The 89,264-nt window shown below is 58.4% G+C and carries 72 protein-coding genes, 1 tRNA gene and 3 pseudogenes; 33 read left to right on the plus strand and 43 right to left on the minus strand.

Annotated features, from left to right (window positions below; translation table 11 throughout):
- Nucleotides 1–77, plus strand: a tRNA-Met gene (locus FJQ55_RS22385).
- Nucleotides 78–237: 160 nt separating this feature from the next.
- Nucleotides 238–609: a hypothetical protein gene (locus FJQ55_RS23775; protein ID WP_246085251.1), complete on the plus strand. Its 372-nt coding sequence runs from the start codon at nucleotides 238–240 to the stop codon at nucleotides 607–609.
- Nucleotides 610–834: 225 nt separating this feature from the next.
- Here FJQ55_RS23775 and FJQ55_RS23780 read toward each other — a convergent pair.
- The 9 genes and pseudogenes from FJQ55_RS23780 to FJQ55_RS22430 all read right to left on the minus strand — a co-directional run.
- A pseudogene (locus FJQ55_RS23780) lies at nucleotides 835–900 on the minus strand (hypothetical protein); the annotation flags it as partial.
- A 116-nt stretch (nucleotides 901–1,016) separates the two neighbouring features.
- Nucleotides 1,017–1,901: a recombinase family protein gene (locus FJQ55_RS23785; protein ID WP_140832248.1), complete on the minus strand. Its 885-nt coding sequence runs from the start codon at nucleotides 1,899–1,901 to the stop codon at nucleotides 1,017–1,019.
- Between the two features lie 185 nt (nucleotides 1,902–2,086).
- Nucleotides 2,087–2,425: a hypothetical protein gene (locus tag FJQ55_RS22400; protein ID WP_140832249.1), complete on the minus strand. Its 339-nt coding sequence runs from the start codon at nucleotides 2,423–2,425 to the stop codon at nucleotides 2,087–2,089.
- A 185-nt stretch (nucleotides 2,426–2,610) separates the two neighbouring features.
- Complete coding sequence (locus FJQ55_RS22405) at nucleotides 2,611–3,444, minus strand: hypothetical protein (RefSeq protein WP_140832251.1); 834 nt, start codon at nucleotides 3,442–3,444, stop codon at nucleotides 2,611–2,613.
- Between the two features lie 405 nt (nucleotides 3,445–3,849).
- The gene (locus FJQ55_RS22410) at nucleotides 3,850–4,617 is read right to left on the minus strand and encodes an FtsH/Yme1/Tma family ATP-dependent metallopeptidase (protein WP_161597026.1); all 768 of its coding nucleotides are present in this window, start codon (nucleotides 4,615–4,617) and stop codon (nucleotides 3,850–3,852) included.
- Nucleotides 4,607–6,514 carry an AAA family ATPase gene (locus FJQ55_RS22415; protein WP_140832255.1) on the minus strand — a complete coding sequence of 636 codons (1,908 nt, stop codon included), beginning with the start codon at nucleotides 6,512–6,514 and terminating at the stop codon, nucleotides 4,607–4,609. The genes FJQ55_RS22410 and FJQ55_RS22415 overlap by 11 nt, the downstream gene beginning before the upstream one ends.
- Nucleotides 6,504–7,004, minus strand: a complete 501-nt coding sequence (locus FJQ55_RS22420) for a hypothetical protein (protein WP_140832258.1) — start codon at nucleotides 7,002–7,004, stop codon at nucleotides 6,504–6,506. Before FJQ55_RS22420 ends, FJQ55_RS22415 begins: the two co-directional genes overlap by 11 nt.
- 68 nt (nucleotides 7,005–7,072) lie before the next feature.
- Nucleotides 7,073–7,966: a hypothetical protein gene (locus FJQ55_RS22425; RefSeq protein ID WP_140832261.1), complete on the minus strand. Its 894-nt coding sequence runs from the start codon at nucleotides 7,964–7,966 to the stop codon at nucleotides 7,073–7,075.
- A 424-nt stretch (nucleotides 7,967–8,390) separates the two neighbouring features.
- Nucleotides 8,391–8,984 carry a hypothetical protein gene (locus tag FJQ55_RS22430; RefSeq protein ID WP_140832263.1) on the minus strand — a complete coding sequence of 198 codons (594 nt, stop codon included), beginning with the start codon at nucleotides 8,982–8,984 and terminating at the stop codon, nucleotides 8,391–8,393.
- Between the two features lie 278 nt (nucleotides 8,985–9,262).
- On the opposite strand from FJQ55_RS22430, the gene FJQ55_RS22435 reads away from it, so the two are divergent.
- Nucleotides 9,263–9,499, plus strand: a complete 237-nt coding sequence (locus tag FJQ55_RS22435) for a hypothetical protein (protein ID WP_140832266.1) — start codon at nucleotides 9,263–9,265, stop codon at nucleotides 9,497–9,499.
- Between the two features lie 289 nt (nucleotides 9,500–9,788).
- Here the strand turns inward: FJQ55_RS22435 and FJQ55_RS22440 are convergent, their stop codons facing one another.
- On the minus strand, nucleotides 9,789–10,049 hold the full coding sequence (locus FJQ55_RS22440) for a hypothetical protein (protein ID WP_140832269.1): 261 nt from the start codon (nucleotides 10,047–10,049) through the stop codon (nucleotides 9,789–9,791).
- A gap of 203 nt (nucleotides 10,050–10,252) precedes the next feature.
- Between FJQ55_RS22440 and FJQ55_RS22445 the strand changes: the two genes are divergently transcribed.
- The 3 genes from FJQ55_RS22445 (at nucleotide 10,253) to FJQ55_RS22455 (ending at nucleotide 15,955) form a co-directional block, all read left to right on the plus strand.
- A complete protein-coding gene (locus FJQ55_RS22445) occupies nucleotides 10,253–11,386 on the plus strand; it encodes an RHE_PE00001 family protein (protein ID WP_140832271.1) in 1,134 nt (377 codons plus the stop codon).
- A 160-nt stretch (nucleotides 11,387–11,546) separates the two neighbouring features.
- A complete protein-coding gene (locus FJQ55_RS22450; protein ID WP_161597027.1) occupies nucleotides 11,547–12,932 on the plus strand; it encodes a protein kinase domain-containing protein in 1,386 nt (461 codons plus the stop codon).
- 107 nt (nucleotides 12,933–13,039) lie between these two features.
- Nucleotides 13,040–15,955, plus strand: coding sequence for a hypothetical protein (locus tag FJQ55_RS22455; RefSeq protein ID WP_140832276.1), 2,916 nt, complete (start codon nucleotides 13,040–13,042; stop codon nucleotides 15,953–15,955).
- Between the two features lie 209 nt (nucleotides 15,956–16,164).
- Here FJQ55_RS22455 and FJQ55_RS22460 read toward each other — a convergent pair whose 3' ends face one another.
- From FJQ55_RS22460 to FJQ55_RS22490, 7 genes are all read right to left on the minus strand, one after another.
- Nucleotides 16,165–18,645 carry a S8 family peptidase gene (locus tag FJQ55_RS22460; RefSeq protein ID WP_140832278.1) on the minus strand — a complete coding sequence of 827 codons (2,481 nt, stop codon included), beginning with the start codon at nucleotides 18,643–18,645 and terminating at the stop codon, nucleotides 16,165–16,167.
- A gap of 6 nt (nucleotides 18,646–18,651) precedes the next feature.
- Nucleotides 18,652–19,728 (minus strand): AAA family ATPase, encoded by a 1,077-nt coding sequence (locus tag FJQ55_RS22465; RefSeq protein WP_246085252.1) that lies wholly within the window; start codon nucleotides 19,726–19,728, stop codon nucleotides 18,652–18,654.
- A gap of 292 nt (nucleotides 19,729–20,020) precedes the next feature.
- Nucleotides 20,021–20,785 (minus strand): ABC transporter ATP-binding protein, encoded by a 765-nt coding sequence (locus tag FJQ55_RS22470; RefSeq protein ID WP_140832281.1) that lies wholly within the window; start codon nucleotides 20,783–20,785, stop codon nucleotides 20,021–20,023.
- On the minus strand, nucleotides 20,785–21,627 hold the full coding sequence (locus FJQ55_RS22475) for an ABC transporter ATP-binding protein (RefSeq protein WP_208758262.1): 843 nt from the start codon (nucleotides 21,625–21,627) through the stop codon (nucleotides 20,785–20,787). The genes FJQ55_RS22470 and FJQ55_RS22475 overlap by 1 nt, the downstream gene beginning before the upstream one ends.
- A gap of 1 nt (nucleotide 21,628) precedes the next feature.
- Nucleotides 21,629–22,543, minus strand: coding sequence for an ABC transporter permease (locus tag FJQ55_RS22480; RefSeq protein ID WP_140832286.1), 915 nt, complete (start codon nucleotides 22,541–22,543; stop codon nucleotides 21,629–21,631).
- A 5-nt stretch (nucleotides 22,544–22,548) separates the two neighbouring features.
- Nucleotides 22,549–23,610 carry an ABC transporter permease gene (locus tag FJQ55_RS22485; protein ID WP_167507785.1) on the minus strand — a complete coding sequence of 354 codons (1,062 nt, stop codon included), beginning with the start codon at nucleotides 23,608–23,610 and terminating at the stop codon, nucleotides 22,549–22,551.
- Nucleotides 23,611–23,634: 24 nt separating this feature from the next.
- Nucleotides 23,635–25,230 (minus strand): ABC transporter substrate-binding protein, encoded by a 1,596-nt coding sequence (locus tag FJQ55_RS22490; protein ID WP_140832288.1) that lies wholly within the window; start codon nucleotides 25,228–25,230, stop codon nucleotides 23,635–23,637.
- Nucleotides 25,231–25,356: 126 nt separating this feature from the next.
- Here FJQ55_RS22490 and FJQ55_RS22495 point away from each other — a divergent pair, with 126 nt between their 5' ends.
- From FJQ55_RS22495 to FJQ55_RS22505, 3 genes are read left to right on the plus strand one after another with little or no spacing between them, the layout of a single operon-like run.
- Nucleotides 25,357–26,067, plus strand: coding sequence for a GntR family transcriptional regulator (locus FJQ55_RS22495; protein WP_208758260.1), 711 nt, complete (start codon nucleotides 25,357–25,359; stop codon nucleotides 26,065–26,067).
- 1 nt (nucleotide 26,068) lies between these two features.
- Nucleotides 26,069–26,989, plus strand: coding sequence for a dihydrodipicolinate synthase family protein (locus FJQ55_RS22500; RefSeq protein WP_140832291.1), 921 nt, complete (start codon nucleotides 26,069–26,071; stop codon nucleotides 26,987–26,989).
- Between the two features lie 12 nt (nucleotides 26,990–27,001).
- Entirely contained in the window at nucleotides 27,002–28,141 is a 1,140-nt protein-coding gene (locus tag FJQ55_RS22505; RefSeq protein WP_140832293.1) for a mandelate racemase/muconate lactonizing enzyme family protein, read from the plus strand.
- Between the two features lie 569 nt (nucleotides 28,142–28,710).
- On the opposite strand, the gene FJQ55_RS22515 is transcribed toward FJQ55_RS22505, so the two are convergent.
- From FJQ55_RS22515 to FJQ55_RS22545, 7 genes are read right to left on the minus strand one after another with little or no spacing between them, the layout of a single operon-like run.
- The gene (locus tag FJQ55_RS22515) at nucleotides 28,711–29,298 is read right to left on the minus strand and encodes a hypothetical protein (protein WP_140832295.1); all 588 of its coding nucleotides are present in this window, start codon (nucleotides 29,296–29,298) and stop codon (nucleotides 28,711–28,713) included.
- Nucleotides 29,291–29,983: a hypothetical protein gene (locus tag FJQ55_RS22520; protein WP_140832298.1), complete on the minus strand. Its 693-nt coding sequence runs from the start codon at nucleotides 29,981–29,983 to the stop codon at nucleotides 29,291–29,293. Before FJQ55_RS22520 ends, FJQ55_RS22515 begins: the two co-directional genes overlap by 8 nt.
- A gap of 19 nt (nucleotides 29,984–30,002) precedes the next feature.
- Nucleotides 30,003–30,992 (minus strand): carbohydrate kinase family protein, encoded by a 990-nt coding sequence (locus FJQ55_RS22525; RefSeq protein ID WP_140832301.1) that lies wholly within the window; start codon nucleotides 30,990–30,992, stop codon nucleotides 30,003–30,005.
- Nucleotides 30,992–32,035: an ABC transporter ATP-binding protein gene (locus FJQ55_RS22530; protein WP_140832303.1), complete on the minus strand. Its 1,044-nt coding sequence runs from the start codon at nucleotides 32,033–32,035 to the stop codon at nucleotides 30,992–30,994. Before FJQ55_RS22530 ends, FJQ55_RS22525 begins: the two co-directional genes overlap by 1 nt.
- Nucleotides 32,036–32,039: 4 nt before the next feature.
- Nucleotides 32,040–32,882, minus strand: a complete 843-nt coding sequence (locus FJQ55_RS22535) for a carbohydrate ABC transporter permease (RefSeq protein WP_140832306.1) — start codon at nucleotides 32,880–32,882, stop codon at nucleotides 32,040–32,042.
- Nucleotide 32,883: 1 nt separating this feature from the next.
- Nucleotides 32,884–33,825, minus strand: a complete 942-nt coding sequence (locus tag FJQ55_RS22540; protein ID WP_140832308.1) for a carbohydrate ABC transporter permease — start codon at nucleotides 33,823–33,825, stop codon at nucleotides 32,884–32,886.
- A 2-nt stretch (nucleotides 33,826–33,827) separates the two neighbouring features.
- Nucleotides 33,828–35,384, minus strand: coding sequence for an ABC transporter substrate-binding protein (locus FJQ55_RS22545; RefSeq protein ID WP_140832310.1), 1,557 nt, complete (start codon nucleotides 35,382–35,384; stop codon nucleotides 33,828–33,830).
- Between the two features lie 391 nt (nucleotides 35,385–35,775).
- On the opposite strand from FJQ55_RS22545, the gene FJQ55_RS22550 reads away from it, so the two are divergent.
- From FJQ55_RS22550 to FJQ55_RS22595, 10 genes are all read left to right on the plus strand, one after another.
- A complete protein-coding gene (locus tag FJQ55_RS22550; RefSeq protein ID WP_140832312.1) occupies nucleotides 35,776–36,750 on the plus strand; it encodes a sugar-binding transcriptional regulator in 975 nt (324 codons plus the stop codon).
- A 448-nt stretch (nucleotides 36,751–37,198) separates the two neighbouring features.
- Nucleotides 37,199–38,524 (plus strand): NAD(P)H-dependent oxidoreductase, encoded by a 1,326-nt coding sequence (locus tag FJQ55_RS22555; protein ID WP_140832314.1) that lies wholly within the window; start codon nucleotides 37,199–37,201, stop codon nucleotides 38,522–38,524.
- Nucleotides 38,525–39,556 carry a thiamine pyrophosphate-dependent dehydrogenase E1 component subunit alpha gene (locus FJQ55_RS22560; protein WP_140832316.1) on the plus strand — a complete coding sequence of 344 codons (1,032 nt, stop codon included), beginning with the start codon at nucleotides 38,525–38,527 and terminating at the stop codon, nucleotides 39,554–39,556.
- Nucleotides 39,556–40,554 (plus strand): alpha-ketoacid dehydrogenase subunit beta, encoded by a 999-nt coding sequence (locus tag FJQ55_RS22565; RefSeq protein WP_140832409.1) that lies wholly within the window; start codon nucleotides 39,556–39,558, stop codon nucleotides 40,552–40,554. The genes FJQ55_RS22560 and FJQ55_RS22565 overlap by 1 nt, the downstream gene beginning before the upstream one ends.
- Before the next feature lies 1 nt (nucleotide 40,555).
- Entirely contained in the window at nucleotides 40,556–41,830 is a 1,275-nt protein-coding gene (locus FJQ55_RS22570) for a pyruvate dehydrogenase complex dihydrolipoamide acetyltransferase (protein ID WP_140832319.1), read from the plus strand.
- Between the two features lie 67 nt (nucleotides 41,831–41,897).
- Nucleotides 41,898–43,343, plus strand: coding sequence for a dihydrolipoyl dehydrogenase (gene lpdA, locus FJQ55_RS22575; protein WP_140832321.1), 1,446 nt, complete (start codon nucleotides 41,898–41,900; stop codon nucleotides 43,341–43,343).
- A gap of 51 nt (nucleotides 43,344–43,394) precedes the next feature.
- On the plus strand, nucleotides 43,395–44,459 hold the full coding sequence (gene fba, locus FJQ55_RS22580) for a class II fructose-bisphosphate aldolase (protein ID WP_140832323.1): 1,065 nt from the start codon (nucleotides 43,395–43,397) through the stop codon (nucleotides 44,457–44,459).
- A gap of 187 nt (nucleotides 44,460–44,646) precedes the next feature.
- On the plus strand, nucleotides 44,647–47,175 hold the full coding sequence (locus FJQ55_RS22585) for a methyl-accepting chemotaxis protein (RefSeq protein ID WP_140832326.1): 2,529 nt from the start codon (nucleotides 44,647–44,649) through the stop codon (nucleotides 47,173–47,175).
- A gap of 18 nt (nucleotides 47,176–47,193) precedes the next feature.
- Complete coding sequence (locus tag FJQ55_RS22590; protein WP_140832328.1) at nucleotides 47,194–47,862, plus strand: HAD-IA family hydrolase; 669 nt, start codon at nucleotides 47,194–47,196, stop codon at nucleotides 47,860–47,862.
- Nucleotides 47,863–48,156: 294 nt separating this feature from the next.
- The gene (locus FJQ55_RS22595) at nucleotides 48,157–48,513 is read left to right on the plus strand and encodes a hypothetical protein (RefSeq protein WP_140832331.1); all 357 of its coding nucleotides are present in this window, start codon (nucleotides 48,157–48,159) and stop codon (nucleotides 48,511–48,513) included.
- A gap of 341 nt (nucleotides 48,514–48,854) precedes the next feature.
- On the opposite strand, the gene FJQ55_RS22600 is transcribed toward FJQ55_RS22595, so the two are convergent.
- The 4 genes from FJQ55_RS22600 to FJQ55_RS22615 form a co-directional block, all read right to left on the minus strand.
- Nucleotides 48,855–49,490: a helix-turn-helix domain-containing protein gene (locus FJQ55_RS22600; RefSeq protein WP_140832333.1), complete on the minus strand. Its 636-nt coding sequence runs from the start codon at nucleotides 49,488–49,490 to the stop codon at nucleotides 48,855–48,857.
- A gap of 67 nt (nucleotides 49,491–49,557) precedes the next feature.
- A complete protein-coding gene (locus FJQ55_RS22605; RefSeq protein WP_140832335.1) occupies nucleotides 49,558–49,941 on the minus strand; it encodes a response regulator in 384 nt (127 codons plus the stop codon).
- A 75-nt stretch (nucleotides 49,942–50,016) separates the two neighbouring features.
- Complete coding sequence (fixJ, locus tag FJQ55_RS22610; RefSeq protein ID WP_140832338.1) at nucleotides 50,017–50,628, minus strand: response regulator FixJ; 612 nt, start codon at nucleotides 50,626–50,628, stop codon at nucleotides 50,017–50,019.
- Nucleotides 50,618–52,099 carry a PAS domain-containing sensor histidine kinase gene (locus tag FJQ55_RS22615; RefSeq protein ID WP_140832340.1) on the minus strand — a complete coding sequence of 494 codons (1,482 nt, stop codon included), beginning with the start codon at nucleotides 52,097–52,099 and terminating at the stop codon, nucleotides 50,618–50,620. The genes fixJ and FJQ55_RS22615 overlap by 11 nt, the downstream gene beginning before the upstream one ends.
- Before the next feature lie 372 nt (nucleotides 52,100–52,471).
- On the opposite strand from FJQ55_RS22615, the gene FJQ55_RS22620 reads away from it, so the two are divergent.
- From FJQ55_RS22620 to treZ, 3 genes are all read left to right on the plus strand, one after another.
- Nucleotides 52,472–52,852: a hypothetical protein gene (locus FJQ55_RS22620; RefSeq protein ID WP_140832342.1), complete on the plus strand. Its 381-nt coding sequence runs from the start codon at nucleotides 52,472–52,474 to the stop codon at nucleotides 52,850–52,852.
- Nucleotides 52,853–53,025: 173 nt separating this feature from the next.
- A complete protein-coding gene (locus tag FJQ55_RS23900) occupies nucleotides 53,026–53,154 on the plus strand; it encodes a hypothetical protein (protein ID WP_281285522.1) in 129 nt (42 codons plus the stop codon).
- Between the two features lie 918 nt (nucleotides 53,155–54,072).
- Nucleotides 54,073–55,848 (plus strand): malto-oligosyltrehalose trehalohydrolase, encoded by a 1,776-nt coding sequence (treZ, locus tag FJQ55_RS22625; protein ID WP_140832344.1) that lies wholly within the window; start codon nucleotides 54,073–54,075, stop codon nucleotides 55,846–55,848.
- A 105-nt stretch (nucleotides 55,849–55,953) separates the two neighbouring features.
- Here treZ and FJQ55_RS24045 read toward each other — a convergent pair whose 3' ends face one another.
- Nucleotides 55,954–56,163: a patatin-like phospholipase family protein gene (locus tag FJQ55_RS24045; RefSeq protein WP_140832347.1), complete on the minus strand. Its 210-nt coding sequence runs from the start codon at nucleotides 56,161–56,163 to the stop codon at nucleotides 55,954–55,956.
- Between the two features lie 676 nt (nucleotides 56,164–56,839).
- On the opposite strand from FJQ55_RS24045, the gene FJQ55_RS22635 reads away from it, so the two are divergent.
- The 8 genes and pseudogenes from FJQ55_RS22635 to FJQ55_RS23790 all read left to right on the plus strand — a co-directional run.
- Complete coding sequence (locus FJQ55_RS22635; RefSeq protein WP_140832349.1) at nucleotides 56,840–60,070, plus strand: maltotransferase domain-containing protein; 3,231 nt, start codon at nucleotides 56,840–56,842, stop codon at nucleotides 60,068–60,070.
- Between the two features lie 3 nt (nucleotides 60,071–60,073).
- The gene (gene treS / locus FJQ55_RS22640) at nucleotides 60,074–63,370 is read left to right on the plus strand and encodes a maltose alpha-D-glucosyltransferase (RefSeq protein WP_140832351.1); all 3,297 of its coding nucleotides are present in this window, start codon (nucleotides 60,074–60,076) and stop codon (nucleotides 63,368–63,370) included.
- A 2-nt stretch (nucleotides 63,371–63,372) separates the two neighbouring features.
- A complete protein-coding gene (gene glgB / locus FJQ55_RS22645; protein ID WP_140832353.1) occupies nucleotides 63,373–65,580 on the plus strand; it encodes a 1,4-alpha-glucan branching protein GlgB in 2,208 nt (735 codons plus the stop codon).
- Between the two features lie 145 nt (nucleotides 65,581–65,725).
- Nucleotides 65,726–67,609 (plus strand): 4-alpha-glucanotransferase, encoded by a 1,884-nt coding sequence (malQ, locus tag FJQ55_RS22650; protein WP_140832356.1) that lies wholly within the window; start codon nucleotides 65,726–65,728, stop codon nucleotides 67,607–67,609.
- Between the two features lie 132 nt (nucleotides 67,610–67,741).
- Nucleotides 67,742–68,233, plus strand: a complete 492-nt coding sequence (locus FJQ55_RS22655; protein WP_140832358.1) for a DUF4142 domain-containing protein — start codon at nucleotides 67,742–67,744, stop codon at nucleotides 68,231–68,233.
- Between the two features lie 214 nt (nucleotides 68,234–68,447).
- Nucleotides 68,448–69,269, plus strand: a complete 822-nt coding sequence (nadE, locus tag FJQ55_RS22660; protein WP_140832360.1) for an ammonia-dependent NAD(+) synthetase — start codon at nucleotides 68,448–68,450, stop codon at nucleotides 69,267–69,269.
- Between the two features lie 76 nt (nucleotides 69,270–69,345).
- Nucleotides 69,346–69,939, plus strand: coding sequence for a cysteine hydrolase family protein (locus FJQ55_RS22665; protein ID WP_140832362.1), 594 nt, complete (start codon nucleotides 69,346–69,348; stop codon nucleotides 69,937–69,939).
- An 88-nt stretch (nucleotides 69,940–70,027) separates the two neighbouring features.
- Nucleotides 70,028–70,240: pseudogene (locus FJQ55_RS23790) on the plus strand (DDE-type integrase/transposase/recombinase); the annotation flags it as partial.
- Nucleotides 70,241–70,420: 180 nt separating this feature from the next.
- Here the strand turns inward: FJQ55_RS23790 and FJQ55_RS22675 are convergent.
- The 7 genes from FJQ55_RS22675 to FJQ55_RS22705 are packed head-to-tail and all read right to left on the minus strand — an operon-like array spanning nucleotide 70,421 to nucleotide 78,228.
- A complete protein-coding gene (locus tag FJQ55_RS22675) occupies nucleotides 70,421–71,914 on the minus strand; it encodes a M81 family metallopeptidase (protein ID WP_140832364.1) in 1,494 nt (497 codons plus the stop codon).
- A 20-nt stretch (nucleotides 71,915–71,934) separates the two neighbouring features.
- Complete coding sequence (locus tag FJQ55_RS22680) at nucleotides 71,935–72,882, minus strand: ABC transporter ATP-binding protein (RefSeq protein WP_140832367.1); 948 nt, start codon at nucleotides 72,880–72,882, stop codon at nucleotides 71,935–71,937.
- Nucleotides 72,879–73,844 carry an ABC transporter ATP-binding protein gene (locus FJQ55_RS22685; protein WP_140832369.1) on the minus strand — a complete coding sequence of 322 codons (966 nt, stop codon included), beginning with the start codon at nucleotides 73,842–73,844 and terminating at the stop codon, nucleotides 72,879–72,881. The genes FJQ55_RS22680 and FJQ55_RS22685 overlap by 4 nt, the downstream gene beginning before the upstream one ends.
- Nucleotides 73,841–74,725, minus strand: coding sequence for an ABC transporter permease (locus FJQ55_RS22690; protein WP_140832372.1), 885 nt, complete (start codon nucleotides 74,723–74,725; stop codon nucleotides 73,841–73,843). Before FJQ55_RS22690 ends, FJQ55_RS22685 begins: the two co-directional genes overlap by 4 nt.
- On the minus strand, nucleotides 74,722–75,648 hold the full coding sequence (locus tag FJQ55_RS22695) for an ABC transporter permease (RefSeq protein ID WP_140832374.1): 927 nt from the start codon (nucleotides 75,646–75,648) through the stop codon (nucleotides 74,722–74,724). Before FJQ55_RS22695 ends, FJQ55_RS22690 begins: the two co-directional genes overlap by 4 nt.
- A gap of 28 nt (nucleotides 75,649–75,676) precedes the next feature.
- Nucleotides 75,677–77,260, minus strand: a complete 1,584-nt coding sequence (locus FJQ55_RS22700; protein ID WP_140832376.1) for an ABC transporter substrate-binding protein — start codon at nucleotides 77,258–77,260, stop codon at nucleotides 75,677–75,679.
- 35 nt (nucleotides 77,261–77,295) lie between these two features.
- Nucleotides 77,296–78,228: a MurR/RpiR family transcriptional regulator gene (locus FJQ55_RS22705; RefSeq protein ID WP_208758261.1), complete on the minus strand. Its 933-nt coding sequence runs from the start codon at nucleotides 78,226–78,228 to the stop codon at nucleotides 77,296–77,298.
- Nucleotides 78,229–78,343: 115 nt separating this feature from the next.
- On the opposite strand from FJQ55_RS22705, the gene menC reads away from it, so the two are divergent.
- Both menC and FJQ55_RS22715 read left to right on the plus strand, forming a co-directional pair.
- Nucleotides 78,344–79,486, plus strand: coding sequence for an o-succinylbenzoate synthase (menC, locus tag FJQ55_RS22710; RefSeq protein WP_140832378.1), 1,143 nt, complete (start codon nucleotides 78,344–78,346; stop codon nucleotides 79,484–79,486).
- On the plus strand, nucleotides 79,483–80,199 hold the full coding sequence (locus FJQ55_RS22715; RefSeq protein WP_140832380.1) for a GNAT family N-acetyltransferase: 717 nt from the start codon (nucleotides 79,483–79,485) through the stop codon (nucleotides 80,197–80,199). The genes menC and FJQ55_RS22715 overlap by 4 nt, the downstream gene beginning before the upstream one ends.
- Nucleotides 80,200–80,690: 491 nt before the next feature.
- On the opposite strand, the gene FJQ55_RS22720 is transcribed toward FJQ55_RS22715, so the two are convergent.
- Together FJQ55_RS22720 and FJQ55_RS22725 are read right to left on the minus strand one after the other, a co-directional pair.
- The gene (locus FJQ55_RS22720; RefSeq protein WP_140832382.1) at nucleotides 80,691–82,424 is read right to left on the minus strand and encodes an amidase; all 1,734 of its coding nucleotides are present in this window, start codon (nucleotides 82,422–82,424) and stop codon (nucleotides 80,691–80,693) included.
- 2 nt (nucleotides 82,425–82,426) lie between these two features.
- Entirely contained in the window at nucleotides 82,427–83,467 is a 1,041-nt protein-coding gene (locus tag FJQ55_RS22725) for an agmatine deiminase family protein (RefSeq protein WP_140832384.1), read from the minus strand.
- 308 nt (nucleotides 83,468–83,775) lie between these two features.
- Here FJQ55_RS22725 and FJQ55_RS22730 point away from each other — a divergent pair, with 308 nt between their 5' ends.
- The gene (locus FJQ55_RS22730) at nucleotides 83,776–84,501 is read left to right on the plus strand and encodes a ParA family protein (protein ID WP_140832386.1); all 726 of its coding nucleotides are present in this window, start codon (nucleotides 83,776–83,778) and stop codon (nucleotides 84,499–84,501) included.
- A 29-nt stretch (nucleotides 84,502–84,530) separates the two neighbouring features.
- On the opposite strand, the gene FJQ55_RS22735 is transcribed toward FJQ55_RS22730, so the two are convergent.
- From FJQ55_RS22735 to FJQ55_RS22755, 5 genes and pseudogenes are all read right to left on the minus strand, one after another.
- Entirely contained in the window at nucleotides 84,531–86,285 is a 1,755-nt protein-coding gene (locus FJQ55_RS22735) for a hypothetical protein (RefSeq protein ID WP_140832388.1), read from the minus strand.
- 62 nt (nucleotides 86,286–86,347) lie between these two features.
- Complete coding sequence (locus FJQ55_RS22740) at nucleotides 86,348–87,436, minus strand: protein-glutamate methylesterase/protein-glutamine glutaminase (protein WP_140832390.1); 1,089 nt, start codon at nucleotides 87,434–87,436, stop codon at nucleotides 86,348–86,350.
- Nucleotides 87,437–87,443: 7 nt separating this feature from the next.
- Entirely contained in the window at nucleotides 87,444–88,280 is an 837-nt protein-coding gene (locus tag FJQ55_RS22745) for a CheR family methyltransferase (protein WP_246085254.1), read from the minus strand.
- Nucleotides 88,281–88,330: 50 nt separating this feature from the next.
- Nucleotides 88,331–88,828, minus strand: coding sequence for a chemotaxis protein CheW (locus tag FJQ55_RS22750; protein WP_140832394.1), 498 nt, complete (start codon nucleotides 88,826–88,828; stop codon nucleotides 88,331–88,333).
- A 133-nt stretch (nucleotides 88,829–88,961) separates the two neighbouring features.
- Nucleotides 88,962–89,264, minus strand: a pseudogene (locus FJQ55_RS22755) (methyl-accepting chemotaxis protein); the annotation flags it as partial.

Genomic DNA, 89,264 nt, shown 5'->3' on the forward strand with positions numbered 1-89,264 from the left:
CGCGGGGTGGAGCAGCCCGGTAGCTCGTCAGGCTCATAACCTGAAGGCCGCAGGTTCAAATCCTGCCCCCGCAACCACTGAGACTTGAATCTGCTGCCACTCAAGTCGCTTCCTTGAAAGCTCCTCTGCGTAACCCGCGAGGAGCTTTTGTTTTTTGTCCTCCGTGTCGAGTTCACCGCACAGCTGACGCGCTAAAACATCCTGGTCCACCATTGCCTTGAACTTTGCTTCCATGATTTGCGCGATCTCCATGGCAGCGAGGATGGATGCAATGCGGCCATGCACTTCCAGTGCCGGCGGTTGACGGCCCGGGGTGCTGGCGACGACCACTTTCTGTATGAGTTGGCGGATGATGCCGATCAGCGGCTGCTTGGTCTGGGTATCAGCGTGATCTCGCATCATGTAAAGCATGGCGTGGATCACCGTGCGGACTGTGTCTTCGTTGATCTCGTCGCGCAGATCTGCGAGGCGTTCTGCATCGCTGATTGGCTTGTCCATCGACGGCGCGCTTGCCAGCTGCCGCTCCAGTTCTTCTCGTTCTTCATCGAGCCTGTCGAGCTGGTCGTCGAAGGCCGCGATAGGCCGTCGGCCTTCGGCGGCTCGTTGTGACATCTGGGCGATGATGCCTTCTTGTTCGCGCTTGTTGCGCTCCAGAGCGGCGGCGATGTCCTTGGTTTGATGGGCAGCAGTCTTCTGCTCCGCGAGTTCGCTTTGCAAAACTTTCTCCAAAGTCCGGCGGAAAACGTCCATGTGTACCAAAGCTGCAGGGATGGATGTCAGGATACGGTCCTCGAGTTCTCTGCGGAGGATCGTCTTGTGATTGCTGCAACAGGCTCCGCCAAGAACATCCAGGGGAAGCTTTTTGCGGTGGTTGGTGCAGCCGTACCGATCCTTGGCCATGATTGCATATGGTCCGCCGCACTCGGCACATTCGAGCAGTCCACTCAGGAGATAGCTCGGACGGTGAGTGCGGTTTAGGGGATTAGAGAGTGTCCGTTCGAACTCGCCCCGCACGCCTAACTGCCGCCGCTTGACGGCGGACCAAAGAACGTCGGGGATAATGCGCAGTTCCGGGCGTTCGTCGACGACCCAGTTGTCGCTATCATTATGGCGGGCGATTCTGCGTTCCGTGTCCGGATTTTGCGATACTCGCGGCGGTTCCAGATAGCCCTGCCGAGATAAAGCTCGTTGTTCAGGATGCCGGTCCCGCGGTCGACATGACCGCGGATCGCGGTGTCACGCCACGCAGCCGCGCGCGGGCCCGGAATGCCTCTACGGTTCAGTTCGACTGCGATCTGGCTCGGCGACATTCCGTCGGCATACGACCGGAAAATCTCCTGGACGATCTCGGCTTGTACCGGGTCGACCTCGCGCAGGCCCGGGATGCGCTCTCCATGCGCATCGTACGCGAGTTTGACCCGGTAGCCGTAGGCAAGGCATGTCGTGGCCTTGCCTCGGCGGACCGCGGTCTTCATGCCCTCACGTGTCCTATACCGAATTTGGGCGATGAGCTCTTGGCTGAGTGTCACGCGAAGGCTCATCTCGATATCCGTGACCGAAGAGCCGCCGTACACTGTCCATAGCTCGGTGTTGTGGTAGCGGAGGCGCTTCAAGAATCCATTGCCGTGCTCGGCGTCGCGTGAAATGCGGTCAACCGTCACGCACAGGACGAGGTCGACCTTGCCGCTCGTGATCCGTTCCAGAACGCGCTGGATGCCTGGGCGCGTCATGTAGTCGGAGCCGCTGACCGCTCTGTCGGAGTAGGTGTCGACCAGCTGCCAACCACGGTCCTCGATGAAGCTCTGACACAGTTCGACCTGGGTCTCGATGGACACATCTGTCTGTCGATCAGTGGAGTAGCGTGCGTATATAATGGCGGTTTTGGCGTTTTTTGCGGTCATGGCTTCCCCCGACGATCCTCGCCAGTTAGTGAATGGTACCTACTGCCACAAGGGGGCCGCTTCCCACGATTCTGGTGCAAACGGCGTTTTATGAAGTAATGGGGGGAGAGGGGACTTGGACTGCAGACGGCGTTTGCGATGCGCCAGCTGCCTGCCGCATCACCTGTGGTCACTGAAGGCACCGGTCATTCGTCCGGCTCGGGATTGATTCCAAGATGCACTTTGCGCCGGAAATCCCATTTGCCGTCGACGTATCTGTCGATGAGGTCGCCGAGTGCCTCGTCGGACTTATTCCGGTCGAAACCCTGCTCGACCAAGGCTTCCAAGATATCGGTCTCGACCTTGTTCATCCGCGCGGGATTGCCTTCCCGCTCGGCGAGTTTGGCTGTTCCGAGGATGAGCCATCGAAGCGCGACGCGGGCGATGTCGTCGCGGCCCGGTCGCCGGAGCCGTCGCTGCTCATCGCGGTAGGCCTGCTGGCGCTCTCGCTGGTCTCGCAGGCGCTGGGTGCGTGATCTCGCCATCTTAGCCTCCCCCCGCAAACGGCGTTCGTCCGAGAATCGAAGATATCGAATGTGGAATCGGAGACGGCGTTGGCAGTGAGTGTGATCGACAGACGGAGATCGCTTGTGAGCAGAAATCGCAGACCGGGCGATCCCACTCGGCAGCCCGACTGTCTGTGGGGGGTGTAAATAGTGCGTCGAGCATCTCAGTCACCTAGCCCTCGCATGTAGACGACATTGCCGACCTTGCCGCGAACCAGATCGCTGCTGAGCGTACAAGCCTCAAGTTCTGAGAAACGCGCCGGATCATACTCCTTGAAAACGGACGGCCGGTAACAGTCAGCCCGGAAGGGCAGCCATAAAAAACCTTGAATACGCACGGGTTCCGCGTCGTCGAGAATGTTCGCCCGGATCATCGCTGAGGTCCAATCCTGGGTCAGTCTGTCCGTCTCCTCGACAGAATTGATAGACGTGACCAAGCGCGGGACATGCCCGTAGTCCTCCTCGAAAATCTGCTCCTGATATGGCCGCTCGAAGAGGATCTGCCCCCGATCAAGGAGCAGGATGCGATGGATGTCGACGAAGCTCGGCAGCTCCGCATGCAGCTGCACCATTCGGCCGTCAAGCCTGACTTCATCGCCGCCGTATCGTGCCGTCAGTTTGATATAGGCGTGATGCAGTTCTAACGCGTGGATCTCGCAAATGCGCTCTAACCGCCTCTGATCGCCGGTGACGGAATCGATAGCGCCTCGGATCATTCCCTGACTTAGTTCAATCGCGATTGCTTTACCGTGAAAGACCGGCTGGCTGACGTAGAGGCTACCGAGTGCGAAAGATGGGTCGAGCTTGACAAAGGATGTGCAGAAAGCTGATGTGCGGGCCGCTGTTTGCCCAGCTTCGGTCGGTGACGAGGCCTCTGAGCCGTCATGAGGGATGTGGCAATTGGCGAGCAGGCGAGAGGGGGGCACATCCACCTTGGTATGTGTCGTTGTCGGATTATCTATAGTCATGGATTTTGGGTTACTTTGTTGCACCTGCATCTAGGCTCAGGCGGATTTTGGTCGGCGTCAATGACCGGACCGGCCTGATCGCGGCATCTCTCGCACGGCGTTTGCTACAAATGCCGAAACTTCGCGTCCAAGATCGACAGCCAAAGGAAGATGCGGTCCACGACAGCACAGGCGGCATGCAGTTCGACAATTGCGAAGACGGCTTTTGCTTCTGAATCGGCTGGGCTGCACTTTGAATCGATAGTGTCAAAATCGGAATCGGTAATGCGCAATGTATCTGAACGCAGTTTACCGGTCTCATGATCTTTCCTGCTGGTATACTGCTTTGCCAGCATACCAAGATGTACTGATCCGCGTCCCTCCTTATCTAAAACACCGCAAGACGAGGCCCGGACGAACTTAGACCATTCGCCTGGGGGAGGCCGCTAACGGCGTTCATACAGATCTGCCCTCATCGCGGCCGAGGATGTCCCTTACCGCCGCGCCGTCTAGATAGCGTCGGTTGTCCAGCTCCCGGGCCAGTCGGAGCAAGGCTTCTCGATGCTGGGTGACTATGGACATCGCCGCACCGAAAGCTTCTTCGAGGCGCTTATTGACCCGTACTGCCAGCGACCGATCGTAACGGAGGTCGTGGTGTGGACGTTCGCTCGGCATGTACAGCAGAGGCAAATCCCTCGCACATCCGAGCACTGTCTCGAGGCGCACGGCGTTTGTGGTTGCGATCTCTAAATCGCTACCTTCGCTGCCGCCGTGACCTATCAACGTCTCATCAAAAACGAGGCTCTCGGCCGCACGTCCTGCGAGATAGCAGGTGATAACCTGCATCACGCCGTTCTCGGTCTGGGGCATTACCTCAGGCCATCGAACCGATGTTGCACCCCCGTCACCGCGACCGGTGGTGACCGACTGGACCTCTGCGATGCCGAGGGTTGCGAACGCCACCGCATGGCCTGCCTCGTGAACTGAAATCCGCCAACGTACATCTGGAGGCACCGAGCCAATCTGTCGATCGAGCACCTCCAGGATATCACTGTAACGCAGTTTACGCTTGGCGCGACGCGCGATGCCGCGTGCGTCGCGGATCAGACGTGCGATATCAGCGCCAGTCATGCCTTGCGCTGCAAGAGCCAGATGGCGAAGGGCTGACGGCCGATCATTGCGCCGGGAGGAGCGCTTGTTGTTCGCTGTTCGATCAAATTGCATGGGCAGCTCCCTGAGACTGATTGCTGATCTTTGACCCAGTTTTGTGTGCACTCGCCAGTACCCCATTGAAATCTGGGCCCAGGTGATGGCGGATGATGCCCTGCAGTGCATCGATGTCGGGAGGCGGGATCTCGATGTGCCGCTCTAGGCGACCGGATCGGCGGATTGCCGGGTCAATCACCGATGGCCTGTTAGTTGCGCCGACGACGATGATCCCTTCTGACTTCGCTGTCCCGTCGAGAAGTTCGAGCAGCCGATTAACCACTGAGATCCAATAGTCGTCATATGTCCGTAATGCTGCGCCGTCGCGCCGACCAATACCATCGATCTCGTCGATGAGCAGAATTGCCGGTCCATGCTCTTTTGCAACGTCAAAGGCAGCTGTCATACGCTTAAGGACGTCACCCAAGTATCCAGGCTCTAGCCATTGGCCGACAGACGTCGCGATGAGCGGGATCTGAAAGGAGTTACATAGCGCGCGTGCATAAGTCGTTTTGCCGGTCCCAGGCGGGCCACTCAGCAGTAGCTTGGTGCTCATGTCTGCCCAGGAGAGCTTCTTGCTACGCCAGAGTACTAGATCCGTCTTGAGGTCGAGTGCCCACTGGCGTGCGTCGCCGTAGCCCGCCAAGTGCTCGACGCACGGATGCGGTGGGGCTCCTTTGCCGTTTACCTTTGCTGGCCGTTGTACTGGCTGGATTACATCTACCGAAAATGCCTTGTCGGCGCGGCGGCTACGATCGGAGCTGCTCAGGGTTCGAGTCCTGTTTTTGTCAGCATCCGCCTGCCTGGCGGATCCACCGCCTTCATCATCTCCCTCGACGGCCGGAGCCTCGCGCGAAAAGGCCTCAAGACGGCTCAACATGTTGCAGATCGATCGTCCTGGTTTAATGGCCAGTGCCAGATCGTCCAAACCGAGACGCCCCAGCGCGATCGTGTATTCCCGGGACGTCTCTTCCACCGCGACACGTGAGTGCACTGTCGTGATCTCGATTGCGCGGCTAAGGAGCCGCCAATCGATTTTTGGCGCATCAAGGATCAGGTCTGCGCTAGATGCCACACGATCAGGCCAGGGCTCTTCATCCTCAGCAACTACGAGGACTGGTCTCCCGGTTGAAAGTGCCTTTGAAAGCAGCTGACGCCGGTTCTCGGAGTTCTGATGTGTGAGATCACCATTCCGAAACGTTACAATGGTGCGCGAGTCGTATGGCTCCTGCCCCGAATACACACGCCTGCTCAGCGAGTATCCGCCTCCGCCGTCCCGCAGCCGCATGGCGGGCCCAATGACGCCATGCTCGATCATGAGCCCAAGCGCTTGTTCAAATCCGCGGGTAGGGACGCGCAGAAGCACGACCGCAGCCGGTCTGGACAGGATCTGAAGGACCTGGGCGGCTGTCAAATGTGATCGCCTCACGGCCTCAACAATGCTGAGGACAATGACCGTCTCTGTAATGGGCGGGAGATGGGCGACTGCTTGCAGGAGCCTGGCAAGCTTCACTAGGTATTGGCTATGATCTCCACTACCGTTGCGAAGGTGCGGCCGTTCCTCAACGTCTTCCGAGGTCACCTCGGTCTCAGCGCCGGTCACAGACGCGTCGATGTCACCGACGATATCCTCGATCACTAGGTCGATGTCATGTCTGCGGACTGTCACCGGTGGCAAGACAGGCAGCAATGCATCGCTTGATATAAGCCGCAGCAGAGTGCGTCGGTCTGCAGTGATAGCTCCGGTCAATGGCACAGCCCTTGCCCCAGGCGAATATATAGTAACCGTATGCATTCCGATGGTGCGCTGGTACGCGCGCAGGATATCGGCCGCGACTGCCGCCCGATATGCGATCCGCAGTGATCGGCGGCTAAGGCGGCCAAGCAAGTATCGCTCTAGACGATCAACGGTCATGGCGGATCTCCTCTTCCAGGAGCGACTTCAGCTGCGAGAGCCGACGACGGTCCAGTTCCGCAAGGTGCGGACTATCCGACTTCCAGAAACGGTGATGGCGGTAGACGCGCGCAGGTCTAATATCCATGTGCGATGAGCAGCGCCCTCTATCGGGTAGGCGCGCCGCTTCCATGATTGCCTCGTCGGTGTTCTGCTCGCGATCAAGCCACTGAAACAGCAAGCGTGCAGTCGGGTCGTTCTGCGCTACCAAGTCGCACAGGGCGTCACGGACTGTCCCCGGCAGCGCGTCGAGTGAGCGCCCGCGCCGTCTGGCGATGCTGAGCACGAGTGCCGTGACAAGCGCGGTGGTGTCGTTGGATAGTGCTCCGTTGCTGTCCTTAGCCGAGGGCGATTGGTGCAAGCTTGTGGGCGAGTTGGAGTAGCGAAGCCTCAGCGTGCCGTATTGGCGACGTAAGCGGTAAACCTGGAAATCAATGACAGGGTGAATCATAGCAAAAGCTCTTCCGTGGCCGGATCGCGTCCGGCAGATCTGATAGGATGGAAAGTGATGTGCGCCGCTTAGTGCGGTCGCAAACCGGGCCCAAGGACGCCGACCTGAATCGACGGCCGAGCTTTCGGGGGACGGCCACGTCGTCTTGCGGGCATCTCCGCGATGCGCTGCTGGGAGGGGTGTGCTTTAGTTGGTGCCACTGCACCCTCCGAAGGGCACGCTGACTTGGCTGTTGCCTCTGCGATTGCCGCTTGCCACTGCTTACGTAGACCGGCGCGGAAGGCGTTCATGCTTTCAATAGCCAGCCGCGACGCACCCTCTATCTGCAGCAGGTCATCGAGGCGAGACAGCGGCCAAACGCCATCTGATACATCCGTCGATGTCTTGGATCCGTCGATTATGGCTGTGCCGACGGTCTCGACAGCCAGCCGTTGATGGTCGCGCCACAGAAGGTCTGGCAACACAAGTCCAGATGCCGTCATCCTTTGTTGAAGCTCAAGGAGCTTGCTTCCGCCCAAGTACCCGGAAAGGCTTCGTTTTACATCTATGATAAGCGCGTAGCGACCGCCGGGGTCGGCGATGACGAGATCAGGATGATAAGTTGCTCCAGTCTGCAGAGGAGCCTCAAAGCTGATACCCTGATACAAAGTTTTGCGGTTGCGCTTGATGACCTCAATCGCGGCCGGGAGTACTGCGAGGCGAAGATCGGTCAGTGCCACCCTTGAGGGATGCGTCGAGGCAAGGGCGATGATGACAGCCTCCAAGAGATGTCCTTCCTGGACGGCGATCGCTCGCCCGAACGATGCCAAAGATTCAGCATCACCTTCGACCGCAGAACGCGCTATCTCGGGTGTAACAGTGGCACCAATGGCCTGCTCAACCAGCCTAGCAACAGCTGCGGACGCGGTCTTCAAGACATACGAAGGCGTGTCGGCGAATGAGCCGAAATGAATGTTTTGCATGGGGAATGTCCTGTCTGATCAACCGTGGATAGCGGCGGGCGTGCGGTCAACGGACGGTGATGCCGTGACGCCAGGTTCAGATCGAAGTTCAGGAGGTTCGATACGGGGCTTGCCCGTCAGCACAATTTGAATATTACACATGATAGCCCAAGCCTTCTCACTAAGGTTGCGGGTTAGGCTTCCACTTGGTGTTCCAGCACCGGTGGAAGCCGCCTTTCCGTGACGTTCGCTCGTCACACCGGGTACCTATAGATCAGGAGGAGTAACGATGGCAATCTCTGACCGATCGGCTTCTGAAAACATGGTTAACTGAAGATTCAGTTGCCTAGACTCATTTGGTTCAAGCATTTTTTCGAGGTGATCGACCCAAATGCAGGTCTGCTCTAGTCAATACTTGGTTGCTATTCTGTTGCGAGCAAGCCGGTCATAGCAGCGTGAGTTGTTGTTCCTCGGATGGAAACGCTCCGTGAGTTTTAAACGTGTTTATTGCCTCCAGCAGAAAACGCATGCACCGCTCGTCGGTAAGGCCATCCGCTGTCGTGCCCCCTGCGATCATTGGTGTCTCGGAGTAGACCCATGGCGGGCAGCCCTCGCTGGGGAGCAAGATGAGTGTCAGCAGCCCGCTGTTGTGCAGCAGGCTCCACTGCTGTCCTTTGAAGTGTTCTGATCCAAGATGGTGCTCAGCCCCTGCATCAAGATCGGCAATGTCGAAATCCTCGGTCTGCTCCAACAGTTCAAGGCACTCCAGGCTTAGGTCATAGTCGTCATAGGTGGCCAGCTTCGGCAGGCCGACTTGCTCGTTGTACACCCACAACCATGAGAGCACATAGGCACCGTTACGTGTTCGCTCTACGGGAGCATCTTGGTGCACATGTAGGTAGTCGCTCCTGCTGTCGGCGAATTCTCGGAACAGCGCAGCGTCCCGGTGCGCAGGAGCTTGAAGCTTCTTCAAAACCGAGGCCGGTACGGTGTCTTGTGATAAGAGAGCTATTTCCGTGTCGTCTAAATCAATCCACATCGTGGCAATCCGCGTTGATCCTGTACATAGGCTCACCGGGAAATTTGTCGGCCGCAATGCGGCCCGCGATCGCAACAACTAAAGACTTCGTCGACGCCTCTCCGCTGTAACTGTCCGGGCCAGGCCCTGCCCGTGCAAAATGATAGCAACCGGCTTTATCGATTTTTCCTAGCCATACTCTCGCTCGCTGTCGGCTATTGACGCCGATCAAAATCTCTAGGGACAATCGAGGGAAGGTCAATCAAACAGCGGCATCCCGCCGCGAAGGAATGAAAAGCATGCAAGAAACAGGTCCGAACTCGGGGCTAGCCTCAGATGCAATCAAATTCGTCTCGCAGATTGCAAATCTTTTGACGACAGAGGAGTACGCACAGGTGCTCATCGAAGAAGAAGAGGTAGATGAAATCGATGCCATCAATCTCGCTTATCGCGACTACGACGGGCGGGAGACGGTCGAAGCGCTGATCCGTGTCGCGCGGCATATTTGCGACAAGCATGATTCAACGAATTCCTGAAAGGCAGGACCCTGGATCGTTAATCTGACATCGTTGGCAAGTGAGCGACAGCGCTGACCATCAATGTAGCTGCGGGTGTAAGTGCCGAGCGGACGCTGTTTCCTCAGCTCGGTTGCCTGTTCCATTTCTGCCCCCCAATAGGTGCATCACCTATTGGGGGGCAGAAACATCTTGTATTCTGGGCTACGGATCCACAACGGATCGGAGACGCCTGCCGCGCACGGATTGGCTTGCAGTGGGTATGTGCTCGTTATCAAGACAACTGCGACGATTCACTCCCTTCTGGCGCTCAGACAGGCTTCAACTCATCGAACGTCCATTCCTTCCCTTCCGCGCAAACGTACAGCAATTTCCCGTCGCGCTGTGCGGTCTCTTGGCTGTTCCAATGGATATCAGTGCCACCCTCGTATTCTGGCTCGCCCGTATCCGGATCAATCCACGAGATCCGGGCAGTTGCGAGCAGGATCTCGGCGGTCCCTATGATTTGGCTACCATTCGGTGACACGAAAGGTACACTGTAATTATTGTTATCGTCATAGTATTCTGTCATATCTTTGGGCTATCCAAATATTAACTTTTGACACTGAAAACAGTGTATCGCATTATTTTTGTCGGCCAAAATAAAAAATGAATTATTAGTTTTGTTTCCGATAAGGGTTATTTATCGGCGGTGAGCCACCGCGGGCATTTTAATAGAAAGTACGGAACCGTAACTGGAATCTAGCTTTCGCTTAACGAATCATTTACCATTCAATGTCTTATGAACTCGCAAAATTGCCCATCCAGAGCCTGCTGCGACCGATCTCCGAGGCAGCGGTCTCTCTTGCCCGTCTCGACGAGCGCATTGCCCGCTCTCCCGTCGGCGAGGGCTTTCTCGAGCGCTCGCATTTCCTCGAGGCGCATGCCTCGCTCTGGGTCGATGGCGAACTCGTCCATCTCGAAGACCTCGTCCTGCATGACTCGCTCCGGGATATCCGCGCACCGACCCACGAACTCACCATCGCCCGCGACATCCTGAAAACCCGACGCCGCGTCGCCGCCCATCCGCCCGCCTGGGCGCTCTCGGCTCAAGGCCTCGCCTCCCTCCGCGGCCGGCCGTGGGCCGGAGCATCTTTGGGTGGAGACGGGGAGGGGGTGCCGGATGGCAATGTCCAGGTGGGCAGCATTGGGGCTGGGGTAGGGCAGGCCAAAGATCCTGACAATGATGGTCTGGGTGATGCGTTGGCCGCGATCGATGCTGTGCTCGCCCGCGCCGAGATCGCGATAGAAGAAGCCAAGAAGCCAGATCGTGTTAAGAATGCTCCGGACAAGGATCCGTTCGTTTACGATCTCGACTGGGATGAGGACGAGCGGCTGGCGGAGTGGCAGTCCGTGTTGACGCGCGCCCAGGATCTGCCGTGGGTTCTGCACGCTATCGTGGCGCTGGATGCCTGGAACGAGATCGCCGTGCTCCAGCACGCACCCTGGCTCGGCCGGCTTCTGGCCGCCTCGATCCTGCGCGAAGGAGGTGTGACCACCGGCTCCCATCTTGCGGCGATCAATCTTGGGCTCAAAGCGATCCCTGTCGATCGGCGCCGGCATCGTGATCGCGAGACGCGGTTGCTGGCGATATCAAGGGCGCTGACGGTTGCCGCAGAGACGGGGCTGAAGGAGCACGACCGGCTGGTGCTGGCGCGGCAGCTGATGATGCGTAAGCTGGAGGGGCGCCGGACGTCATCCAGGCTGCCAGAGCTCGTCGAACTCGTCATGGCGCGGCCGTTGATCTCGGCCGGCATGGTGGCAAAGACGCTGGAGGTTACGCCGCAAGGCGCGCGCCGTATTGTTCAGGAGCTTGGTCTTCGTGAGATGACAGGCAGGGGGAGGTTTCGGGCGTGGGGCGTGATATGAAACAGCGTGCCGAACTAAAACCCGGGAAGAATTGCAGTCCACATTGCGAATGACCAAGTGACCTCTGCTATGTCCAACCCTCTCAGGATCGTAAGAAGAAAAAATGAGTTTGAAGTCGGGGCAACCGCTACCGGGCGGTCAATACGGTAAGTGGAGATTGATGAAACGTATCGATGGCGGAGGGAACGCCGACGTGTGGATCGCTCGTGACCCTGAAAGTCGAGCCGTCGTGGCGATAAAGATACTCCATAATCTTGGGAAGGAGCCCCTTTCCAGATTCCGCAACGAGATCACGGCTCTGCAGGAACTTGGCAACTTGGAAGGGATCATCCCGATTTTGGATTCCGAATTTCCGGAAGGAAAAGGTTCTCGTCCCTGGTATGCCATGCCGGTGGCCGAAACCAGCGTGGCATTTTTCAGAAACGCCAATGCAAAGTCGATCGTCGCCGAATTTGTGCGTCTGGGTGAGACTCTTACGGTGCTTCACGCAAAGAAATATGCGCACCGAGATATAAAACCGCAGAACCTCCTGGCCTTGAACGGTCGGCTGTGTTTCTCGGATTTCGGTCTCGTCAAATATCCAGACTTGACTCCAATTACACCTGAACGGCGCGACGTCGGCGCCAAATTCACAATGGCGCCAGAAATGCGTAGAGAAGCAGGGGAAGCTGATGGGCTGCCTGCGGACGTTTTCTCCTTCGCCAAGACCCTTTGGATTTTTTTGACTGGCAAGGGTTTAGGCTTCGATGGTCCGTACGCTGCGGATTCGAGCGTGGGACTCCAAAATTATTTGCCTGGACAGTACACCACAACGTTGGATGTCCTACTCAGTGATTGCACCCAGCATGATCCTGTTGCTCGACCCGAAATGGGGGAGGTTGTTGACAGACTTCGGTATTGGCTGAGAGTGATCGATGACCGTGCGCTACAGAATGCGAACCAATGGGCGGAGTTTGCTCAAAAGTTCTTCCCTCGCCAAACGCCCGAAGAAGCAGTTTGGACGGACGTGGACGCAATCGTTGATATCCTCAACGAGATTGGTCGGGTCCCGGGCCTGAACCATATGTTTTTTCCAAGTGGAGGGGGCATGACGATCGAGGAGGTCCGACGTGCGCCTGAACTGGGTTTTATTGAGCTTCACACGGGATTCGTGACTTTGCTGAAGCCAGCGAAGCTCTCCTTCGTTTCTTTCAGACAAGATCCGAAGTGGGACTATCTCCGCCTCGAAGCGGCTCCTGTCGAACCAACCGGTTATTATCCTGTCGAGGCCGGCGACTACTACGAATATCTGTCAGAGCTGAACCCGGGCCAATACGCGCATCCTGACGTCGTGGACTACCGTGAAGACACCGAACGTGAATTGCCGGGGGGCTCAAGAAGTATCACGCGCTATCTCAGGGGAAGCTTCGTGTTTTTCAGCACGAGCTCCCCATACAATCAGGATAGCTCCACCTATGACGCCCGACACGAGCAGATGAGTGCGGACGAATTCAGGAAGTACATGAGGCGAAATGCCTACAGAGTACGCAGTATACTAGCGAACTGAGACCGGACGACAGCCTCGCCAGTTCTGTGATCTAGTTAACGAAATTGTTGGCTCATGGCGCCCATGGACAAGCTTTTCTTGGTCAAATTCCCTGATAAGTTGCCTGCATGACCAATCCCGCCAAACTTGCAGCAATGCTGCGCTTTCATCTCAGCGAATTGTCGCCTCAGAACGCCCACCACCAATTTGAGCATCTGGCCCGGCATGTCGCACGGGCTAGGCTCTACAGCAACATTCTTCCAGCGACTGGACCGGTGAGCGCCGGCGGTGATGGCGGAAAGGATTTCGAGACGTTTCGTACCTATCTTGCGGTCGGTCGGGATCCAGGCTCGGCATTCGCAAATCACACCTCGGGCGCGCGGGTTGTTGCGTTTGCCTGCACACTGGAAAAGAAAATCGAGCCTAAAATCAGAAAAGACATGGAGACCATCTCCGTGGGCGGCGGTATCGACGAATTGGTGGTGTTTTGCGAAGCAAATGTCCCTGTTGGCAAGCGACACAAGCTTATCGCCGAAGCAAAGGACAAGGGTTTTGATCTGCAGATATTTGATGGCAATACCCTCGCAGAATTGCTGACCGAGCCGGACCTTTTCTGGGTCGCGGAAGAATATCTTAAAGTTCCTGCTGAATTTTTCCCAGTCGTAAGTCGTGACGACGGTTATCTGCAACACAAGCGAGAGTGGGCGAACCGTAGCGTAATACCAATCAGCATGGCCGACTTCGTCGCGGTAAAGTCCGGCTTGCGCAAGGCAACCTTCGATCCAGACGCGCGTCCGGATCTAGGCTTCTGGCTCCGCCGGATGGAAAGTTTCCTTTGCAAAGAGGCGCCCCGCGGTTTGCTGCGGTCGGCCTTATACGAGATCGCGGTAGCTAGTCTACGCGGACGCAACGATCTGTCCGACCAAGCGGATCACTTGGCTGATTATTTCAGTGACCTCGACGAATTCCTCTCGATCGGAGATTTAACGGATGCAACTACCCTGTTGATCTATAGTTTTGGAGCTTTTTGGCTTGGGAACTATCGTGCGGATGACACCGATCTTTATCAGTGGCGGGCCAAGATCGAGCAAGCACTTGAGACCTGTTTCGCCGCTGCCAATGGACCGGGTCAGCGCGCCGGACTCCTCAATATTCTTGGGATGCTGGAGCTTACACCGAAGAAACCTGGCAGCACCCCCGAACTTTCTGATGCTTTGCAACGATGGCAGAGCATGCTCGATAACGTCGAGGAGGCGCCTCTCTTTCCGCTCGAGTCCTTTGCCGATTACATTATCAAAATCGTCGGAACTTACGGAAGCGACAAAGCTCTGGAGGATCTGGCAAACCGTGTCGAGGATATGTTCGCGTCACGCGCTGGAACTGCTGCAGCTGGAAAGAAAGCCGTCGACCGGGCCCTATCGCTCATTGAACGCGACGAGGCGACAGCGGCGATACGCGTTCTTCACGCTGCGAAGGCGAAATGGTTCTCGGGAGAGATGATGGGATCGGTAGTGCGCATCCTGCTCCTTCTGTCGGAGCAATATTGTCGTCTCGGTCTTGCCTATGCCGGGAAATATCATGCCATGGTCGGCGCATTTCTCGCTCGTTACGAGCCGCATGGCGAAATGCGTCAGCTGGAGCCAGAATGTTTGATGGCGCTCGTCAATGCAGAGGAGGCGGCTGGAAATTCCTTCGGATTTCTTCAGCTTCTGCCGCTCTATCTCGATAGCCACGTGCGCAACGATGACCGCCCGCTCGAAATGGAGCGCCATCCTGAGCTCTCGCAAAACCTCGGACAGCTGGCGGCTCTGCTCGGATTTCTAGGAAGAGGCAATCCCAGTGTCCGGATGGCACTCGATCCGACGATCGCAAACTGGCCTGAACCAATCAGAGGCCCAATTATCGAAGCGGCGGCTGCAAAAGATGGGTTCTGGCTGAATGGAACGTGGGACGAGGCCTGGGCCGAGCTGGAGGAGGCACTCCTTGACCGTCCCTTCGGGGACCTTGGACAAGAACGATGCGTCCGCTGGCAGGCTCTCGGCCTCGAATGGTCCTGTCACTTTGCCAACGACTATCGCACCACGCCGCATGCAGAGCAGCTGATCAGCGAACTGCAGCTGATCGCCTGCGCGATGGCGGATCGGGATCAAGGTCTCGTGCCATGCTCAATCGAACTCCATGTCTCGATCGGCGATAGTGCTATGCATGGAGTAAGGGTTACTGGGCCGACACCTGAGGACCGCTCATTGCGTATCTCCGTATCGGATGTTGATCGCGGTCCTGAACAGTCCATTGACGCCATGGTCGTCTTTGGCACGGCCATGCGTGCCTGCTCCGTGCTTGACGATGCGGCACTAATGGAGGCTTTCGACCGTGATCCATTTGATGCGTTGTTCGTAGGGCGACCCTATAGCGAACTCTATCGGGAGTTTATGCCGTCCGCGATCTTCGACGAAGCGACGCGGCTCGCGACATCGCCACTCGACCCGGATAGGTCGTTCAAGTGTCGAGCTGGGAGGAGGGTCGACTGGTTTGGCGGACCCAGCCCGAATTTCGATCAAGCGCGTGCGGAAGAAGATATTCGAAGACGATACGACTGGGCTCGGCGTGCGCTCAGATTCACGCTCGATAGAGCGATGGACGATCGGGAATTTTTGAGCCGTCTCCTGATCCTGCACCAAGAGGGCAGGACCGACTGGGAGATCCTCAGTGTGCTGAATAACATTGCTGTCGCGGCGAGGGGATTTTCGCCCGAGCGCATGACACCGGAAATCCGTGAACAGGCCCAGCGCGCGATGGAGTTCATCGAGCAGCCCAGTGATGCTTTGTCGGCAGAGACATTTTCTGCTTTCAACATCGAAAATTACTCAAAGGCCTTTGTTGGTGCCTTTGCGGGAAGTTGGGAGCTGCACTGGCCCGAATGTGCGACGTACGATGAAATGGAAGAATTTCTCGTAGCGCGTTACGGCCTCAGGAGCGTGGATCTCCCTGACGACATGAGATTAGATTGGGAAGCCATCGAACGAAAGCTGACGCAATTATAGCCGGACCAAAGCCTATCGTGTTGATTCTGGAGTATGGTTCCCCATGAGCTTGGGATGGTTCGGTATCGCCCGCAGATCAGTCAATCCAGCCGGACCAAATTCTTGGCTCGCCTACGAGTCTTGCGCGGAAGGAATTTAGTAATGAGCGGGCCGTCGGTTCCGGTCCTTCAAGAGCAAGCCATCTTTCGCTATCAGCCCCTGTCGCGAGACTAGACCAGGATATCTGTTTCTGCTGCGACCGTCGTCTCAATGCGAGCCTTCGCGGCGATCACGCCACTATAGAGATCAACCTCGATGCCTGGAGCCTTCAACGTCACGACCAACGAATAGCGCGTCTTGCGATTAACGATATCCTTGGCGGCTCGATTGCGCCACCAGCCTACAACCGGCTTGACGCACAACAGCTCACGGCTCAACAACTCGATGGCAGGCCCTGACCATACGTCGCAATGCAGGGAGCCTGCCGAAATGCTGCCCGGGCCAAACATCCATCGGGCATCGTCGGCATGATTTGGCGCCCGCGCACCATCTTCGCGCTCTGCGGCATTGACCCGCTGCTTGAAGCGTTCGGCAAGCTCGCCGCGGCGCTGTAGGTCGAAGCGCAGGCCGAAGGATTGGTAGCGCTGTGGATCGACATTGGCCGAGAACCCCGGATTGGGGTCCACGAAGTATGACAGCGTGACCTTCAGCTCGACCACGGTGTTTTGCAGATCCTCCAGGATCGCAGCCGGAAGCGGGAGCTGGTAATAATGGCACTCGTTGAATTCCCGCTGCCCCTTCAAACGGAACGGTTGGATAGCGGCCTGAGCGATCAGCGCCAGATGGTTCTGCGCCGAAGCCGACGCGCGGTCGAAATCAGGTACCCCATAGCCGAACCGCCTCATCAGGGGGTACCGGTCCTTCTTTCCCGCAGGACTGTTCAACTGCTCAAGCATTGGATCGGTCCATTCGGCGCTATGAATGACAAGCGCCCTGATGGTTTCCGGCCAATAGTTTGGGTACTCGGCCGTGAGCCTTGCGACCATGCGCGCGGCTTGTGCGGTCGCAGCGCTCGTCGCCTGAAACGCCGTGAGGGCGTTTGCCCCGGTTGTCGGCGATGTGGTTAGAAGTGACAGTGAATCTAGGCTGAGAACCTCTCGGCGGGCCGGGCTGAGTGCGCGATTGCCGGCCTCTAGGACCACTTCCGGCTTGATCGGCGCGCGGGCGTGAGCCCAATTGACGCTCGTGCGGCTGAAGGGGCTGAGTTCTCCGGGGCCGGCAAGGCACGACCAATCTTCGTAGCCCACGTCGGAGATCTGATTGAGGTCGGTGTATCCGCCGACGGTGATGGCGTTCCAAGCCTGACTCGGGTCTTCGGCGGGGTAATCGTCCTGCCGGGAAATCCGAGCGTATTCGATCTCGGCCGGGACGTTGCCGGCAGAAATGACGAATAACCGTTTCGGAGCGTCGTCGTCGTCGCCATTCATCGTGCCGGCCGCGGCTTGGTCGATCGCAGCGCTCCAGGTCGATGGCCGGGCACCGGAAACATTGTCGTTCGTCACCGCCATACAAAATACCCGGCTTCTCTCGGGTGCAGCGATTTCTGCCAGCGATACCGCGGTCTGGCTGATCACGCCGTAGGAGTGCGGATCGTTCGGGTCCATATCCTGCGGCGGCAGGAGCTTCACCGATTCCAGTCGATGGTTGAGCCGTCGCTCGGACCGATCGGATAGTGCGACCGTCAAATCCCCGTGCAGGGCCAGGCCTGCCATGGCCGTGCCATGGCTATGATGATCGTCGACGCCCCAGTCACGGTCGATTGCGTGTTGGTCGGCTGCAGCAAGTGCAGGCTCGATCAGCGAGTGGCCGCGATTGACTCCCGTGTCCATGACGCAGACGGCAGGAACCTCGTTTCCAGGCCAGACGATACGTCCAGCCAGATCGTCGACCCATTCGTTCTGGCTTTCCTGGGCGTCTTCAAGGAAGAACACCGGATTGTCGCTCGCGCGTCGAAGCTCGCTGACGACGCCGGTTGCGAAGGTCATCAACTCGATCGCGGCGCGGCGCGCGAGCACGGGGATGACGACCGCTTCCGGAAAATAAAGTCGGCGGTCGGCGGAGGCGGCACGCAGAGAGAGCCTGTGGCAGACGTCCTCGACGGCCACTTCATTATCGCGATGCGCCCAGATCGCCCACCACATCAGATGCTGAGGATTGTCGGGCAGGGCACTAGGGTCGTCGGTCCAGAAGACTTCGAGGCGTGCGCGCCTGATCTCCTCGATTTTCTCCACGCGGCTGGCGTTAGGCGGATTTCCCTTCGGGGAGAGGGGACCTGACAGATAGTCATCGAGGATCTGCTGGATGGCTTCTTGCGCATTGTCCGGAACGTAGAGCGCCACCGTGCGCACGTTATCAAGGTCCTTCGTCGCCCCCGGGCGTATGCCCTGCTTCTTCCATTCCAGGACGTCGGCACTGGTACCGGGTCGCAACTCAACTTCGATGTATCCGCCTGCGGCAGGTTCCAGTCTAGGATCTGCACCCCTGAGTTCGGTAATTGCGGCAAGCGCGACATCCAGTTCGTTGCGGAGTTTGCGCCCGTGCTCCGCACGGATGCGCGGCACGCTCGAACCACCGCTACCCGTGCCGGTATAGGGGCTTGCGGTATGGAGCGCCGAAACATCAATGTGCGGAAGCGTGAATCGGCCTGCCATCGGTCATTATACACGCTTTTCATCGAGGAAAGCGTCGCGCATCTCCCGACGCTGGTTAAGACGTTGCACGACGTCCTCGGTTGCAATCGTCTTGCGTTCATCGAGGATCGCGGTCTTGACTACATCATCGGCCGCGCGGACGATTTCGGATTGGCTGAGACCGTCGGCTGCCTTGACGATTTTTGTCCAGCCGAGCCTGGCTGATGACATCGGCTTGAGGTTGTTGACGATGATTTGCTTGATCTGGTCGGCCGTCGGCGCTTCAAACTCAAGGACCAGATCGTATCGACGCAACAGCGCTCGATCGAGAAGCGAGGGGTGATTGGTCGAACAAACAATGAGGCTGTCCGTCGAATTGCCCTCTTCCATGAATTGCAGGAATGAGTTGAGTACTCGGCGCATCTCGGCGACATCGTTCGTCGACGTTCGATGCGCACCAACCGCGTCGAATTCGTCAAAAAGGTAGACGCCTCGGCGCTTTGCGGTTTCGTCGAAAACTAGCCTGAGCTTTGCTGCGGTCTCACCCATATAGCGAGTGATGAGCCCTTCCAGCCGGATCACGTAATATGGCAGGTTGAGCTCGCCGGCCAGCGCTTCCGAGGACATCGTCTTGCCCGAACCAGGCGGCCCGACGAACAAAACCCGGCGATTAGGCGTGCGGCCATGTTCCCGCAGCCAGTCACGCTTCCTCTGCTGCCGGATCATATCTTCGAGATTGTCGAGCAATCCTGGCGCCAGAACCATGTCCTTCAGCTTGAAGCGTGGCTCGCGAAGCTCGAGAAGTCCTTCGAGGTCACCTCGAGGCGCCCCGAGAGGAATGGCAACACTTGCTCCTCGGGATTTGCGGGCCCGCGCCTTGTCAACCTCGGCTCGCATTTCATCAGCCGTGGTCTTGTGTCCCTGACGAGCCTCGGATGCGGCAATCTGGAGAGCAATCGAGAAAAACAGGTCGTCGTCGCCCTCAGCGCGACTTCGCAACATGGCAAGGATTTGCTTCGCGTTCGACACGGTCATTCTCTCTTCGTTGAACCAACTTAATACAAAACCGGGCGGCAATATAAGGCGGTGGCGGAGGTCATCCACACTGGGATCGTGCGATGAAAGCTACAATATTTCCTTACTCGGCACGGCGCGGGTTGGTGACGTAGCGCTGGTAGTCCTCCATCAAAATCGAACCGCCCAACAAAGTTCCCGACGACCAGACTCAGAACATATTAGGAACGTTGACCATGTTGCAAGCGAAGCTTTTTATCATTTGTAATCAAGGCCTTCATTAGGCCGATGTATGGGTCGAAGGTTCGAAACCCTTCAAGGCGACGCCAACTAGCCGCATTCGTCCACAACCCTTCGATGCCAACCACTTTGACGCGAGGAGCTAATCCTTTCGAGCGGCCATATATCCCCGGCTCCCGTCCCGAAGCATGCGCGTATAGGGATGCGCTATCCTGCCGTCGACAAGCTGCTGCTTGTCGGCAATTTCCACAAAGGTCCCGTGCTGCATGACGGCGACATGATCGCAAAGATGGGCGACTACCGCGAGGTCGTGGCTGACCAGGACATAAGTCAGTTTCTCTCGTTCGCGAAGATCCTTAAGCAGGTTCAGGATTTCGGCCTGGATGGAGACGTCGAGCGCGGAGGTCGGCTCGTCCAAAAGCAGAATGCGCGGCTTGAGGATCAGGGCCCGGGCAATGGCCACACGCTGGCGCTGCCCGCCGGACAGCTGGTGCGGGAAGCGATAGCGGAAGGCAACAGGCAGGCCGACATCGGTCAGGGCCTTCTCGATCCGCTCCTGCCTCTCGCCTATCCCGTGGATCTCCAAGGGCTCGAGCAATGTCCGGCCAATCGTGTGGCGCGGATGAATCGAGCCGAACGGGTCCTGGAAGACCATCTGCTGGCGGGCGAGCTGTGCCTTGCTGCGCTTGGCACCGATCGCTTCGCCTGAAATCCGCATGCTGCCGGTCCACTGCCTGTTGCGCCCGGCAAGCGCGCCCAGAATGGTCGACTTGCCGCAGCCGCTTTCGCCAACAAGGCCAAAGCTCTCGCCCTCGGCGACCTGAAAGGTCACGCCATTGACGATCTGCACGGCAGTCTCGCCTTTGCCGTAAGAGACGGTCAGGTTTTCGATATCGATCATGGCCATCAGTGTGCCTCCAGCCAGGCCGGGTCGCGGCTCAACACTTCCAGCCGGTCGCGGGGGCGATCAAGGCTTGGCAGCGCATTGAGCAGGCCCTGGGTATAGGGGTGCTTTGCATTGTTGAGATCGCGCGCCGCGATCGTTTCGACGATCCGCCCCGCATACATGATGATGACCCGGTCACAGAAACTGCTGACGAGGTTGAGGTCGTGCGAGATGAAGACCAGACCAATATTGCGCTCGACGACGAGGTCGTCGAGGATCGACAGCACTTCCTGGCGCACGGTCACGTCCAGCGCCGATGTCGGCTCGTCGGCAATGATCAGGGAGGGTGAGGCGATCAGCATCATCGAGATCATGATGCGTTGACCCATGCCGCCGGAGACTTCGTGCGGATAGAGGTCAAAGACGCGCTGCGGATCGCGGATCTTTACGCGTTCCAGCATGGCAAGCGTGCGCTCGCGGGCTGCGCGCTTTGAAACCTTCTCGTGCAGCAGCACGGTTTCGGCGATCTGCTCGCCAATGCTCATGACCGGATTGAGCGAGTATTTTGGGTCCTGCAGGATCATCGCCATGCGCCGTCCCCGCACGGCCAGCATGTCGTGCTCGCTGGCCTTCAGGAGATCGATGTCCTCGAACTGCATGCGGTCGGCCCGAACGATCGCCTTGGGTGGCTGCAACCCCATCAGGGCGCGTCCGGTCGTGCTCTTGCCCGAGCCGGACTCGCCGATGATGCCGACTTTCTCGCGTCCGACGGAGAAGGAAACGTCGCGTACGGCGGTCACGACTCCGGAGAGGGTGGGAAACTTGACCGACATGTTCTCGACGGTCAGAATGGGGTTCGACATCTCATGCATTGCGCGGATCCAAAATGTCTCTGAGCCCATCGCCCAGCAGATTGAAGGCGAGGCTCACCGCCAGGATGGCGATGCCGGGAATGGTGGTCAGCCACCAGGCGTCGAGGAGGTACTGGCGGCCGGAGGCTGCCATGGCACCCCATTCCGCCATCGGCGGCTGAGCGCCGAGCCCGAGGAAGCCGAGGCCGGCTGCCGTCAGAATGATGCTCGACATGTTGAGCGTTAGGCGCACGATGATCGAGGGCGCGCAAAGCGGCACTATATGGCGCCGCAGGATGCGTAGCATGCTGGCCCCCTGCAGTTCAGCGGCAATAACGAAATCGGCATTGCGGAAGGTCAGCGTTTCGGCACGTGCTAGGCGCGCGACCGGCGGCCAGACGGTGAGCGCAATGGCAATCACGGCATTCTCGATGCCGGGGCCAAGGCTGGCGGAGAACGCAAGCGCCAGAACGAGGCTTGGAAAGGACAGGAAGATGTCGGTGATGCGCATCAGCACCGTGTCCACCCATCCACCGAGATAACCCGCCGTTGCCCCGACGACGAAGCCGATGGGGGCGACGATCACAGTCACGAGAATGCTGATATAGAGCGTGGTTCGCGCACCGTAGATCAGGCGCGTATAGACGTCGCGGCCGAACTCATCCGTGCCGAACCAGTGCTGCCAGGATGGCGCCTGCAATGCGAGCGCCAGATCCTGGGCGAAGGGATCATAGGCAGTGATGAGGGGCGCAAGGCTCGCAACCACGATCAGCAGCACGACGATAGCAAGGCCAAGCAGGGCGAGGGGGTTGGCGACAAGGCTGAGCCAGCCGACATAGTAACTATGCAGCCTCGCCTGGCGGGTCGAGGTGAAGTCCTCGCTGATCAGCCAGTGGTGCAGGTTGGAAAGGGACCCGAAAATTGTCATGGCTATTAGCGCGTCCTTGGGTCAATGAAGCGGTAAACGATATCGGACAGGAGGTTGATGGCGATGGAGATCATTCCGATCAAGAGCACGCTGCCGAGTACGGAGTTCATGTCCGCGAAGAACAGGGCGGACGTCAGATACTGGCCAAGGCCCGGCCAGGCGAAGACGGTCTCGATCAGGACGGTGCCGTCGAGCAGGCCGCAATAGGCGAGCGCAACCACGGTCAGCAACTGGACGCGGATGTTGCGGAAGGCATGGCGCCAGACGACGGAACGCTGGCTGAGACCCTTGGCGCGGGCGGTCAGGATATACTCCTGGCGCAACTGTTCCAGCATGAAGCTGCGGCTCATACGGCTGAGATAGGCCATCGCCGCATAACCGAGGATTAGGGCAGGGGCGGCGAGGTGGTGGAGCGCGCTCCACAGGACGTCCCATTCGCGGGCAATGATGGAATCGACGATCAGCGAACCGGTTGGTCCCTCGACAAGGCCTTCATTGTAGATGTCGATGCGCCCGCCGCCGGGAATGAGGCCGAATTTGGCGTAGAAAACGAGGATGACGATGGTGCCGAGCCAGAAGATCGGCGTGGAATAGCCGAGAAGTCCGACGACGCGACCGAGATGATCGACCCATGTGCCCTTGCGCACGGCAGAGATGACACCGAGCGGCACGCCGAAACCGGCGCCGATCAGGGTTGCCAGCGTGGCAAGCTCGATGGTGGCCGGAAACACCCGTGCCAGATCACTGGAAACGGCATTCTTGGTGATGTGCGACTGGCCGAAGTCGAGGTGGACAATATTGCTGAGATAGGTCCCGAACTGCACCAGGATCGGCTGGTCCAGGCCCATTTCCTTGTAGACGCGCTCATAGGTCGCCTGGTCCGCCTGATCGCCGATTGCGGCAATGACCGGGTCGGCCGGCACGAGGCGGCCGATTGCAAAAGTGATGACGAGCAGGCCAAGCAGCGTCGTCAGGATCACGGCGAAGGAGGTGGCGATCTTTCTGGCACCGGACAGCAGTTTTCTGCTGCCCGGCGCCTTGGCCACGGTCGTCTGGGAGGTGGTCAAGTTTGGCGTCCTTTGCGAAGCCGATTATTCGCCTTTGGTCACGGTGTCCCAGCGGGTCAGCCAGGTCGAGTGGCCCTGATAACCCTTGACGGCGTTGCGGACCGCCTTGGCATCCGTGCGCTGGAAGGAGGTGATCAGGGGCGAGGATGCTTCCAGATAGGCCCGGTTGATCTTGGTGTAGATCTCTGTGCGCTTGGCCTGGTCCGTCTCGTGGGCTGCCGCCTGGACCATGTCCTGAATGTCCTTCGGAACATCCCAGGCCGATCGCCAGGCGAGAAGACCCGTGAGCTTGGCTTCGTCCGCATTGTTGGCATTCGTCGCATACGAGGCGAGGACGGCATGCGGATCGGGCAGACGCTCGCCCGAGCGGGCGGAGAAGATCTCGAAGGCGCGCTCGCGGAACTTGCCGATATAGTCGCCGCCCTGGAGGTCGAGTTTGATGCCCGCCTTGGCCGCATTGGCCTGCAGGGCCTGCGCGACCTCGTATTCGGGCGTCACGGGCGTTGCATAGTAGACCTTGGAGAAGCCATCCGGGTAGCCGGCCTCGGTCAGAAGCTGCTTGGCCTTCTCGATGTCGAGCTTGTAGGGATTGTCCTCGATCGCGCCCGGCAAGCCGGCCGGAATGATGCTCTGCTGCTTGATGCCGTAATATTTCATCACGGTTGCAGACAGGCCATCATAGTCGATCAGGTAGCGGAAGGCCTCGCGCACCTTGGGATTGGAGAGGATCTCGTCCTTCTGGTTCAGCGCGACATAGTAGAAGCCGAAGCCCGGCGTCTTCTGGATTGTCACGTCGCCCGAGGCGTCGAGTGCCGCAAGGTCGGTGGAGGAAAGCCGGGTCGCGACATCCATGTCGCCGGCTTCGAGCTGCAGGCGCTGGGCAGACGATTCCGGAAGGTGGCGCATCAGCACGCGGCGCATGGCCGGCTCGCCCTGCCAATAGCCGGCAAAGGCTTCGGCAATCAGCATTTCATTGGCGCGCCAGGTGCGCAGCGAATAGGGGCCTGAACCCGCATCCGCCGTCTGCAGGAATTCGCGTCCGAAATCGCCATCCTTGTTCTTGTCGGCAAGGAAGGCGCTGTCGAGGATCGATGTCGAGAAGCTGGCGAGCGACAGCAGGATCAGGTTGGAATTCCAAACTTCGGGCGTCTCGACGACAACGGTCTGGTCATCCGTCGCGCGGATCAGGCTGTCGACGTTCTCGGCGGAGAAACCCCATTGGCGCAGGTCGGTGGAGGGCGCAAGGCCAAGCTTGACCAGGCGCTGCAGCGACCAGGCCACATCCTTGGCGGTCAGCGGATTGCCGGAATGGAAGGTCACGCCCTGGCGGATCTTGAAGGTGAAGGTCTTGCCGTCTTCCGAAATGGTCCAGCTTTCGGCGAGGCCCGGCTGCGGCTCGGTGATCTTGTCTGCGGCAAGCGTGATCATCCGCTCATAAAGATTGGCGACCACTTCTGCGGATTCGAGCTGGTTCAGTTCGTGCGGATCGAGCCCTCGCATGGAGGACATGTTGACGGCGATGACGAGCTGGTCTTTCGGCGTCTCTGCGGTGGCGGCAACGGGCATGGCCGCGGCAATCGCAAGGGCGCTGGCAATGGTCATGAACTGGCGTCTTAGCATGGGTTTCCCTCCTGTGAGGCTCCTCAACCTCATCACATGTCCTCACAAATTTCATATCGACAATGATGTGAAATCTGGTATATCAGATCTCACATCAAGATTTGCTCGTCAACAGGAATTTGCGAAATGGTGCAGCAGCTCAATCAGACGGACCCCGGCGGACGGATCGCAAAACTAGATCCGTCGGTCCAGATAACGGTGCGGGACCACGTCCACCGGATACTGCGGGCAGCAATTATCGGTGGCAAATTTGCGCCTGATGAAAAGATCAATGAACGCCAGCTCGCCGAACAGTTTGGGGTGAGCACGACACCGATCAAAGAGGCTCTGCGGCAACTAGAGTCAGAAGGACTGGTTCAGACGCTGCCGCGGCGCGGCGTGATTATCCGCTTCAACATGGGCTGGGCAGAAGAGATGATCTTGGCCCGTGCAGCGCTTGAATCAATGATCGGGCACCTGGCAGCGAAACGCGTCTCCGACGATGCTTGCCAAGCCCTGCAGGCCACGGTTCGCCTAATGGAAACGGCAACCATTTCTGGTAATGCCGACGAACTCATCGCCCTTAACGAAACTTTTCACGAGCAAATTCACCGCGCCTCGCGCTGCGAATATCTGGCTCGTCTGATCGAGCGCCAGCAATTTTACGACGCCAGTATTCGTCGGGTGATTCATTCAGATCCTGCAGAGCGAGAGCGGGCCCTTGGGGAGCATAGGGCCATTGCTGAGGCCATTGTTGAGAGGAATCCCGATCGCGCGGAACGTAGCATGCGGGATCACGTCGTGCGTTCCGGTGACATCTACCTGGCAATTGTATTTGGTAAGAAAGAGGACATTTAACGTGAGTGACAAACTTGAAGCCGTCCGGAATGCGCTGACCGGGATTTCCGGGGTCCCGGTGACACCCTACAATACGGACGGGAGCGTCGACACGGTGAAGCTTGAATTACTCATCAGGCAGATGGCGGCGGCCAAGGTTCACAATCTGATGGCTGCTGGCAATACCGGAGAATTTTTCACCCTCACGCTTGAGGAGATCCGTCTGGTTCATCGCGCCACTATTAGCGCGGCCCAGGGCGAGGCGCTCGTCAGTGCTGCAGTTGGTCGCTCGCTGAGTGACGCTAAGTCGCTTGCCAGTGACGCGATAGAAGCTGGAGCAGATGCGATCATGGGCCATCATCCGATGGACCCGTTCGCAGGCCCATCCTTCCAGGCGCGCTATTTTTTGGAACTCGCCGATTTCTGCACTGTACCGGTAATTGCCTATGTTCGCAGCGATGGCCTGTCTGTCAGCGATTTCCGCCAGATGGCCCTTCATCCGAATATCGCCGGCATCAAGTTTGCCTCACCAAATCTCATGCTGCTCGCAGAGGTCATTCGTTCGACGCAAGACGCGCCGGCGATCTGGGTTTGCGGCCTGGCCGAAGGTTGGGCACCCGCATTCTACGCGACAGGCGCACGCGGTTTCACTTCCGGCTTGGTCAATGTCTTTCCAGAGCGCTCTCACGCCATCCATGACGCATTGGAGAGTGGTGACTACGCGAGGGCGAGAACATTGATCGACGGCATTGCCGACTTCGAGGCGCTACGCACCAAATACAACAACGGTGCCAACGTGACGGTGGTCAAGGAGGCGCTCGGCATGCTCGGGATGGAAGTCGGTCCAGTTCGTATTCCTGGTGTGGTTGCCCTCAACAACGAGGAGCGACGGATCCTGCGCGGTGTGGTCGATCGTGTAACCGCTGAAGCGCGCGCGGCCTGACGGAGAACGAATTTGTATATCACCGGTTTTAAGACATACATGCAACGGGTCGACGATCGTCCCCGTCTGCTGTTGAAAATCGAGACAAGCGAAGGGATCGACGGCTGGGGCGAGTGCTACAACCACGGGCCTGACTGGGCCCTGCCACCGCTGTTCGACTATCTATTTCACCAGATCGACGGCGAAGACCCGCGACGGGTCGAGTTTCTTGTTCTGAAGCTCAACCAGCAATGCCGATTTCCGCCCGGTGCGATGGGACTTGCGGCAATTTCTGCAATCGATCATGCTCTTTGGGATATCGCGGGCAAGGCGGCGGGTCTGCCGGTTTACATGTTGCTTGGCGGCAATGTCCGTGACCGAGTCCGCGTCTACTGTGGTGTCTACACGGCCCCGGATGCCGAGCATGCCAAGGATGAAACCCAGCGGCTTCACGAAGAATACGGCTATACAGCATTTAAACTGAGCCCCTATCGCCGGGATCTGCACTCGGGTCGTTGGGGCGAATTGGTCAAGGAAACGGGAGACTGGTTTGCACGCATACGTGAAATTACCCCGTCCAATTTCGAATTTGCCTTCGACGCCCATGCTAAAATCTTCGAGCCTTATCAGGCAGTGCAGCTTGCAGCAGCCATAGCGCCCAGCGACCCGTACTTCTATGAAGAGCCAATCCGTCCAGAACATATTCCCGCCTGGGCGGAACTGAAATCGAAGATCACGGTGCCTTTGGCAACGGGGGAATCCCTCTATAACCGCTTTGAATTCCTGTCGCTCCTGACCGCGCGGGGTGCAGACATCATTCAGCCGGACATCTGCGTGGTCGGCGGTGTTTCGGAAATGCGCCGGATCGCGACGCTCGCCGAAGCCCACTATGTCACGGTCGCCCCGCACAATCCGATGGGGCCGCTTGCAACTGCCGTGAATGTGCATTTCTGCGCTGCTCAGCCAAATTTCAAGGTGCTTGAGTTCAAACCGCATGGGCATGCGCCGTGGGCCGTCGATCCATACATCCCAGTGGATGGTCACATGGAGCTGCGGCCGGATCAGCCGGGCTGGGGGATCGAGATCGACGAAAAGGTGCTCCAGAGCGAGGACTACATCCACTGGGAGCGCAAGGTCACGCGTAAGCCAGATGGATCTACCGCCTATCCCTAGAGCGGGGCATCCGTGTATGAGAATTGTCGAGGCTTTGCGGCACCAAAGCGGTTTCTGACTCGCAACCTGCTTGACAGCTAGTTGGAGGTAGAGGGTCTCTGTGAGCGCACTCTGCGCTTAGCGAAAGACGTGGCTGGCAGTAGGTTCGGCTCGTTTTAAGCGGAGGCTGTGGCAGTCTCGCTCCTGCTTTACTGGTGCTGCTCGGCGATCGACCGTCTCCTCTGATCGTAAGATTCAAACATCGAGAATAGAGATTACGATCATAGTTCACGCCCGTCGGCCTTGCCCGCGATCAAGGTGAAGCTGGTCGGCATGCACGGCGCAGGCGATGAGCTCACCGGTGTTGTCGCCGCCGAACTTGCTAAGAGCAGCGCGATTGCTGTTGCGCTCGCTACTGCAAATGAGGCTGCGGCGAAACTTTTAAGCGCAGTGCGGCCGGAACCGGATTAAGCACCACACGCCCGAAGCATGCACTGGTTGATTTTGGCGGCGCATGTTCTCGTTGGCGCGTTAATTATCAGATGGCTCGCCGCATGTCGCATAATCAGATCGGAGCCTTAGTGTTGTTTTTAGGCTGCGCCCTTGTTTCTCACCTTGAAATTTGCAGGACTCCACCAGTTGGGTTCCTGACCAAGCAAAAGTTGAAAGAACCCTGCGGCATAGGCAGTTTCCTGGTGCGCATTCTCCTTAAACGACCACCAACTGCGGAGGTCGTCGAGGGTTGCGTTTACCTGTACTTCGGAATGAAATTCTTGCTCCATCGTCGCCGCATAAACGACGAGACAAAAAGTGGTAACGACGTAACCCTCGGGCCAAAATGCTTCTACAGAACTATCGTCGTTCAGGTACGAATGATTTGTAGCCTTTATCGGAATGTCTGCGATAAACTCGTTCAACATTAGCGAAGGCGCAAACTTGATAAAGTCCTCACGTTCTGCCTTGTCACCCGGTCTTTGAACAGAAATTGCATCCAGCCATCGAAGAAAACAAGCAGCAAGCTTCTCATCGTCAATTAGAAATTGAACGCCTCTTAGCTCGGAAAAAATCTCGGTATACTGGTAGAACGCCTCTTTGAACCAACGAAATTGCCGAGCTGCAATTCGGATTGGTTGATTCGAACGAGGCAACGTCGCCAAAGCTTTCGCCAGATCAAACATGAGCACAAAACTTTTCCAACAGCGCCAGCGTCTGCTGGAGGTCCTCCCTGGTCAAAGCCTGAATAACGGTTTCTCTGCGAGCCAGGACAAGTTCCGCAGCGGAATAGGCAACTTCGATCCGCTCGTGCGGTTTCGTGTCCACAAGCATGGCAACCATTGTTGCGAATGCAGCGACACGCTGAAGATCGTGACATGGAATGTCTGGTCGACGTTTGGAAATGCTGGTTAAGGTACCTTCCAGCCTTGCGATGCCGATCAGAAGATGAGCGGCGTAACTGAGAATTCCTTCAGATCGATCTGCTTTGGTAAACGCTTCTTCCAAACCTCGTTGGCTCATGAAGACATCTTCCACGCCATACCGTTCCAGAACCACCTTGATCAAACGGTAATACGAGTCCGAGAATGCGTAAGCAGAGTTTGTTGCCTCCAGCGCGTCCGACAGCCCCATTAATTGACGAGAACTGACGCCCAGCATCGTCCGAGCAATTTTGTTAAATCTGCCCTCCACGCTTTTCGCAATCGTCTCGAGTTCACCTAACGCGGATACGGCGATACTCGACGCAGGTGACGGAAGGTGTCGGGGAGCGTTTTCTTTTAAGGCCTCATGTCCGCGTCGCGCAGCAAAGCGGATGCCTCTGAGGGCGTCCTTGATGTACACTGTGTTCTCACCAAGATGGTGGCGCATGTCCAGAAACATCCCTCCGCTAAGCAGACGCTACCAAACTTGATGCCATGGAAGCCGAGTACCGGCGAGGCGTGACGTCAATGAATCTGCTGGTCGACTCATAGTCTACCACACCGGCCTGACTCCCCAAACCGGTAGCATTGAGTGCTGACGATGCTTGGCCCAATTCAACCGCATCCCGTGCCGACAGACCCTTGACCAGGCCGCTCGCAAAGCCCCCATTGAAGCAGTCGCCGCAGCCGCATGTACATTTCACTTCCACCTGGAACGCTGGAGAGTGAAATTCCAACCCCGATCGATCATGATAGTAAACCCCATCGGCGCCAAGTGTCAGTATGACGCATCCCGCTCCTCTGTCTAACAGAAAGTCGGCCAAGTCCTTGTTCTCTTTCAGTCCGGACAGAGCCTTGGCCTCTTCTTCCGAAGGCAGGAAATAATCCGTGAATGGCAATAGGGCTTCTACTTTCGGCAAGTCCTGTGGAGTGGAAGCGAAGACGTCCAAAGTCGTGATGACACCGCGTCTGCGAGCCTCCGACATGATTTCCCTTGTCCGCCCAGTATCATCCATACGGTTCATCAGGCCCACACCGCCAACGTGCAAGATCTTTGTATCCAGCAAGCTATCAACGTCCGAGTCTGCCACGTAGAAGGCGTCAGTTGCACCACGTTTGTGCAAGGCAGGCCGGCTACCGTCCGGCCTCGTCGTCACAATCGATGACGACGTGGAATAGCCTTCAAATCGTTGCATCATGCTGACGTCGATGCCATACGATTTCAGCTTCATTCGAACCCAGTCGCCCATGTCGTCGTAACCGACGCCGCCAACTGCCTGAACCCGCAGCCCGTATTTCGCTGCAATTATCGCTGCAGAACCCGCGGCCCCGGATACCGCTAGCGTATAGTCTTCCACAAATAGTGTCTGTCCACCAGGAGGTATATCAGTGACCGGTCTGCAAAGAGCATCGAAGGTGTAAAAACCGACGCAGCTAAAATCGAAAGATGTTGACATTAGCCCTCTCTCACTCGCATTCCGTCTTGTCCGAAGAAGTAGAGGCGATTTTGATCGAAACCAATCTGAATTGAACTATCGATTGGTGCCCGGAAATCGCGCGCGGCTTTCACTTCGATATGCTTGTCACCGGTGCGTACCGTCAAATACGTGATGTCGCCTGTAGGCTCGACTCCGTACACCGTGCCACGCAGCTCGGTGCCATCGATTTTGCAGTCTTCTGGCCGGATACCCAGGGTTATGGGGCCGGAAAGCGAAGAAGGACATTTGACGTGGATACCGGGCGCGGAAAAGTTTCCGTCTTGGGCCTTGCCCTCGATCAAGTTCATGGGCGGTGAGCCTATGAAGCCGGCCACGAAAGTGTTGGCGGGATCAGAGTAAATCTCGTCAGGGGTGCCAATTTGCTGGATCACGCCACGGTTCATGATGACGATCCTGTCGGCGAGGGTCATGGCTTCAATCTGATCATGGGTGACGTAGACGGTCGTGATACGGAGATCCCGCTGCATGTGCTTGATCTGCACACGCATGCTCGCCCGCAGTTTTGCGTCGAGGTTCGAAAGAGGCTCATCCATCAAGAACACCTGAGGCTGTCGCACAATCGCGCGTGCGAGTGCGGCTCTCTGCCTCTGCCCCCCGGACATTGCACCCGGTTTTCTATCCAGAAAAGGGCCTAGCTCGACCATTTCTGCCGCCCTGCGTACGCGGCTGTCATGCTCGTCCTTAGGCACCTTGCGCATTCGCAGAGGGAAACGAATGTTTTCGTAGATCGACATGTTCGGGTACAAGGCATAACCCTGAAACACCATGGCGACATCACGGTCACGTGCGTCTATGTCGTTCACGACCATGCCGCCGATGCTTATCTCACCACCCGTCGGATGCTCGAGGCCGGCAATCATCCTCATGGTCGTCGTCTTTCCGCAACCAGAAGGCCCCAAGAGGACCAGAAATTCTTCGTCGGCTATATCTAACGAAACGTCCTTCACCCCGACGAATGAACCGAAGCTCTTTTCGACGTTTTTCAGCTGGATAGATGCCATGTGTTTATCCTTTCACGGCGCCCATGGTCAGTCCACGCGACAGGTGCTTCTGGATCAGGACCACAAGGATCAAAATAGGAGCGAAGGCGAGGAACGATACGAGCGCGATTGCGTTGTAGATGACCCCGTCCGAACCGCCGGTGAAGTTGGCGAGCGCGACCGACATGGTATAGGCTTTGGAGGTCGACGCGATGAGCAGGGTGAACAAAAATTCGTTGATTGCGAAGATCGCGGCGATAACGGCGGCCGTAATAATGCCTGGAAGACAAGCTGGGATGATTATTTCCCACAGTATTGTCATGTCGCCGGCACCGTCGGTCCGAGCCGCGTCTTCGAGTTCCTTAGGAATATCCAGCATGTAGCTGCGAATAATCCAAGTTACCAAGCTAAGGTTGATGGCCGCATAGATCAACATAAGCGCCCACACAGAGTCGAGTAGTCCGATATTTTTGAAGAGAAAGAAGATGGGGACCGCTACAATGGCTGGAGCCATCATGCGGGTCGACAGAATGTAGAAGCCTATATCCTCGCGCCCGCGGAATTCGTAACGTGCAAGCGCGTAAGCTGCTGGGATGGCCAGCACGAGGTCAATGACCACCGATCCTGCGACCGCAAGCACGGAGTTTCTCAAGTACAGGGCAATTGGCCAATCGCTGATCAGCAAGCGCCATGCATCGAGGCTCCAAGTGGGCCAGTAAATGGGTTTCGGGACGATGATTTCGGTTCTGGGACGGAACCCAATTGTGAAGAACCATACAATCGGAGCGAGACACACAATCGCCCAAGCACCAAGAACCAGATATCGCAGCAGCAAACTCTCGCCGCCAGATTTTCGAACGCTAGCCATATCAAGATTTCCCGGATCTGAATGCGCGTTTGACGACAGTCTGCGCGACAAAAACAGTGAAGATCAGCATCAACACCGATGCGGCGGAAGCGTATCCAAAGTTGAACATTCTGAAGCCCTGGCGGTAAATAAAGAAACTCATCGTCTCCGTGGCACCGCCTGGAGTCCCCTGGGTCATGATGTAAACGTTGGTGAACATCGTCGTGATGTCGATGCCGCGAAGTGTTACGGCGACTACAATCACTGGGCGCATCATTGGCAGCGAGATGTTCCAGAATATGCTGCTCCAGCTTGCGCCATCCAACCGAGCAGCCTCTTCGATCTCTTCATCTTGACCTTGCAAAGCGCCTACAAAGATAATGAAAAGAAAGGGTGTCCACTGCCAAACATCAGCAACTATCAGAGTTAGACGCGCTAACCAAACTGATGCCAACCAGTCGACGTTGCTAGATACGATTCCAGCAGACATCAACAAGTCGGATATCACGCGGCCATCATTGAAAGCCAACTTCCAGATGAACGCTACTGCGGAGGGCATGAACAGCATTGGCATCAGAAAGATGATGCGCCAGCCGCGCACCAGCGGGTCACGGTAGCAAAAGAATGCGACCGTCATCGCAATGATGGTCTGCAGCGTCAGCGATATACCGCCTATGATTGCAGTGTTGCCCAGCGCTGCCCAGAATTCGCGATCTTGGATGATCCTCACATAATTATCGAGCCCAGCCCAAGTCCATGAGACGAACCTGACGACGAAAAGACTTTGGTATATCGCGAATATCCCCGGATACAGTGTGATGACCAGGAGGTATGCGACCGCCGGTCCCACCAGCAGATAGGGGAACATGGTGCGCGACATAGCAGAACGGGGGCGCAACTTGCGCGAAGCGTTGGAGGCGGCAGAAGCCGCCTCCGGATTGGTTGTCGTTGATGAGTAAGTCATGGTTAGAACGGCAGTGCCTTGCCCTTGCCGACGTACAGCCCAGGTGCTGCATCCGTATAAGCAATGGGCGCGTTTCCACCGGAGAAGCCATTCTTCTCCATGATGCTAATCCAAGCCTTCTGCCCGTTGTCGAGGGCTTCCTTCGCTGATATCTGCCCGGTGACTGCGCGGTTGATTTCGTTGCCCAAGGCTTGCTCCATTTCAAACATGCCTGGAATACGCGGAGCACACCAAGCGTGTTCAAGGCTGTCGGCCCAAACCTTCATCGGCTGGCTTACTGCCTGCAGTCGTTCGTTCGATAGGACGGACCGATAACCCGGAGCAACGCCATTAGCGTTGGCTTCGTTCATTGCCATGATCGACGAAGTGGTAAGGAAGGCCAGCATAAGGAATGCCCCCTCCGGGTTCTGAGAAGTGGCCGCGACGCAAGAGGTCGAACCTGCGATATTCGGCGGAGCAAATACGCCGCCTGAAATTCGGGGTTCATAAATGGTGACGAAATCATCGACAATTTTCGACTGATCCGGGCGCATCGCTTGTGTGCCGCTGTCTTGCCAGCTTACGTTTGCCGCCAATTGTCCACCGAGCCACGCGGCGCGGTTCTCGCCCCATCCTGCGCCCGACACACCTTCAATCGCGTTCTTCTGCAGCGCGAGAATGATGTCCATCGCCTTCATGCCCGCATCACTGGTCAGTTGCGGGTTCCATTCGCTGTCGAACAAGTTAAGGCCGGCTTGCGCTGCGATGTGCTCCCAAGTGTACGTAGCCCAGAAGCCGCGAGCTGCCATTAGGCCAACACCTGCAACGCCACCGCCGAGCTTATTAGCCTCAGCGGTGATGCGGATCAGCTCATCATAGGTCGGCACAGATTGCGCTCGATCGATTGGCCCGCCCAAGATTTTCTCCATGCTCGACTTTCGGAGATGGACCATCTGGATGTCGCAGTCGAACGGAATGCCGACAAGTTTTCCACCGACATAGCCATAGTTGAGGCGGTACGTGTCATAGAAGTCGTCAAGCGGAAGCTTCCATTTCTCCGCGTACTCGGAAAGGTCTGCGAGGAAGCCGGGCGCAGCAAAGTCACCAAGCCACGGAGAGAAGAACTGCAGAGCGTCGAAAGATGCGTTACCAGAAATGAATTCTGAAACCGCCTTGTCATAGAAGCTGTCGTCGGGAATCGGAACAAGTTCAACTTTAATGCCCGACAATTGCTCGAATGGCTTCAGCCCTTCAGCGGCAGACTCCTGGTCTGCCGCACCAACCGCGAACCGAACTACCTTGCCAGCTTGTTCAGAGCGAACTTTTTCCCAATCGACCGTCCGTATCCAATCCTTCGCGGGATCCCACAGCGGATCATCGCTCATGCTGTAGAGCTTACGATAGTCTTCGCGAACGTAGTCTTTGACGGAGATCTTATCCAAAACGGACTGGATATCCGGCAGAGCCGACTGAGCAAATGCTGGTAGCCGAAGTGCGGTAGCGGCGCCCGCGACCAGGCCGACTGACGCGGTATGCCTCAGAAAGCCGCGACGTGACACGCTCGAATCTAAGATTTTCATGATGTACTCCTCCCAACCCGAATAAATCAGTTGAATGCCAATGGAGGCAAGACTGTTTAGTGCGGCCTCCACTCCGCACTGCATCCTGGCAATTGCTCCAAACAAGCAGAACAATTGCTATCGAAAAATATCATGTGTTCACATTCGCGATCTGTCAACTGCTTTATTGCGCGCTCTGGCCCCGTGGTCAGAACATGAGAATTCATTTCAGATTAATTGTGCGCCGCAACGATTACCTCGCGACCGTTGCGGCCTCGTCCACTGACAGCCTATGCACCTCAGGCTGAATCTAGTACATCAGTAGAGGCCGTGTCATGAAGTGCAGTGGCCCGGTGAGCATTCTTGATTGTCTAACGCGCTGCCTAAATGACCAACGAAACAAGGAGACTATATGCAGGTGAATCCCTCGGCCGTGGTGGTTCAGAGCGAGGCTGAGAGGCTACGGGCGCGCGTAGCCTGGCTTTATCACATCGAAAACTACACACAGAACGACATTGCGTCCCAGCTCGGCATCAATCGGGTCATGGTTGTGAGGCTCCTGGCAGAGGCGCGCCGCCGCAATGAGGTTAGAGTGACGATCTCTTCTACTCTGTCAGAAATGACGGCGTTAGAGCGGCAGCTCGAAACCCACTACGGTATTGGCAAAGTAATAGTGGCGCCTTTCGCAGATGCTGATGGAGATCCGACCAAAGTCATTGCCGCTGCTGCCGGGGCTCTGATATCGTCTCTCATGCATTCAGGGATGGTCGTTGGCGTGGGATGGGGGAGGACCCTCTACAATACGCTGCCGTTCATTGCAGGGGCAGCGCTCGACGACTTCAGGGTCGTTTCCTTGCTTGGTGGCATTTCGGCCGCACGCCGTTTCAACCCTGCCGAATTTGCATGGCAGTTTGCTGAGCTATTCAAGGGCGAAGGTTTCCTTGTTACTGCGCCAGCAGTAGTGGACAGCCCCGAAACCAAGCACGCATTACTGGAGCGGTGCGGGTTGGCTGCGATATTCGAGATGGCTGACAAGCTTGATGTAGCTTTGTTGTCGGTTGGTGGGATATCCGCACTCACAACGAGCTATCGAACAGGATATCTGTCCGAGGCGGACAGGCGATCTCTCATGGATGCCGGTGCCGTGGGTGACATTCTATACAATTTTATCGATAAAGAAGGCCGGCTAGTCGATCACGAGGTCAATGCAAGGGTTATCTCTGTAAGCTTAGAGCGACTTCGTCGGACCCCGGAGCGGGTTTTGATTTCGGGAGGGCCTGAGAAACTGCATGCCCTCCGGGCATCAATTTCCACAATCAAACCGACCATTTTCGTCACTGATGAGCAAACTGCGGGGGCGTTGCTGCAGCTTCGTCCAGTTGACTAGCGAGCTCTCAGATCTGCTGCCGCAACTTCGGCTAGGATCATCGGAGGCCTCTTCCAACCGGGGTGTCAGTCGAATTAGTTCGCCAAACGCAGCTTCCTTCGAGAAGGCGCTGGCGCTGGCATGCGCATCGCACGGCCTAGATAACCCTTAGGCTGCGCCCTGACGCTGTCCTATCTCGTGCCAGGGTGAGGTTCCGCTGGTCGGTCGCCCCCACCTCCCTAAGTCTGGGGCAGGTTTTCCTTCCCCCACGCATATGAGGAGCTTGCCCCCGGTGTGCCGCACCATCAGAATCGACGTAGCTAAATGCGCTTATCGAGGTGCGATAAGTTCAAAGTGGCAAGTGATCTCGGGCTCATCAGGCATTAAACTCGCTTGTGGGCGAACAAGTATCTTGACGAAATAACAAATGTACAATACCTGTCTTTCCGGATTGATCTGGGAGGAAAGAATGCCCACAAACGTTGCACCCACTGGGCTTGCACGCGACCTTGCTCGCCTTGAGGCGGAAGGTAAGCCTATTCGCATAGGTCTCGTCGGGAGCGGAGAGATGGGTACGGATATCGTGACCCGCGTCGCTCATATGCCCGGCATCGAGATCGGAGCAATCTGTGACTTGAATGTGTCCAGGGCGCGTGAGGCAGTGGCTATCGCGTATCAGGAAGAGGGCCATCACCGGGATGCTGTGAGCCAGGACCAGCTGAATGCAGCAATCGAAAGTGGCAAGATCGCCATCACACCAGATTCTGCAAGTCTCTTGAATAGTGGTCTGATTGACGTTGTCATTGACGCCACTGGCGTTCCGGCTGTCGGTGCAGAGATTGGGCTTGCTGCCATGGAGCATGGCAAGCACCTGGTGATGATGAACGTGGAAGCCGATGTTACTATCGGCGCCTACCTCAAGAGTGAGGCCGAGCGGCTTGGCGTGACCTACTCACTCGGCGCCGGCGATGAGCCTTCGTCTTGCATTGAACTCATAGAGTTCGTTTCTGCTATGGGCCACCCGATTGTGGCGGCTGGCAAGGGGAAAAACAATCCTTTGAACGTCGACGCCGTTCCTGACGAGTATGCTGAAGAGGCTGCGCGTCGCCACATGAACGTCCGAATGCTGGTCGAGTTCGTAGACGGCTCTAAGACGATGGTAGAAATGGCCGCGATTGCCAACGCTACAGGCTTGGTGCCTGACAAGCCGGGGATGCACGGTCCAGCAGCCACCCTCGATCAGCTCTCAAGCGTGCTGATCCCCCAGAAGGACGGAGGCGTCCTAAGCAAGTCCGGCGTCGTAGACTATTCGATCGGCAAGGGTGTCGCGCCAGGGGTTTTTGTCGTTGCGGACATGTCTCACCCTCGCATCTCGGAGCGCATGGAAGACCTCAAGATGGGGAAGGGGCCTTACTTCACATTTCATCGCCCTTATCACCTGACCTCATTGGAGGTGCCGCTCACCTGCGCTCGTGTGGTCCTATACGGCAAACCGGATATGGTCCCGCTGTCGAAACCCGTGGCAGAAGTCTGCGCAATCGCGAAGAAAGATCTGGACCCTGGCGAGAATTTGGATGCGATCGGCGAGTACTGCTATCGCGCGTGGATTATGACGGCATCTGAAGCCAGAGGCGCATCCGCTATTCCATGCGGAATGCTGCAAGGCGGCAAGGTGACAGCCCCGATCAAGAAAGGTGAATTGATCACCTATAGCAACGCTGCTGTCGCTCCAGGGTCTAAGCTTGCCGTCTTGCGTTCCCGCCAAGACGCACTCGTTTACGGCAAGGAGGCTTAAATGGCGAATTCGGTGAGAGTGATGAAGGGCGATGAAGCAAGCAACCTGCCATTCATCTACAAGACCTACAGCCGAGAGCAACTCTTGGATGCTCTTCGCAAAATGCACCTCATTCGCCAATTCGAAGAGGGGGCGGAAGATAGCTACACCCGTGGATTAATTCACGGAACAATGCATCTTTCCATTGGGCAGGAAGCAAGCGCCATGGGTGTTTGCCTGCCCCTCACTCAGCAAGATCAAATCACTTCCACGCATCGGGGGCATGGGCACTGCATCGCCAAGGGCGCCGACGTTAAGAGAATGTTCGCGGAGTTTTTCGGCAAAACCACAGGCTACTGCGCAGGACGCGGAGGGTCTATGCACATTGCCGACGTAACAACAGGCAACCTGGGGGCAAACGGCATCGTGGGAGGGGGCTTGCCAATCGCGGTTGGTGCCGCACTCACTTCTAAGCGCTTGAAGACCGGAAAGGTTGTTGTGTCGTTCTTCGGAGATGGTGCGAACAACGAAGGGGCATTCCACGAATCTCTCAACATGGCTGCGATTTGGAAGTTGCCGGTGATCTTTGTCTGTGAAAACAACGGGTATGGGATGTCCACATCAACGGCAAGATCTACGGCCGTTCCCAACATTGCGGACAGAGCGGCCGCGTACGGCATTCCGGGTGTCATTGTGGATGGCAATGTACTTTCCGAAGTCGCAGAGGCCACGCATAACGCCGTCGAGCGGGCGCGAAGTGGCGATGGACCGTCGTTGATTGAGTGCAAGACATATCGTTATCGCGGCCACTCAAAGAGTGATCGGAATAGATACCGAACGAAGGATGAAATCGACGATTGGATGAGCAATCGTGATCCCATCCTCAGATTCGAAGCACAGCTTCGCGAATTTGGCATTGCTGCTGACGCTGAGCTTGAAGCCATTCGGCAATCGGTGCGCGACGAAATTGCCACAGGGATCGAGTACGCCAAAACGAGCCCCGCACCAAGTGTGAGCGAACTGGCTCAGAACGTGTATACGGAGCATGCATGATGGAGACCGCTGTTCGAGAACTTAGCTATTCGCAGGCAATTCAGGAAGCGATGGCAATCGCTATGGACAGTGACGAACGCGTCATTCTCATGGGCGAAGACATTGGTGTCTACGGCGGAGCGTTCCAGGTTACTGGTGATCTTATCGACCGATATGGCCCAGACAGAGTGATGGATACACCAATTTCGGAGTTGGGGGGGGCAGGCGTCGCCGTTGGCGCAGCGATGACAGGACTGAGACCGATTTTCGAATTCCAGTTCTCGGACTTCGCCACTCTCGCGATGGAGCAGATCGTCAATCAGGCAGCGAAAATGCGCTACATGCTTGGAGGGGAGGTTTCAGTTCCGGTCGTCATGCGTTTTCCTGCAGGTTCCGGCACTGGTGCCGCGGCACAGCACAGCCAAAGCCTAGAGGCATGGTTGGCACATGTACCTGGTCTGAAGGTCATTCAGCCGGCGACGCCGCATGACGTCAAGGGTATGCTTCTCGCTGCTGTTCAGGATCCCGATCCTGTAATGATCTTCGAGCATAAGTTGCTTTACAAGATGAAGGGGCCGGTGCCTGAGGGGCACTATGTCGTTCCCCTGGACAAAGCTGTAATCCGCCGCGAGGGTACCGATCTGACCATCGTCGCCACATCAATTATGGTACACAAGGCTTTGGAAGCGGCTGAGAAGCTTGCGATGGAGGGTGTACAGGTCGAGGTCATCGATCTGCGATCGGTGAGGCCCATCGACACTGCAACCCTGATCGCGAGTGTGAAGAAGACGAACCGGCTGCTGTGCGTCTATGAGGGTGTGAAAACACTTGGCATTGGAGCTGAGATTAGCGCCATCATTGCAGAAAGTGAGGCCTTCGACTATCTCGATGCGCCCATCGTTCGGTTGGGAGGCTCCGAAACTCCGATCCCATACAATCCTGAACTTGAAAAAGCCGCCGTGCCACAGGTTGCAGACATTTTCGCCGCCGCAAGGGATATGGTGCGAGGAGCGGTTTAAGATGGCGACGGAAATCATTCTGCCCAAGGTTGACATGGACATGGCAACCGGAAAAATCTCAAAGTGGTTCTTCTCGGACGGAGACCGTGTCAAGAAGGGTGACGTACTCTTTGAGATCGAAACTGACAAGGCCGCCATGGAGATCGACTCTCCCGCAACTGGCATACTCCGAAATGTGGTCGGACAGGAGGGGCTTGATATTCCAGTAGGATCGGCCGTTGCGTGGGTCTATGAGGAAGGCGAGGCATATTTTCAGGGCACGGGAAACGCGCCAGATACGAATGACGCAGCGCAAAACACTGTCGAATTGATCGAGCGGGCTTCGGTACCTCCCGTCGAAGCCGGAGTTCATAGAAGCATCCAAACCAAAGTGCCAGCGACCCCTTTGGCCAAGCGACTAGCGCGTGAGAGGGGCATCGATCTGGCTATGGTGGCGGGGTCTGGACCGCGCGGCAGGGTGGTAAGTGCTGATTTGGCCAGTGTATCGCTGGAGGAGCGCCAACCGCCCGCAAGTGAAACCACTGTTGCTCGACCAGATGTCGCAGGCGGAGTGTCGAAGCATTTTGCAGACGGCTCTTTCGATCTTCAACCTCATACCTCAATGAGGAAGACTATCGCCAGAAGGCTTGCTGAGTCGAAGGCGACCGTTCCGCACTTCTATCTATCCGCTGATTGCAAGCTAGACGCGTTGCTTAAGCTCCGTACCGAGCTGAACGCTTCATCCCCGGTTGTTGATGGAGTACCGTCGTTCAAGCTGTCCGTGAATGATATGGTGATTAAAGCCTATGCTCTGGCTTTGCGCTCGACGCCGGATGCCAATGTCTCGTGGACGGAAGACAATCTCGTACTTCACCGCAGTGTTGATGTCGGTGTCGCCGTGTCGGTCCCCAATGGCTTGATAACCCCCATAGTGCGAAATGCAGACGCGAAGACACTGTCTACCATCTCTGGCGAGATGAGGGATCTCGCAACTCGTGCTCGTGCCGGGAAGCTAAAGACTACCGAATATCAAGGTGGTACCGGTGCGATTTCAAACTTGGGCATGTATGGTGTTGATCGCTTCGCGGCTATCATCAATCCTCCCCATTCGACTATCCTTGCGGTCGGCGCGGGTGATCGTCGTCCTGTCGTTAACGCTGATGGCGATCTTGCGGTTGCGTCTGTTATGACGGTCACTTTGTCAACGGACCATCGAGCCGTGGATGGTGCCCTCGGCGCAGAGTTACTCGCTAAGTTCCGGACATACATCGAAAACCCTTTGAGTATGCTCGCTTAAGTTCCTCCCTGACTGGGGGATCTGCGTCAGAGAAGTCTGAGGTTAGATCCCCCATTTTTCCAAGGAAATTCCGTTGTCTTACGACGTCATCATTATCGGCTCCGGCCCCGGCGGTTACGTCACCGCCATCCGTGCGGCCCAGCTCGGCCTGAAGACTGCGATCGTCGAGCGCGAGCATCTGGGCGGCATCTGCCTCAACTGGGGCTGCATCCCGACCAAGGCCCTGCTGCGCTCGGCCGAGATCCTCGATCACGCCAATCATGCAAAATCCTACGGTCTGACGCTGAACGGCACGATGACCGCCGACGTCAAGGACGTGGTCGCCCGGTCGCGCGGCGTCTCGGCCCGCCTCAACGGAGGCGTCGCCTTCCTGATGAAGAAGAACAAGATCGACGTCATCTGGGGCGAAGCCAAGCTGACCAAGCCCGGTGAAGTCGTCGTCGGCAAGATGTCGAAGCCCGTCGTCGAGCCGCAGAACCCGGTTCCGAAGGGCGTGCTGGGCGAGGGCACCTACACCGCCAAGCACATTATCGTGGCTACCGGCGCGCGTCCGCGCGCACTTCCGGGCATCGAGCCAGATGGCAAGCTGATCTGGACCTATTTCGAGGCGATGAAGCCGGACTTCATGCCGAAGTCGCTGGTCGTCATGGGCTCGGGCGCGATCGGCATCGAATTCGCCTCCTTCTACCGCTCTATGGGCGTGGATGTGACCGTCGTCGAACTGATGCCGAACATCATGCCGGTCGAAGATGTCGAGATCTCCACCTTCGCCCGCAAGCAGCTGGAAAAGCGCGGCCTGAAGATCATCACTGAGGCCAAGGTCTCGAAGGTCGAGAAGGGTGCCAACTCCATCACCGCCCATGTCGAAACGAAGGATGGCAAGGTCCAGACGATCACCGCTGATCGCCTGATCTCCGCCGTCGGCGTCCAGGGCAATATCGAGAACCTCGGCCTCGAAACCCTTGGCGTGAAGACCGATCGCGGCTGCATCGTCATCGACGGCTATGGCAAGACCAATGTGCCGGGCCTCTATGCGATCGGCGACGTCGCCGGCCCGCCTATGCTCGCTCACAAGGCCGAGCATGAAGGCGTCATCTGCATCGAGAAGATCGCCGGCGTTCCGGGTGTCCACCCGATGGACAAGGCGAAGATCCCGGGCTGCACCTATTGCAACCCGCAGGTCGCCTCTGTCGGTCTGACGGAAGCCAAGGCAAAGGCCGAGGGCCGTGATATCCGCGTCGGCCGCTATTCCTTTGCGGCCAACGGCAAGGCCATCGCGCTCGGCGAAGACCAGGGCATGATCAAGACCATCTTCGACAAGAAGACCGGTGAACTCCTCGGCGCCCACATGGTCGGTGCGGAAGTGACCGAACTCATCCAGGGTTTCGTTGTCGCCATGAACCTAGAGACGACGGAAGAAGAGCTGATGCACACGATCTTCCCGCATCCGACGCTGTCGGAAATGATGAAGGAAAGCGTGCTCGACGCTTACGGCCGGGTGCTCAACGCCTAAAGTCTCCAAAACCTGTTGGCGAGTGCTCACACAAATTGGGGAAAGAGCGAGATGGCCAAGATCACGATGAGGCAACTGCTGGATGACGCTGCGGACCGCAGTTATGGCGTTCCAGCATTCAACATTAACAATATGGAACAAGCATTGGCCATCATGGACGCCGCCAACGCTTGTGACGCACCAGTTATAATCCAGGCCTCAAAGGGAGCGCGAGCTTACGCCAACGACATCATGCTTAGGCATATGATGGATGCCGTGGTCGAGATCTATCCACATATTCCAGTGTGTGTTCACCTCGATCATGGTTCGGATCCAGGAAGCTGTATGACGGCGATACAGGCGGGTTTCACGTCAGTAATGATGGATGGATCGCTTATGAGTGATTCGAGGACGCCAGCTGATTGGAACTACAACGTCAGCGTGACCAGGAGTGTAACTCAAATGGCGCATCTTGGCGGTATATCCGTCGAGGGCGAGCTTGGCGTTCTTGGATCGCTGGAAACCGGGACTGGCGAAGCCGAAGATGGGCATGGTGCCGAAGGCCAACTGTCTCACGAGCAGTTGCTCACCGATCCTGACGAAGCGGTGGCATTTGTCAAAGAAACTAAAGTCGATGCGCTGGCGGTCGCCATGGGTACTTCGCATGGAGCATATAAGTTTACCAAGCGTCCTGACGGGTCAGTTCTGGCGATGAGAGTGATCGAAGAAATCCATAGAAAGCTCCCGAACACTCATTTGGTCATGCATGGGTCGTCGTCTGTGCCGGCGGAATTGCAGGAGATCATAAACCTCTATGGCGGTGACATCCGGCCCACCTGGGGTGTCCCGATCGAAGAGATCCAACACGGGATTAAACATGGGGTTCGGAAAGTAAATATTGATACTGACGGTAGGCTTGCCATCACAGGACAAATACGAAAATTCCTGCATGACAATCCTGGTGAATTCGATCCCCGCTCGTACCTTAAACCCGCAATGCATGCACTGACCAAGCTATGTACCGAGCGGTTTGAGCAATTTGGTACTGCTGGAAAAGCCTCGCGAATTAAGCCGCTGTCCCTTTCCGCGATGGCTAAGCGCTACGCTTGCAACGAACTTGATCCGACCTTCAACTAGCGTATCGCAATTCTGCAAAAAGTTCACGTCCACACCGCTGATGCTGGCGTTACGCGGTTTTGAATGCATTCTGCACTGCCGTGTTGTACAAAAGAATTTTTCTCCGCTTTTTTGTACGAAAGAAAGGTAAAATTAAGTGCTCTGGATTTAGCCTTCTCTAAGAGGTGAGTGCTTCGGGAGGGGCGAGATGGACAGACTATTAGAGAAGTTCAAAATTCAAACAAAAGTTGTCATTCTTGTGCTTCCTTTGTTGTTGACCATTATTATCGTTGGCGGGGTAGGGGTCTATGCAACACGAATTTTGGAGAAACGGCTTAACGTCTCCAGTGATATCGTTCAGTTGCTCTCGGGCTACAAAGCAGTTTACGCAGATATTACGGCGTTTCTGCGCGACCCAACTGCCGAGAGCTACGAGAAAGCAGCTGGGACGACTGAGGAGCAGATTGCAGACATTGATGTCCGCATCAACATACTTCCTGAAGGTCAGGATGTATCGCAGCTGGTTGCAGCACGCGATGCGACACGGGAAATCATCGAATACGTTCACAGCATATGGTTGCATCGAGAGGAACGGGAACAGGTCCTCAGTCGGATTAGCGACCGTATGAACGATCTGAATTCGTTTCAGACGGACCTCGGTAAGTACGCGTTCAAAATTGTTGCCAAGGCAACGCAGGAAGCAAACCAGCGTCAGTCGCGTCTCTTTGACACAATGAAATTTCAGGAATTAGTCAATATGACCGAAATCCTGGCAGCCAATTCTGTCGAAGCAGTCGGCACCGGCAAAATGGCGGATCTTCAAATCAAATTGCGCGCTTTCGCAGTTGAATTAGCCAAGAATGAACGTTTACTAAAGTCATTTGGCGTCCGAGAACACATCGCAGCTCTGGAGGTCGTCCAGAAGTTCACAGATCTAAAAATAGAATCTGACATTGTGACGGCGTCGGCGATCTACGACAGTGTGCATCGGCATGTGTCAGAGTTCGCGAGCGTAATGCGTGATCGAAATTCTGAGGCGCTTACTCGTATCGCCCCGGACCTAGCAACTATGGGTTCCCGATCTTCGGAAACAGATAACGTTACAAAGAAGCTCCGTTCCATCGTTGCTAACAGCAGCGAAGTAAGGATATCGGTTGCCCGTATCTTATCGGACCCTTCCGAAGATAACGTAAAATCGGTGGAAAGAGCGCTGTTTGTTTATCAGGCTGAGGTTAACCTCTTGAAGGATTTGGCTCCGATTGACGCATACTTTGCCGATGTGCCAAACAAGTTTTCCCTCGTGACGGCAGGCCTATTGGCGGACGCCGTTGCACTGAACGAGAACGTGGCCGCTTCTGAGGAAAAGTACCTGGCTGCCACAACGATGATCAATTCGATCTGGGAACAAATGAATACCTTCGCCAGTAGCCAGAGGCAGATGGCGTCGTCAGAGCGTGCGGTAGCGAATTCTATTTCATTGTCTTCAATCGCACTCGGGTTTCTGATTGCGGTAGCCTCTGGTGCTGCGCTGGTTGTAACGCTGAAGCGCCCCATTGGTTCGATCACCAAGACTATGCGCCTGCTTGCGGGGGGGGCGTTAGATGTCTCGATTGACGGTTCTCTGCGTAGCGATGAGATTGGAGAAATGGCACGGGCGCTGGCGGTTTTTAAGGACAACGCGGCCCAAAAACGAGCAATCGAAACTCAGACCCAAGAATTGCAGCAAAGAGCCGAACTGGAACGCGAAAACAATGAACGGCAGCGCGAGGCTGCTGCCAAAAATGTGGAAGATGCAGTTAGGCTGCTTGCCTGCGGGTTGAAGAACCTCGCTGATCGAAACCTTCAGAATCTTATTGAGGAGCCCTTTTCAGGTCAACTTGATACTCTGAGGCAGGACTTTAACGCGACCGTCGGGGGCCTAAATTCGACAATGCTAGACGTGCGGGCAGCCTCTATGGAGATCAACGTCAACGGTCGCCTTCTTGCGGACGCAACGGAGGAACTGTCCCGAAGAAACGAGCAGCAGGCAGAATCGATCGAAAAGACAGCGTCAACCATCTCCGGCATCAGTCATTCGGTTGTCGAAGCTTCAAGGCGGTCTGCGAGCGCTGCGGATACGGTTCAGCGTGTCAAGGTAGAGGCTGATGCTTCCTTGAGTGTGGTGGAGAATGCCGTTGGCGCAATGTCTCGGATTAAGGAGGCCTCAGATAGGATTACCAGTATCGTGTCTGTGATCGATGGGATCGCGTTCCAGACCAATCTCTTGGCATTGAATGCTGGGGTAGAGGCTGCCCGCGCAGGAGAGGCCGGAAAGGGTTTTGCGGTCGTTGCACAAGAGGTAAGAGAACTGGCTCAACGCGCAGCGATGGCGGCTAAGGAGATAGCGGCGCTGATCCATCATTCCACGGTCGAAGTCGCCGTTGGAGTGGACTTCGTGGAGCAGACTGGAGCAGCCATTTCGAACATTGCGATCAAAATCGGCGATATTTCTTGCGATGTCGAAGAAATTGCTCGATCGAACCAGAGCCAAGCGGATAGTTTACGCGAGCTAAGTACTGCGGTTGGAACCATGGAACGGGTTACCTTGCTCAACGCGGCAATGGCCGAAGAAGCCGGTGCAGCGACCAGACGGCTCGCCGAACAGGTTGACGATTTGGTTGTGCTTGTTGGTTCCTTCGCGTTGCGAGAAGCCGCCGCATCGTTGACGGATGGTACTTCCATAAATAGCGCTGCATGAGAAAGATGTGTAAGACTGATGTTCCTTAAGAAAAGAAGTTTCTCCGCGTTCCTTTTTGACATGGACGGAACGCTACTGACGTCTATCTCTGCGGCCGAGCGTGTCTGGGGAAGATGGGCCGCTTCAAAGGGCATCGACCCGGACGAATTTTTGCCGACTATTCATGGTAGACGTGCACGGGACACAATAGCCGGACTGAACTTGCCGAATCTGGACGTCGATGTCGAAGCTGCGAGGGTCACAGCTGCTGAAATAGAGGACGTAGAAGGGGTGGTTGCCATAGCGGGCGCAGCAGAGTTCCTCGCATCCCTGCCTGAAGACAGGTGGGCAATCGTGACCTCTGCAACTAGAGAGCTAGCCTTCAGGCGCTTGGACGCCGCAGGTCTGAAGAAACCGCGACACATGGTCACCGGCGAAGATGTTGTGGTAGGAAAACCAGATCCGCAGTGCTTTTTGCTCGGCGCCCAACGGTTGGGGTTGTCAGCAGTTCAATGCCTCGTTTTCGAAGACGTCCCGGCTGGAGTAGCGGCAGGGAAGGCTGCTGGAGCAGAAGTTCTAGCGATCACGTCTGCAAACCGCGAGCCAACGGTATTCGATGTGCCCACTATTTGTGACTACAACTCCATCACACTCAGCGTCCATGCAAATGACGATATGTCGATCCGCCTTCGTGAGGCAGTGAACTAGGCCCTGCTGACACCGTTGATTCCTAAATCGGCCAAACCATGTACGCTCGACCAGCTGACTGGCTAGATTCGATATCAATGACGAGTACAGGCTAGCCAGCGCATTGGCTGCGGTAGCGAACCGCAGGATAGTTCCACAATTAAGCTTACCCGACAAATGGTCGGGTTCAGCGCTCTAGACCCGGGTTTTGTACAAGTCTCCGCGCAATCAGGCCCCCGCAACCAAACAATCTTGAATACACTCCCAATTGCACGACACACTTCGAAGCTCCTCCGCGTAAGCCGCCAGGAGCTCTTGTTTTTTGTCCTCCGTGTCGAGTTCCCCGGACAGCTGACGCGCCAGCACATCCTGATCCACCATTGCCTTGAACTTTGCTTCCATCAGCTGAGCTGTCTCCATGGCAGCGAGCATGGACGCAATGCGACCATGCACCGCAAGCGCCGGCGGTTAACGGCCCGGTGTACTGGCAATGACGACTTTCTGTATAAGCTGGCGGATGATGCCGATCAGCGGCTGCTTAGTCTGGGTATCAGCGTGATCGCGCATCATGTAAAACATGGCATGTATCACCGTGCGGACCGTGTCTTCGTTGATCTCGTCGCGCAGCGTCGCGAGGCGTTCGGCGTCGCTTATGGGCTTATCCGTGGATGAGCGCTTGCCAGCTGCCGCTCCAGTTCTTCACGTTCCTCGTCGAGCCTATCGAGCTGCTCTCAAAGGCCGCGTTAGATAAAGAGAATCCTAACGCTGCGCCTCCGGTGTGACGAACATCAAGATCCGGCAAAATAAGCCTCTGCGTGTTTTACCACAACGAGAATTCCCCTGATCACTTGCCCCCGACAGGTGTCAGCAACTACCATTTGAGGCGGGCTGTATGACGAGGTCTCCTCGTTGAATTCGGCAGAACGGATCTGTCTGGTGTTGGGGCCTGAGAATACCTAGACGCAACGAGAGATGCAGCTTAGCTCTTTCGGTCTCGCGGCCAGACGATTGGGCTAATTGCTCATCAGGCGAAGCCTTTCCTGCTTCAAAATCTCGATGCTGCGAGCGTTGTGAAGCTTGAGGATCCCCATGTCGCGCAGCTTTGAAATCGTGCGTGACACCGTTTCGATAGTCAGACCAAGGTAGTCGCCGATGTCTACACGGCTCATAGGCAGGTCGATCACATCGGTGCTGCCCTGGCGATCGGCCAGATCCATAAGAAAAACGGCGATCTTCTCAAGCGAACTCTGGCGGCCGACGACCAGCAGGTGTTCCTGGGCCCGGACCATCGCTTTCAACGCGACGCCCACCAGCCGATCGTTAAGCTGGCCGCCAGCTGGGCGTTCAATCGAGGTAAGGCCGGAATTCACCATAGCCTCGGCGTAGAAGCTGTGGGTCTCGCTGATCTCGAAGCCGAAGGTTTCACCAACGAGATGAAAGGCGACGATCTGACGGCGGCCGTCTGTCAGAAGACGGTAGATCCGGACCGCCCCGTATTCGATCTGGTAAAGAGAACGTGCGCGTTCGCCCTGGGCGTAGATCACGCAATCTGGCGCATGAACGGTTACGGGTCTGATATGCGCTTGGTTCCGCGCACGCGGCGGGGCGGAGATTCGCGAATTCATTGTGATCGAAGCGGCGGTCTGCATCGGCATGTCCCTTTGGTTGAAAGAGATCATGTCGGATCAGCGGCTTTGCGGCTATTGAGTTCTTCCACTACGGGTTCTTACGTAGACCCAATACGGCATTGGAGATATCCGGTCCCATGAGGGGCTTGGACAGTACACGTATGTTGTCTGGGTTTAAGCCCACGTAGTCTCTGTCGTCCTCCGCGAGAACAACAACTTTTACACCGCGGCTGGTCAGGCTCAGGCCGGCCGTCAGATCGGCGGGCGGGAGGCAGGTGTCGAGAATGACGCATTGGGCACGGGCAATCGCTTCGGTTGCCATAGTCCAGTCGTTGAACTGCTCTACTGCCTGGCCATGCGTGTTGAGGGCAAAGCTGATCGACCGCATCAAGGCCGGGTCTTTGACAACAACAACAATGGCAGACAGCGTGGACAATGGGATCACAAAAGCTCGGTAATGATCATTCACCAAGCTTGAAGATCGCATACTGGCCGACGCACGCCCTTGTCATGGATCAAGTGTATGGTCGGATTCTCAAGATACCGGCTATATGCTGACAATGAGCGACATGCGCACGAGTTCCGGCAGGCTGCGTGCCTTCATCTTCATCATAACATTGGCGCGATGGACCTCGACTGTGCGCGGGCTGATGTCAAGATTGAACGCGATGGCCTTGTTCGGCTGGCCAGCCACGACGGCCGCCAGGATCTGCCGTTCCCGTTCGCTGAGGCTGCCAATGCGGGAGCGGATATCGTCCACACTCACCGTGCCCGCAGACGAATCCGCGAGTTTCTCAGCGGCCCGTCGCACCGCTTCGATAATTACGGCCTCTTCAAACGGCTTCTCGATGAAGTCCACTGCACCCGCCTTCATCGCTTCGACGGCTATGGGAATGTCGCCATGCCCCGTGACGATGATCGAGGGTATCGGTGGCGAAATGTTCGAGATTTTCCGCACCAGGTCCAGACCGCTCATGTCAGGCATGCGCATATCCGTTACCAGGACTGCGCTGCGAAGGCTCGGCGCGATTTCAGAGAATGCGGTTGCGGTCGGATGAAGCCTCACGCCAAAACCGTTTGCCGTCAGCATGAACCCCAGCGATTTGCGAAGTCCCTCTTCATCGTCAACGATGTGGACGGTAAAGTCGTCAGGCTGCATTTTGGCCCTCGTCGTGCTGCAAAAGGGTGAAACTGAAACAGGCGCCGCCAAGTTCACTTTCAGAAACGGTCATCTCTCCGCCATGGGCTTCGACGATCCGTCGGGAGATCGACAACCCGATCCCCATCCCTCCCGCCTTGGTGGTCGTAAACGGCTTGAAGAGATCCTGAGCGACTTCAGCAGATATACCGGGACCAGAATCCTCAACTCTCACCGTCAGCAATTCGGGATTATCCGGGCGGACGCTGATGCGGATTTCCTTGTTTGCCGTCTGCTTCATCGCCTCGATCGCGTTGCGCATGAGGTTGGTCAGCACCTGCTGAATCTGGATTCGGTCGACGAAAACCTGGTCGTTGTCCGAGGTAAAGTCGAACACGGTGCGGACCCCCTTTTCCCGAGAGCCGACGAGAGCGAGTGCTCCGGCCTCTTCGATGAGTTGACGCAGGCTTTCCGACCGCTTCTCCGTCTCGCCCTTAGTGACGAACTCGCGCAGGTGTCGGATGATCTGCCCGGCACGAATGCTCTGTTCGCCCGCTTCCACCAATGCGTCTCGGATTTGGATGTCACGATCGCCAGCCGCGTTCTCAAGCAGACGCGCGCAGCCATGGACATAGTTGGCGATGGCCGACAGTGGCTGGTTCAACTCGTGCGCCAGGGTCGAGGCCATTTCTCCCATTTCATTCAATCGGCCGAGCCTTGCGAGCTCGGTCTGGATTTCCTGCAGGCGAGCGGCGGACTCCTCTCGCTCTGTGAGGTCGCGGACGAACCCAGTGAAGAACCGCTTTCCGCCGCGTTTGATCTCGCCGACCGCGAGCTTCATCGGAAACGTGGAACCGTCCTTGCGCTGACCCACCACGACACGGTCAACGCCGATGATCCTCTTCTCGCCGGTTTCCATATAGCGGCGCATGTAGCCATCGTGCTCGACCTTGTAAGGCTGAGGCATCAGCAGTCTCAGATTCTGCCCAACGGCTTCGGTTTCCGAATAGCCGAACTGGCGGACGGCTGCGGAGTTGAACGAAATGATGTTTCCGTTTTCGTCGCTGATGATGGTGGCATCAAGAACAGTGTCGAGGATTGATGTCATTCGGGCCTCGCGATCATCCAGCGCTTCCTTGAGCTCCGCTAGGGTCTCACGATCCTGGTCTCTTAGGTTGGCCATCCAGACAATCAATGCCGCGAGGACGGCAAGCGCGACTGCTTGGGCAACGACGGTTTCCGAGACGGATGGATGCACGTTGAGAAGCCAGAGGGCGAGGCCAAGGATTGCCGCGAGCAGAGCCGGAGGCGCGCCACCGATAAGGGCGGTGGCGATGACCGGGATCGGCACGAGCAGGGAAATCGCGTGCGAAGCGGCACCTCCCATCAGGAAAAGCGGCATGCCGACAATCGCGACCGTCCCGAAAACCGCAACTACATAAGCCGAGACATTGGGAAGTACTCGGCCTGTTTTTCGTTGCGTGTTGACCATTTCGCCCCTGATTTCCACACCCAATCAGCTAAAACCATGCAGACGGAGGAATGATCCGTGCCAAATTCGCTCGGTTCAACATACCTACATGGGAAGTTGGCCCTTGTGTCAAATTGATAGAAGTTAAAAGCTCCGAGGTCCGGTTTGTCTCCACGGTGCGCTGGATGCGCGCCCGCGCGTCTTGTGCAGACAGCCCGACCCTCGGCTCTCGGGAAGCGGCAGCTCCAGCCAGAACTCTTTACACGGATCGCTAGTAAAACCTCTACCGCTCTGCTGAGGTTCATATAGCCGTTGACGATGGCTGCCCTTTTTTGGACGAATGACCAAAAAAGTCGTTTCCTCATATTAGTGCGCGATGTAACGAAAACTTCCATGCATGCACTTGAGCAACTTTTCCAAATACGTGATCCCCGCAGGCGGTGGGCTTTGTTTGCCAGCCTCTGGTCTCCATGCGAAAACTCGCTCGGGGTCGATCTCGTCTATCTTCTGGGAGAGAGCTGTCTGGGCTACCTCAGAGGCGACGATCTGAAGCTGTTCGAGGCGCTGCCGGAAGAGCTTGTCGTGTACCAAATGGGTGACGCAGCGCCTGATGATGCCGGGTGTGTATGGTTTCTCGTGCCACCCTCATCAACCGCGAAGGCGGGGCGAGTATTTCGAGACTGTCTAATCGGTGTCATCGCGCGGGCCGGTGCGTTGATAGTCGATCCGCTAGACGTTGACGTTATACCGGAAAATGCGGCGGTTGCCGCTTAGTCTGGCAACTTGTCCCAAACCGGATCACCTCCCGGTTGAGCTTCAGGTGCCATTGCCTGCACGTCGGGAGTTACGTTTGCGTCAACTCACGACCTCACAAGGTGGAGCGCTTGGGGCCAAATTAACCTGATGATCCTCTCCTTAAGATGTCTCTGATGTTCTGCGAGGCATTCATGAAGACTGTAACGTTGCGCTTCATTCGGTCCCTTTCCAGCTTTGCCGCCTTCTTCCTTCTCGTCTCGGCAATGTGCTGTAGCGCCGCCGACTGGATCGTGAAAAAAAGCTACGCCAAGACCGCATGAATCTATTTGCTCATGGTCAGCTGCTCATAGTTGAAGGCAAGACGAAACCCGCCACCCTGAACAGACGTCGCGTCTTCTTGATTCGGGCCCAACCTGAGCGGCGTCATGGTGTTCCAGACAAGGTCTGAAGTCGCGTACGCGACATCGCCATGAATAAGCGCAGTTCTCCCGCCAAGGCACTAAGAGTTTCCACGCGGAATGCCGCTTTCGCATTTCGGATTCACGACCGCTGCAATACAGCCGTGATTGGTAGGCGCGCGGCTGCCTCTGATTCCAGCTTGTCTCAGCTAAAAGACTGTCGGGCTGCGGATCTGGGCGATCGTCCTGCTCTTTCTCGTGGTCACCGTGAAAGCGGTTTCCCCCACATTCACCAGTCCAGCGCTACCCAAAGCGGCTGCCGGGCGCCCTGCTCAGGGATGAATTTGCCGGGGGCGGCGAATCTGCTGATGGGGCGGGACGACGCTCAAGGAGGGCTCGCTATGCTCATATACCCACCCGTACCGCCTGCAATCTCAAGCGACAAACAAGGCCTCCTAATTCGCCGATGCAGATGGAACACTGGTTGCCGGAAGCGGTTGGACTGCCAACAACCACAAGGAGAATTCCGATATGGCCGAAGACAGCCGTGTGAGGGAGCGCAGACTTCGTCGCGCGGCGCCAAGCTGGCGAGAGCACAAAGATCTAAACCGATGATCAATGCAAGCTGCTTCTGCGTAAGCGGGGGGGAGCGCTGAAATAGAAGGTTGGCGTCCTCCAGCACACCCGTCCAGCCGCTGACTCGCAAGGTAGGCGGCACGGAACATGGCGACTTCTGGGGACGTAGCAAACAGGATCTAAACCGCAGATTTTCCGATTTGGACCGACGGTGGAAGAATCTACCTCGGTAATTGCGGCTCTTTTTTACAGTGAGGTGAAGTTGTGAGTGAATATTACTTTGGACCCGTCCTCTCGCAGGATGGTGTTATGTTTCGTATCTGGGCGCCTTTAAAAGACGAGGTGCTTCTGAAGTTGCAGGATCATACGCCAAGGCAGATGGAGCGCGATCCTGCTGGATGGCATTACTTGAAAATTCCAAGTGCAAAAGCTGGTGACAGATACAAGTTCTTGATTGGAAATGGACAAGAGGTTCCCGATCCCGGGTCTCGCTACCAACCTGATGATGTTCATGGCTATAGTGAAGTTGTCGATCTCACCAAGTACGCCTGGAGCGAGCGAGCATGGGAGGGGCGTCCTTGGGAGGAGACGGTGCTATACGAGCTGCACGTTGGTGCCTTCACAGCTGAAGGCACATTCAAAGCCGCAGCCGAAAGATTAGGCCATCTAGCCGATCTTGGTGTGACGGCGATCCAGTTGATGCCGATCAGCGATTTTCCGGGCCGGTACAACTGGGGCTATGATGGCGTTCTGCCCTATGCTCCCGATAGCACTTATGGTCGCCCAGAGGATTTGATGGCGCTGGTTGATGCCGCTCATAAGCGGGGCATCAACGTCTTCCTTGATGTTGTCTACAATCATTTTGGTCCTGATGGGAACTATATTCCGCTTTTCGCGCCGCTGTTTACCGATGAGCACAAGACACCTTGGGGAGACGGGATCAACTATGACGGCGCAAAATCCGATGTAATCCGCGAGTTCATCATCCAGAACGCGATCTACTGGATTAGTGAATTTAAGTTGGATGGGCTGCGGCTCGACGCGGTGCACGCCATTAAGGATGACAGTCCCGAACACCTTCTGGATGAGCTCGCGCGACGTGTTCGAGATGCGGTTGGCAGCCGACATGTACATTTGATTGTCGAGAACGAAGACAACGACAGCGATTTGTTGAGGCGGGGCGAAGAGGGGCGGCCTCTTCGCTTCACGGCTCAGTGGAATGATGATGTCCATCACGTCCTCCACGTGGCAGCAACTGACGAAGATTTTGGCTATTACAAGGACTACGCTGACGATCCCGGGAAGGTGGGGCGAGCGCTTTCGGAGGGCTTCGTTTTCCAGGGGCAAGAGATGACCTATAGCGGGGGGCACCGTGGAAAGCCTTCGCTTGATTTGCCGCCGACAGCCTTCGTTTCGTTCATTCAGAACCACGACCAGATCGGCAATCGGGCTCATGGCGAGCGCATGATCACCTACCGGCCATTGGAGCCGCTAAAGGCGATCACGGCGATTTATCTCCTTTCGCCGCAGATCCCGATGCTGTTCATGGGAGAGGAGTGGGGGGCCCGTGAACCCTTCCCGTATTTCTGCGACTTTGGTGACGAGTTAAATAAAATGGTGAGGGAAGGGCGGCGAGAGGAGTTGTCTCGTCTACCTGGCTTCCACGCCAACGATCTGCTTGATCCTACCGCAGCTTCGACCTTCGCGATGTCGAAGCTGGACTGGTCGGCGCTATCTTCGCAGGAGGCAGAGGAAATGTTGTTCTTCTACAAGTCGTTGCTCGCTCTACGCCATCAGCGGATCGTGCCGCTTCTGACCGGCGCATCCGGAGGCGTGGGCGCCTTCCAGTCCGAGGGGCGTGTCACGAAAGTGGAATGGTGCCTGACCGAAAGTAAATGCCTTTATCTGGTTGCCAACCTCTCGGAGCAGCCCGCGCAATTTTCGTCGACCGTTGCGGGCGAGAAGCTTTTTATACTCGGATCGTCAATTGAGGGCCACCTAGCACCATGGACAGTGAAGGTTGGCATCCGCTCTCGTTAATCTTGGTCCGGAAGCTCACCGGCGAAAAACCACCGAGAGCTTACTCGCTCAGCTCGCCCCATTAGATAGTGTGAGAGCATTAAACTTCGGAGCGAGACACGAGCACTATAAGTGACCGGCTGGGTCGGCATTGCTAATTCGATCTACAGGCTCATTACCGGTAATCAAAGCAGCTATAATCGCGCCAATGAACGCACCAGAAACGGCATTGGGCTTTGTCCCGGCCTCGGAGAGTGCTTCATGAACACCTTCATGATACGCGCCAATGGCATTGCCGCCCGAGAAACAAAGCCAGACGTCGTCGCTAGAATTCATCGATTGCCCGTTCGGTCACCGTAATTGGGACCCGACTTAGACCGTCCTCATCTGGAGTGGTTCCCGAGCAGGTGTGATATGGTTCTCCGTGCGGGGCCACGCCGGCGGCACCTACGAACCGGCTACCTCTGAGTAGTCGTCAAGCTGTCAGCGCTTTCCCGTACCCATACGCGCGCCACTGATGTTGGCAGGCACAGCTACGCTCACATGGGGCTGCTCACGTAACGGCAAGTCAACACGGTATGGCACAGCCAGCTGAGTGTGATTTGTCAGCCTTGGCCTAACAGGTGGTGGCTTTCGTACCCTGGCCAGCAGCTTCTCGAACCTCTCTCGGATCATTTTTTTCTCCCGGCGCTGGAAGCGCGCCAAAGTCCTGCGTCCCGCGGTCGGCATCCTCAACACATTCCGTCGCACGGTGAGACCCAAACCTTTTCAAGCACCATTTGTTTCCCTCCTGTCGTAACTGCACGCGCGCAAGAGACGGCCCGGTTAGTTCATTGGGGGCCGGCGCGAACGGGCGGGGCGGGGCGGGGGGTTGGTAGAGTAGGCGCTCATGCTCGCGGAATAGGAAGGAACCACATCGGAGGGCATTTGTTTGCCACTCTGAGCTGAGGGCGCTGTCTTACTCAGAGACTCGCGAGTTCCGTCGAACGATACTGACGAGCAGGGAGACCGTATGAGCCACTTGAGGACCCCTGCCCGGGGAAATCCCCGAATCTATTATATCCACCCTTTGCAACTTGGTGGCCTTGCAGCTTGGATCGACGCCTTCGACCATGCGGCCGGGCTCGGGTTTACTGATGTATTATCAGCCCCGCTTTTCAAGCGCGGACATGGGGGCAGCGTATTCGCTGCGATTGACTTTGAGCAGCCAGATCCCGCACTGGACCTCGGTCCCTCGATAGATGACGCCATTGCCCTTCTCGCTTCTGAGGCGAGGAGCCGGGGGCTCAATTTCATGCTCGACCTGGTCTTGCAGCCTGCAGCACCACAGGAACCGCCGTACGCGCCTGACCCGCGTATAAGACCCATCGACTTGGGCGGGTCGTGGCCCAAATTCGATGATGAGATGGTCGCGCGGTGTGTGGATGAGTGGCGCAGTCGCATCGATCGTTTTATCGCAGCTGGAGCCGATGGATTCCGCTGCGTTCGGCTCGACTCGGTTACGGCTGAGGTATGGGATGCCGTCATTTCCGATTCAGGTCTGCGGAAGGATGGGCAAAAGCCGGACTACTACGCCTTCACGCCCGGGACCGATTTTGCGCTACGACGGGACCTGTCGGGGCGTGGGTTTGCTGGTTGCTTTTCGTCCTTTGCCTGGTGGGACTTGAAAGAGGACTGGTTCCAGGAGGAAGTCCGGTTGCAGCAGGCTTTCGGTCTGCAGATCCATTTCCCGGAAGCACCCTTCGCCAAACGGCTTGCTCATGGCATGGACAGCAGGGAAATCAGAGAGCGACGTTCATTGCGCGCCTTACAGGTTGCCGCATCTCTTGGGGGCGGACTGCTCATCCCCATGGGCTTTGAGTTCGGCGCCAGCCTGCCGCTCGATCCGACCTGTGGGAATGGCGGCGGCCTGCGCGCCTTGCGAGACGGTGGCTCGTTCGATCTCTCTGGCGAGATTCGTTCTGTGAATGCTGCTCTTGCGCAAGCCGAGGCTGGTCGTTCAGCCCCGGTCATCAGCATTGATGCCAATGGTCCGACGACCGTCATTATAAAGAGTGATGCCTTGGACTCGCGCCTCGCACGCACGATGGAGCTGATCGTCATTAACCGGGACCTCCGACGGCCAACGACGCTGCCGCGGCATGCCTTGCGCGAGCTCGTCTCGCCTTTCCTGCCCTCGGAGGACAAGGCCGGAGCCAGACTTGCGCCGGGCGAGGTAAGGCTGCTGGCGACGGTTCGGGCTAGTTCCATTAACGCCGCCGGCGCGGAAACGACGGCTGCGGACGCTGCGGCATCGGCCCGCATCGCGATCGAGAAGATCGCGCCGCAGGTCGATGGCGGACGCTTTCCCGTCAAGCGGATTGTCGGCGATATAGTTACGGTCGAGGCAGATATTTTCGCGGATGGACACGATGTTCTCGCTGCAGCGCTCTTCTTCCGCGCCGAGGATGAAGAAGTTTGGCGTGAAGGGCGGATGGCCTTAGTCGAGAACGACCGCTGGCGCGCGAGTTTCCCTCTCGACAGGAATGGCCGCTACGAGTTTTTCGTGGAAGCCTGGAAGAACCCTTTCGCCATCTATCGATATGAACTCGTGAAGAAGCACGACGCCCGGCTGGACCTGCGGCTCGAACTGCTGGAGGGCGAAGCGCTTGTCGAGCGGGCCGCCAGCGCTCCCGCAAAGGGCATGGATCCCTCTGCGCTCACGGAACTTAGGGCTCTGCTGGAGAAACTGCGGGCCTCCGAGGACAGGCAGAAGGTTGATCTGCTGCTCTCTTCTGAGGCCTCCCGGCTCATGGATCTCGCCGACCGGCGGCCGTTCAGCGCCCGCTCTGCCCCGCATCCCGTCGATGCCGAGCGGCGCCATGCTGCCTTTGCCAGCTGGTATCAGATCTTTCCCAGGTCCCAGAGTGGTGATCCCGACAGGCATGGCACCTTCGACGATGTCATCGCACGATTGCCGGCGATCCGTGAAATGGGCTTCGACGTGCTCTACTTCCCGCCGATCCATCCCATCGGGCGGACGAACCGGAAGGGACGCAACAACACGCTCCTTGCTGGCCCCGACGATCCCGGCAGCCCCTATGCAATCGGCTCTGAAGATGGCGGGCATGACGCCATCCACCCGCAGCTCGGCACGTTCGAAGATTTTCGCCGTCTTGTGCAGGCGGCTGCCCGAGAGGGCCTCGAGATCGCACTCGACCTCGCCATTCAGGCCTCGCCCGATCACCCTTGGCTTAAGGAGCATCCCGGCTGGTTCGACTGGCGCGCCGACGGAACGATCCGCTACGCGGAGAATCCGCCGAAGAAATACGAGGATATCGTCAATGTCGACTTCTATGCGCGGGATGCCGTGCCTGCGCTTTGGATAGAGCTTCGGGATATCGTGGAGCTTTGGATAGAGCAGGGGGTGACGCTGTTTCGTGTCGACAATCCGCACACCAAGCCTCTCCCGTTTTGGGAGTGGCTGATCCGCGATGTGAGGGCTCGCCATCCGGAAGCGGTTTTCCTGTCCGAAGCCTTCACCCGTCCCAAGGTCATGTACCGCCTTGCCAAGGTCGGCTTCTCACAGTCCTACACCTACTTCACCTGGCGCAACAGCAAGTGGGAGCTGGAGCAGTATATGCTGGAGTTGACCAAGGCCGAGCCGCGGGAGTTCTTCCGTCCCCATTTCTTCGTCAACACCCACGACATCAATCCGGATTTCCTGCAGAACGCGCCGAGGCCGGCCTACCTGATCCGCGCCGCCCTTGCCGCAACCCTGTCGGGCCTCTGGGGCGTCTATAACGGGTTCGAGCTCTGCGAGGGCCGGCCCGACGCGAAGCGGAAGGAATATGCGGATAGCGAAAAATACGAGATCCGCGCCTGGGATTACGACCGGCCCGGCAACATCAAGGCAGAGATCGCGATGCTCAACCGCATCCGTAAACAGAACCCGGCGCTGCAATCGCATCTGGGCCTGACACTGCTGAACGCCTCCAACGAGAATATCCTGTTTTTCGAGAAAGCGAGTGCCGGTCGCCACAACGTGGTGCTCGTCGCCGTCAGCCTCGACCCGCACAACGTCCAGGAGAGCGACATCGAGATCCCTCTCTGGCACTTCGGCATGGACGACGGCGGTACGATGGCACTCGAGGACCTGATCGGCGGCAACAGGTTCAGCTTCAACGGTAAGTGGCAGAGGATCAGGCTCAATCCTCAGCACTTGCCTTTCGCAATCTGGCGCGTCCGCGCCCGGGAGGTATGAGATATGGATACGGCGAATTTCACCCATGATGCTGCGAGCCAGGCATCCGATGCCCTGTGGTACAAGGACGCCATCATCTACCAGCTGCACATCAAGTCGTTTTTCGATGCGAATGGCGACGGGATTGGCGACTTCGAAGGGCTTTACCAGAAGCTCGATCACATCTCGGCGCTCGGGGTTACCGCGATCTGGCTCCTGCCGTTCTTTCCCTCCCCGCGGCGTGACGACGGCTATGACATTGCCGACTACAACAATGTCAGCCCGGACTACGGGACGATGGAAGACTTCCGCAAGTTCGTCCAGGCGGCACATGACCGCAATCTGAAAGTTATCATTGAACTCGTCATCAATCATACCTCCGACGAGCATCCGTGGTTTCAGAGGGCGCGCCACGCGCCGCCCGGAAGCCCGGAGCGGGATTTCTATGTGTGGTCGGACACGGACCAGAAGTTCCCGGAAACACGTATCATCTTTCTGGACACCGAAAAGTCCAACTGGAGCTATGATCCGGTGGCGGGTGCCTATTACTGGCATCGCTTCTATTCACACCAGCCGGATCTCAATTTCGACAACCCGCTCGTCATGGAAGAACTGCTGCGGGTGATGCGCCTGTGGCTCGAGACGGGCATCGACGGGTTCCGCCTCGATGCGATCCCCTATCTCGTCGAGCGCGAGGGCACGAATAACGAAAACCTGCCGGAGACGCATGTCATTCTGAAGCGGATACGCGCGGCGCTCGATGAAACGCATCCGGGTGTCATGCTGCTCGCCGAGGCCAATCAGTGGCCGGAGGATACGCGGGAGTATTTCGGCGATGGCGATGAATGCCATATGGCGTTTCATTTTCCGCTGATGCCACGCATGTATATGGCGATTGCCAAGGAAGACCGGTTCCCGATCACTGACATCCTGCGCCAGACGCCTGCCATTCCGGATAACTGCCAGTGGGCGATCTTTCTGCGCAACCACGACGAGCTGACGCTGGAAATGGTGACCGACGAGGAGCGTGATTACCTCTGGAGCACCTATGCGGCAGACAAGCGCGCGCGGATCAATCTCGGCATCCGCCGCCGCCTTGCGCCCCTGATGGAGCGGGATCGACGCCGCATCGAGCTGATGAACGCGTTGCTCCTCTCCATGCCCGGTACACCCGTTCTCTATTACGGAGACGAGATCGGCATGGGCGACAACATCTACCTGGGCGACCGCGACGGTGTGCGCACGCCGATGCAATGGTCGCCGGACCGCAATGGCGGCTTCTCCAAGGCTGACCCTGCACGCCTCGTCCTCCCTCCGATCTCCGATCCGATCTACGGATTTGAGGCGGTGAATGCCGAGGCTCAACTCGCAGACGCCCATTCGCTCCTCAACTGGACGCGGCGCATGCTGGCCCTGCGCGGGAGTTACCGTGCCTTTGGTCGCGGCACGCTGAGACTCCTGGCACCCAGCAACCGGCGCATCCTCGCCTATCTCCGAGAAGACGGGGACGATGTCCTGCTTTGCGTGATGAACCTCTCGCGTGTGCCGCAGGCGGTCGAACTCGATCTTTCGGCCTTTGAGGGACGGGTGCCGGTGGAGTTGACGGGCATGTCGCCTTTCCCGCCGATTGGCCAGCTCACTTACCTGCTGACCCTGCCGGCCTATGGCTTCTACTGGTTTCAGCTCAGTGCCGACGCAGATGGCCCGTCCTGGCGCACGGCACCACCGGAGCAGTTGACCGACCTGGTCACAATGGTCGTGCGCCGCTCCTTGACCGAACTGGTGGAAGAGCCCCAGCATCAGCAGGTGCTGAATACCGAACTGCTGCCGGCCTATCTCTCCAAGCGCCGCTGGTTCGGCGCCAAGGACCAGCCACTGCAATCTGCCCGTTTTGTCTCGGCAACGCCGTTGCCCTTTGCCGAGGGCGTGGTGCTTTGCGAAATCGAGGCGGTACTGCCGGATCATGCAGAGACCTACCAGCTTCCGCTCGCGGTCGATTGGGAGGGAGGGCCGCCGAACGTACTGGCCCAGCAGCTCGCACTGGCGCGTTTGCGGCAGGGCAAGCGGGTTGGCTTTCTGACTGATGGTTTCGCCATGGAATCGCTTGCACGCGGCATCCTGCAGGGGCTCTGCGACCGCTCGGTCACCACGGACCGCAATGGCAAGATCGAATTCCTGGGGACCGACGCGCTGGATTGCCTGGCGCTGGACGACGAGATGGCGGTCCGCTGGCTTTCGGCGGAACAGTCCAACAGCTCCCTGATCGTTGGGGATCTGGCGATGATCAAGCTCATTCGCCATGTGTTCGTCGGGATTCACCCGGAAGCGGAGATGACCCGCTATCTGACCAATGCTGGCTATGAGCACACCGCCCCGCTTCTAGGGGAGGTGGTCAGGACGGACACGTCGGAGCGGCGGTCCACTCTAATAATTGTACAAGGTGCAATTCCCAATCAGGGAGACGCATGGAATTGGATGCTCGCCAACCTGCGGCGCGTTGCGGACGAGATTGCCCTGACGGAGGCCCCGATCGAAGAAGCTTCAGAACAGCTGCGGCCGCTTCTCAACTTCGTCGCTATGGTCGGGACACGGCTCGGCGAAATGCATGTGGTGCTGGCCGCGCCGACGGAGGACGAAGCCTTCCGGCCCTCGCGCGCCGGAGCCGACGATGTGGAGGTGCTTCGCCGTGCCGTCACCGGGGAGGTCAACTATGCCTTCAGCAAACTGGAGGAACTTGGCGACGACGTGGATGCCGACATCCTCGCCGCCGCCCGGCCCCTGCTCGCCCGCCGCGAGGAGATCATGCGGTTTGCAGAGCGGCTGACCGCCAAGGCCGACGGTACGCTCCTGACGCGAGCGCATGGCGACTTCCATCTCGGCCAGGTCCTGGTTTCGGAAGGTGATGCGGTGCTGATCGACTTTGAGGGCGAGCCGGCCCGGAACCTTGCTGAGCGCCGGGCGAAGACCAGCCCCATGCGCGATGTCGCCGGTCTGCTGCGCTCGCTCAACTATCTGACGGCCACGGCCGAGCTGGATGCCGACGCGGTGACCGAACATAATGGCGGGCGCCGGCTGGCGGTCATCCGCGAGTTCGCAAGGCGGGCGGAGACGGTTTTCCTCGAAGAATACCGGCAGGCAACGAAGGCCTGTGCGGATCTGGCCTCTGACGAGGCCGATATCCGCAACCTGCTCGGCATCTTTCTCTTGGAAAAGGCGGCTTACGAGATCGCCTATGAAGCGCGCAACAGGCCGAAATGGCTGCCGATCCCGCTTGCAGGGATGACGGCCATCATCGAACAACTGCTCGACGAGGGTCAGTGATCATGGACGCGCTTCTCCTTTCGGGCGGCATTGCGCCGGAAGCCATCTCGGCTCTCGTCGAAGGCCGGCATGGCGATCCCTTCTCCATTCTCGGACCGCATGCCGGAGCCGATGGGGAGGTGGTGGTTCGAGCATTCCTGCCGGGTGCGGTCGGGCTGACGATCCTCGACCGCAGCAATGGTGCCCAGCTGGCGGTCGCCAGTCTCCTGCATCCGGCAGGGCTCTTCGCGGCGACGTTGACAGAGGGCGCCGCCTACCTGTTGCAGATACAATGGCCCGACGCCGTTCAGGTGACCGAAGACCCCTACAGCTTCGGTGTCCAGCTCGGCGATCTCGACCTGCATCTCATCGGTCAGGGCACCCACTACAACCTCACTCAGGCCTTGGGAGCCAACCCGGTCACCGTGGAGGGTGTCGAGGGGGTCCGCTTTGCCGTATGGGCACCGAACGCCCGACGTGTGTCCGTGGTCGGCGACTTCAACGCCTGGGACGGTCGCCGTCACCCGATGCGCCTTCGACAGCCGGTCGGCATCTGGGAAATCTTTGTTCCACGGCTGACAGCCGGGGAGCGATACAAATACGAGATCATAGATCAGCACGGGACCGTGCTGCCGCAAAAGGCCGATCCGGTCGGGCGCTCCGCCGAGGCTGCGCCATCCACCGCGTCCATCGTTGCTTCGTCGGCTCCGTTCGATTGGCATGATGCGGATTGGATGCGTAGCCAGCGCGAGCGCACGAAGATCGACGGTCCCATGTCCGTCTATGAGGTGCATGTCGGCTCTTGGGTAAGAGACCTCGCCGACGGCAATCGGTCGCTGGACTGGATCGAACTCTCTCAGCGCATGATCCCCTATGTGCGGGATATGGGCTTCACCCATATCGAGCTCCTGCCAATTATGGAGCATCCTTTTGGCGGGTCATGGGGCTACCAGCCGCTCGGCCTGTTCGCGCCGACGGGGCGATATGGCACGCCAGAGGACTTCGCCTATTTCATCGACCGCTGCCACGCCCACGGCATTGGCGTTATCCTCGACTGGGTACCCGCTCATTTCCCGACGGACATCTGGGGCATGGCCCGCTTCGACGGTACGGCGCTCTACGAACACGAGGATCCGCGGGAGGGCTTTCACAAAGACTGGAACACGCTGATCTACAATCTGGGCCGCAACGAGGTGAAAGGCTTCCTCATCGCCAGTGCCCTGGAGTGGCTGGAGCGCTACCACGTGGACGGCCTCCGGGTGGATGCGGTTGCATCCATGCTCTACCGCGACTACAGCCGCGCCGCCGACGAGTGGATTCCCAACAAATTTGGCGGCCGGGAAAATCTCGAATCCATCGAGTTTTTCAAGCATCTGAACAGCATTATCCACACACGCTGCCCTCACGCCTTCACAGTCGCTGAGGAATCGACGGCGTTTCCGGACGTGACCAGGCCGCCGGAAGAAGGCGGTCTCGGATTCGATCTCAAATGGAACATGGGCTGGATGCATGACAGCCTTCACTATGTGGAGGAGGACCCGGTCTATCGCCGGTATCATCACGGCTCTATCACCTTCGGCATGGTCTATGCCTATACCGAGCGGTTCATGCTGCCGCTCTCCCATGACGAGGTGGTGCACGGGAAGGGCTCGCTACTCCTGAAGATGCCCGGCGACGTCTGGCAAAAATTTGCGAACCTGCGCGCCTATTTCGGCTTCATGTGGGGGCATCCGGGCAAGAAGCTCCTGTTCATGGGCGGCGAGATCGGCCAGAGCAGCGAATGGAACCATGACGCGTCGGTGCATTGGGACCTCATCGATGATCCCATGCATGGCGGCTTGCAGCGATTGGTGCGCGACCTCAATCGCCTCTATGTTCAGCATGCAGCCCTTCACTATGGTGATATCCACCCGGATGGCTTCGAATGGGCTGTCGTGGACGATGCGGAAAACTCCGTCCTCGCCATGTTGCGCTACGACCGCGAGCGGCAGGGGGCGGTGCTGGTCGTCTCCAACTTCACGCCCGTGCCGCGGACCGGATATCGGATCGGCGTTTCCGGCGGCGGGTCGTGGCAGGTGATCCTCAACAGCGATGCCGGCGTCTATGGCGGTGCCAACAGCTATGTCGGAGACGCCACTGCAGAGCCTATCGCAGCCCACGGCCACCCGTTTTCGATCCAGGCCGATCTCCCGGCGCTGTCCACCGTCATGTTCCGGCTAACCCGGGAGTAAGGGATAGCGCTCGCCGCGTCCGGCGCTCCTGATCCGCCCGGTTACCGGTATGACACGGCCGTCTGTCCGCTAGCAGACGGTTCGGAACCAGGGGCAATCCGGGCAGTTCGCAGCTTCATCAGCAAATTGAAGAAGGGCGGCGGTAATGGACGGTTCAGAGGAGAAGCTCGATATCCTGGCTGATAAGCTCCTGACGAACGGTGTCCTCCCCGACAGTTACGAGGATCTTCAAGGTCTGGAGCAGAAAGTGGCGCGGGCCACCAGAAGAGAGATCACACAGGCTTTGGCCAAAGGTTCGCCTGAGGGAAAGATCCCGGCGGATTGGCCGAGGCCTGTCCTCGATCCCGGTGACCTGTCCCGGTGCTATGTTCCGAGCACGCCCTCTTCTGAGGGTTTCTGGGGGATTTCCACCCAGCTCTACGAGCTGCGATCAGCCCGCAACTGGGGTATCGGTGACTTCGAGGACCTGAAGAACCTTTGCTCGATCGCCGCAGACGCCGGAGCGGATTTCATCGGCCTCAATCCTCTGCACGCGCTGTTCCTGGCTCAGCCAACCCATTGCAGCCCTTACTCGCCCTCCAATCGGCGCTTCCTCAATCCACTCTATCTGGCGGTCGACAGGATTGCAGGATTCGAGAAATCAATGGCGGACGTTGAGGCGATCGCCTCTGCCCGGCGGTCGCACATTGTCGATTACAACCAGGTGGCCGCTCTAAAGCTCAGCGCTCTCAGCGTGCTGTGGCGGACATGGCAGAGCAGGGGCTTGCCAGACGCGCGCTTGTCAAAGTCCGTATTCGATGCCTTCGTCCTGGAAGGCGGGGATGCGCTTTTCGGACACGCCCTGTTTGAGGCCCTTTCGGCGGAGATGACGGAACAAGGCTACGGACGTGGGCCAAGTGAGTGGCCGCAGGATTTTCGTCGACGGGAAAACATCGCCGTTCACCAGTTCGCCGACGCCCATCAGGACGAGGTCCTCTTCCATATCTGGCTGCAGTGGTTGACTGCCTTGCAGCTTGAGGAGGTGGTGAATCATGCACGTGGCGCCGGGATGCAAGTCGGCCTCTATCTCGACTTTGCCGTCGGGGACGTGCCCGACGGTTCCTCTGTCTGGGCTGAGCCCGAGCTCGCTTTGCCGGGCCTTCATCTCGGTGCGCCACCGGATGCCTTCAGCGTCCAGGGGCAAGATTGGGGACTTGTGCCTCTGTCGCCTCTCCCGTTGATTGACCGCTCTCGCACAAACTACCGCGATCTCGTCGACCGGACCGCGCGTTATGCGGGAGCGCTCAGGCTCGATCACGCGCTCGGTCTCTGGCAATTCTTCCTCATCCCGGAAGGCGAGACAGCAGCCGAAGGCGGCTACCTTCGGTATCCCTTTCCCGAGCTCGTTGCAGACCTGGCCTCGGTGTCGCAGGAGCGCAAGACCATCATCGTGGGCGAGGACCTCGGCAATGTACCGCCCGGCTTCCGGGATGCACTGCGGAAAGCTGCGCTGCTGGGTTACAACGTGCTTTATTTCGGTGATGCCGAACCGGATACCGCGTCCGGTGACAAAGGCCCTTCGCTATCGCTCGCCTGTCTATCTACGCACGACCTGCCGCCTCTGCTCGGCTGGTGGAGGGCCGACGACATCGATTTCGCGAAGGAGCAGGGTTTTCTCGATGAGGAAACCGAACGGCGGGTGCGCGCGGAGCGTCGGCAACGCAAGACGGAGTTGCTGGAGGCAGCCGTGTCTGCCGGGGCGCTGCCAGAAATCGGGCGAGCGTTGGTGGATGAGGATATCCCGCCCCTGAACCTCGTCGTGGCATTGCATCGGCTGCTTTCTCGCACGGACAGTCTGCTGATCGCTGTACGGCTGGCCGACATGGTGGGCGAAGCCCGCTCGACCAATGTTCCGGGGACGCAGGACGAATATCCGAACTGGCGTTTGAAGCTCGAGGTGTCCCTGGAAGAGATGCCCGCGATGCAGTCGTTCAAGGCCATCGTTGATGCCATGCGGATGCGGCAGGCGCCTTTCTCCGAAGGCGGCTAGCTGCCTCGGTCTTGGCCATAGCAAACCATTTTCGTCATTGGGCGAAGAGGCAGGAACCCAGGCGGTTGAGCGCGGTTCGACTTTTTGGGTGGCAGATCAGCTTAGAGCCCCAGCGGGCGAGGAAAGAAAACCATGAACAGACGCAACCTCTTGATTTCGACTGCGGCCACGGCCGCCATGTTCCCTCTGACGGGTGCAGCTTTTGCGCAAAGCGGCACCATCGAACAGGCGAAGCTGGCGGCCCTTATGGGCGGCGACTTTGCCACCGCCACCAGTCAGCTCGCGCTGAAGAAGGGCAACCACGCGGCCGTAAAGACCTTCGCACAACTGGAGATCACCGAACAGGCGGCGGTCGCTGAGGCCTTCGGCTTCAAGCCAGGCTCCGCCGGCATCAGCCAGAAGCATGCCGCCATGCTTGAGAAGCTGCAGGCTGCCGAGGGTGCCGAGTTCGACGAGATGTATATCGAGGGCCAGATCGACGGGCATGAGGAACTGCTCGCAATTCACAAGAAGTATGCGCGGAGCGGCGACGATCCCATGGCGCGCGGTGCTTCCATGGTCGGCGTAACCGGGATCCAGTCTCATCTCGTGATGCTCAAGGGCATCAAGAGCATGATCGGCTGAGGGTTTCAGCAGTCGTGATATCCCCGGGACAACCAGCGGGCGCAGGAAGATCCGGCGCCCGCTGTCCGCGTCAAGGATGCAGATGCTCCGCAGGCCGTTGGCAGATTGCTCCACGGGAACGATCACGACTCGTATCCGTTTTGCGATGACCAACCAAGCGTGGCCGTGTCTACGCCGCCGGGCTCATAACATCTCGCAGACATCCGGGTGATCCATGGAAGAAGAACAGCAGTCGATCGCAGCAGTCCTTGGGGTCACCCCGGAATTCAGTGCAGCTGACGAGGCACGCAGGCGCATCGCCTTTCTGCAGCAGTATCTGCGTCAGTCGTCATGCCGAACCTATGTGCTCGGAATCAGTGGAGGCGTCGATTCACTGGCTGCCGGGATGCTGGCACAGGCTGCCGTTACAGAGCTGCGCGCCGACGGTTATGACGCGCGGTTCATTGCGGTGCGGCTACCTTATGGCGTTCAAGCCGACGAGGCCGACGCCCAAAAAGCGCTTGCGGTAATCAAGCCGGATCGCGTCGTCAGCATCGACATTCGGCCTGCTGCGGATGCAATGCTCGATGCGATCATGGCCGAAGGTTCCGATCTCATCGATGCCTCCCGCAAGCACTTCCATCTGGGCAACGTCAAAGCGCGCCAGCGGATGATCGCCCAATATGGTCTAGCGGGGGCCACAAAGGGTCTTGTGATCGGCACCGACCAGGCTGCCGAAGCGCTCATGGGCTTCTTTACCAAATTCGGAGATGGGGCGGCCGACGTCCTGCCGCTTGCAGGCCTGACAAAAAGACGGGTGAGGGCTGTCGCAGAGCATCTCGGTGCTCCCCGCGAATTGGCCTTCAAAGTGCCGACAGCGGATCTCGAATCTGACGCGCCTCTCAAGCCCGACGAGGATGTCTATGGGGTCACCTACGAGGAGATCGATGACTTCCTCGAAGGCCAGACGATCGGCGATCAGGCGCGGGAGCGCATCCTGGCTTTCTACCACGGCAGCAACCACAAGCGGAGGCTTCCCGTCACGCCGTTCGACTAGGCAAGGGCTCATCACCCGTCGGCAGTTCTGCCGCACCCCGGCGGGAACCTTGGCCAGGTCGTATAGTTGGGTGCTCATGGAATTCAGGCTCGCCGAAGACAATTGGATCCACCTTTGCATCGACATGCAGCGCATGTTTGCCGAGCAGACGCCTTGGCATGTGCCTTGGATGCAGCAGGTGGCGCCTCAAATCCATGAGGTTGTTGAGCGCCATGCACAGCGGACGATCTTGACCCGCTTCGTCCCGCCTAAGCAGGCCGCGGAGATGCCCGGCATGTGGCGTAGCTACTACGAGAAATGGGAGGCGATGACCCTCGACCGGCTCGGGCCGGAGATGGTGGACCTCATCCCGTCCCTGAAGGCGATGGTGCCGCCTGCAAGGATCTTCGACAAGATGACCTATTCGCCTTGGACTACGGGCGAGCTTCATCGCGTTCTTGCAGGAGAGGGCGTGGATACAGTCGTCGTGTCGGGAGGAGAAACCGACGTCTGTGTTCTGGCCGCGGCACTTGGTGCTATCGATCTTGGCTACCGGGTGGTTCTCCTCAAGGACGCCGTTTGCAGCGGCGCCGACCAGACCCATGACGCTTCACTGGAGGTGCTAGGTGATCGCTTCTCGGTGCAGGTCGAGCTTCTGCAGACGGAGCAATTTCTGAGCGGGGCAGGGTGAGCAGTGGCCAACAGGCCGATGATGGAGAGCTCGGCTGCCTTGCCGTAGCTTGAGGGAGTGATGATGATCTTCTGAACCAACTGACCTGGTGCCCCATACGTCCCTATCAAGCGCAAGGCTTGCCCGTGAACTGGGTGGTCTCATCGCCAAACGCGGAAAACCGAGGACGATCGTCTCGAACAACGGCACGGAGATGGCCAGCATGGCCATCCACAAATGGTGTCAGGAGACCAAGGTCGAATGGCATTACATCGCTCCCGGCAAGCCGACGCAAAACAGCTTCGTGGAAAGCTTCAAAGGAAGCGGATCACATCAGAAACAGATCAAACTCGTCGCTGGGCGACATCACCCCAGCAAGTTCGCAATGAAATTGGCTATGGAAAAGAGGCATGAGACCAGATTGAAAACCCAATACTATCCCGAGAATTGGAAGGAAGTTGGATCTGACGTCTGGACCAGCCCAATGAATAAGCCCATTCTTTCACCGGTCCAGTGGCCAGATCGGTCGCCGGACGCGGACGTAGGAACGGAGTTCTGCCCGAGGCGTCGCGAGAGCTCCGCTGTCGCAGACGATGACTCTTTCTGAGATAGGCTCGAATGCCGCGCGGAAGTGCTGCATCGATTTGACGACGAGGAAACGCAGCCGCGTCGGCTCTATGCCGAAGGCTTTGACCTGTTGCAGGTCGAGCATCTGGCCGGGGATGGTCACCACCAGGATGTCGATACCGCTGACCCTGAAGACTGCCGTTGGCCCGAAACTGTGGGTGATGCCGCCCAGGATCGGACCGTCGCCGGTATAAGATCCGTCGGAGAGGTGCAGAATTTCTCCCGTCAGGGTCAGCGGGCCACCGCCGAATGCCGGGTCGACCTTGCCGCCGAGCGCTACCGTCACGATGTCGCCGACCCTGTGCTGATGCAAGAAAGTGGCGGCCTCAGCATCAATGATCGGCGCGAAAGCGCCCTCGGTCGCTCCGGCCGACAACAGCGCCTGAAGCAAGGCCGTGGCATCGCCGTAGGCGCCCGCGCCCGGATTGTCGGCATAGTCTGCGATAACCAGAGGGCGGCCTGACAGCGGAAAGTCGCGGGCAATCCGGGCAGCGTCTTCCGGTGTCAGGAAGTCGTTTGCCACCTGACCGCGTTGCGCCCAGATGGTGTCTGCAAGAGAGTGGGCAATCGTTTCGGCGCGTGTCTGCGCCTCAACTGTTCCCTCATCGTAGGTGACGAGCACGGTCGCTCCCGCTTCCTCAATGTCGGCTTCGGCAAAGCCAGCATTGATCGACACCGCGAGGATGCCCGGCTCCTGCTCGTGAAGACGGGCCCGGTCATAGAGTGCCTTTGTCTCGGCAACGTCGGTGCGGCCGGCGTTGGCCTCGTCAAGCATGGGGATGTGCACGCGAAGCGTTCGCGGTCGGATCGACCCGTCAAGAGCCATGTCGAGAAGCCGTCCGGCATGGCGACCGATCTCCCGCATGTCCACATGCGGATAGGTCTTATACGAGACAAAGATCTGCGCCTGGCTGACCATCAACGGTGTTGCCATGGCATGCAAATCCAGTGTCACCGCGATCGGCATGTCCGGGCCGACGATGGCTCTCAATCGGGTAAGGAGTTCTCCTTCGCCATCCTCGCAGAAATCCGGGACCAGCGAGCCGTGCAGGCCGAGCAATATGCCATCCAGTGCCTCACCCTCTTCGCGGGCGGCATCGCAGATCAGCCCGGCGATGTGGTCAAATGCCTCGCGCGACACGCGGGCACCGGGTGTGGCATGGGCTGAGACGACATGTCTGATACTCCAGCCCGCTTCGCGACCCGCATCAAGGAAGCCCGCGATCTCTGCATTGACGTTTCCGAAGCGCTCGACCGCAACTTCACCGAGGTCGAGAGTTTCACGCTGAAAGGCCGCGAGATCGGTCGCTCCCTTCTTGAAGGTGTTGCTTTCATGGACGAATTCGGCAGTGAGGATGCGGAAGGGCATGGTCGAATCCAGAAGTATGTTCAAAGAGGATGGATGCAGGCAACAGCATGGCCATCGTGCTGCTCTAGGCGAGGGGGCTCGCTGCGGCACGCATCGGTCGCGCGGCTGCAACGGGCGGAAAAGGCGCACCCTGAGGGCAGATTGAAGGGGGAGGGGATCTCGCCCGAAAGCGGCACAATCGTCTTTCGACATGCCGGGTCGGGCACGAAGCTCGAATCCATCAGGGCGCGGGTGTAAGGGTGACGAGGTGCCGTTCGGGTGTCGGGTAGGACTTCGACGACCGAACCGAGATACATGACGATGATCCGGTCGCAGAAATAGCGGACGAGGCCGAGGTCGTGGGAAATGAAGAGATAGGTGAGCCCCAGCCGATCGCGCAAGGACGCGAGGAGTTCGACGATTTGCGTCTGAACGGAGACATCGAGGGACGCCGTAGGTTCGTCGAGGATGATGAGATCAGGCTTCAGCGCCAGGGCCCGGGCAATTCCCACCCGCTGGCGCTGGCCACCGGATAGCTGGTGCGGGTAGCGTTCGGCGCTCGATGCAGGGAGGCTGACGCTTTCGAGGATGGTGGCGATATCGTCCCGCGAGACCGGTCGTGACTGGACGACGAAGGGTTCCGCTATGCTCTGCGCGATGGTGAAGCGTGGATCGAGAGACGAATAGGGATCTTGGAACACCATTGCCATGCGTTGCCTCGCGGCCTGGAGATCCCGTCGATTGAGGTTGTTCAGGCTGATGCCATCGAGAGCAACCTCTCCCTCCGTCGCTTCGATCAGCCGCATGATGAGGCGCGCGAGTGTGGATTTGCCGCAACCGGACTCACCGACAATGCCAACCACCTCGCCACGTTCGAGGGTGAGATCGACCTTGTTCACGGCCGTCATCTCGCGAGGCCGAGCAAACCAGCCGCCGCCCGTTGCAAACCGCTTTGTCAGCCCCCGGACTGACAGCAATGGCTCGGTCATAGCGATCCTCCCTGTGCCAGATGACAGGCCACCCCACCATTGTCGGAAAGGGGGCGAGGGGCAGGCCGGGTCGTTCGACAGATATCAACGGCACGATCGCAGCGGGGATGGAAGCGGCAACCTGGCGGGAAATTCGCAGCGCTCGGGACTGTGCCTTGAATGCCATTGAGCCCGCCCGCTCCCATTTCGTCGCGCGGGATGCACCCGATCAGGGCCTCGGTATAGGGATGAGCCGGGGTTTCGAAGAGTGGGCCGACCGCGCGTTCCTCGGCAAGGCGACCGGCATAGAGCACGGCCACCCGATCGCAGGCCTGTGCGACGACGCCCATGTCATGGGTGATGAGCAGCAGGGCAAGACCGCGCTCGCGCACGAGGCCAGTGAGGATCTGGATGATCTGGGCCTGCACGGTCACATCCAGCGCCGTTGTCGGTTCATCCGCCACGATGAGGTCAGGATCGCCGGCCAATGCAATCGCGATCACGATGCGCTGCTTCATGCCCCCGGAGAGTTGATGCGGATAGGCTTCTGCAACAGCTTTGGCTTCGGGAATGCGCAATTGTGCCATCAGGTCGAGCGTGCGGGCACGCGCATCTCTGTGTGATAACCCGAGGTGAAGCCGCGAGACGACATCGACCTGTTCGCCGATCCGCTGGACGGGATCGAGCGCTGTCATCGGGTTCTGCATGACGAATCCGATTCGTCCACCACGGAGCTTGCGACGGCTGCTGTCGGACAACTGCGCCATGTCCATACCATCGAACAATATGCGTCCACCGGTGACCCGCCCTCCAATCAGCGGCAGCAGTCCGGTGATGGTAAGCGCGGTGAGGGACTTGCCTGAGCCGCTTTCCCCGACGAGGCCGAGGATCTGGCTCCGTTCCAGCGAAAAGCTGACCTCCTCAAGGAGGGATCTGTTGCCAATGTCGACTGACAGGCCATGCAACTCAAGGAGCGCGCTCATGTCTCACTCCGGCGCGGGTCGCGAATATTGAAGGCTTCAATCAGGCCATCACCGAACAGGTTGATGGCGATGACGGTCGAGGCCACAGCGACACCGGGGAAGATAATGATCCAGGGCGCCTTGAACAGAAGCGCTGAACCGGAGGACATCATCGATCCCCAGCTTGGCAGGGGCGGTTGGGCGCCAAGCCCGAAGAAGCCGAGGGTCGCCTCAAGAATGATCGCGTCACCCGTGGCCAGCATGGCGCTAACCAGCACCGGACCGAGCGCGTTGGGGATCAGATGGCGAAACAGCAGGTGGGTGTGACCGGCTCCGAGGCTGCGCGACGCCTCGATATAGGTCTCTCCCTTCAGCGTCATGATCTGAGTACGCGCGAGCCTGGCGAACTGCGCGAGATAGGCTACGCCGATCGCCGCCATCGTGCCGCTGACGCCTGGGCCAATGATGGCGACGAGGATGAGGGCGATGAGGATTTCCGGGAAGGACCAGGTCAGGTCAACGACGGCGGTCACGATACGATCGAAGAGGCCGCCGAAATAGCCGGCCGCAGCCCCGATGGTCAGTCCCGCAAGCACTGATATGAGGATCGAGATGCTGCTGACGGCAAGCGACGTCCGGGCACCCTGGAGAAGCCGGGTCAAAAGATCGCGGCCGAACTCGTCCGTACCCAGAAAATGGGAGGCCGAAGGCGGGTGGAAGGCCTCCTTTAGCACCTGAGCATCATAGGCGTAAGGGCTGAGCGCCGGACCGAAGATGGCGCCGAGGATAACGAGCAGCAGCCAGGCGCCGGCCAGAGCGCCGGACAGGCTTGAAAATGCACGCCTCAGCGGGGCGAGGCGGGACCGCCACACAGCATTGCCCCCTGTCGGTGATACGGTCATGCCAGGGCTCCCCTGACGCGCGGATCCATGGCGGCCTGCAGCAGATCCCCAAGCAATGTTCCGAGCATGACGGCCATGGCGAGCATCAACAGGCTTGCCTGCACCACCGGATAGTCGTGCTGACTCAAGGCCTTGATCAGCAACGTGCCGAGGCCCGGTCTTGCAAAGACCACCTCGACCGTTACGGCACCGCCGAGTATCCAGCCGATGCGCAAGGCAAGGATCGTCACGACGGGGATCAATGCATGCCGCAGTACGTGGCGGATCTGGATCTCAAACGGAGACAGGCCCTTGGCATGCAGCAGAAGGACAAAGTCCCGCGAGGCGATCTCGATCATCGAAACCCTCGTGATACGTGCAACGAGTGCCGTGCCGCCAAAGCCGATGGTGAGCACGGGAAGGACAAGCGAGGACCAGGTGCGTGCGCCTGAAACAGGGAACCAACCCAAGCCTACGGAGAATGCGAGGATCAGCAGCAGGCCCAGCCAGAAGCTCGGCAGCATCGATCCGAACAGGACACCTCCCATGATCATTCGGTCGACCAGGCTATCCTTGCGCAAGGCTGCGACAACGCCGAGCGCAATACCGAGGAGGGAGGAGAAGGTCAGTGCCAGTCCTCCCAGAAGAAGCGAATGGGGGAGGGCCTGGGCGATCAGATCGACGACCGGGCGGCGAGCGACGATTGCAGTCCCCAAATCCCCTGTCAGCAATTTTCCGAGCCAAATCGCATACTGGACCGGCAATGGGCGGTCCAACCCGTAGCGGGCCATCATTTCGGCCCGCTGTCCTGGGGGAGCGCCAACCTTGAGCAGGTTGTCGATGGGATCACCCGGGATGAAATGCAGAATCGAGAAAATGACGACGGACACCGCGAGGAACACGGGGACGAGCATCAGCACGCGTCGAAGCGCATAAGCCAGCATGGTTGCGTATCCCTCGCGGTCCTGTCCGTTACTCCTTGACTTCCATGTCCATGATCACCGTTGCTCCGACCCCCGGAGAGTGAATTTCGGCCGGGAGAACCAGGCGGTCCTTATTGTAGGCAACGGAGTTGACGGGCTGATAGATTGGCGCCATCGGGTATTGGGAAAGGACATATTCGTGGTAGGCGGTGAAGTTCTTCACCCGTTCCGCCATGTTCTTCGAGCCGCTCATCGCGAGCTTCCTGAGCTCTTCCGCCTTCGGATCGTTGAACATGGAAATGTTCGGGTAGCCGAGTCGGTCACCTCCGAAGAACCAGTCTATGATATCAGCATTGTCCCAATTGTAGGAGCGAACTGCGAGCTGCTGATTGCCGCTCTTGTACTGGTCGCGGATTGCCGAACTGTCGAAGGTGGTGATCTCGCTGTCAATGCCCACGGCCTTGAGCTCGGCCTGGACGACCTCGGTCAGGCGGCGGAAGCTGGAATCGCTCTGGGTCCAGAGAGACACGCGAAGCGGCTTGCCGTCCTTCTCCCGGACCCCGTCAGCACCCATCGTCCAGCCAGCCTCGTCGAGCAGCGCCTTGGAACGATCCGGGTCGTAGGAGATCTGGTATTTGGGGTCGACCTTGGATTCCGGCAGGGCGGAGATCAGGAAGGTATTGGCCACTTCACCCACGCCACCATAGACGGAGTCGAGAATTTCCTTCTGATTGATGGCCTTGGCAGCGGCTTCGCGGACCCGGATGTCCGTGAAGGGTTCCTTGGTCACGTTGATTGGCATGTAGGCCACGTCCTGGCCGGCCAGTGTGACCACTTCCAAATTGCTCTCGCTCTTGACCTCGCCGAGGAAGTCGGTCGGGACGCTGAGCAGCATATCGACGCCACCGGACTTCAGCTCGAGGAAAGCCGTCGAATCTTCGGCGATTTCACGCAGGGTGATCTTAGCAATCTTGGCCTTGCCCCGGTTTTTGGCGAGCGAGGACGCCCAGGCATAGTCCTCGTTGCGGACGAGAACGGTTTCCTGGCCGATCGTGAAGCTTTCGAGTTTGAAGGGGCCGGTGCCATAGACCTCGGTGACGCCATAGTTGTCGCCCAGCGCTTCATAGGACTTGGGCTCGACGACGGAGAGATAGCTCGAAGAAAAATTGTAGAGCAGGTTCGGCTCGGGCCGGGACATAACGAACTTGACGGTCGCATCGTCGATCACCTCGACGGTCTGGATCGCCTCCGTCATGTAGGCATTCTCGGAAGCCTTGAAGAGTTCGAGCCACTTCACGATTGTTTGTGCATTGAAGGGTTCACCGTTGTGGAAGGTGACACCCTTCTTGAGGTGGAAGACCCAGGACATGCCGTCGGGCGCCTCTTCCCAGCTTTCGGCAAGCCAGGGATGGAAAGACAGATCTGCATCTTGCGCGACAAGACGGTCGAAGATCAGCGTGCTGCCGATATTGAGGTTGGACGCCTTGATCGGATTATAGGTCGGTGAACCAACCTCGTTGCTGGCCATGACGAACACCGCCTCTTGGGCCACTGAAGGGCCTGCAGCAGCGAAGAGAGCCGCCAGGCTGACACCTGCGGCGATGATGGATTTGCGAATAGTCAAGCTTGTCATTTCGGTCCTCTCTGCAGGTTTTTGTTGTTATGCAGTCATCGGTCCCAGCGACGCTGGCGGCCAAACTGGCCGGTGTGGCCGATGAAATCGTCGTAATAGGCGGATATGCGTGCCATGCGTTCCTCGACCTCGGCGCCGAGTTCATTGAACACCCCGTTGACCATCAGGCCGATCAGCGAGGACATAGCCGACGTGGTGTCCCAGAAGTGGTTGAGGTCGGTTGGCACGGCGAACAGTTCGTCGATCACCCCGGTCGCCCAGTCGCAATAGGGGTCCGTGATCAGGCTGATGCGGATACCGACCTCATGGGCGGCAATCGCAAGATCGCGGGTCAACCGCGAGTAACGCCGGCCGTCGATCAGTACGAGGGTTGTTTCCTGGGGTGGCGAGAGCAAGACCTCGGCAAAGTGGCCACCAGCGATATCGGCAAGTTGCACGCCCGCGCGCAGATATTGGAGGTTATGGACGAGCTCGGCCGCATGGCCGCGTTCGGTCTGGAAACCGGCGACAAAGACATTCGGGCAGCGTGCCAACCGCTTTACGGCACCCTCGAATTCCGGTGTCGAGGCGATCTCATAGACCGTCACGAGCGCCGCCATCTCCTTTTCGAGAGCGCGGGCCAACTCTCCCTTGTCTGACTGGCTGCGACGGTGGAAGTCTTGCAGGCGATCCCCGATGAGCCAGGGCTGGTCTCCGAGGTCTTGCTGCAATCCGCCCTTCAGGTCCTTCAGGCTTCGGTAACCGATGGCCCGGCAGAAGCGCCCAATCGAGGCTTCGGAAACTCCGATTTTGGCCGCCACCGTTGCCGCCGTCTCGAACGGCAGGGATTGGAGGTTTGTCAGAAGATACGAGGCGATGGCACGCTCGGCCGGGGTTCCAGATGCGGCCTGTTGCTGCAGGCGCTGGCGCAGATCGCCAACCTTGCCCGTCGTGCCACCCTGCTGCATGTCTCCGTCCGATTTAGACATCACTATCCCCTGTGAGTGAACAGAAGACTGACAGAACTCTTTCACTGCGTCAATCTTGCAAGAAAACTGAAATCAACATAGATTTATGCCGACCAGATATCGGGGCACCTGACGCATGACCGAAAGACCAATTGGTACGCAGTCGCGTGCCCCCCTCAGGATCGACGGCGCCGAACTGCGTGTCGTCCGCCTTCCGCTCATCACCCCGTTCACGATCTCCAGTGGGACCTTGCACGAAAAGATCTTTCCCCTGCTGACACTGCGTTCTGGTGGTCTGCATGGATATGCGGAAGGTGTCATGGATCCGCTGCCGGATTATCTAGAGGAAACGGTTGCCGGTGCGCTGGACCTCACTCGCACCGTCTTCCTTCCGCAAATTCTCGGAAAAAGCTTCGACAATCCCCAGGGTCTCCATAGGCTGCTGGCGCCATGGCGCGGGAACTCCATGGCCAAAGCGATGGTCGAGATGGCGTTCTGGGACCTTTGGGCCAAGTCGCTTGATCTGCCGCTCAAGTCCCTTCTCGGGGGGGCGGGTGACGCGGTGGATGTCGGGGTTTCGCTTGGCATCATGCCAATCGAGCAGACGATTGATCGTGTCTCGACCCATGTCGATGAGGGGTACAAGCGGATCAAGCTGAAGATCAAGCCGGGGCATGATCTTGAGATCATACGTGCTGTTCGCGCGCAGTTTCCAGGGATCCACCTGACTGCCGATGCAAACAGTGCCTACTCGCTGGCGGACAGTTCACTGCTGGCGCGCCTGGACGAGTTCGATCTCGACTATATCGAACAGCCGCTTGCCTGGAATGACATCCACGATCATGGCGTCCTACAGCGAAGGCTGCGCACGCCGCTTTGTCTCGACGAGAGCATCCGCAGCCCCGAAGATGCGCGCAAGGCGCTGCAATCGGATGCCGCACGGGTGATCAACATCAAGGTCGGCCGGTCTGGCGGCTACGTGAATTCCTTGAAGATCCACGACCTTGCCGAGGCCTTCTCCGTGCCGGTTTGGTGCGGGGGCATGCTTGAGAGCGGAATTGGTCGCGCCCACAACATTCATCTCTCGACCCTTTTAAACTTTCAGAAGCCAGGGGATACGTCCTCTGCGAGCCGTTATTTTCAGCGCGACATCATCGAGCAAAAGCTCGAAGCACATCATGGAAGGATGCCGGTGCCTGCGGGAAGCGGGATAGGCGTGTCACTCGATCAGGGCTTTCTCCCCCATGTCACGATCGGGCTGGAAAACTTCGCGCCATGACAGAAGTCCGGATCCGAGAATTGGACGGAATGGCAGAATTTCGCCAAGCCGAAGGCCTGCAAAGGGAAGTCTGGGGTCGAGGCGATACGCCCGATCCTGCAGATTTGATGATGGTGATCCAGGCCGAAGGGGGACTGGTCGCTGGCGCATTTCTTGCTAACCGCCTGGTTGGCTATGTTTTCGGCTTTCCGACCCGGGATCCGGCTGTTCAGCATTCGCACAGACTGGCTGTCGCGCCGGATATGCGGGGCAGGGGGCTTGGAGCCGATCTCAAGTGGTACCAGCGCAAGTGGTGTCTGGCGCGTGGAATAAGCCAGGTGCGATGGACCTTCGATCCCGCGCGTATCACAAATGCACGCCTCAATCTCAACCGGCTCGGTGGCCGCTCATCCACCTATCTCGTCGACTACTATGGAGAGATGGGCGGCATTAACTCCGGGCTCCCTTCGGATCGTCTGCTTGTCGATTGGCGCTTGGATGATCCACTGGTCGAACAGCGCTTCAATGGCGAGTACCCGGTCACTTTGCCCGAAGAAATGCTTCTCGTTCCGACGCTCCGCTCAGGAAAAAATCGAGAGCTCGAAGATGTGTCTGATCAACTGGGAGAGCTTCTTGAATTGAGGCATAAGCTGCAGGATGCGTTTCTGCGAGGCTACTATCTGTTCGCAGTCATGGATGGTAATTTTGCGCTCGTTAGGGAGAGAAAGCCCTGAACTGCGTCAACCGCCGGAGTTTGCCGAGGGCCATATTTGGGGGGCTTCGCTTCTCAATCCACGGCCATCTGCCCCCGACTTCCGAACATTCCACATTTGCGCGATGCTTAATCTGCTTCGTATATCTGCCGGCTTGCATCCGCAGTTATGGGTGGTCAGCGATTCCAATCCCTTCAAGAGCGCGAAGGCTTTGCGCCTTCATGTGGGTCATATCGGCCATCGCTCGACGTATCACTCTGCCAGCTTGAACAGTAACGTCACAACAAGTCCAGGACCTCCTGTTGCACTCCCAAGCGCATGCTCGTTGATCCCTTGCTGATCCGAAACCACTGCGCGAGCCTCGTCGCGATCTCGCCCCAGACGTCGGCGAACAGCCGCAAGTCGCGCTCGTTTTTCCTATCCTCAGCGATGCCTGCACGGCCGTCGCCGCCGCCTTTTTGGCTTCTCTCGCCAACCCCTCGTTCTCGCCAAATGTGGCGGAACCCGAGCGCCTATTGCCGGGACAAGGCCGGTGTCCGGGGTGGGGCGGTGCGGCGGTGACCTGTTGCCTCGAAGGCTGCTGCCAGCGTGAGCAGGGCCTCGTCGTCATAGGCGCGGCCAGCGAAGGTCAGGCCGACGGGCATGCCGATGTCGGTCATCGTTCCCATGGGTACGGTGACGGTCGGTATGCCGAGATGGCGGATGGCGAGATTGCCGTTGGCCACCCATACGCCGTTGCGCCAGCCGAGGTCTGCCGATCCAGGGTTCCGGTCCATGTCGGCCGGCCCGATATCGGCAACTGCCGGAAAGATCACCGCATCCAGACCGAGACGGTCCATCCACTGTTCGAGATCGATGCGGCGGGTTTCTTCCAGCCCGCGTAGACCCTCGGCCAGATGCGGTATCTCCGTAAACGAGCGCCGGGGATGATCGCGCACTTGCGCCGGGTAGTCGGGAAGAAAGTCGTCGAAACCCGTGTAGCGGTCCGGCAAGGCGCCCTCTGGATGCGGAAAGATCTGCCTGCCGTCCACGTTGGCGAGTGTCGACAGTTCGGGATCACCATTGGCCGCCAGAAAGTCGTCCCAGGCCCAGGCTGAAAGATCCAGGATCTCCCGGTGGAGGAACTCCCGGCTGACAAGGCCACGCGACAGGATCGACGGCGCCCTTGGGCGGTCGGCCTCGTAATGGCTGACGACGGGAAAGTCGACCGGCAGGACTATTGCACCTGCCGCCTCCAGGTCCAGCCTTGCCTTTTGCCACAGGTCTATGATGGAGGCGCGGGTGTGGATCGGCTTGCCGGTGGAGCCGCCGATTCCGCCTTCAGGATTTGATCCGGCAGTGGGGTCTTCGTTGATATACATGCGTGGCGCCCCGAAGCACTTTCCGGCGAGCGTCTGTCGCGCCTGCGAGGGGTCTCGAGATGCCAGCGCCTCGTATGACCTGGGCTTGACCGCTGATGCTGCGGGGATGGAGATCCATGGCTGGGCACGCCAGAAATCGCCACGTGTTTCGGGATCATCTGCCACGATGACGTCGAGCAATTCCAGCATGTCGGCCATGCTGCGCGTGTGCGGCACCACGACATCCATAGTCGGCACCAGGGGCCAATTGCCACGCACCGATAGAATGCCGCGCGAGGGTGTGTAAGCGCAAAGGGCATTGTTCGAGGCCGGCGCCCGACCGCTCGACCAGGTTTCTTCGCCGAGACCGAACGCGCCGAAGCAGGCCGCTGTTGCGGTTCCCGAACCATTGGACGAGCCCGAGCCGAAGGCGCTGGTGAGCCAATCGGCATTATAGGGGCTTTCGGCACGGCCGTAGACGCCGCGCTGCATGCCGCCATTGGCCATCGGGGGCATGTTGGTGAGCCCGAGGCAGATGGCACCGGCGGCGCGCAGGCGCTCAATCGTGAAGGCGTCTCGTTGCGCCACAAGATGTTCGAAAGCCGGACTGCCAGCGGCCGCCGTCAGGCCGCGGACAAGATAGCTGTCCTTGGCGGTATAGGGGATGCCATCGAGCGGCGAGAGCGGGGCGCCTTGGCTGCGTCGGCTATCGGACGCTTCCGCCTCGGCGAGTGCTTCCGGGTTGAGCACGACCATGGCATTGAGGGCGGTGCTCGTCCCGGGCGCATCGTAATGCGCGATCCGGTCGAGGTAAGCTCGGACCAGTTCGATGCTGGTGACTTCGCCGGCTTCCAGCGCGGCGCGTAGCTCTGCGATCGATTTTTCGAAGACTTCGAAACCAGCCATGATCAGCTTCTCTCGTTCAGCGAAGGCTGCTGCTGGGTGATGCAGTGAATGCCGCCGCCGCGCGCAAAGATCGGGCGTGAGTCGATGGTTACCACGCGTCTGCCGGGATAGGCCTCTGCCAACACGTCACGAGCGGCGGCATCTGCCTTTTCATCACCGAATCCGCAGGCGACGACGCCGCCATTGACCACCAGATGATTGACATAGCTATAGTCGACAAACCCGTCCTCGTCCCGGATCGCCTCAGGTGCGTCGAGATCGAGGATCCTCCAGGGGCGGCCTGCGGCATCGGTGGTGGTGGCGAGAAACGCGCGCAGCTCACGCATGACGGCGTGATCGGGATGGTCCGGGTTGGGCTGGCGATGGAGGAGGAGAACGCCGGGTGCTGCGATGGTTGCGACGATGTCGACGTGGCCGGAAGTCCCGAAGGCTTCATAATCGCGGGTCAGGCCGCGGGGCAGCCAGATGACCTTGGTGGCACCGATCGTGCGGGACAATTCGGCCTCCACCCGATGTTTGTCGGCAAAGGGATTGCGGCGTGGATCCAGTTGCACGGTCTCGGTCACGAGAACCGTGCCCTCGCCGTCAACGTGGATGCCGCCCCCTTCGTTGACAAGAAGGCTCGGTACCGGTTCAGCGCCGCAATTGGCGGCAATCTGGCGGGCGATCTGCGCTGAATGCTTCCATTCCGCCCAGCCGTGATCACCCCAACCGTTGAAGATCCAGTCGACCGCTCCTAGAACATTCGGTCGCGCGTCATCGAGCACGAAGGTCGGACCGAAGTCGCGCATCCAGAATTCATCGAGCGGCATTTCGATCTGCTCAATGTGGCTGCCGAGCATGCGGCGGGCCCGTTGTCGCTCCGAAGGATCGATGACCATGGTCACCGGTTCGAATTCGGCGATGCCGTGCGCGACAGACGTCCATGCCTCGTAACCGGTCTGCTGCCAGCTCTCACCTTCGCCAAGTGTTGTGCCGGTACGCGGAAATGCCATCCAGGTTCGGTCATGGCGGGCGGTTTCAGAGGGCATGCGCCAGGTCATCGGGTTGATCTCCGGATTGCGAACCGAGTGCCGGCCGCAATGTCAATACACTTTTGTTAATCGCGTGGCCGGTACACCGCCAGCACGCTTTGTTTGGCTGATTTTCTCAAGAGGGTCCAGATCCTGGTGCCGAGGCCACAGGCACCATCCAGGCCCCTTCGCCTGCGCTACCGGCGCAGGAGTCAGTTGTAGCAATTGCTTGAATTCTACCGCAGTTTACCACCGGTTAAGCATGTTGGGCCCATTCTGTATGCCACTTCACCTGTTTGCGGCTGCTGCGACGATGCAGCCGAGGATTGGACGCTCATATGCCTGTTTTGACTTTCGCCAACACGAAGGGTGGTGCCGGCAAGACGACGGCCGTGCTACTGATCGCGACGGAACTGGCGCGGATGGGGATGCGGATCGCCGTGCTCGATGCCGATCCACAGCATTGGATCTCACGCTGGCACCAGCAACTCGGGGGCAACTGTCCTGAGCGGTTGCAGGTGGTTCCCTATGTTTCTGCGGCCAGTCTGGAGCGCGAAATCAAGCGGTGGCAGCCCGCCGTCGATGTCGTCATCCTTGATCTGCCCGGGCATCGAAGCCCGTTGATTGCCCAGGCGATGGGCCATTCCGATTATGTGTTGATCCCCGCACAGGGGTCGGCAATGGATGCTCAAGGGGCGGCAACCGTGATCGATCTTCTGACGTATCTGGAACACAGGGCGGGCATCCGTATCCCGCATTCCGTCGTGCTGACGCGCATCAATCCGATCATCACCACGCGGGCACTGCAGGGCGTGAAGCAGCTGCTCGCGGAGAAGCGGGTGCATCTGATGGCAACGCCAATCGTCGAGCGCGCCGCTTTCCGGGATGTCTTTTCGTGTGGCGAGACGCTCTACACAATGGATCCCCGCCATGTCAGCAATCTCGAACGCGCCCAGGAAAATGCCCAGATGCTCGGACGGGAGGTTCTGGAACGGCTGATGCACTACTGCACCATCGGCAAGCTGAACAGCGTGGCGTCTCCGGCCGTCCGCCTCGTGGCCTGAGCTTTGATCAAGTCGACACTCACTGCCGCTCAGAACAGGGCGTCGTCGAACAATTCGTCATCTGTCATGTGATGGGCCTGCGGGGCTTGCATCTCCCCCGCCTCTGCACCGGCCGTGCCGAAGATTGCGCAGTGGATGTCGCGCTCGGACTTCATGGTGTAGGTCCTGAAGATCTCTGCAGAGATTCCCGATAGTAAGGGTTCGAGACCGTCGCAGGTCGGCTCGGCCAGGATCGCCTCGGCTGCCAAGGAGACGCAGTCGCCGAGGATCACCGTCAGTTCCTCATGGAAATTTAGTCCGGCCGTTGCTTTTGCCACCTTGATTGCAATCTCCTGGCCCTTGTCTTGGAGATCGTCCAGCTTGCCGTCCAGAACATCACCGGCTTGCGTGACGTGGGCAAGCGCGATCTCGATGCGTGCGACGAGGTCGGGGTCGCCTTCGCCGCTCTCACCCGTTTCGGACTTGCTGAGGCCGACCGCCTGCTCATCGAGAAGCCGCAAATGGCCGAGGGCGCGATCGGTGACGTCATCGAGCCTCGCCGAGAAGGTGCGCAGTTCATTGGTGACGACGTTGATCGCGCGGCTCTCTTCGCCTAGCTTGCTGCAGCGCAGGTTGGTGTTGAGCGCCATGTACTGGATGTCCGTGCGCACGATCTGGATTGTCTCGACACTCTCGACAAGGTCTTTCACCATGCCGCCGACAGAGGCGCTCAGGCGCTGCGCTTCGCCGGCAGACTGCTCGATCCCATCCACCAGGGTTCGCGCCGTCTCGAGGCTTTCCCGCACAAGCCCCATGGCCGATCGGGTCGTGGTCTCACCGGCCGTCGGCAGCATCGAATTCTGCAGGTCCATAAGAACCGTGACATCGTTGGAGAAGGCTCCGAGGTTGCGGACAATGGTCGCACATTCGGTCCGGAACTCTTCGGACATGGCAATCAGTTGATCCCGCACCAATTGGGTGACCAGAAGGATGACGCGCTCCCTGTCTTCGGTCGACAGGTCATGCGCTGCTGAGGTCGCCAGATGCGCCTCGGCAATATCGAGAGCTGTCTGGCAATGCTCCAGCCGCTGACGGGTGACGTCGCCGATCTGCAGCGACGACAGTGTGCTGGCGAGCCGGTTCTGAACCTTCGTCGCAAGCCCCGTCACTTGCGCCGCCAACTGGGCAAGCGAGTCGCGCTGGTTCTTGATTGCATTGGCGTTGCGGCCCAGGTCTTCGACGATCGCGGGGATAGCGTGGTCGTGGCGGGTCAGCCCGTCGCTTCCGGTCCGGGCGTGGTCGATCAGAGCCTGCAGTCCCCTGATCCTCTCTCCGAAGGACTTCACCTCCTGGGTTGCGAACTGGATGCGCTCGACGATCTCTTCGGCGAAGCCGGCGAAATCGGCAATGCCTGCGCCGGTGATCTTGGCTGTGACGGCGAAGGTGCGCAGATAGCGCAGCGTGTCCTCCATCGCCAGCACCTCGTTTGACAGGGCCTGGCCATAGTCGCCGATCAGGATAAAGCGCTCTCGCATATCCTGCTGCTGGGCGGGAAGGGCCGCGATGAGTGCTGCGGTGGACAGAAGTTCTTCCGTTGCCTCCGCCGCCTCGTCTTCGCGCAGGGCGTCAGAGATGCCGCCAAGCGATGTCAGCAGTCCACCGAAAACGTCGAGTACTGCCACCAGCACGGTTCCGCCATCGAGAAATCGCTGCTCGATCTGGGCCAATGCTTCGCCCAGTCTGGTGCGGATGGTGACCGTCGGCGAAAAATGGCGCTCGGTCTGTTTCGCTCGCTGGGTGTTCATCTTGAACCCTCTTTGCTCATGTTCATTCTGTCTGCTTGGCGGGTCGCCGTCCTGGCAACACGTCAACCAAGATGCCTTCGGTCTGCGGCAAGGATTTCACGGGCGATCTGCTCGAGAGGCACGATGCGGTCGACGCCACCCCGTGCAATCGCCTCCTTCGGCATGCCAAAGACGATCGATGTCGCTTCGTCCTGGGCCACGGTGAAGGCCCCGGCTTTGTGCATTTCATCCATGCCGCGCGCACCGTCGTCGCCCATGCCGGTCATAATGACACCCATGGCATTCGAACCTGCCGCGCGGGCAGCGGAGCGGAAAAGGACGTCGACCGAGGGGCGGTGGCGCGAGACAAGCGGGCCTTCTTTGATGCCCACCATGTATCGGGCACCCTGGCGCTCCAGCAGCATATGTCGACCGCCGGGCGCAATCAGCACGTGGCCGCGCAGGACGGGATCGCCGTGAACTGCCTCCTTCACCTCCACCTGGCACAGCGTGTTGAGTCGGGAGGCGAAGGCGGAGGTGAATTTTTCCGGCATGTGCTGGACGATGACGATACCCGGAGAATTGGCGGGCAGCGCGACAAGAAGTTCGCGCAACGCTTCCGTTCCGCCCGTCGAGGCGCCGATGCAAACGACCATTTCGGTCGTCTTGGCCATCGGGCGTCCGGTGGGTGGCGGCAGGACCGCATCGGCGGTGAGCTTGGCCTCGGTCGCACCGGGGAAGGGCATGCGGCGGCGGTCCGATTTCACCCGAGCCGAAGCGGCACCCTTGACCGTCTGGCGGATCATGGCCCCGGCTTCGGCCAGGTGATCTGCGGCGGCGATCTTCGGTTTCAGGATGATGTCGACAGCGCCTGCCTCCAGCGCCTGCATCAGGGTCTGCGATCCCGCTTCTGTCAGCGATGAGCACATAACGACGGGGATCGGATGCTGGGCCATCAGTTTGCGCAGGAAGGTTATGCCGTCCATCTTCGGCATCTCGACATCCAGCGTTACGACGTCGGGCACTTCCTCCTGAATGCGCCGCGCTGCGACAAAGGGATCGGAGGCCACGCCCATGACCTCGATGTCGCCGTCGGCTTCCAGGACCTGCGTCAGCGCCTGACGGACGCTCGCTGAGTCATCGACGATCAACACACGGATCTTTTTCGCCATCTTCAAATCAGACCTTCTGAAAGACCGTATTGGCCACCTGCCGGACGGGAAGGGCGAAGCCGGTGATGGTTTCCGAGTGGCCGACATAGAGGTAGCCGCCGGACACGAGCTTGTCGCAGAGCCGCGAAAGCACCTTCTCCTGTGTCTTCTTGTCGAAATAGATCAGGACGTTGCGGCAGAAGATGACTTGCATGGGATCGCCGACCCCGTAAGACGTGTCCATCAGGTTCAGCCGGGCGAAACCCACCTTTGCGCGCAATCTGGGGTGAATTCGTACCTCCCCACGAGAGGGGTCCCGCGGTTCCATCACGTAGCGCTTGCGGCGCTCGCGATCGACAGGCTCGATCATTGCGGTAGAGAAGATGCCGCGCTTGGCGACGCGCAGCACATCGGTGGAGAGATCGGTGGCGAGGATCGCATAGTCGGGCCCTCCATTGGCTTGAATGAAGTCTTCGATCACCATGGCAAGCGTATAGGGCTCGGCGCCGATCGAGCAGGCTGAACTCCAGACGCGCAGTCGTCTATGACCTTTCGCGACGAGGTCGGGCAGGGCCTTATTGGTCAGGTGGTCGAAATGCGTGGGTTCGCGGAAGAAGTCGGTCTTGTTGGTGGTGACGACATCGATCAGATGGATCGCTTCACTCTCGATGCCACCGTCTTTGAACAGGTAATCGCAATACTCGTTGAGTCCGTCGATGCCGACGAAGCGCAGGCGGCGACGCAGCCGCCCCTCAAGCATCGTCTTTTTGGTCACGGGCATCTTGATGCCGCTGTAATCATAGATGTAGCGCGACAGCAGGTCGAAATTGCGGGCGCTGAGGCCGTCGCCGAGGGCAGATGCCATTGACGGACGTTCCGGGCCTGTCGTCGCGGATCTCTTCAATGCCGGAGCGATCATGCGGGTTCCAGGGGTCTGGTGGCGACGGAACCGAGCGAGCGCATGTCCGTGCCGGAAAAGAGTTTGGTCAGGTTGACGATCACGACGAAATCGCCGGCGCGGCGGACAACCCCTGCGATGTAATCGGACTGCCAGCGGATCCCGATATCCGGCGCAGCCTCTATGGCGTCGCTGCGGAAAGAGGTGACCTCAAACACGCGGTCGGCAACGAGACCAAGCGAAAGGGAGCGCCCGTCGATGGTCACATCGATGACGAGGATCCGCGTATGCGGAGTCTTCTGGGTCTGTGACATGCCCAGCCGCAAGCGGAGATCGATGACCGGAACCCCCTGGCCGCGCACATCGCGGAGGCCAAGGAGATAATCGGGTCCGTGGGGAATCCGGAAGGGATCCTCGTGGTCAAGAATTTCCCTGACGACCTCGACAGGCACTGCGAAACATTCGTTTTCGAGGCTGAAGGTCACAAATTGCGATTCAGTTGCTGCATGGGCCATGAGGCGCACTCCTTTGGGTCACATCGCCCTCGGATCCCGCTGAGTGTGAGGACGCCGGGGCAGGATCGTGAAGTTCACCGGCCCGCCTCAGAAGAGCGAAGGGCCGGTGACGTATTGTCGTTGTCTGGCCGCGTCAGGCCGTCTGGCGAAACTCATCGTCATCGCCGTCCGGGCCACCCATGCTCATGTCGAGGGCAAAGCCCGACCCCTTTGAAGCGGCAAGACCCGCTCTAGATGCCGTCCGCTTTGCCTGAACCGGGTTTGCCATTTTTGCCGCAACGGCCTTCAACTGCTTCACCGGCTGAGCGCTGCTTTGCCTTGTAGCCGTATTCACCTTGAAGAAGGCAATCGAAGCCTGCAGCTCTTCGGCCTGGGCGGCGAGCTCTTCCGAGGTGGCCGACATCTCTTCCGAGGCGCCGGCGTTCTGCTGGGTCAC

The organism is Rhizobium glycinendophyticum (assembly GCF_006443685.1).
GTDB lineage: Bacteria > Pseudomonadota > Alphaproteobacteria > Rhizobiales > Rhizobiaceae > Allorhizobium > Allorhizobium glycinendophyticum.

Bases quoted from the DNA above. Each gene is read 5' to 3' on its own strand.
- FJQ55_RS22495 (WP_208758260.1), top strand. From the start codon at position 25,357: ATGGTGCAGCAGCTCAATCAGACGGACCCCGGCGGACGGATCGCAAAA.
- glgB (WP_140832353.1), top strand. From the start codon at position 63,373: ATGGACGCGCTTCTCCTTTCGGGCGGCATTGCGCCGGAAGCCATCTCG.
- menC (WP_140832378.1), top strand. From the start codon at position 78,344: ATGACCGAAAGACCAATTGGTACGCAGTCGCGTGCCCCCCTCAGGATC.
- FJQ55_RS22405 (WP_140832251.1), bottom strand. From the start codon at position 3,444: ATGCAGGTGCAACAAAGTAACCCAAAATCCATGACTATAGATAATCCG.
- FJQ55_RS22440 (WP_140832269.1), bottom strand. From the start codon at position 10,049: ATGACAGAATACTATGACGATAACAATAATTACAGTGTACCTTTCGTG.
- FJQ55_RS22680 (WP_140832367.1), bottom strand. From the start codon at position 72,882: ATGACCGAGCCATTGCTGTCAGTCCGGGGGCTGACAAAGCGGTTTGCA.
- FJQ55_RS22600 (WP_140832333.1), bottom strand. From the start codon at position 49,490: ATGCAGACCGCCGCTTCGATCACAATGAATTCGCGAATCTCCGCCCCG.
- FJQ55_RS22590 (WP_140832328.1), top strand. From the start codon at position 47,194: ATGTTCCTTAAGAAAAGAAGTTTCTCCGCGTTCCTTTTTGACATGGAC.
- FJQ55_RS22490 (WP_140832288.1), bottom strand. From the start codon at position 25,230: ATGCTAAGACGCCAGTTCATGACCATTGCCAGCGCCCTTGCGATTGCC.
- FJQ55_RS22565 (WP_140832409.1), top strand. From the start codon at position 39,556: ATGGAGACCGCTGTTCGAGAACTTAGCTATTCGCAGGCAATTCAGGAA.
- FJQ55_RS22685 (WP_140832369.1), bottom strand. From the start codon at position 73,844: ATGAGCGCGCTCCTTGAGTTGCATGGCCTGTCAGTCGACATTGGCAAC.
- treS (WP_140832351.1), top strand. From the start codon at position 60,074: ATGGATACGGCGAATTTCACCCATGATGCTGCGAGCCAGGCATCCGAT.
- FJQ55_RS22560 (WP_140832316.1), top strand. From the start codon at position 38,525: ATGGCGAATTCGGTGAGAGTGATGAAGGGCGATGAAGCAAGCAACCTG.
- FJQ55_RS22525 (WP_140832301.1), bottom strand. From the start codon at position 30,992: ATGTCAACATCTTTCGATTTTAGCTGCGTCGGTTTTTACACCTTCGAT.
- FJQ55_RS22750 (WP_140832394.1), bottom strand. From the start codon at position 88,828: ATGGCCCATGCAGCAACTGAATCGCAATTTGTGACCTTCAGCCTCGAA.
- FJQ55_RS22675 (WP_140832364.1), bottom strand. From the start codon at position 71,914: ATGCCCTTCCGCATCCTCACTGCCGAATTCGTCCATGAAAGCAACACC.
- FJQ55_RS22520 (WP_140832298.1), bottom strand. From the start codon at position 29,983: ATGCGCCACCATCTTGGTGAGAACACAGTGTACATCAAGGACGCCCTC.
- FJQ55_RS22745 (WP_246085254.1), bottom strand. From the start codon at position 88,280: ATGGCATCTGCCCTCGGCGACGGCCTCAGCGCCCGCAATTTCGACCTG.
- FJQ55_RS22535 (WP_140832306.1), bottom strand. From the start codon at position 32,882: ATGGCTAGCGTTCGAAAATCTGGCGGCGAGAGTTTGCTGCTGCGATAT.
- FJQ55_RS22425 (WP_140832261.1), bottom strand. From the start codon at position 7,966: ATGCAAAACATTCATTTCGGCTCATTCGCCGACACGCCTTCGTATGTC.
- FJQ55_RS22690 (WP_140832372.1), bottom strand. From the start codon at position 74,725: ATGACCGTATCACCGACAGGGGGCAATGCTGTGTGGCGGTCCCGCCTC.
- malQ (WP_140832356.1), top strand. From the start codon at position 65,726: ATGGACGGTTCAGAGGAGAAGCTCGATATCCTGGCTGATAAGCTCCTG.
- FJQ55_RS22515 (WP_140832295.1), bottom strand. From the start codon at position 29,298: ATGTTTGATCTGGCGAAAGCTTTGGCGACGTTGCCTCGTTCGAATCAA.
- nadE (WP_140832360.1), top strand. From the start codon at position 68,448: ATGGAAGAAGAACAGCAGTCGATCGCAGCAGTCCTTGGGGTCACCCCG.
- FJQ55_RS22725 (WP_140832384.1), bottom strand. From the start codon at position 83,467: ATGACCTGGCGCATGCCCTCTGAAACCGCCCGCCATGACCGAACCTGG.
- FJQ55_RS22470 (WP_140832281.1), bottom strand. From the start codon at position 20,785: ATGGCCATGATCGATATCGAAAACCTGACCGTCTCTTACGGCAAAGGC.
- FJQ55_RS22445 (WP_140832271.1), top strand. From the start codon at position 10,253: ATGTCTTATGAACTCGCAAAATTGCCCATCCAGAGCCTGCTGCGACCG.
- FJQ55_RS22540 (WP_140832308.1), bottom strand. From the start codon at position 33,825: ATGACTTACTCATCAACGACAACCAATCCGGAGGCGGCTTCTGCCGCC.
- fba (WP_140832323.1), top strand. From the start codon at position 43,395: ATGGCCAAGATCACGATGAGGCAACTGCTGGATGACGCTGCGGACCGC.
- FJQ55_RS22430 (WP_140832263.1), bottom strand. From the start codon at position 8,984: ATGTGGATTGATTTAGACGACACGGAAATAGCTCTCTTATCACAAGAC.
- FJQ55_RS22720 (WP_140832382.1), bottom strand. From the start codon at position 82,424: ATGGCTGGTTTCGAAGTCTTCGAAAAATCGATCGCAGAGCTACGCGCC.
- FJQ55_RS22740 (WP_140832390.1), bottom strand. From the start codon at position 87,436: ATGGCGAAAAAGATCCGTGTGTTGATCGTCGATGACTCAGCGAGCGTC.
- FJQ55_RS22455 (WP_140832276.1), top strand. From the start codon at position 13,040: ATGACCAATCCCGCCAAACTTGCAGCAATGCTGCGCTTTCATCTCAGC.
- FJQ55_RS22480 (WP_140832286.1), bottom strand. From the start codon at position 22,543: ATGACAATTTTCGGGTCCCTTTCCAACCTGCACCACTGGCTGATCAGC.
- FJQ55_RS22555 (WP_140832314.1), top strand. From the start codon at position 37,199: ATGCCCACAAACGTTGCACCCACTGGGCTTGCACGCGACCTTGCTCGC.
- FJQ55_RS22705 (WP_208758261.1), bottom strand. From the start codon at position 78,228: ATGTCTAAATCGGACGGAGACATGCAGCAGGGTGGCACGACGGGCAAG.
- FJQ55_RS22615 (WP_140832340.1), bottom strand. From the start codon at position 52,099: ATGGTCAACACGCAACGAAAAACAGGCCGAGTACTTCCCAATGTCTCG.
- FJQ55_RS22545 (WP_140832310.1), bottom strand. From the start codon at position 35,384: ATGAAAATCTTAGATTCGAGCGTGTCACGTCGCGGCTTTCTGAGGCAT.
- FJQ55_RS22435 (WP_140832266.1), top strand. From the start codon at position 9,263: ATGCAAGAAACAGGTCCGAACTCGGGGCTAGCCTCAGATGCAATCAAA.
- FJQ55_RS22400 (WP_140832249.1), bottom strand. From the start codon at position 2,425: ATGGCGAGATCACGCACCCAGCGCCTGCGAGACCAGCGAGAGCGCCAG.
- FJQ55_RS22460 (WP_140832278.1), bottom strand. From the start codon at position 18,645: ATGGCAGGCCGATTCACGCTTCCGCACATTGATGTTTCGGCGCTCCAT.
- FJQ55_RS22420 (WP_140832258.1), bottom strand. From the start codon at position 7,004: ATGATTCACCCTGTCATTGATTTCCAGGTTTACCGCTTACGTCGCCAA.
- FJQ55_RS22570 (WP_140832319.1), top strand. From the start codon at position 40,556: ATGGCGACGGAAATCATTCTGCCCAAGGTTGACATGGACATGGCAACC.
- FJQ55_RS22700 (WP_140832376.1), bottom strand. From the start codon at position 77,260: ATGACAAGCTTGACTATTCGCAAATCCATCATCGCCGCAGGTGTCAGC.
- FJQ55_RS22620 (WP_140832342.1), top strand. From the start codon at position 52,472: ATGCATGCACTTGAGCAACTTTTCCAAATACGTGATCCCCGCAGGCGG.
- fixJ (WP_140832338.1), bottom strand. From the start codon at position 50,628: ATGCAGCCTGACGACTTTACCGTCCACATCGTTGACGATGAAGAGGGA.
- FJQ55_RS24045 (WP_140832347.1), bottom strand. From the start codon at position 56,163: ATGAATTCTAGCGACGACGTCTGGCTTTGTTTCTCGGGCGGCAATGCC.
- FJQ55_RS22410 (WP_161597026.1), bottom strand. From the start codon at position 4,617: ATGCAATTTGATCGAACAGCGAACAACAAGCGCTCCTCCCGGCGCAAT.
- FJQ55_RS22665 (WP_140832362.1), top strand. From the start codon at position 69,346: ATGGAATTCAGGCTCGCCGAAGACAATTGGATCCACCTTTGCATCGAC.
- FJQ55_RS23900 (WP_281285522.1), top strand. From the start codon at position 53,026: ATGAAGACTGTAACGTTGCGCTTCATTCGGTCCCTTTCCAGCTTTGCC.
- FJQ55_RS22550 (WP_140832312.1), top strand. From the start codon at position 35,776: ATGCAGGTGAATCCCTCGGCCGTGGTGGTTCAGAGCGAGGCTGAGAGG.
- FJQ55_RS22450 (WP_161597027.1), top strand. From the start codon at position 11,547: ATGAAACGTATCGATGGCGGAGGGAACGCCGACGTGTGGATCGCTCGT.
- FJQ55_RS22715 (WP_140832380.1), top strand. From the start codon at position 79,483: ATGACAGAAGTCCGGATCCGAGAATTGGACGGAATGGCAGAATTTCGC.
- FJQ55_RS22475 (WP_208758262.1), bottom strand. From the start codon at position 21,627: ATGTCGAACCCCATTCTGACCGTCGAGAACATGTCGGTCAAGTTTCCC.
- FJQ55_RS22635 (WP_140832349.1), top strand. From the start codon at position 56,840: ATGAGCCACTTGAGGACCCCTGCCCGGGGAAATCCCCGAATCTATTAT.
- FJQ55_RS22530 (WP_140832303.1), bottom strand. From the start codon at position 32,035: ATGGCATCTATCCAGCTGAAAAACGTCGAAAAGAGCTTCGGTTCATTC.
- FJQ55_RS22655 (WP_140832358.1), top strand. From the start codon at position 67,742: ATGAACAGACGCAACCTCTTGATTTCGACTGCGGCCACGGCCGCCATG.
- FJQ55_RS22695 (WP_140832374.1), bottom strand. From the start codon at position 75,648: ATGCTGGCTTATGCGCTTCGACGCGTGCTGATGCTCGTCCCCGTGTTC.
- FJQ55_RS22730 (WP_140832386.1), top strand. From the start codon at position 83,776: ATGCCTGTTTTGACTTTCGCCAACACGAAGGGTGGTGCCGGCAAGACG.
- FJQ55_RS23785 (WP_140832248.1), bottom strand. From the start codon at position 1,901: ATGACCGCAAAAAACGCCAAAACCGCCATTATATACGCACGCTACTCC.
- FJQ55_RS22415 (WP_140832255.1), bottom strand. From the start codon at position 6,514: ATGACCGTTGATCGTCTAGAGCGATACTTGCTTGGCCGCCTTAGCCGC.
- FJQ55_RS22585 (WP_140832326.1), top strand. From the start codon at position 44,647: ATGGACAGACTATTAGAGAAGTTCAAAATTCAAACAAAAGTTGTCATT.
- FJQ55_RS22735 (WP_140832388.1), bottom strand. From the start codon at position 86,285: ATGAACACCCAGCGAGCGAAACAGACCGAGCGCCATTTTTCGCCGACG.